Source organism: Clostridium malenominatum, assembly GCF_039521365.1.
Classification (GTDB): Bacteria; Bacillota; Clostridia; order Clostridiales; family Clostridiaceae; genus Clostridium_AW; species Clostridium_AW malenominatum.
Genome location: NZ_BAAACF010000012.1, coordinates 1 through 113479, shown reverse-complemented (window position 1 = coordinate 113479; position 113479 = coordinate 1). Strand labels below are relative to the sequence as shown.

Sequence of the window (113479 nt, the reverse complement as noted above, 5' to 3'; positions counted from 1 at the left end):
GTTGCAGCTATAAATGCTGGTGGTTTCGTAGATAAAAATGATGATGGAAACTGGACAGGAACTGGTGGACATCCTGTAGGAATTCTTATGAGCAATGGAGAACTAAAAAATACTGTTTCTAACCCAAAGGCTAAAGATGATACAATGGGAATTACTGATGAGGGAGTTTTGCTTGTTGGTCGTTATAGCCTAAATGAATTAAAGGATTTAAATACAAAGGAAGCTTTAACTTTTGGACCAGCACTAGTAGTTAATGGTCAACCAACTATAAGAAGTGGTGATGGAGGATGGGGAATAGCTCCTAGAACAGCCATAGGACAAAGAAAAGATGGAGCCATGCTACTTTTAGTTATAGATGGAAGACAGGTTAGAAGTGTTGGAGCTACTTTAAGAGATGTACAAGATATAATGCTTGAATATGGCGCTTATAATGCTACTAATTTAGATGGAGGTTCTTCTTCAACTATGTACTATGATGGAGAAGTAATTAATAATCCTTGTGACCCATTAGGAGAAAGAGCAGTGCCCTCTGTTATATATGTAACACCATAGAAGGAGAGAAAAGAATGAAATCTTTAAAAAGGATAGCTACTTGGATAGTGTTTTCTCTAATAGTTCAAGCTATTGGATTTATATACGTAGATCAATTTTACCTATCAACTAATACATCAGTAAAGGTAAAAAAAGTAGAAAAGACGGAAAAAGACTCAAATAAATATGTGGAAGTACCTATTCCAGAAGAAGCGGATCATGTAAATATGTCCTTTGACGGAAAATATGTGGCCTACTATGTCAATGGAGAGTTACACATTATTAGCACTAAGGACGGTAAGGAAAAAAATATTGCTTTCGATGAAGGAGTAGAGATATCCTATTATAAATGGCTTTCAGATAGAAATAGAATGTTAATTGCAGAAAAACATAATGGTAAGGAAAATGGGTTTAAATTATATTATTATGATGTAGATAGAGATGAAAAAGACAAAATAAAAGATTTAACTTGGGCAGATGAAAAGTCAGAGGTTGAAGATATACAAGCTTCCACATTAACTAATGTTATTTATATTAAAGTATCTAGAAGCGGTGGAAGAAGCAGTTTTTACTGGATAAATATAATGAAGCAAATGAAAAATGTATATACAAAGGCTCATATAGTTGGACAAACTGCCCTGATGCCTCATGAAGATAAACTTCTTTATGAAGATACAATTTTTAATAAAATTTACTCTACTAACGTGGAAAATGCTATAGTTATCAAAGATGTAGAAAAACCTAGATTACTTGGAGTTGATACTGACGATAATGTATATATAGGCTCCATGGTAAATGAAAAAATATCTAAAATATACTATGGAACCTTAGATACACCTACAGAAAATTGGAAGGTTATGCCTTTAATGCAACCAGCTAATAGAGAAGATATTTTTATATTAGAAGGTGGAAAGCTATTAATTAATGATAATTTAAGAGGTGTAGTTAAAGAAATTGCTACAGGAAAAGAGTATGATTATCCTGGCAGATTCCTTCAGGTTTATACTAATGGTATAGGTTCTATTAAAGACGGTAAGTTAATAAAAACAATGTTTAAGTAAAGGTTAAACTACTAGGAGAAACCAATTGGTAAATCTTAGTAGTTTTACTTTAATGAATTTGATATAATAATTTTATACTCCCATTAAGAAAGGATGATTTTTTTGAATTTTGATGCATTTAGATTTGGTATGTTGCAAAAAATACTTACTATACCAGCTATATTAATTGCTTTTACTTTTCATGAATATGCTCATGCTTATGTGGCAGATAGATTAGGGGACAAAACTCCTAAATTTCAAGGAAGACTCACCTTTAACCCAATGGCTCATATAGATCCTTTAGGATTTATTATGGTTATACTTGCTGGTTTTGGATGGGCTAAACCTGTACAAACTAATCCATTAGTTTATAAAAATTACTATAAAGACGATTTAAAGGTTTCTATTGCAGGACCTTTAGCTAATGTTTTAGTGGCAGTAGTATTCTCAGCTATAACTGCAGTATTATACAAAATCGCCTCAGGGGGAGCTATGGCTTCTAATATATTAAGTATTATTATAATAATATGCGAAATAACCGTAATACTTAATTGTAGCTTGGCGTTTTTTAACATGATGCCCCTACCAGGACTCGATGGTTTTCATGTTTTAAGAGATATATTTCCAGCTAAAATAAACAAAATTCACTACGCTTTAGGGCCTTATGAAACAGTAATATTCTTGCTATTTATTTGGCTTCCAGGGGTTTCAGATTTTTTAGTGCATACTCCTGCGAGAATGCTTTATACAATGCTATTTAGAATATTTAATATATAAAGAAGGAAATGTATGGATAAGTGGATTATATTAAATAAGTTTATTCTATTAGTATATTCATTTTTAAAATATGAAGATTTATATAATAAGGAAGAAGGATTAATAGTTTTACTGTTATTATTATATATATCTATAACCATGTGCTTGTATATAGTTAAAAATAAAAATCTTAAAATTGTTCTAGGAAATATTATAGGAATATATTTAATTATAATGGGTGTTTACGTAACGCCCTTATTTTTCCTTTATCTTCCTATTAATTTTTTCGAACTTTCCTATAAAATAGGAATTAAAAATATATTTATAGACCTATCTATTTTATTTATAGCTTTACTCCTTCAAGGGGATTTTAGAGTGGATTATTTATTTATAACTATGAGCTCTTATTTGTTTTTCACCTTACTGGTTAAAACAAAAGAGAGAGTGGATGAGCTACTTATTGAAAATGATAAATTAAAAGCTTCCTATGATAAACTATATAATAAATTCAAAGCGGAAGAAGAATATGAAAGTCAAATTATATATACTTCAAAACTAGAAGAAAGAAATAAAATTGCCCAGGAAATACATGATAAAATAGGGCATACCCTATCAGGAAGCATACTTCAATTAGAAGCAGCAAAACTTCTTAAGGAAAAAGAAGAGAAAAAGAGCATGGAACTTATAGATAATACCATTTCAATTTTAAGAGATGGCATGGAGAGTATAAGGGCTACTTTAAGAAATATAAAGCCCCCTTCAGAGCAGGTGGGCATTAACAAGATTAAATTACTATTAGAGGAATTTTCATCAAAGTCTAATATAGAAAATATATTTATTTGCAATGGTGAATTAGAAAGCATAAATTATGCCCAGTGGAAAATTATAGAGGAAAACTTAAAAGAATGTCTAACTAATACTATAAAGTACTCAAAAGGAAATAAGATTACCGTAAATTTGCAGGTTTTAAATAAGCTAATTAGAGTAGAAATCAAAGACAACGGAGTAGGAGAGTTTGAGGTTAAAAAAGGCATGGGATTAAAGGGCATTGAAGAAAGATGCGAAAACATTGGAGGAAGAGTTGTTATAGATGGAACTAAAGGTTTTTTAGTTGTATTTACATTACCTATTAAGCTATAATTGGGGGGATTTATATGGGAATTAGAATTTTGATTGCAGATGATGATTCGTTAATAAGGGAAAGCTTAAAAATTATACTTTCCATGAATGAAGATATAGAAGTTATTGATGCAGTGGAAAATGGGCTTAAAGCCTTGGAGGTTTGTGTTAAGATTAACGTGGATGTAGCCCTCTTGGATGTGAGAATGCCAGTGTTAAATGGGGTGGAAGCTACTAGAGAAATAGTAGATAAAACTAATACTAAATGTTTGATATTAACCACCTTTGATGAGGACGACTATATAATTAATGGCATAAAAAATGGAGCAAAGGGATATATTTTAAAAAACAATTCTCCAGAAAAAATAATAGATGCAATAAAAACAGTACATAAAGGGAATACGGTTTTTCAAGATGTAATAATGGATAAGGTAAAGGACTTAATAGGTAGTAATAAAGATGTGAAGATAAAGGAAGAAAACTTTTCTGCTAGAGAAATAGAAATAATAAAGGCAGTGGCGGAAGGATTATCTAACAAAGAAATAGCCCAAAAGCTATTTATAACAGAGGGTACAGTTAAAAATTACATTTCTTCTATTTTAGATAAAACGGGATTAGAACATAGGACTCAAATAGCAGTGTCTTATTTAAAAGGTAATATATAATAAATAATATGACTTTTGTCATAATAGAAGGTGACTTTCCATACTAAAGGAAAAGTCACTTTTTTTATATAATTAATATAGGGAAATAAAAATTAAGGTGGGTTAAAAATGAAAATATTAACTATAGAAAGTTTAACTAAAAAATTTGGAAGCTTTACTGCAGTGGATAATGTAAACTTAGAAATAGAAGAGGGAGAAATATATGGCCTCCTAGGACCTAATGGCGCTGGAAAAACCACTATAATTAATATTATATGTGGGCTTTTAAAGCCTAATAGCGGAAGAATTAAAATACTTAATAAGGATTTGAATGAAGATAAGAAAGAAATAAAAGGAAACATAGGTATTGTACCACAGGATATTGCCATATATGAAGACTTAACCGTACTGGAAAACGTAAAGTTTTTTGGAAGTCTCTATGGACTAAAAGGAAATTATTTAAAAGAAAGAGCATTAGCTTCTTTAGAGTTTGTGGGACTAGGTGATAAGTTAAAGAGTTTTCCCAAAGAACTTTCCGGGGGAATGAAAAGAAGATTAAACATAGCCTGTGCTTTAACTCATAGACCTAAGTTAATAATTATGGATGAACCTACTGTAGGAATAGACCCCCAATCTAGAAATCACATACTTCAATCTGTAAAAAAGCTTAATAACTTAGGGTCTACAATAATATATACCAGTCACTACATGGAGGAAGTAGAAGAAGTATGCAGCAAAATCGGCATAATTGACAATGGAAAAGTAATTGCAGAAGGAACGAAGGAAGAGTTAAAATCCTTGGTATGGGACAAACAAAGAATATCCATAACGGTAAATTCCTTAGCTCATATTAATGAAGAGGAGATTAAAAACATTAAAGGAGTTAATGAAATATTGATAAAAGAAAATAGAGTAGAGATTAGCAGTAATAAAGATGTAAATAACATGGAAGAAATACTCCTTTATTTTATGAAAAATAATATAGGAATATACAATGTGGAGTCTAATAAGCCTAATTTAGAAACGGTATTTCTAACCCTTACAGGAAAAAAACTAAGAGATTAGGGGAGGATAGTATGAATTTTATTATTGTAGCAATTAAGGAAATAAAGCAAGCTTTAAGGGATAAGCATTCTACCCTTATGATGGTAATATATCCAATAGCCCTCATTCTCATATTGGGTACAGCCTTATCGGGAGTTTTTGAAGATTCTATTACTTTTAAATATAATAAAATCCTATATAAGATTGAAGGAGAAGAGAGTAAAGACTTTAATGAATTTTTAAAGGTAGTGGGGGATTTAGGTATAGGGGTAGAGCAGATACACTCAGAGGAAAGTGCATTAAAAAAAATAGAAGACGCTTCATATTCATGCTATATAGATGTAAATGAAGAGGAAGGGGAAATAAAGCTTTATAAGAATAATGTATATAGCTTTAAAGGAGATTTGATCCAAACAATACTTCAAAGCTATGTTGAAAGATATAATGTCATAAGTGAAATAGCAATACAAAACCCTAAGGTTATTGGTGAAATATTATCAGATAATAATATTAATTATGTAGAGGAAAAACATATAGAAAAAGATAGAAAACCAAGGGCACTAGACTACTATGCAGTAACTATGCTTACAATGATAATGATGTATGGTTCCCTATCTGGAGCTTTTTCCATAGGTTCCGAGTATGTTAGAAATACTTTTCATAGAGTTATGGCTTCCCCTGTAAATAAATATGAAGTTTTAAGTGGCAAAGTGCTAGGAAGTGTAATAGCTACATTTCTTCAAGGGGTAATTCTTATTTTATTTACCAAATATGTTTTTAATACCTATTGGGGAGAAAACATATACCCTATTTATCTTTTGATATTATCCCAAGTTATTATGTCCATATCTCTAGGAGTGGCCATAGCTTTTTTAACAGAAAAGGATACCTTAACAACTTCCCTTTTAAATATAATACTTCCTTTAATAACTTTTTTAGGTGGGGGATATGTGCCTTTGGAACAATTTAATAATAGAGGTCTTAACTTTATAGCTGTATTATCGCCATTAAAATGGACCAATGATGGAATCTTTGATTATATATATATGAATAACTATGAAGGGTTAAGTAATGCAATAATAATAAACTTTGTAATTGCAATGGTATTTTTAGGTGTTTCATCATTAATATATAAAAAGAAGGTGGCTTAAGTGGAGAATATAATAGTTTTATTTTTAAATACATTAAAGAATCTTTTCAGGAAAAAGAGTAATATAATAATTTACTTTATAATTCCTATACTAAGTTTTATGGCTTCTTTTTATATTTACAACGGTAAATCATCTAATAAAACCATGATTTCTGTAGGGCTTATAAACAAAGATAATAAAGTGCTATCTAAGGATATGGTAGATTATTTAGAAGGCACTGAAAGATTTAATTTTATTACAATAAATGAAGCGGAATTAAAAAATATGTTAAGTAAAAGAAATATAGAATGTGCTGTAGTAATTCCAGAAGATTTTACTGAGAGCATTTACGAAGGAAAGGCTTCCAGAATTAATCTATATTCAATTAAGGGAGAAGAAGTTACAGCTATTATAAAAAACTATAGTAATTTATATATAAAAAACTTGATGGATATAAGCAAAGCTTCAGAAGGGGATAAGGATAAATTTAATATAATATACAAAGGATATAAAAGTGGAAAGCTTAGTATAAGAGAGGAAGAAGTTAAGGATACATCATCAAATATTGGAATAACCTACACTAGCATTGGTCTTTTAATAATGTTTATGATGTTTGCCACAGGTAATGTATCCAGGTTAATGATAAAAGAAAGAAGAAACAAAACCTACTATAGAATATGTGCTTCTCCCGTTAACCCAAGGGTTTATGTTTTATCTAATGTACTTGCGAGTATTTTTGTAGTCTTTCTTCAAGTTGTCATAATATTAATATTCCTAAGAAGGGTGATGAGAATAAATACCTACATACCTGACGGCATTATGATGGTAATTCTTTTAAGCTTTGGACTGGCAGCCATAGCTATAGGTATGGTAATAATGGCTTTCTCAAAATCTTCTTCCCAAGGAAGTAATCTCAATTTATTAATAACCATGCCAACTTCCATGCTAGGAGGGTGCTTTTGGGAAATTTCATATATGCCAAAAACTCTCCAAAAGGTAGCTAATTTTCTTCCTCAAAAATGGGCAATTGAAGCCATAAATAAGCTTCAATATGGAGTGGGTGTTAGCGAAGTTTTTATAAATATTGCAATACTTTGGGCCTTTGCTCTAACTTTATTTTTAATAGCCATATATAAAATGAGTATAGATGACAAGGTTGAAAATTTTGTTTAAAAAATATATTCATTCGTGCTATAATGTTAAGGATTATATAGAGCAGAAAACGGAGGAAAAATATGAGATTAAGAAAAAAATGGTGGGCAAGACCAGAAATGGAAGCTTCATCTTTAGTTATAACTAGACCGATGGAATATAAGGGTAAATGGAGGGAAGAATTTAAAAATGAAAACCCTATACACTTAGAATTAGGTTGTGGAAGAGGGGGATTTATTTCAAAACTAGGAGAAATAAATAAAAACATAAACTACGTAGCGGTGGATTTAAAGGATGAAGTTTTAATATATGTTAAAAAGAAGATAGAAGAACTAGAGCTTACAAATGTAAGAGTTGTACCTCTAAACATATCCTTCATAGCTGAAGTATTTGAAGAGAATGAAGTAGAAAAGATTTATATAAATTTCTGCAATCCTTGGCCAAAGGATAGACACAATAAAAGAAGACTTACACATACAAGATTTTTAACTGAGTATAAAAAGTTTTTAAAACCAGGCAGTGAAATTTGGTTTAAAACCGATGATAAAGACCTTTTCGATGCATCTCAAGAATACTTTAAAGAAGCAGGATTTAATTTAGAGTATGTAACCTATGACCTTCATAGTTCAGACTTTAAAGAAAATATAATGACAGAATATGAAGAGAAGTTTTCCTCAAAAGGAATGAAGATAATGTTTTTAATAGGAAAACTAGTTTAATTTTTATTTAGTTATGATAGAAAACCCCTATGCGGAGTGCATGGGGGTTTATCTCTTAATTATATATAATCTTTTGTTTCTACTTTTAAGCCTTTTTTCCTCAGTCTATTCTCTATAATACCTTTAACTATAGAATAAGAAATTGCAAATAAAGGCACGCCTATTACCATACCTAATACACCCATCAACTTTCCAAATACTAAAATAGAAAATAATATCCAAAATGCAGATACGCCAACGGAATCCCCTAAAATTTTAGGTCCTATTATATTTCCATCTATTTGTTGTATAACTAATATTATAATTAAAAACCATAAGGCCTTAATTGGAGATACAAATAAAATTATTATGAAAGATGGTATAGCTCCTATAAAAGGTCCAAAGAAAGGAATTATATTTGTAATTCCTACAGTAACTGAAATCAGTACTGTATAAGGCATTTTAAATATTGCTAAAACTAAAAAAGTTAATATTCCTATTATAATGGAATCTATTATTTTACCTATTAAGAATTTTCCGAAGGTATGATTGCTTCTACTTACCAAACTTACAATTTCATTAGCGGTAGTCTCTTTAAAAATGCCAAAGGTTATTTTTTTACTTAAAGCACATAAATTTTCTTTATCTTTTAACAAATAAATTGATATTATAAATCCTAAAATTACATTCCATATGCTTGATATAGTTCTACCTATAAATCCTGCTAAAGCTGGAATTAAATTAGTTATAAATCGAGTTGCATGATCAATTACATTATTAAAGTTTTCAATGATGATTTGTAGATATTGCTTTTCTATACTTAAGCTAGATATAGTTTCATTAATAAGTTTATTAGTATTTGTTATATAAAAGGGAATATCGTTTACTAATCCTATAATACTCTTTAAAACCTCAGGTAGTAAAAATTTTATTATTATACTTATTATTAAAAATGTAGTGATATAAGATAATAATATAATAAGAGCTTTTTGAGCTTTTTTATTTAAATTTCTTATGAACTCTAACTTTAAAAAATTTTTTTCATAAAATTTAACTAAGAAATTTATCACATAAGCAATAGCAAAGCCTATTATAAAAGGATTCATAAGAACTAATAAAGAATCTAATTTATCTGTAAAAATGCTTACTTGAGATATGGCTAAATAAAACATTATGACTGATACTGCTACTATAAAAGAATATGCTGCTATTGTATTATACTTATCATTCCAATTTATTTTCATTGATTTTATCCCCTTTTAATTCTTAGTTTATATTTTATATTCTCAACTTCAATAAGAATATAAAAATGTCTTCTATATTGTACCATTTTAAATACTGCCTTACTATAAATTCTGTTTTTATTTCATATATTTTATCAATAGTTGAAATTAATTGACTAATAAAATAATATATTGATAAAATAATCCCAGTAGGGTGCATAACACTTTCTACTGGGATTTATATTCTGTGATTTTATTTACGATATGCTTCAAAAGTAATGATTTGATTTTTATCTGTAGGATATACATTAAATTTATAATCAGAAGAAATAACAATATCCTTAAATCCAACTTTCTCTAGAATTAATCTAAATTCCTCTACTCCGTACCAGCGAAGTGGAAAACGTTCTAATTCAGTTTGTATCAGCTGATTGTTGCGCCATTTTTCATATCGCAAATGGGAAACCGTATATTGATTAATAAAATTAACTTCCACAAGGGATTCCTTCAAGGTGATCAAATCTCCTGAGGGAGTGGTCCAAGTCCTTGTTGAAGTAGACTCAGTATTAAAATTTGATGGTATAAATAAATCAAGAATAAGACGCCCATCTATATGAAGATGTTCATAGAAGCATTTTAATGCATTAATAGCGTCAATTGAATTTTCCAGCAACAAAAAGGAGCCTGTAGGAATAATTATTGCTTCATATTTATGGGGGAGAGAAAAAGATTGCATACTTGTCTGATGAAGATTAGCTCTAAGACCTCTTTCCTCACAATAAGATTTACATAAGCTTAGCATCTCAGGAGATGAATCTATACCATCTACAGTAAAGCCTTCTTCTAATAAAGGAATTAAAATACGGCCTGTTCCTACTGCTGGTTCAAGAATTCTTCCTTTAACAGTATTAAGTCTTTCACTGTAAAATTCTAAATCTCCAAAGGAGTGTCCAATAGGCTTGTCTATGTTGTATACTTCTGTAGATAGCTTACTATAAAAACTAAACATATTTTTTTACCTCCCTATAATTATTTAATTAATAATATCATTTAAGCCAATAGCTTTCTTATCCTATTTTGCTAATATGAAGTTGCAAATGTTAATATAGAAATGTCTGGAATTGATAATGGCTTTTTTGATTTTAAAATTAGTAAATAAAGGTTATAATATAGATAGCAAAGATTGGGGGGATTACGTAATGGATAGTACTAAGGCTAACATACTTAATAAACTAAAAGATGAAGAGTGTGTAAATATCTTTAAGTATGGTAAGATAGCTACGGCTATATTGTTTGGAAGTATATTAACGGAAGACTTTGAGGAGTATTCAGATGTTGATATTGCCATTTTAAGTGAAGAATATATGGCATTTAATACTTTAGTTTTCATTGAAGAATCCCTGCAAAAGATTTTAGGAAGAGAAGTAGATGTAGTAAACTTAAATTCAGAAGAGCTTGATCTTAATATGAAAGTTTCTATATATGATGATGGACAAATAATATATGATGTGGATAATCTACAATTGTATAATAAAGGCTACAAAGAAGTTGAAAAATTATATAAGGAAAATGAAACTTTCAGGTTTTTTAGAGAAAGGGATGTGATGTTTGATGAATAAAAAGAAGTTATATGAGTTAATAAAAGATATAAAAGAAACCTTAGTCCTTTTAGATAAAGCGTTACTTAAATTACATGAGATTAAAGATGAAGATTTAAATACATTAATAAAATCATCAATAAAACAGAGTTTTTTAGAATACTTTATATTAATTGAAAATTTCACTTCTATGTGTTTAAAAGAATTAAAGATATATAAAATTAGTGATGACATGGAAAAATCTTTAATTAAGATGAATGATAATAAAATTATAGATTTAGATATTTTAAACTTTTTAAATGATTATAGAAGGTATAGAAATAGAATAGCACATGTATATAAAAAGCCTTCCATTGAGGAGATCATAAGCTTTTTAGAAATGAATAAGGATAAAATGAATGAAGTTGTAAAGATTATGACTGAAATGTATGCTAATTGTTAGGGCTTAGTCCTAGCGGAAGTTTTATAATTAAGTTGATATTTTGAAAGAGAGTGAGGTGTAAAGTGGTAAATTTTAATTTACCATGAATATATGAAGAAAAGATTTATTGCAGCAATTTGCTCTATTATTTTAGTTACGGCTTTAACTGGATGCACAAAGGGGAAAGATGCAAATGTGGGACAAGTTGAAAAACCTAATATTGAAAATAAGTCAAAGGATGATAAGCCTTCCATTGAAGATAGGAAGTTAAGAGTGTATTTTTTTAATACTGCTGAATTAAAGCATTATTATATTAATAAAACAATATCTGTAGATGAAAGTGATATAATTGGAGTATTAACAAAAGAGCTTCAGAATAATTCCTACAATAAGGACTTTTTATCCTTAACAGATAAAGTAGAGATAAAATCAGCAAAAATAGATGAAACCACTGGAGTTCTTAAAGTGGTATTCTCAGATTCCTACGTAGATCATATGACCTTAGGGTCTAATACTGAAAGCGGTCTCTTAACATCCTTAATAGCAACTTATGGTTTTAATTTGGGTGTAGATAAAATTGCTATATACTTTAACGATGAGCCTTATATAGGCTTAGGTGAATTGCCAAAGGGGTACTTTACTGTGGAAGAGCCTAAGGCTGAGATTTACAAGCCGTAGCTTATTTAGTTTAAAGCCAAGGGGTATCACACCACTTGGCTTTAATTTTTAACTAGTATTAGCTATTTTTTAATTGTTCCAAGTCTTCAATTACCTTTTTAGAACATATATCCATTTCTTTTAATGCTTTTTCTGCGTTTTCTATATCTTTTTTATTATAAGAAATTGTAGCTTCCTTTGCTAATTCGTGTAATCTAATATGGTAACTTTCTAAATCATTAAATGCGTTATGATTTTTAAATTTATTACTATGGTCACCATAATACCACTTACCTAAACGACATTCCTTATGGGTTCCTATATTATTAATATCAATTTTATCATAGCCCAGTATCATATTATATACGCGCCATTTCCATATTAAATGATCGGAAATACAAATGTCTAATAATTCTTTATCTTCTAAGCATAGTTCACTGCTAATCATGTTTAACCTTATTTTGTTAACCATATTGCTCACATCAAATATGGCCTTTCCAGTTCTATCACATTCATTTAACAAGTTATCTGTAAGTTCATTTAAATTATAGATATCTCTTGTTATTTCTGTAGTAATAGCTGTCTGTTCTTCAATATTAACTGAAATCTGAGTAACACTATCATTTACTTCTTTGACTTTGGTAATAATAGTGTTGATAGAGTTCAAAGAATCATTAACCAAGCTTTTTCCAGAATCTAATTTATCAGTAATTTCATCTACCCTTACTACTGAATTGCCTATATCTGATTTTAGTTCACCTATGTTTAGTTGAATTTCAGAAACAGATTTTTTAGTGTGTTCTGCTAGTTTTCTTACCTCATCTGCAACTACAGCAAAGCCTTTGCCATGTTCACCTGCTCTTGCCGCTTCTATGGCTGCATTAAGGGCAAGTAAATTGGTTTGGTCAGCAATTCCCTTAACTATATCAATTATTTCATTTATTTTCTCTGTTTTTTCCATTACACCTTTCATTTGTTTATTTATACCATCTATATCCTTAAAAGACTCATTAACAAAGGAAAATGCCTTATTAACATGTTGTCCACCATCTACAGCTAAATTTTCTGTAATATTTGTTGTGTCTGCTACACTTTGAATAAAGTTTGAAACATCATCTATTGCTGTAGCCATTTCTTCACTACTAGCGGTAATGTTATGAAAGGTATCTGACTGAACCCGTACCCCATTTATCATTTCCTTTATAAACTCCATTTCCGTAATAAACCTTAATAATTCATTTACCTGCAATACAGATTTCTTCTTTTCCATGCAAACATAATCTATCATTTCATTCCATAAGCTTGCAAGTTCTTTACACCCTATATCTTCTTCAGAAATATGAGTTGACCGTCCATTTATTACATTAGTTATTGCAACCCTTATATTTTCCTTGCAGATTATTGCAGAGTCCTCTTTCTGTTCTTTTACATTTTTATCCCCATCACTTCGTTTAAAAAACATTTTCTACCTCCCATTTGTATAGTTTGATTTAAGCTTCTTATCGTTTGATTGTTAATAATCTTAAGTATGACAAGGGATTTAAAAGTCTACAAATATTATCGTAATTCTATTGACAATATTATATACACTCAAATATAATTATTACTTCATACAAACTTTTAGATAGGACGTGTTATTTTGAAAAAATTTAGAGATTTTTTTCTCACAGCAACTTTTTTAATGGCTCTTTCAGGAATTTTATATTATTTTCATTATTTGTATTTTGGACATTTTAGAGATACCATGTATTATACTTTCTTAGATATTTCCTTTATTCCAATTAATATATTGATTGTTACTTTAGTATTTAACAATATACTAGAAAGAAAAGAAAAAAATAGGATTTTAGAGAAACTAAATGTGTTAATTACTCTATTTTTTAATGAAATAGGACGTAAACTTATGGACATACTTATTAGTGGGGATGAGGAAGCAAGGGGAATTATTAAGGATTTTAGTAATTTAAAAGAAGTTGAAAAAGCATTGCTTAAACATCCACATAATTTTGATATACATAAAATTAATATAGAAGAACTATATAAAATCCTTTGTGAAAATAAAAGTTTTATAATAAGTTTACTTGGAAATGAAAATTTGCATGAAAATGAATCATTTTCAGAACTTCTTATGGCTATTATTCATTTAACGGATGAAATAGGTTTTAGAAAAGATAAGGGAATTACCAGTGAAGACTTAGAACATTTACAGGGAGATGTTGCTAGAGTGTATAAAGCAATAACATTACAATGGGTAGGGTATTTAAAACATCTTAAAAATAATTACCCATATCTTTATTCATCAGCAACTAGTTTTAATCCATACAACTAAAAAGTTTATAATAATCATTTCCCCAATTGCACATCATACTAAGAATAGGCATTAAAGTTTCCCCTAAATCGCTTAATGAGTATTCAACCTTTGGGGGAACTTGAGGATAAACTTTTCTAATAACTAAATTATCCGACTCTAACTCTCTTAGCTGTTGAGTTAGCATTTTTTGAGTTATTTGAGGAATTAATTTTCTTAATTCATTAAATCTTTGGGTACCCTTAGTTCCTAGGTGCCAAATAATAAGTGGCTTCCACTTTCCACCTATTAAATCCATTGTAATTTCAAAGGTACATCTATAATTTTTATTTTTAAGCTCTAAAGTATTGCAGCTAGATTTCATAGCTATTCTCCTTTCAATAGTATCCTTTTGGATACTATAATACAAAATAGTGCGTACTTGTTAATATAAAACTTAATTACTACAATAGTAGCATAGGTTATATAGAAAAACAATTAGGAGGATGGAAGAATGTCATATTTACTGAGCCCTTTAGATAAATGTAAATTGACCTTAAAAAATAGATTAGTTATGCCACCCATGGCTACTTCAAAAGCCGAAGAAGATGGGAATATAAGTAATGAAATATTAAATTATTATGATGAAAAATCTCAAGGAGGATATATTTCTCTTATCATAATAGAACACAGCTTTATTGGAGAACAGGGAAAGGCTAGTGAAAGACAACTTTCAGTAGCAGAGGATAGTGTTGTAGAAGGGTTAAAAAAGCTGTCAGACATTATCCATAAAAATGGATCCAAAGCAGTAATGCAAATCAATCATGCTGGAAGTGCAGCAAGTAAAAATGTTACAGGATATGACCCCATTGGACCTTCAATTATATGCAACCCACGCAAAGGTGTTATTCCAAGGGAGGTCACTAAAGATGAAATTAAGAGTATTATTAAAAATTTCAAAGATGCTGCACTGCGTGTAAAAAAAGCTGGTTTTGACGGAGTAGAGATTCACTCTGCACATGGATATCTTCTAAACCAATTTTTCTCTCCCCTTACCAATAAGAGAACTGACGAATATGGTGGAGATATATTAGGTAGAATTAAAATTCATTTAGAAATTATTAAAGCAGTACGTGATGCTGTGGGGGATGATTTTCCGATTCTTCTTCGATTAGGTGCTTGCGATTATATGGATGGTGGAACTACTATTGAAGATAGCAAAATTGCATCTTTAGAATTTGAAAAATCAGGAGTTGATATCCTTGATATTTCAGGTGGATTTTGTGGATACAGTGCTCCAGATACTTTAGAACAAGGGTATTTTTCATCTCTTACCGAAGCTATCAAGGAGGTTGTGTCAGTTCCAGTTATATTGACTGGTGGAATAACTGAAGTAAATGCTGCTGAAAACTTACTTGCCACTGGAAAAGCTGATCTTGTTGGTGTAGGAAGAGCTGTATATAAAGATTCTAGTTGGGCAGAAAAAGCTATTAAAAATCTTAAATAAATATAAAATTGAAGGAAGTTATTAATTCTAGAGGAGGAAAATATATGAAAGTTGTCGCATTTAATGGAAGTCCTAAACAGGAAGGAAACACTTATCATGCTATAAAAATGGTAGCAGAGGAACTAGAGAAGGAAGGTATAGAAGTTGAGATTATACATGTAGGAAACAAAATTATAAGAGGTTGTCTTGCATGTAATGCTTGCGTTAGAAATAAAAATGAGAAATGTATAATTGATAATGATGAAGTAAATGAATGGATACAGAAAATGAAAGAGGCAGATGGAATAATAATAGGTTCTCCAGTTCATTACTCAGCTATAGCTGGAACCATGAAATCATTTTTAGATAGAGCATTTTATGTTGCAAGTGCTGGAATATTAAGGCATAAGGTAGGAGCCGCTGTAGTGGCTGTAAGACGTTCAGGTGGGGTTAATACTTTTAATCAACTAAATAATTACATTAATTATGCTGAAATGCTTATGCCAAGTACGAATTACTGGAATGTAATACACGGAACAGCACCAGGTGAAGTAGTAGGAGATGAAGAAGGAAGACAAATAATGAGAGTTCTAGGAAAAAACATGGCTTGGCTCATGAAATTAGTTGAAAACGGAAAAGAAACAGTTAAAGAACCAGAAAGAGAAAATAAAAGATTTACAAACTTTATTCGATAATTTGAAAAAGATAATATTGAAATAAGGACTTGCCCATTTATGCAAGTCTTTATTTCGTCTTTTAAGAATGTTCCCAAACAACTATTCGAGATTATATAATACTATTTACTGCTCCTTTAATTCTTTCTAAGGCTTCTTTTAATATATTCCTTGAACAAGCAATATTAATCCTTACAAACCCTTCGCCATCTTTCCCAAAAGAAGAGCCGAATGTTAGTGCAACCTTTGCCTTAATCATAAAGAAAGTTTCAAGTTCATCTTCATTCATTTTTAGTTCCCTGCAGTCTAACCAGACCATATAAGAACCTTCAGGCTTGATTACTTTAATTTTAGGTATATTTACTTCAAAGTATTCTATAAGATACAGTAGATTACATTGTAAATATGTTATCAGTTCATCCAACCAAGGTCTACCATACCTATATGCTGCCTCAACAGCTGCTAAACTAAACACATTAGTAGCGAAATCAAAATCATATCCTGTTAACGCTGTCTGATAAATATTACGCAAATGCTTATTAGGTATAATTAATATGCCATGGGTCATCCCCTGTAAATTAAAAGCTTTGCTTGCAGCCGTAATAACAATGGAGTTTTTTGCGAATTCTTCTGAAATAGATGCATATGGTATATGCTTATGACCTACAAATACTACTCCTCCATGTACCTCATCTGAAATCACTAAAACCTTATACTTGTTGCAAATTTCACCAATTCGTATAAGTTCTTCATTTGTAAATACCCTACCACTTGGATTTTGAGGGTTGATTAAGATAAACATTTTCACATTATTAGCAATTTTGTTTTCAAAGTCTTCAAAATCTAAGCTGTAGTAACCATCTTTAAGTACTAATGAGTTTGTTACCAAAGAACGACCACTTTGTTCTATTATATCAATGATTGGATGGAATGTTGGTGAATGTACTATTATCTTATCCCCAGGCATCGTAAATGAATCAATGCATATTCTAATTCCTGCCCAAATACCCGGAGAGCTAGATAGCCACTCTTTTTTTATATTCCAATTGTACATTTGTGCATACCAGTCAATTATAGCATTATAATATGAATCAGATATTAATTCATAAGCAAACATACCTACTTTGGCACGACTAATCAATGCTTCAGTAACAGAGGGTGGTGACATGAAATCCATATCTGCTGTCCCCATAGCTATGATGTCTTCATTATTGTATCTGTCCCACTTTATCGAATTTGTTCCTAACCTCGTAACTTTTTCATCAAACATATTATACACCTCTTTCTTTGTTATTAATTTTATAACATAGTTAACTATTATAAATACAAAAAAACCTTTCATCCTAAAAATTAGGACGAAAGGTATAACTCCCGCGGTACCACCTATGTTAGCATTTATATGCTCACTTAATATCAGTACAGAACTATTTTTAAACTCGATACTGTCCAACTACTAACGGTTTGGCTCCGCCCAAATGTACTATCCAATATTATAGAATTTCCATTGGAAGCTCTAAGATGTTATTCGTTACATTCTTAGTGTAGGTATTCCACCATCACCTACTCTCTTTACCCAGTGTTATGTAACTACTTCTTCTTTTCTTCGCTTTTATTTATTAACTTTTTTAAAATAATACCATTAATTAAAATAAGTGTCAACTATTTTGCAGGTATTTTTAATGCAACACAGTTAACTATTATAGTTGAACTTTCAACTAATATATTGTATAATAGTTGAAAGTTCAACTATTTTGAGGAGGTGATTTTATGAAGCAACTGGATAGTAAGATTCTTAGAGAAATTGGGACATTATCTCGAAGTATTCATTCTATATGTGATATAAAGTTCAAAGAATTAAAACTTCAAAAGGGACAATTCATATATCTTACAAGAATTTGCGAGAACCCAGGAATTAACTTTATAGATCTAACGATACTTTTAAAAATTGATAAGACTTCTACTACAAAAGCAATTCAAAAGTTAGAAACACAGGGATATATTGAGCGGAAGAAGGATTTAAATGATAAGAGGGTTATTCGCCTTTATCCTACTGAAAAAGGCCTTGAGTCATATGACGATATTATTAATGAAGAAAATAAAAATATAGCAATTTGCTATAAAGATTTCAGTGAAGATGAAAAAAATATTGTTACTGAACTGATAATGAAAATGAGTAACAACATTGAATCAGAATGGAAATCTTCAAAATTGATTTTAGGGGGAAATGAAGATGATTAGAACTGCTGTAACTTCAGACTTAGCTCAAATTATGGAAATTGTTGAAAGTTCAAAATTGGATATGCATTCCTACGGTAATTTTCAATGGAATGAAGGCTATCCATTAGAGGAGGATTTTATTAAGGACATTACTGAAGGAACTCTCTATGTTTATGATATAAAAGGCATTATTGCTGGTCTCATATGTATTAATAGAGATGAAGCAGAGGAATATAAAAGTGTAAACTGGTCAATGACAAAAGAGGCCTTTATTATACACAGACTTGCTGTTAATAATAACTTTCGAGGTCAAGGTGTGGGTTATAAACTTATAAATCATGCCAATGCTATTTGCATTGAAAATAACATAAGTTACTTAAAAACTGATACGAATTCACTAAACATAAAAGCTCAGGGCCTTTTGAAAAAATGTGGTTATACTTTTGTTGGGAAAACTAGCTTGTCAGGCCATGAGGGTGTTTTTTATTGTTATGATAAAGTGTTGAGGAATATGATTCCATAAAATTTTAGGTGAGGTTAACGAATCATATGTGAAAATTGCCAAGCTCAAAGGTGAATTTTTATGGCACATTCATGAAAATGAAGATGAAATGTTTTATGTTCTAAAAGGACTATTGATTATTAAGTTTAGGGATAAGGATGTTACTTTAAATGAAGGAGAGTTTGTTATTATTCCAAAAGGAATTGAACATATGCCTGTTGCTGATGATGAAGTACATGTGATGTTAATTGAAGCAAAAACAACGTTAAACACTGGAGATGTAATAAATGAAAGAACAGTAGAGACTCTTGAAAAAATTTAGTTGATAGCATAGCTAACAGTTAAATAGGAATTTATCAGTGATGTTATTTTACTATTTAATTTATGATATAATAATATAATTAAGCAAGAAGGTAGGTGTCATCATGTCTTGTAAAATCAGATTAATTAATTTAGCTCCAAGCAAAAACTGCAATAATATCAAAGCATAGTTTGTGAGGAGCGATAAAGTAGATGTTTTGTGCAGTTTTTGATTAAATATTTGCTCTAATAATATTAGGAGAAATGTTTATGAAGTATAAAAAAGCACAAGATATATTACCTAAAGATGTTTTAGATTTAGTTCAGAAATACATTGATGGTGATTATATATACATTCCAAAGAAAGATAACAACAAAAAATCTTGGGGTGAGGTTAGTGGGATAAAAACTGAACTGAAAACAAGAAATTTTGAAATATATATTAAGTACTTACAAGGAATATCAATTAAACAATTGTCTACAGATTATTTTCTATCTGAAAGTAGTATTAGGAGAATATTATATATCTATAAAAATAAATAAATATATTTAATTGATTATAGTTAGTACAGAAATATTCTTAATAAGCTTTTCAAATCATATTTAATATATAATACTAAGTAACATACTTACTTGGGAGGAATTATTAAATGATGAAAATTGAAAATTTAAATATTATTAATAATAAGGATATGGAAGAAATACTAGACACGTGGGAATCATCAGTAAGAGCAACACATGACTTTTTAAGTGAAGAAGATATAATCTCAATAAAACCTCAAGTTATAGAAGGTGCTAAATATGTTAGTAAACTTTTATGTGTAAGAGATAAAAACGGTATTATAAAAGCTTTTATGGGAATTCATGATTTTAAAATTGAAATGTTATTTGTAAGTAATGCAAATAGAGGAAATGGAGTTGGAAAAAGACTTGTAGAATATGCAATAAAAGTGTTAAATGTAAATTATGTGGATGTAAATGAGCAAAATCCACAAGCAGTAGGCTTTTATAAACATATGGGGTTTAAAGTCTTTAAAAAATCTGAGTTAGACGAACAGGGAAATCCATTCCCTATACTGCATATGGAATTAAAATAATAATATAAATTATAGTATAACTAAATGAATATAATTTGTTCAAATTTTATGGTTTATATTGGTGATAAACTTACAGTAGCTATAGAAAGAAGTGCTAATCTTGCGAGGATGGAGCACTTGTTTCTTTGCTTTTAACTTCTATAATTATTAAGTAGATAGTAAGCTATTATAAGAAATATATGTTATAGATATTTCTTATAATGGCTTATTTTAGAGTGTTTTAATACAAATCAATCACTTCCAATGCTTTTTTCTTAATTTCAGAGATAGCTTCAATAGGTTTAATAATTTCAATATCCTTACCATATCCAAAGGCGAATTCTATGCCTTGCCATATTGCATCAAATTTTATTTTAAGATAAATTTCATTTTCTTTAACAATAGTTTCACTGATAGTAATGAATTGTCTTTCTTTTATGTGATTTAAAATATAGGGTCTGACTTTAAAAATAAAAGTATTCTTAGGAATTGAATTTTTAAAATTATGAGTAGAAATATTCCAGTAGCTTTTAAGATTAAAGTCATAGGGTCTAATAAAGGTATAATCCATTAAAAAAGCAGACTCAATAGAAGTAACTTTATATGTTTTAATAATTTCATTGTTTACAGCAACTAAATACCAAATACCTCGTTTGCAAACCAAGCCAAGTGGATTTAACTCTACTTCTTTTGTTTCATCTATTTTTCTGTACAATATTTTTAATGATTTTGAGTTCCATATAGAATCTTGTAATACAGAAAGAATTTCTGTATTTACCATTGTGTTAGTCTCGTTCCAAGTATACATATCTATATAAATATAATTTTGAAAAATTTCAAATTCTTTAACTTCATTAGTTGGAGAGTTTCCTAAAATTTTAAGTATTGTAGAATATTTAAGATTTTCTACACCTAAATCCTCCAAAATTTTATCGCTAGTTGGAATGAATAAAGATAAAAGTTCGTTTTTGCTTATACCTGTAAGGGATGTTTTATAATCTCCTAGAAGCTTTATTCCGCCATTTATACCTTTATCAGCAACAATAGGTACTCCAATGCCGCTAAGTGTATCAATATCTCTGTAAATAGTTCTTACAGAGACCTCAAGCCTTTTTGATAATTCGGAAGCAGTTAATTTTTTATTCATTTGCAATAGTATTAGTATAGAAATTAATCTGTCTGCTCTCACAATTTTCCTCCTTTTATATGACATAGGATGTCAACTATTATAACTTATAATTAATTATGCATCAAACAATAATAACTATAAGAAGGAGGAGTTTAATATGGAAAGAAAAATAATTTTAAATTTAGCAATAAGTCTTGACGGATATATAGCGTCAGAAGATGGCGGGTATGATTGGATAGTTGGAGATGGAGACGACAAATTAAATACTAAAGATAAATTCAGTTTTGATAAATTTCTAGAAGGTATAGATATAGTAGTTATGGGTAAAAAATGTTATGACCAAAATATGCATAATGATTATAAAAATAAAAAAGTTTATGTAGCAACAACACAAAAAATTCAAAATCAAGACAATCTCCATTTTATTAGTGGAGATATATGTAAGATAATTCAGGAAGAAAAAGAGAAAGAGGGTAAGGACATATACCTTTTTGGCGGTGGTGGGCTTATAGATAGCTTTATTAAAGCTAATATTATCGATGAATATATAATTGGAATTATCCCAATTATATTAGGCAAAGGAAGGCCTTTGTTTTTAGAAAATAATCCAACAATAAAGCTACATCTAGAAGAGTATTTCCTAGAGAATGGTATCACTATTTTAAAATATACAAAAAGAAAAGCTGAAGGAAGCTGTATATAAAGACCTCATTTTCAGAGATTATAAGGAAAACTTTATGGAGAATTCCTATAATAGATAAAAAGACTGGACAATCGCTTCTACTTAATAGATGGATAACAGCTAATTTTATAACACCTTGGTGTGGAACAGTTTTAGATTCTATATACTTTGCCATTATTTATGTACTTTTATGGATATATGTGATGTACAAACTTTATAAAAATCAAATTCACATCAAGATATAAAGAGGGGCGTAATCACCAAGTGAAGCGTATGTTAAAGAGGGTTTCCATTGGAAAATGTCATTATCGAGCCTTGGCAGAATTAGAAATTCAAAAATTGTTGGGGGGATAGTATTAATAAAAATAATAGAAAAATATATAGAAGTATTATATGTTCTTTTATAATACTTCTAATATTTCTACTGTATATTGCTCTTCGGGAGCATTTACCTGAACTTTATCTCCAACTTTTTTACCGTATAAAGCCTTTCCTAAATCAGATTCTATACTTATACGCATATTTTCAGGGTCCAAATCCATAGTAGTTACTAATGTTACAACAGTTTCAAAATCATCATCTATAAATTTAATTTTAGCTTTACTATTAATTCCTAGTAGTGATTTGTCACTATTTTCATCATCTATTATAGTTGCTGTGGAAATCATAGTTAATAAATATTGGATTCTATTATCATTTGCTCTATAATTTGCACAAGCTTCCTTATATTCTGCATTTTCTGATCTATCACCGTGGGCTGCAGCTATTAATTTTTCCTTTGCTATTTCAGCTCTTTTTACAGTCATTCTATATTCTAATTCTTCAGTTAGTTTCTTCATGTTTTCTTCTGTCAGCATATTATTCATAATAGTAAAACCTCCATTAAAATATATTAACTTTTAACTAATATTTATCTTAAAAGCTTCGATACTAATACAATCAAAAGCCCTATAATTATACCAACATCCTTTGGAATACTCTTATCGTTTTTACTCTTTTTAATTATAGTTAATATTTTACCTACTATAATTAAAGTAAGTGCTGCACTAAGAAATATTTTGCTGAAAAATGAACTGAAGGTAAATTCAGTAACTAAAACTATGGATGTAGGGATAAAAACCAATAATGCAGCAATTATATATAAAATGGAACTCAATCTGTTAGTTTTAATATTAAACTCCTCCTTTCTAATATTTATTCATGAATTATACTATGATTACGTAATAATAATTACATTGTATCACAGCAAATGGAAGGAAAAAATAAAAAACAATTAATAAGGTATAAATGCCACACATATCTTGGGTATGACTATATCAAGTTTTTAAAGGGGAAGCCAAGTGTATAAAACAATTCTAGTGTTTATAAGGTTGCAGATGGATCAAGAGACAATTAGAAAAAGTATGGAGGAATAAATTATGGCAGACATAAAATTTGAAATTAAATAAACTTTAGGAACTCTTTCAGAATCAACTAAAGGATGGAAGAAGGAACTAAACCTAATAAGCTGGAGTGACAAAGAGCCAAATTATGACATTAGAGAATGGGATGCTGAACATAAGAAGATGGGTAAGGGTGTTACTTTTACAGTAGAGGAATTGAAGAAGCTTAAAGAGATATTAAATGAAATGAATTTATAAATAGGCTAAAACCATAGGGGTTAACTTCCTGTCGTTTTTGTGTTTGAAGTACTTTAAATTTGATTGTTTTTATACTGGGAAAACTTCCAAAATTTAAAGGAAGTTATGTGAATAAGATTTGTTTAGTTATCTAGTATACACAATTTAGTTTGAATGGGGTGTTTGGATAAATTATTAGTTTTGTCAGTTGTTATATTAAATAAAAAATTATGATTTATGGTTTTGAAAGTTAAATACTTTTGCAATGCAATACATCATTACTGACATGCCCACAATACCAACTATAATCAATAGTGATTTAGATTCTACATAGTTAATACTAAATGCAAACATTAAAAAACCAATGATTGTACCCAAAATATATGCAATATAAAGTTTGTTTTTCATATTAATACTATCCCCTCGATTTATGAATTACACTCTATCTAATTAGTTTCTTAATAATGCTTGTGCATTATCATAATCATTCTTATGCACATAGATATAATATGTCTTGGTGTAATCCATATTTACATCAAAAGTACCCATTCTTGCTCGGTTAGATGAACCAAAATAACTTGGACTAGTACTATCGACTATTTTATATTCATGCTTAATTCCATTTGAAGAAAGTTTATAACGGACTTCGTTAAATCTTTGTAAAGAGTTTCCTACAAAAACTTCTTTTTTGTTCCAAATCATTATCATGAATCCCACCCTAATGAACAATGTATTACAATTATACACCAATATATCCATTAATTATATATAATTTCTTAACACCGCATATTTAATTCACTTCATGAGCAAGGAGGTTAAGTAGTTCTTTTTGTTGTTCAGTCCGAATTTTCTTTTCTTCCTGTAAATGCTTCTCAAACCGTTCCTTGTCCATCCATACAATCTGTTCAACGGGATTGGCACTACCACAAGCCAAAATTAAACGCATTAAATCTTCAAAATTAGCGGCAAGCGGATAAACTTTTATATTTTTCAAATAAGTTATTCATATCAATTATCTCCTTAAATATAATTTATCAGTAGTCCTTTATGTTCATTTTTTGCAAATTCAGACTCTTTGGGGCTTCTGCAATAAACCTTTAATTCAGGCAGTGTGGAACCACATTTTATATAGTTTTTTCTCGCTTGGGATAAGGACAACCCCTAATTGGGGTTGCTTGGCTCCTTTTCTGACTGAATAAAAGTATCAATTTCCCAAAAGCAGACAGGGCAGATATAAGCTAGAGCATCCCCTACAACTTGGGGTTCTTCCCTTTGTGGGTCTGGATTGGTGTTATTAACGTGAGAAAGATATAATTTTTTGCGGCGTTTTTTCATTTATCCTATACCCCCTTTCATATAATCAAGAAATCTAATCTGCGTGACAAATTCCAATTTATACTACTCAACCTTAAATAAGAATATTAAATTTATCTTTAAGCATATTACCTCCATAGTTTATAGAGGTAAAACCCTCCATAAAAGTTCTTTATTTTTCTTGTTTTTCATAATAAAATCCTCAATTCGTAATTAAAGAAAACTTAGCAAATTTCCCCAATGATATTAATATAATACTTTACTGTATTAATATCATTCTCTTATTTATAATCTTGTTATAAATAATTTCAATGTGAAAATGTTAAAAAACACTTAAATGTAAGTAACCTAAATAAAATTAATAAATATCGTAATGTGAAAATCACTGAGGAAATAACATAAAAAAATGTGATTTATATATTTATATGTAAGAAAATTAAAGAGAAACATAGTAATCAAGAGAAATTTTATATAATATCATGTTAATTTGCTATAGTCAATATTTCATAACTTATCCAGAAAGCTATTAGGCAGTAACCCCTCTCTGAAAGGCCTGGAGTATCAATTATAAATCACTTAAAATCAAATTGGTTTAAAAAGCCTAAATATAATACTATAATAGCAGGACGATAAGCTTATCTAAAAGCAAATAAAAGTTGCAGCTTTAATAAATTATATAGGAGGCAACAAAATGAAAAATTATATTCTTAAAAAACCAAAAAACTATAACAAATTAATAGATGCTGGAATTTATCCAGTTACTATAAAAAATATTAATGTGATAGATAGTTCAAATAATACTTCTAAGGAATTTGACGAAGTACAAATCACATTTGGATTCGAAGATGGAAAAACTTTAAAAAAACCTTTCAAAATAGAAATAAAAGAATATTCTCGTTTTTATATGCTTATAAAAGCAGCTTTAGGTGAATTTAACGATAATATTAATCTATTTGATATAGTAGGTTGTCAAATAGAAATCGAAATTACTCATAAATTTGACGATAACAAAACATATCTGAATGTATATAGAGTCTTTAAGTATGGTACTAATACAAATGTTGAAATAGAAGAATACTCAAATGAAGATTCTGTTGAAGACGTTGATGAACCAGAAGAAATTTCACCTCCAAAGAAAAAGAAAAGAAAAGTATCTTATATTTAATAACATAGCTTTCAAATAAATTGTGGAGGCTATGTTAGCCTCCTAAGGAGGTCATTAAAATGGAACAATCAACAAATACTTCGCCTATCATAAATAAAAAAATATCATCTGTTCTACTAAAGCAAAATAATCCTCTTCAGAAGGATTAGCTGTGCACATACCAATACACAAGTTCGTAGAATACTTTAGACAGCCTGAAGCATTTCCAGAACTATTAGTGCACAAAATTTTACTATGTTCTTTTATGCCGTAAAGACCTTTTTCTACCGTATTTTTATTAGTATAAGGTCCAAAATAGAGATTTCCATCAGAACTGTTAGGCTCGTTATGGATTTCAATATCCGGATATTTATCGTCCACTTTTATTTTGATATAACAATAACCTTTGGGACTTTTCATTTACCTATTATATATTGGCTTAATTTCTTTAATTAATTTGCATTCAATCAATAAAGCTTCAAACTCCGTATCTGTTAGAATATAGTCAAAATCCTTAAGATTTTTTACTAATTTTATTACCTTTGGAGAATGCGATTTAGAATTTATAAAATAGGATCCAACTCTATTTCTTAGATTTTTAGATTTTCCTACATAAATAATATTATCTAATGAATCTTTCATAAGATATACTCCTGGTGAAGAAGGCAGTTTTTTAATTTTTTGTTTTATTTCCAAAGTTATACTCCCCCTAAAGGTAAATATTAATTACATTTTATCATAGGATTATTTTAATTTACAAAATAATTTAAACCTTATTTATTTATGAAAAATTTTTTATCCCTACCAAGCCCAGAATACTAAAAAATGTCATTAAATAATTATTTATAATAGGTTGGTGGCCATTTGTCATATACAAAATTTGAAACTAATTAATGAAAATAGTACAATATATTTGTATAAGAATGTAATATAAGTATTATGGATAAATAAATTATAAAGGGGGTAATAAAATGGATATTAATAATAAAAATATTAAACTTAAATATTATGAATACAGTAGTGAAACCGCTAAGAAATACAAGGTTAAGGATTGGTTTGTGCTAAGTATAGGATTAATGTTTTTTACTGGTGCTTTATATTTAGAGGTTATCATAAGTGATTTTTTGATATACTATAATAAATTTCCAGATGAAGTTAGATTAAAGATAACCATAGTAAATATTTGGATAATTATTTCTGTTTTTCTAATATGCTGTATGCTTACTCTAATAAAAGGGAGAATAAGTTTAAATAAACGTTATATTGTTTATGCAATAGATAATTCAAATACTATGTATCAATATAACTTCAGAAGAGGTAGCGATATATCTGTTATACCAGGAAAACTAGATAATCTTTTATATGGGGTACTTATATCCTATTTAAAACTTAAAGAAACCACTGAAAAGGTAGACATATCCAAGGATTCATTAAGAAGCGTTATAAAATTTCATGAGATAATTAGTTGTATTGTAAAAAAGAAGTATATAATACTTACCGCTAATGTTTCTAAGATAAATAGGCGGGGAGTTGTAAAACAATACAAATATAAAAAGAAGATATACAAGCAATATAATAACATAGAGGATTTAATAGAGTCTATATTGCTAGAAATAAAGAAAGGGGGAGCTTAAAAGTGCGTAAGGTGATTTCAATATATGTATTATTAGTAGTTATTATTGTTACTATGAATTTACAAATTGCAAAGGTTCTATCCAAGCCTTATGTAGAAAAATACGATAAACTAACGCAACATATAAAAGGTTATTTTGAAAAATTCCAAGAATTTGATCAGGTAGACAAAGAGTGTGATGAATATAGATACAAAATATATTATAATTCCCCTTTAGAGGACCGTAAAAGAAAAAATGATGTTTATACGATCTTCTCAGTTGAATATAATTACGAAAATGTTAAAAGCATAACACTAAGTCACACATCACCTATGGATATAAATTTTATAAAAAATATAAATGAGGATTTTTGTAAACCCGTAAATGAAATGCTTAATAAGGAAATCATAGATCTCAATATAATAGAAGAAATTTATTCTAAATACATGGTAGAAAAAAATGAGATCAATGAAAAAAGAGAAATGGAAGGATATATTATATATTATGATATATCACCAAAATATAGTGTTCTAGAATCAGAAAATGACCCTAATAGGAAACCTCAGGAATTTGATCTTCGAGTTTGGATAGATTTAAGAAAAGGTGTAAAACTGGAAGCATCCACAAATTTGGACAAGCAAATCTGTGGGTGTTTCTCAAAATCTGTCTGTCTTTCCAGTTGATCTTCTAACTCTTCCCGGCTATACCCTGTCAACCAGCGGATGATTTCATCAACTTCTGTTTTGGTAAGTCCTTTTTTTCCCTCTTCATAACATAAAGGTGATAGACACTTACTACACTCATTGTATAAATATGATGTTTAATCACGCTCACCCAACCCTATTCATAAGAAAAAAGGAGGTACTCACATGGAATTTAAATTAGCCCTATTAGCGGTTAAAAGTGTTAATGTTTCTAAACAGTTTTATGAAGAAATTTTCAATCAAAAAGTTGTTCTTGATTTAGGAAGAAATGTGACCTTTAGTGGTGGCTTTGCAATCCAAGAAGATTTTGCATGGCTTACAGATTTGCCTGATGATTCTGTTATAGAAAAGTCAAATAATATGGAATTGTATTTTGAGGTAGAGGATTTTGACGGATTTTTAGAGAAATTAAAATCCTTTGAAACTATTGAATATGTTCATTCGCCCAAAAAACATGATTGGCAGCAACGTGTTGTTCGTATTTATGACCCAGACCATCATATTATAGAAATAGGGGAGTCCATGGAAGTTATAGTAAAGCGTTACCTTGCTGAGGGCTATTCCGTAGAGGAAATTTCAAAAATTATTCAGTCTCCCATTGAGTTTGTTAAAATGTATGAATAAGAATAATTAGCATTATCTTGTTATAGAGAATTATAGGTGGACAACTCCACCTATAATTTTTTTTATCATATTTCAACGCTATATTAAAACATAGCTATTTTTATAATTAAAATCTAAAAATATTCTTTCTATCTGCTATCTCTATCTTCCAAAAATTTCTCATAAACATTCATCTTATAAATTTGGCTAAAGGTTGTCGCCATATTCTCCACATCTTTCTTAGTTAGATGCTTAAATCCTTCAAAAGGGCACCAGGATAATACTAATTTAAAAAATTCTTCGGCTTCACCAATATTACTTAATCTCCATTCCAGTAAAGAGAAAAAATACTTTTCGTAAAGCTCTTTTTTATGGTTTTCTAGTTCTTCATATGAGTCTTCAAATAAAGATATAACAGTGTTATTCATTTCTTTTCGTAGCTTTGCTTGAGTAGATATGAGTTCATTGTCTTCTGCTACCAGCTCCGATAATTCGATGCCAAAGACTTTGGATAAGCTATTTAAGGTTGCAAAGCTAGGCTCTCTTTCTCCCCGTTCATATTTCACTACGGATTGAAGAGACAAATTTAATTTTTCAGCTAATTCTTTTTGAGTAAATCCACATTTAGTTCTGTATTTTTTTATACTTTTTCCTAAGTTTATTATATCCACCCTTATCACCTCAAATAATATTGTATCATACTTTCACTATAAGTATAAGTAAAATTTGTTTTTAAATTTGACATTATACTATAAGTATAATACAATAAATGTAAGAATATACCAATAGTATAATTGTGGGGTGATGTTATGGGTGGATGGATAAAGGTTTATAGGGAATTATTAAGGAAACCTATTTGGAAAAAGTCAACGCCAGAGCAGTGCAAAATACTTATGACGATTTTACTTATGGCTAACCATGAAGAAAAACAGTGGGAATGGCAGGGCGAAAAATTTAATGTAAAGAGTGGGCAATTTATAACTTCCATAGACAATATAGTAGGGGAATGTGGAAGTGGAATTTCTCAAAAAAATGTTAGAACGGCTCTAGCAAAATTTGAAAGATTAGGTTTTCTGGCAAACCAGTCTACGAAAACAGGAAGGCTTATAACCATTGTAAATTGGGACATTTATCAAAATGTAGAGGAAGATAATAAGGGGGAGATGGCAGAGAAGGGGCAAAGGACTGGCAAAGAGGTGGCAACTAACAAGAATGATAAGAATGATAATAATAATATATATACAAAAATTTTTAATCATTGGAACAGTAAAGCTATAGTAAGGCATAGAGCTTTAAGCAAAAATATTGAAGCATCCATTACAAAAGCATTAAAGATTTATTCTAAAGAGCAAATACTGCAAGCTATTGATAGATATGCAAAGGTGTATTTTGATAAGGGATTTTACTATAATCACAGCTGGACTTTAGAAAAGTTTTTAAAGCAAGGCAACGGTATTTCAAACTATACCGATGAGGGGATGATGTGGATAAACTATAAAAAAACTATGGATTACTTAGGGGAAGAAGAAAAGATAGATTTGAGAGAAAAATATATAGTTACTTAGGAGGGTGTAATGGATAAGTTGATGAATCAAATAAGAAATGCTCCCCTTGAGCAGGCAGTTTTAGGATCTATAATACTAAACAATGAGTTGTGGTTTCAGGTTATGGAAAATAATATAGAAAAGGATTATTTCTATTTTAACAACCATAAAAAGCTTTTTAATATAATGAAAAAATTAAATAAAAGAGATGAAGTAATAGATATAACCACTCTAGGAAACTACATAGTGAAAAATAATTTAACAGACAAAATTACTATAACCTACCTAAGCAAGCTTGCCACTACCGTTCCTTCTACCATAGGCTTTAAAAGTTACATAAAAGAGCTTAAAAGATACAAGGAAAAGCGGGATATCATGAACATAATGCAATATATTCAAATGAATTTTCACAAGGAAAATGGTGAGCTTAAAGATGAAATAACAGAGAAGGTTTTAAGGTTAAATACTGTGGATAAGAGGGATAAGGGAGATATTAAAGAGGGCATTGAAAGATTTATTCAGGATGTAGAATTTAGAATAACCAATAAAGACAAAATTCTTATAGGAGGACTCCAAACAGGGCTTAGGACTTTAGACTTAACTCTAGATGGTTTTGAACCTGGGGATTTAATTACTGTAGTAGCTAGATCAGGTATAGGAAAAACCACCTTTGCCACCTCCGTGATTTTAAATATGGTAAAGAAGGGATATAGGGTGGGTATATTTTCTATGGAAATGCCCAAGGAACATATTATAAAAAAGATGGCTTTTAATCATTGCAGCATAGATCCAGATAAATATAAAAAGGGAGAGGTAAGCAAAGAGGAAGTAACCAGATTAATTGAGTTTACCCAGTGGCTTGAAGATAGAGAAAATTTTTTTATATATGGAGAATCAAATTTTAATAACATAACCTCTAAAATAAAATCACAGCATTTAAAGACAGGACTGGATATAGTTTTTATAGACTACTTAAATAAAATACAGGGAGTAAAGGAAGGCACTAGAGATATGGAGCTAAACCTTATAACTAGCACCTTAAAGGACATAGCCTTAGGAGAAAAAATATGTATAGTTGCTCTAACTCAAGCAAACAGACAAGTGGATAAGCAATCAGATAAAAGATTAACCTTAGCAGATATAAAAGATTCCTCTTCCATAGAACAAAACTCAGATAAAATCCTAGCCCTATATAGAAACAAAAACTTAGATAATCCTTTATATAAAGAGGAGCTTTTTAATAAAGGGAGACTAAGCTACTTAAAGGCAAATGCAGACGTAAACCCAGAGTGCATTGAATTAGAAGTTTTAAAATGCAGAATGGGAGATTGCAAAACCATAGCCTGCAAGTGGAATGGCAAGTATTCTAGGATTAGTAATTGGTAGAGTTTTTATGACTTTAGAGAAAATAAAAAAGGAATGGAATCAGGAACTTAATAGGATTGAAAAAGCAGAGAAATTAGCAAAGACAAATCCTAAGCTTTTTGAAATGTATATAGAGGAATTTCATAATATTTGCAAAAACATGAGTAGGCTTATGAGAGAGTATGAAAAAGTTACAGGAGAACACATGGGGAAGGAGGAGTTTTGGAGAGGATTTCATTAGAGGTTTTAATTAAGGAGGGATTTACATGATATGTGAAGATAAATTTAGTATAGGGGATGCTATTAGGAGTTTTGAGAAGAATCTTCATAGACTTACTCTAATTGAAGAAATAAAATTGAGGGATTGGTGCAGGGAGTTAGGTCCAGAATTAATTATTTGGGCAATAGAGCAAGCGGTTAAGATAAATTGTAGAACCTTTAGATATGTTAATAAAATATTGATATATTACAGAGAAAACATATTGGAGAACATGATAGAAAGTATACCAGTATAACTTGAAACATAGTGAATAAAAGGAGGGATAGGCCATAGTAAAGGAGTTGCTTCCCAAAGCCAAAGAAGGGGACAGCGTTGCAATGGAGGAAATCATAAAAAATTTTATCCCCTTAATATTAAAGGAATCGTCAAGATACATAATAAAATGCTATGACTACGAGGATTTAGTACAGCATGGATACCTTTCTGTAATTAAAGCCGTTAAAATGTTTAAAGGAGAGGATAAATTTTTTACTCCTTATTGCATTAGAGCTATTCAGCTAAATTATAAAGCTCTTCTAAAAAAGGAAATAAAACACCACAGAGAAATACCAGATGAGTTTATGCAAATTAATAAGGAATATGAATTTACCATAGAAGATGAAATTCTAGCCTTTGAAAGAACTAAAGAGTTATATGAGGCGATGGACAAGCTAGCAGAGGAAGAAAAAAGGGTAATCAGTAGTTTCTACATAGATAAAATCTCTTTAAGTGAAATAGCAGTAACCTCTGATAAAACCTATAATAATGTGAGGTATTTAAAGGATAGAGCGGTTAGGAAATTGCATAATATGCTTTGCGAGCATATTAATAGATGATAAATAGCAGATAACAAAGAACAGATATGGTTAAAACTCCGCAGGAGTTTTTAAAATCATAGAAATTCCAAGGGAATTTCAACCGCATCTGTTATTTGTTCTTTGTACTTTGTTATTTTACAAAGGGGTGGTGGATCTATGTATGACGAAATAGTTAAGCTTATTAGTAACGTAGGATTCCCTATAGCAGTTAGTATATATTTATTGGTAAAGCTAGATAAAAGGCTGGAGGAGATAATTATAATCCTTTCTGCTATGGAACACCGTGAAAGAGAGAGGCGACCTTAAAAAAAGAGAGGGCCTCTCTTTTTTAGTTGGTTAGTGTTTTGGATTTTTAGTGTTTTAGTTATGGATAAAACCAAAATAGGAACAAATGTTTGTATACTTTCTTTCGCCATTGGTAATAATATCATATATAACTAAAATGTAATTACCAGTAGAAAGAGAGGATGAATATGGATTATAATAAGGTAGAGGATGCTGTTTTAAAGAAAGCTATGGAGTTTTTTAAAGATAATGCAGTGAAATTTTTCGGAATAGATAGTAAAATAATAGCACCAGCAGAAACTGAAATAAAGAATATAGATATTAAAACCAATTATACTGACTATCTTTTCTACACGGAGGATGGGAATTATCTGCATTTTGAATTTCAAACTACGGATAAAAAAGATGATATTAAGAGATTCTTATATTATGATGCATCATTATTTTATAAAGAAAAGAGAGTAGAAGTAAAAGAACCTTAGATAGTATAGAATTAGCAGGAAAGATTCCTGAAGGTAATGAAAAATTACAATGCTTAAGCTTACTATATGCTTTGTTCGATAAATTTGGTGATAAATTATCAAAAATAAGATTCAAGGAGTTGATATCAATGACCGAAATAGGAAAAATGTTAAGAGAAGACGGGGTAAAAGAAGGATTAAAAGAAGGGAAGGCCGACATTCTCATAAAACAACTTATAAAAAAGTTTAAAGCTATCCCAGAAGAATATAAAAAGAATATAAAAAATTTAGATGAAGCGACCATTGATGTGATTGCTACTGATATTTTTGATATTGAGACTTTAGATGAATTAGAAAAGTATTTTAAATAGAGTGTAATTTAAGAGAGAGGCGACCTTGAAAAAAAGGAGCCTCTTTTATTATTATTTTTGCAGTTTTCTCCTAAAGTCATATATATAGGTGAAATCAAAAAAAGGAGGTTTTGTAAATGGCGGTAATTGCTGATAGGTATGATTCTGATTTAGTTTTAGAGCTGTACATTGGTACTAATGATGAGGGCAAGGATTTGAAAAAGACTAAGTCTATTTCAAAAATTAACTCAACGGCCACAGATGAACAGTTATATGCAGTTGGTACGGCTATAGCTGAGGTGCTGAAGTATGAGGTAATTGAATTTAGAAGAATAAACAAAAACTTATTAATAGGTTAAAGGGGAGGGGATAATTTATGGACAAAACATTGACTATGAGGTTTGTAGATTCAGGGCTTAAGAAATTTTCCATGTCCTTAACGGATATTAAAGATGATTTAACCTCTGAGGAAATTCAAACTCTTATGGATAAGATTATAGAGCATCAGGAGGCTTTTGAACTTAAGAATGCTTTAGTTTCAAAGGACTCAGCTAGTATTGTAGGGAAAACTGTTACAGAAGTTTTCAAAGCATAAGAAATTTATTACTTGAATATAGTTAGTTTAAAGGCTCTCACGGAAGTGGGAGCTTTTACTGATTCCTTCTCACTTACTACTTGACACGTAGTACTCAAGGCGATATAATAAAAGCATAATACGTGTCGCGTAGTAATGGAGGTGGTCAAATTGAAAAGAATAATAAGTTGTATTGTTATTACATTGATGATATTTACTTTTGTGGGATGTAGTGCAAATAAATCTGATAAGGAAGACTTAGTAGCATTCAATGATTACATGAATGCTACTTACCACAGATTGAATGTATCTTCTTTTGATGAAGATATTAATGCTTGTAAAGAAAACATGCAAGATAAAAAGGTATTTCTTTTAGGAGAGAACCATGCAGTTCACAATAATTATGAACTATGGTTTGAACTATTAAAATACTTGAATCAGAAAGAAGGGGTTACGAGAATACTAATAGAAGGCTCTCAAAGTGTAGCCTATGGGCTGAATCAGTATTTAAAAAACGGAGACTCAGAGATTGTGAAGTTATGCTTTGAAAATATGAGTGGTACTTACTATGGAAATAAAGATGAGATAGACTATTGGAAAAAGATATATGATTTTAATCAGTCTCTACCTGAAAGTAACAAGCTGGAAGTGGTCGGTATTGACGTAGAGTTCCAAAAATCAAATGCTTACTCTGCCTTAAAAGATATAATAAAAAACCATGACAACTATCCAGATAGCATCAAAAATGAGCTTAAGGATGTTATAGCTCTGGCTGATAAGATTTCTGAGACAATAGATGATGGTAGTATGGTGGAGAATCTTCTTAATAGCCTAAAGGAAAAAAGGAAGGATTATGAAGAAGTTTTTGGAAAGGATTATTTTGTATTTCTACAGATTGTTAAAAACATCAGAAACTCAAATGAAATCATGAAGATACAAGGTAATAACCTTGAGTTTAATCAGGCTAGAGATAAAATCATGTTAGAAAATTTTAAAACTTATGAGGAGAAGGTGCCAGATAAGAAATACTTTGGAAAATTCGGGGGACTACACGTGGTGAAGTCAGAGCAAGAACAGTATAAATCTCTAGCAATGATGCTTAATTCTGAATATAAACCCTTTGAAGATAAAGTGTGGAGTTGCAATATATTTTATTATCAATGCAAAAGCTTTGAGCCACAAAGGAAAAAAGAGATTGTTATTAATTCAATGAATGAAGACTCGTTGTATATGAAACACTTTTTAGGAAAGCAAGAGAAGTTAGCAATTTATTTATTGCCAAAAGAAAATTCTCCATTTGATAGTAAGTCAATTCGAGGGTGGAATCTTCCAGAGATGTATGATGCAGTCATTTTCATGAAAGATTCTCCTCAAAGCAACCCATTGTAGGAGGTGAACGTATGAAAGATAAAGTACAAGAGACACCATTAACAGAAACGGCATTTTTAGTTTTATTGGCTATGTACCAACCTAATCATGGGTACGGCGTTATGCAATTTGTAGAAGAAAAAACGAAAGGAAGAGTGGTTTTTGGACCAGGTACCTTATATGGAGCCATAAACAATCTTTCAAAGAAAGGTTGGATTGAAGCCTTGCCTGTAGAAGATGGGGACCGGAAAAAGGAGTATATCATTACAGATTTGGGAAAGCAACAAGTGGAAATGGAGATGGAAAGACTAAAGGAAGTTTATGAAATAGGTATGGAAGTTATATGGAAGGGAGGGAAGAAGGATGGTTAGAAAATTTAGAGTATTTCTAAATCCTATTGAAGGTCAAGAAATGTGGTTAAATCGACAATCACAGTTGGGATGGAAGCTATCAAAAGCAAGAAGATTATTCTATGAATTTGAACAGTGTCATCCAGGAGAATATCAGTATGTAGTAGATTATATCGGAAATAAATCTAATTCGGAGCGGCTTCAATACGAATCCTTTCTTAAGGAAATGAATATCGCATACTATGAAAAGCCAATAAATATAGGACAATTATCTATTGGAAGAATAAAATACCGACCTTATGGAATGAAAAAAGGAAAATTTGCTACTTCAAAAGGAATGCTCAATCGAGAGTTAGTAATATTGGGAAAAAGAAATGATGGAAAACCATTTGAATTATATACATCAAAGGAAGATAAGATACAATCGTTAAAAGAAAGAAGAAAGCCTCATCTATATTTGTTGATTTTTGCACTATTGATGGCAATGTATATTCGTTTTAGTGGGAAGCCATTGATTTCGTATACTCTGTTTGGAATGTCTCGAAATCAGGGAAGGAACTTAGGTAGTTTTGTATTGATAGCTGTAATTGCACTAATGGCATTGATTCGATTTGTACAGATAACTGTTATGATAGGAGCATTAAGAGATGAAAGAAAAATACATGAGTAGGAATTAACTAAGAATCCTTTAGTTTAAAGGCTCTCACGGAAGTGGGAGCTTTTATCATTTATCATGTAAATATGATATAATTATTAATTGAGTAAAGATTATTTGTATTAGGTGAGGTGGAGTATATGGATACAAGACAATTTATTAATATAATGTCTGTTGCAGAAAAATTAAAAAATAATACGCGTCATTCGTGGACATCCTCTGGGCGTCACGAAAGTGTTGCAGAACATAGTTGGCGTTTGTCTTTGATGGCGTACTTGGTAAAAGATGAGTTTCCAAAGGCTGATATAAACAAAGTAATTCTAATGTGCATATGTCATGATTTAGGGGAAGCTATTACAGGTGATATCCCTGCCTTTAATAAAACGGAATGTGATGAAATTGTTGAGAACAATGCAGTTTCTCAACTACTTTGTAGTCTACCGCAGCCATATAAGACAGAATTAACCGATCTTTTTATAGAAATGCATGAACAACAAACCATAGAAGCTAAAATATACAAAGCACTTGATAAGATGGAGACATTAATTCAACATAACGAAGCAGATCTGTCAACATGGATTCCACTTGAATATGAGATGAACCTATCATACGGAACAAAGGAAGTTGATTTTTCTGATTATATGAAAGAGTTAAAGCAAACAATATATGAGGATTCAATAAAAAAAATAAATAAATAATTGAAAGATCCTTATAAATAGATACGAAAAGAAGGTGAAGATATGCATACTAAAATTTTAGTGGTTGAAGATGAAAAAGCAATAGCTAATTTAATCGAATTGTACCTAACCAATGAAAATTTCATAGTGTTCAAATGTTATACAGGAGCAGAAGCAATGAAAGTTATCGAAACCGAAGAGTTAGATATGGCTATTTTAGACATCATGCTCCCAGATATAGATGGATTTTCTATTTGCAAAAAAATAAGAGATTCTTATAACTTCCCAATTATTATGTTAACTGCAAAAGATGAAGAGGTGGATAAGATTACGGGGTTAACATTAGGTGCAGATGATTATATTACAAAGCCATTTCGACCACTAGAACTAGTGGCACGAGTAAAGGCACAATTAAGAAGATTCACCAAATATAACCAATTAAACAAATCCCAAAAAGAAAATCAAATTTCTATAGGAGGGCTAGTAGTAGACAAAAATACTCATGAATGTTTTTTAAATGAAAGACCATTGTCTTTGACTCCTACAGAATTTTCAATTCTATGGGTTTTGTGTGAAAACAAAGGGCAAGTCGTAAGCTCTGACAGGTTATTCCATGAGGTTTGGGGAGATAAATATTTTAGCAACAGTAACAACACCATTATGGTTCACATTAGACACTTGAGAGAAAAAATGAATGATTCAGCTGAAAATCCGAAATATATCAAAACCGTATGGGGAGTTGGTTATAAAATTGAAAACTAATAAAACTAGAAAAAATGATTATTTAGCGTTCAAACGAAAAATATTTTTTAAAGTATTAATACTTATTTTAGTGAGCGTTGGATTTTTAGGGTTATTAAGTTCCTTATTACGAGGCCGTTTTGGCAATTGGATTGTAGATTTCTTACAAAGTACATTTTATTTATCTGAGTCAGATGCAGTGATTATTCACCAATATGTATTCCGCAATAACATAGATAAAATTATGTTAGTTTTAAGTGTCATTTTTTTCTTGATTATTTTTCAATTTGCTATGTCTTGGATTACAAAATACTTTGATGAAATTGATAAGGGTATGGATGACTTAATGAAAGGTTCAGATAAGGAAATTGAACTATCACCAGAACTGAGCTTCATGGAAACCAAACTAAATATGTGCAAGCATATTCTAGGGAAGAGAGAAAGAGATGCAAGACAGGCGGAACAAAGGAAGAATGATTTAGTTGTTTATCTTGCACATGATATAAGGACTCCTCTTACTTCAGTTATTGGATACTTAGATTTAATGTCAGAAGTGCCAGATATGCCTATTGAACAAAGGGTAAAATACATGGAGCTTACTTTAGAAAAAGCAAATCGACTGGAAAAACTTATCAACGAATTTTTTGAAATTACCAGATATAATCTTCAAACCATTGTATTAGAGAAAAAAGCCTTTAATCTATCTTATATGTTATTTCAAATGTCAGATGAATTTTATCCAATGCTTTCTGAAAAAAAACAAAAGGTTGTAGTAGATGCAGAAGATAATATTATGTTTTATGGTGATTCAGATAAGCTGGCACGAGTATTTAATAATGTATTTAAAAATGCAATTGCATATGGTGATGAAAATAGTAAAATTACAATAGATGTCCATAGGCAATCACAGGATGCCATTATAGCTTTTAAAAATTATGGAAAAAATATTCCACCACAAAAACTAAATAGTATATTTGAAAAATTTTATAGATTGGATGAATCCAGAGGTACGGACACCGGTAATGCTGGGCTAGGTCTTGCTATTGCCAAAGAAATTGTAATTTTACATGAAGGCGAAATTTATGCAGAAAGCAAAGATGGCTATACAATATTTTATATAAAAATACCAGGAATAATCAACAACTAAAAAACACTATTTCTTTATGATATAAAAACTCATAAGGGAATGGTGTTTTTTTGTTCATGATATTTTAAAATACTGAAAACATTAAGTAGTCCTTAAGAAAATCTTAATAGGTCTATAAGCTGTTTTTTATACAAAAAATATTCAGTTTTATTAGAATTATGTTGTAAGACAATATTGGAACTCATATTATACGAGGAGGAATATTAAAATGACAGCATATAGAGAAAAACATAAAAGAAAAAAGAGAAAGATAAAAGGTGTTCGTTCAATACTATGCGTATGCGCAGTATGTATCACAACTTTATTTTTGCCAAATTATCTAATAAATAAAATCAACCAAAAATCAGGGTTAACTATAAAATCCCCAAAAATAATAGCGCGAAATGGAATTAATCAGATTGTAGCTAATGATTTATATAGTTCAAACGCCATTCTAATTAATTTAGATGATAATCAAATATTATTAGATAAATCATCTGATGAAAGAATCTACCCAGCATCTCTTACAAAAATTATGACAGCAATAGTGGCAATTGAAAATCTCTCAGATTTAAACGAAATGATTTATCTACCAGAGAAAATGTTTAAGAAATTATATTCTGAAGGTGCTTCTATGTCAGGTTTCCTACCCAACGAAAAGGTAGAAGCAATAGATTTGATTTATGGAGTATTATTACCCTCTGGAGCAGAAAGCAGTATAGGATTAGCGGATGCAATCGCAGGTTCAGAAAGAAAATATGTAAAGTTAATGAATGAAAAGGCCAAAAAATTAGGAATGAAGAATACTCATTTTACCAACTCCACAGGACTACATGGCAGGAATCACTATAGCACTGTAAATGATATTGCAAAACTACTAGAATATGCATTACAAAACGATACTTTTCGAGAAATATATACTTCAAAACGTCATACGACGAAAGCAACTAATCTTCATCCCCATGGAATCACTTTTCAAAGTACAATGTTCAAACACATGGATAGAAAAGAGGTGAATAACGGTATTATCCAAGGTGGAAAAACTGGTTATACAAAAGAAGCTAAATTGTGTCTTGCTAGTTTAGCCAAAATAGATGGGAAGGAATATATTTTGGTCACTGCCAATGCAGAGGGGAGTCCTCAAACAGAGCAGTTCAACATTTCGGATGCATTTACTGTCTATAATCAAATTTTCTGAGAACTAAATCATGCGGTGTTAAGAAGTAGAGTTACCTTGTACCTATTACCAAAATAACCATACATTAGTACACAACAGATATGATATAATTGCTATATCAGTTATAATATTATTATAGTTTGTATCATTTTTAAACTGCGTCGTGGTCGTAAAATATTGTTCACCAAATATAAAATAAATGTAAAACCTATGCTAAAATATGTAAAAGCATAGGTTTTTTGATGCAGAAATGTAAGTAACTTTTTAGTTTTAGTCTCTATAGTCAATTAAATCATATAAGATATTTTGATTTAAATAAAAGTTAAAACTAGTGCAACTTTTATTTAACGTTGTAAGTCTAATAAATGAATTCAATGACAATACGTATTGTTAATAGGATTGGAGGAAGCGAATGGAGAGCATTCATACTATTAAAAGAAAGAGAATCAAAACTGATAACATAGTAACTTCAGATGATAATTTAGTAGAAAGTGCAATAAAGGGCAGTAAGGAGGCCTTTGAATCTCTAATAGATACTTATAAAGAGTATTTATATAAAACCGCATATTTATATGTAAAAAATCAACATGAAGCAGCAGATATATACCAAGAAACAGTTTATAAGGCGTTTATAAGCATTCATAAGTTAAAGAAGCCTGAATATTTTAAGACTTGGGTAACTAGAATTTTAATCAATAACATTAACGATAGTTTTCGTAAAAGTAGTAAGGTTGTTCTTATGGATGATAGTGAATACCTAATGAATGATAATAATCATGCCGAGATATTATCAAATATTGATTTGTACAAGGCCATAGATAGTTTGAGTGGTAAGCATAAAACTGCAATAATTCTAAGGTATATACATGATATGTCGATAAAGGATGTTGCAAGAGTTATGGAGTGTTCTGAAAATACAGTTAAGTCATATATTCATAGGGCTTTAAAATCTTTAAAAGTTAAATTAATGGAGGAATAAATAATGAATAGTTTAGATAATATAAAACTTCCAGATAATATTGATGTATTGACTGAAAATGCTATTAAAAGAGGAGAGAAGTATAAGAATAATAAAATGAAGCACAGAAAAATATTTGCAACCGCAGCATCAATATGTTTAGTTGCTACTCTTAGTATAGCATCTATAGGTGTAGGGGCTAAATCAATTGAATACGCTGGAAATATTTTTAGAGAACTAAAGCAACTTGTAGGGGGAAGAGGCAATAATGAAGAAAATAAAAGTATTAATAAGACAGTTACTGATAATGAAGTTAGTTTGACTTTGCAAGAAGTTCTTTGTGATGAATATGGAGTTTACGTATCCTTTATTGTAAAAAGTAAAGAACCATTTATCAATACAAAGGATAGTCAACTTCTACTGTATGATGACTATGCAAAAACCAGTTTTAATAAAGGTAATTTGGATAATGGCGGCAAGGCAGGTCTTGAAGGAAAATTTACTGATAACAATACTTTTATTGGAGTTGAAAGTTATATGTTTACAGACTTAAAGGGAGAGATACCTAAGAACTTTACTTTAGACATAAATATAGGTGCAGTATCTTTAAATAGCATAGAAGATAATAATATTGTAAGAGGAAATTGGAAGTTTTCTGTACCTGTTTCATTAAACGGAGAGGGAGTAAAAGTAATAACTCCTTCAATAAAGCATAAGGATATTTTAATAAGAAAAGTAACGTTGAGTAAACTTAATACATTTATTGAGATGGAAATGTCATCGAATTTAAAAAAACAAAGAGTAAATCTCTTTACAGATAAGGGAGTTGGGATAGATAGTATTTCAAATGAATTTGATGAGAGTAATGATAAAGTAATTATAAAGCAACGATTTAAGGGAGTTCCAGATGATACAAATAAGTTAATATTAAATTTTGAAGATAAGGAAAGTATAGAAATTAGTATAAAATAGTTTTTAATTGTATATTGGTTGTATAAGGTTTTTATTGACAACGAAATAAATGTAACAGGTTATGAAACTTCTATTAGAATGAGAATCTCTTAAAGAATAAACCGAAGTGGGCTTTTGAGCTCACTTCGGTTTGTTTGACTCTTTGTAAATTATTTATGTGTCATTATATAATATCTACTAAGATGATGTTATCTGTCCCCTGTTTACATGAATTGTTCATCAGTCTTTCTAGACCAGGCTGACGAAGTTGCCGTTGTTCAGGTACAGTGATTGGAATTTCTTCGTAACGAGTTATTTTTCAGATTATTAAGATAGGAAAAGATAATCCATTTAAAAGGGGAGATTTAATGTTCCCTATATTATCTCATGCATAATGATAAAAATAAATAATTTAGATTTAAAATAACTTATAAGAAGCTATAGGAAGAATTATTCTTATGGCTTTTTTATTGGCTATGTTAATGAATAGGGAAGCATTTTTAGACTTCCCTTCATTTACACTCTTATGAAAATATTTTAAAACATAGTTGCTTGAAAGCATAATATACCATTACTAAACCCTTTGATAAGATTGCCTTCATGCTTTATATAGACTGGGTTACATCCATAAATAGGGTGAATATATTTTACTTCTATATCATTAGTTTGAGTTGTGTCACAAAGTTCTTTTAGAATAAACATTCCTTGTACAACTGGATTTTCTGTAAGATGAATGGAATTTGTATCTCCTGTTAGATGACTAAAATCTGCAATTTCTTCTTTTGAAAAATTACGCCATAAAGTGCCCGTATCTTCAATAATTTCTGGCTGAATAGATTCTTTAACGGTTACATTCATCATTAAATAAACAGTTAATGTTTCTGCAATTTCATTGTCAACATATCCATTGCAGTTGATTACGCAAAGTCGCCTATTGTTTTTAACAACTTCATTCTTATAAGTTTCCTTATCTGATTTTGATTGAAAACGCTGATATTTTATTTTAGCAATAAATGCACCATCATAAAAAAAATCTTCCTTTGTAGTAAATGCTCTAAATAAATCTATCATTTTATTCTCCTATATCATTGTTATAATATTTCAACAAAAATTACAATTATGTTCTTATTTAATTATACAAAATACGAATTATAATTCCAATACTTAATATTACTATATATAAATTGCCTCTCTAATTTTAAAATCATTTAACTTAGTATCAGAGTGAGAAGTGTGTGATTGAATTAATAAACCCTTAGTTTTTATGGTATCTTTTTCGATATTAAAGAATAAAAAATTAATCTTCTCTAAAAATGTTGACAAAGAAACAAAAAAATAATATTATTGTTTCATTGGAAACAATAAGGGGGTATTTAAAGTGAATAATATTGATATTATTATGAAGAGTTTTAAAGAAATATATGAAAAAGAAGAAACTCTAGGAAAACTAGCATTTAAGGGTGAATATGAAAAGTATGGAGTTTCAGAAATACATTGTCTAGATCTCATAGGAAAAATAAAAGATCCCAACGTTACTAAAATATCTCAAAATATGAATATGACGAGAGGCGCTATAAGTAAGATTAGCAAAAAACTTTTAAATAGTAATCTTATTGATAAGTATAAAAAGCCTGAGAATGATAAGGAAATATATTTTAAGTTAACAGAATTAGGTGAAATGTTATATAAACATCACGAAATAAAACATAAGCAGTGGGAAGAAAGAAATAATAAGTTTTTTAAAAATATAGATAAAGAAGATCTAGAAGTCGTAGCTAGTTTCTTAAAAAAATTTAATAACTATTTAGATGAAATAATAGAAGTAGAAGGAGAGATATAGTATGAATTTGCATTTAAAGGAATTTAGCATTCCACAGGAAATATTGAAATGGGGAGATTCACAACCTGAACATCAAAGACAACATATAGGAACTCATATAGATTGTTACAATCTATCAAATATAGAGCTACCATCAGAAATAAATGTTAAGGTAATAGATGTGAGAAAATTAGATATTATAGATGTTACAATATTAGAGAATATTAAAATAAAAGAAAATTCATTTGTAATATTTAGAACAGGATATTTAGAACAATATGGATATGGAAGCGAAGAATATTTTAACTCTAAAGCAAGTCCTTATTTAACAAATGAACTTATAGATAAATTACTAGATTTAAATACAAAACTAATAGGAATAGATTTAAGTGGAATACAGCATGGTAAAAATCATGTAGCAATAGATAAGTATGTTGAAAATAGAAAATGTTATGTTGTAGAAAATATATGTAACTTAGATAAAGTCCCTTCTGATTTTAAAGCAAATCTAAAATGGTTCCAGTTAAAAGATGCCACAGCAATAAAGGTTGAGATTGAAACTATATAAAAAATAGTAAATCTTATTGTATTAGGAGAAGATCCATTATCAATATTGACATTGACAATTATTGGGAGTAACATAAATGAGAGTTCAATTATACTTGGTAAAATTCAATTTGAGCTTATTTATATATTAGTAAAGAAATAAGCATATATACTATAAACAAATTTATGAGGTGAATGATGAAAACTGTGGTAATAAGGGAATTGGGGAACTATAAACTAGAGTCAATTTATGAATTAGATCTTACTGAAAACCATATTAAAGACTGCTGTGGGTGTTGGAATTGTTGGCTAAAAACTCCTGGTAGGTGCATAAATAAAGATTTAGACCAATTTTATTTTAAATACTTAGAAGCGGACAAGGTACTCATATTTTCTAAAGTTACGAAAGGTTTTGTAAGTGGAAATTTAAAAAGCCTTTTTGATAGGATGATACCGTTGTTTCTACCTCAAATAGAAATAGTATCAACTGGAGCAACAACGGGACAATTTAAACATTTGCCTAGGTATGAAAAATATCCAGATATAGAATTTTATTATGAAGACAATTTTGCAACTGAAGAAGGCAAGCAGATTTTTGAAGATTACATTTATCGTACCTTTGATCAATTTGATTCGAAAAATATTACAGTTAAAACATTAGAAGAGTATAGAGAATAATTTAATGGAGGGGCATATGAGTACAATAATTCTTAATGGATCCCCTAAAGGGAAAAATGGTAATTCAGAAATATTTATTAAGCAGTTTTTAAAGGGGATGAAAACTCCCTGTGAGGTAAAATGTATCAGCAAAGAAAATCCTAGTACTCTTGCTGAGTATGTTAAAGGTTTTGATACTATTATTTTAGCACTGCCATTATATATTCATAGTATGCCTGGTGTTACAATGCGTTTTATTGAACACTTGGAGCCTGCAGAAACTTCTGAAAATAAATCAATAGGTTTTATTTTACAAGGTGGTTTTCCAGAGTCATGCCAATACAAATATGTTGAAAGATACTTTGGTTCACTTTCAAAGGAACTTAATAGAAATTATTTAGGAACAGTAATAAAAGGAAATTCAGCAAATATTCATGGGATGCCAAGCTTTATGAAAAGAAAGCTTTTTACGGTATTAGAAAGTTTAGGTGAAATATATGAAAGAACCCATACTTTTGATAAAGCTATCATTGAAAGCCTAAAAAGGCCATATGAATTTAGCGGTTTTGATCTTAAAATTATGAAATTTGTTACTAAAATAGGATTGGTTAATTCTATGTGGAATAAATCTTTAAAACAAAACGGTGCTTTTGATAAAAATTTAGACAAGCCGTTTTTGCAGAAAAATTGATATTATATAAATAAGAAATGGGGCTGCCTCAAAATAGAAAGTAATTTCTAGGGTGAGGCAGCCCCATTTAATTTTAAAAAAATATAATAGGAATTTAAAAATGAAATAATCAAATTGATATTTAATATAACAAAAATGTAATGTTAATGATATATAGTTCAATTGCTGATATAAATACAATCATATAAAATAAGTTATATGAAATGAAATTAACAGTATTAGCTAATATAAAGAAAAAATGGAGATTTATAAATGAAAAATATATTAAGCGTAGAAAAAATTGAAAAGTATTATGGTAGCAAAGATAATGTAACAAAGGCTATAAATAATATCAGTTTTAAGGTAGATGAGGGGGAGTTTGTTGGGATAATGGGGCCTTCAGGAAGTGGTAAAACTACGTTACTTAACTGCATATCAACTATTGATAATGTTACTACAGGAAAAATAATAATAAATAATAGTGATATTACTAGGTTAAAATCAAAAGATTTAGATAAGTTTAGACAAAATGAGTTAGGTTTTATATTTCAAGACTTTAACTTATTAGATACTCTTACAGCTTATGAGAATATTGCTTTGGCATTAACAATAAAAGGAGAAAAAAGTTCGGAAATAGATGGGAAAATAAAAGCAGTAGCAGAACATTTAGAAATAGGACAGGTATTAGATAAGTATCCTTATCAAATGTCAGGTGGACAAAAACAAAGAGTTGCTTCAGCAAGAGCGATAGTAACTGATCCATCCTTAATACTTGCGGATGAACCAACAGGGGCATTAGATTCTAAATCAGCTAGATTATTACTTGAAAGGTTTGAAAGCTTAAATAAAGAACTAAAGGCAACTATACTAATGGTTACTCATGATGCCTTTACAGCAAGCTATGCTCATAGGATTCTTTTTATCAAAGATGGAAAAATCTTTAGTGAGTTAGTAAGAGGTAATGATACTAGAAAAGAATTCTTTAATAGAATTATAGAAGTTATAACCCTCCTCGGAGGTGATGATAACAATGTATTCTAAAATAGCTGTGGGCAATATAAAAAAGAGTTATAAGGATTATACTATATATTTCTTAACACTAATATTAGCTGTTTGTATATTTTATAGCTTTAACTCAATAGATTCACAAAAGGCACTTAGTGATATGAAATCATTAAATGCAGATTACATATCTAGATTAACTGAAATTATATCTGGTGTGTCAGTATTTGTATCAATAATATTAGGTAGTTTAATATTATACGCAAATAATTTTTTAATAAAGAAACGTAAAAAAGAATTAGGAATATATATGACTTTAGGTATGGGAAAAAGAAAAGTATCTAGAATTTTAGTGACAGAGACCTTTATAGTAGGGGCTATATCTTTAATTGCTGGTATTATATTAGGAATGGGAGCATCACAGGTTTTATCTGTTTTTACATTTAAATTGCTTGAGGTTGGAATAAATGAATATAGATTTGCTGTTTCAACAAATGCTATAGGTAAGACTATATTATACTTTGGAATAATGTTTTTACTTGTCATGATGTTTAATGTATTTGTTATTTCTAAGTACAAAATAATTGATTTACTAACAGCGGGTAGAAAAAATGAAGATATAAAATTTAAAAACTCATTTATATATTTATTATCATTTGTTCTATGTGTAGCATTACTTGGATTTGTATATAAATCTATACTAAAGATAGGTTTGGATTTAAGCAATCCTATGTTTAAGCTATTAATAGTGCTTTTAATAGTAGGTACAGTATTATTCTTCTTTAGTTTATCTGGAGTCATACTGTATATAGTAAATAAAAATAAGAATGTATATTTAAAAGGATTAAATATATTTGTAGTAAAACAAATAAATAGTAAAGTTAATACAAATTTTATATCAATGTCAGTAATATGTTTAATGCTATTTATTACAATACTTGTATTATCTACAGGAATAAGTCTTAAGAAAGATTTCGAAGCAGGGCTTGAAAAAGAAGCGCCTTTTGATGCTAGTATTATAGTTTACAATAATAGTAAAAAAGACAATTTAGAAGATGTGTTAAATAAGATTAATTTCAAAAGGAGTAAAAATGAAAAATATGCAAATTACAATGAATATTTTTTAGGAGTAAAGGTAGGCGGTTTATTACCAATTACGGATGAAGATTATAAAGATGATGAGGTATCCTTTGTTAAAATATCTGATTATAATAAAATATTGAGACTAAGAGGGGAAAGAGAAATAAGTTTAAACAAGGATGAGGTTTTACTTATGTCCAACTATAATATGTTGGCTAAGCAAGTTAGTGAAAAGCTAAAAAGTAGTAAGAAAGTTAATATTAAAGGAAAAGATTATTTAGTGAAAAATGATAAAATAATAGAGGAAAATCTTGCAACTTATCTGCTACTAAGTAATTTTTTAACCATAGTTATAAATGATGAATTTTTATGTGATTATAATGAAATTAGTAGATCCACACTTAATATAATGTATTCAGATAAAAATAGAGAAGAAAATAATAAAAAATATAGAGAAATAAACGAGAACTTTTTAAATGGTAAATATAAAAGTTTAAATGTTCCAATTATAATTTCTTCCTCAAAGGATGATATTTATTCTACTAGTAAGAGAGGGACAACATCGGTATTATTTATTGGAATATATTTAGGACTAGTATTTTTAATAAGCAGCATGGCTGTATTAGCGCTTCAACAGTTATCAGAAGCTAGTGACAGTATAGAAAGATATAGAACTTTAAAGAGAATTGGTGTAAACAAAAAAATCATAGACAAAACAATCTTCATTCAAACCTTGATATATTTTAGCCTTCCAATGACACTTGCATTAATCCATTCAATTATTGGTGTTACAGTAGTTAATAAAGAAATAAGTAAGTTTAACCAAATAGATATTAGATTTTCAGCTTTAATAACAGCTTTATTATTTATTGTAATTTATGCAGTATATTTTTATATAACATATACAGGGTATAAAAATATAGTAAAAAATAATATTTAATTCTGTACATTACATATAAAGTATGAAGATATTAAATAAGTCATATGAAAGGATGATAAAACCATGAATATTTCAGTTAAAAATTTAAATATGACATATAAAACTGGTAAAAAAGCATTAAAGGATGTTTCGTTACAAATAGAAAGCCCAAGCCTCATTGGACTTTTAGGACCTAATGGAGCAGGAAAGTCAACACTCATGAAACTCCTTGTAGCAGGATTGATACCAACTAGCGGAGAAATTCTTATAGATGGTGTGCCATTACTTAAGAATGAAAAAAAGCTAAAAGCAAGTCTAGGATATCTACCACAATCCTTTGGGCTTTATGACGAACTTACTGTGTGGGAGTTTTTAGACTATATGGCAGCACTAAAAGGAATTAAAAATAGTAAGAAGGTTATTAAAGAGGTCATTGAGAAGACAAATCTAACAGAAAAACGTAAAGCACGTATTTCAACTTTATCTGGTGGCCAAAGACAGCGTGTAGGGATTGCCCAAGCTCTTATGGGTAATCCGGAATTACTGATTTTTGATGAGCCGACCGTTGGACTTGACCCTGAGGAACGTATTAATTTCCGTAACTTATTTTCCAAGACTGCACAGGATAAGATTGTGTTATTATCTACCCATATAATTGAAGATGTACAATCAGTATGTGATAAACTGATTGTTATTAATCATGGGCAAATTCTGTTTACAGGTACGCCAGAGGAACTAATTGGCTCGGCACACAATCATGTTGGAGTCTTTGAGGAAAAAACAGAACAAAGTGTAAATCAAGAATATAAGATAACATCAAGGGTTAACACAGCCCGTGGTATTGCCTGTCGTATTGTAGCGGAAACACTTCCAGCTTTTGCACAAGCTGTAGAGCCTACTCTTGAGGATGCTTATATGTATCTTATTATGGAGAAAGGGGTGAAATAGTCATGAATTTCTTTTCCTATTTAAGGGTGGAATTGAATCGTATTTTCCATTCAAAAATTGTTTATTTAATTATGATATTGACTATGATTTGCCCAATGGCTGGATATAATTTGTACAATGGCATGGTTAATAAAACCTTATCTGGACACTTTATTGGAAATCCATCTATTGCTGGAGCGGTAGGTGGAGGAATTTTATTTGCAATACTGACCCTGTTAGAGTTCAATAGGGTACATAAATATGAAACTGAAGTATTAACAAATAGTATTGTATCCCCCTTAGTATTAAATGTGGTGAGATTACTTGCCATAGGAATAGCAGCCACTGTTACTGTTTCTATTACTTCAGTCCTTTATTATCCATATACAGTTATAAAAATGGGTAATGTTTTTGATGGATATACTTACTTAAATAGCTTCTTTCTTTTGATGCTTCCATCCGTATTACTATCAATTTTATCAATTTCTGCATTTTATCAGATTTTCTATCGTGTAGATCTTAGTATGGGTACATTTATTCTATTAATGTTGCCAAACTTAATTGAAGGTCTCCCTATTGGAAATATTTTAAATTGGATAAAACCTTCAGTTCCAACACTCTCAGATTATTTCAGTAATGCACAAATATTTCGCTTAATGAAACATAATAGATTATTTTGGTTTTTGATATTTGGCGGTTTGTGGCTAGTTGGGTTGTTGTGTGTACGTTCCTATGGCAAAAGAATATTTGGTTCTATGCTGCATAATTTAAGGAAAGTTTATATTCCTTTAATGGCTGTAGCAATGATTGGTGGTGGATTCTACGCTTTTATAAATCAACCTGATGTTTTTTTTATATCTAAAGAAGAACTTATTAAAGCGTTTAATAGTGATTCGGCGGATAGTTCTGATAAGGTAAATAAAGAGCTTCAGTTGTTAAACAGTGATTTGAAAATTTCATTTGATGGAAGTAAAGGGAGTCTTTCTGCAAAGGCAGTATACTCACTTGAAAATTTGAGCAGCAGTGAACAGGGATGTACACTAACAATAAATCCAGGATATACTATTAACCAAATAATTGTAAATGATAAAAAGGTTACATTTAAAAGATTAGATGCCATAGAAACTAATATTATATTTAACCTTCCTGAGGAAAAAAATATTAAGCTTAGTATAGAATATGAGGGAAGACCTAAAATTCTATATTTTCTCAGTGGTTTTATTCTATATACTACTATTAGCGACAAATATATTGATTTGTCAAGCAATAAACTTCTTCCCAATATCAAAGTAGCAAACAGCAAGGAAGATTCTGAATTTACATGTGAGCTTACCATGCCTGCTGGGCTTATACCAGTAGTGGATCCATCACAACAGGATGAGAATGGTGAAGTAGTAGCAAATATGACTGGTGATAGCACGAAGTTACTTTCAGAGGATGGGGATAAGAAAACATGGTTTGTTCATTTTAAGGGTACTCGTTTATCTTTAATGGCTGGTGATTATGTTATGAAGCAGCTCAGCAATGAAGAATTGCCTATAGAGTTTTACTATAGCAGTAAACATGAGGATACTATGAAGAATGCCAGTGCTGAAAAAGTGATGAAGGATACTATTGATTATTGCATTAATCATTATGGCAAGCTAAAGGATGTTTCTAAAGATTCCCCTTTAAAAATAGTAGAAAAAACAGCCTTGTTTCCAGGAGGACTAGCATATCCTAATTATAGCACCATGGGAGAATTCTGTTTTAATGATGAAAATTTAAGTAATACATTAGAAGGAGCATCAAGTGGTGAAGTATTATCTCATGAACTTGTTCATCAGTGGTGGGGAGTGCACACTATAGGTTCAGGTGGGAATAATAGAAATTGGTCAGCTGAAGGACTTACTGTCTATACAACTTATCGAGTTGCTAAGAAAACTCATGGAGAAGAATATGCTCAAAAAAATTATGTGGACATGTGGAAGGCTCACGTGAAAGAAAATAATAATAATTTTTATACTAGACATCCAGAATATTTAAACATACTGCCCCAAAAATATGTTCGAGATATTGATGGTAATGATAGAACTACGCGACTATACTCAAAATTACCTCTTCAAATTTTGAAAGCTGAAAAACTAGTTGGCGGTGAAGATAAAATGGATAAGATTTTAGCTAAACTATATGAGAATAAATCAAAAACAAGAATCACATGGCAGGACTTTCTAGATGCTTGTGGACTAAAAGAGGAGGAATTAAATCTTGAATAGAATATTTAAATATGAACTTAAAAGGCTGATTATAAATAAATTTTTCTTAGGATTGCTTATTATTTCTGCTCTCTATAGTCGTGAAATTATGTGTAGAGATATAATTCTTGGGGTTTCAAATACTGCCCCATTCTCCGGCTGGAGCTATGGAACATACCTTGCTAAAGTGTTACCAATATTGCTTGTTACGTTACTATTTTTTATATCTTTTCTTTATCTAAGACAGGAAAAGAGTGTGCAGGCGTTAACTAAAGCAACTCCTATTGATCCATTTAAGTTTCAAATGCTCCGCTTTGGCACTATTATTGTAGGATTTATTTTAATTTCTGCAGTACCTATTGCCTATAGCTTCTACTTCTATGCTGTGAATTTTCACTTTACTAATATTGGAAGTCTTGTATTACCCACAGTTATAACACTGTTGCCCGCTATGTTGTTTGTGTTTGGTTTAGGAGTTCTTGGAGGGCAATATCACCAAGGATTAGTTTTTGTACTTATGACAGCAGTAATATTAGTAAGTTTCATTCCATTGCCATATGCAGTTGATTTATTTGGAGGAAACTTCTTTACAAAATATCCACAATCTCTTGATGTGGTTGAACCGGCTTTCTCTATACCTGCAAGTGTAGTAATTGGAAAAGTTATATATGGACTAACTGGACTTGGAATGATGCTGCTATCTGGTATTCAAAAGAAACGTAAAATATGAGGATATTAATTATGTTAGGGAGGTAGAGTAAGTAATGAAAAAAATCCTTATTATTGAAGATGATGAAGTCATAAGAGAAGAATTACAGGATTTTTTAAAAAAGTATGGATACGAAGTAAATGCACCTGTAGAGTTTAGTAATATAATACAATATATTGAAAATGAGAATGCAAACCTTATATTACTAGACATAAACCTTCCGGAATTTGATGGCTATTATATATGTAGAGGAATACGTAAAACATCAGATGTTCCAATTATAATAGTTACAAGTAGAGACAGTGAAGTAGATGAATTGATTAGTATGAATTTAGGGGCAGATGATTTTATAACAAAGCCTTATAATACAGAAATATTATTAGCAAGGATAACAAATGTATTAAAAAGAACATATGGAAACTTAAAAACTAATAATATATTAAGGTATAAGGATTTTAATTTAAATCTTTCAAATGCAACGGTTATTTATAAAAATAAATCTTTAGATTTGACTAAAAATGAGGTTAAGATACTTTCTTATTTAATAAATAATAGGGGGAATATAGTAAAAAGAAATTCACTTATGGAATACTTGTGGAAAGCAGATTATTTTGTGGATGATAGCACCTTAACTGTTAATATCAATAGATTAAGAAAAAAGCTTGAAGAGATAGGCATAGAAAATCCAATAGAAACAAGAAGAGGGTTAGGGTATATAATGCCATGAGCATAGGAGAATTTATTAAGGATAAAATTGTTATAATATCATGCAATATGATGATGTTTATGGTATTAGCAGCTATAATGATTGTCATTAATATTAATTACATTATAATTGTATTTATTTTTGCTATCTGGTTTTTTCCATTAGTTTCATATATGGCTTTAGAATTTATAAAATATAAAAATTATTATGATGAGATTAATAGCGTATTAGAAAAATTGGACAAGAAATATCTACTTCCAGAGATGATAAAGGAAGCAAACTTTATGCAAGGGGAAAAACTTAATTCTATACTTAAAGAAATAAGCAGAGATATGCATGAAAATGTAAAATACTATAAAGATATGCAATCAGATTATAGAGAATACATAGAGGCATGGGTCCATGAAATTAAAACACCAATAGCTTCTACAAAGCTGATAATTGAAAATAATAGAGATGAAGTAGCTAATAAAATAGACTTCCAGATGGATAGAATTGAGGGATTTGTGGAACAGGTGCTTTATTATTCCCGAAGTAATAATGTTGATAAAGATTATATTATAAAACAAACCAACCTTGATAATGTAGTAAGAAATGTAGTCAAAAGAAATTATAGAGATTTTATTTATAAAAAAATAAAATTAGATATAAAAGATATTAATGAAGTTGTATATACTGATGGAAAATGGACTGAATTTATTATTAATCAGATAATCGGAAACTCTATAAAGTATTCAAGTAATAAAGAGCCAATGATAAATATATATTCAGTTAAAAAAGCTAATTTAGTAATGTTAATTATAGATGATAATGGAGTAGGTATAATAGATAAAGATATAAATAGAGTCTTTGAAAAAGGCTTCACTGGTGAGAACGGAAGAAGATTTAGCAAAAGCACAGGAATGGGCTTGTATCTATGTGAAAAGCTTTGTTTAAAATTGGGATTGAAAATTAGTATTGACTCTGAGGTTAATAAAGGAACTAAAGTTACATTAATATTTCCTTTGTCAAGTATGGCAACTTTTACAGATGATTAATGGTTCTTCATAGGGATAATGATAATATTATGTTAAAATAATAAGCGAAAGTAATTAATCCTATTAAATTTTATGATAAGCTAAAGGAGGACAAAATGAATTCTACAAGGGAAGAATTGTTTCAAATGCAAAGTGATTTACAAATGGAAGCTTCAGAATTGGAGAAGTTATTAAATCTTAATGAGTTATTACAAAGAGTAGGAGAACCTATTAGAGTAGGAAGTTCTGCATTAGGGTTAATGGTATGGCGAGATTTAGATATTACAGTAGTTTGTAATGACTTAAATATTGAGAAAATAGCTGATATAGCTAAGGACTTAATGGCAAGCCCCTATGTTAGAGAGTTGAAGTTCAAAAATGATACAGATACATGGAATGAAGAACCTCATATTTATCCTGATGGTTTTTACTTTAGTCTTAAATGCAAGTCTAATACAAATCATATTTGGAAAGTAGATATATGGTTTGTAGACCAACCAGAAAGACAACCAGACTTAAAGCATATAAAGACAATACCTTCTAAATTAACTCCAGAGAAAAAAGAAATCATACTGCGTATTAAAAAAACATGGGCAGAAAAACCTGAATATGGTAGGATAGTTACTAGTTATCTAATTTATAAAGCAGTATTAGATGAAAATATAAAATCGTTGGATGAATTCAATTTGTATTTAAAGAAATAAATACTTGTTGACAATAATAGGGTTTTATTATAAGATTAACTAAAATTATAATTATGGAAAAAGGAGATTTAATCGGATGATTAAGGTTGTTCTTAACTAAACTATTAAAAATAAATAGTGTGAAATGCTTTAAAGGTTCTAGAATGGAACTTTATTTAATGATGCATTTTAAGAACAATATCGTCTATTAAACTCTTTTATATAAAAATAAAATAACTATCAATGCACATATAAATATATATGCTTATTTATATTACAATTAAAATATGGGTAAATATATTGTGCATTAAGTTTAATTTGAATATATTAAGAGATACTTATATAAGAAAGATCCCCATGGATGATATTGTTCATCTGTGGGGATTTTTTTATAGAAAAAATTAAATTCAACTGTAAAGGAGAGAAGATGTATGAATAATTTTGGGCCAAACCCAAACAGTATTTACCCTAATGAAAACATAAAGAGCATTTGCTATGTAAAAAATGTTGTTAAAAACCCTAATATTAAGGTTGGAGATTACACCTATTATGATGATGTAAATGGAGCAGAAAAGTTTGAAGAACATGTTACACACCATTATGAATTTATAGGTGATAAACTTATTATAGGTAAGTTTTGTGCCATAGCAAAAGGAATAGAATTTGTTATGAACGGTGCAAACCACAGAATGAACTCTGTAACAACCTATCCTTTTAATATTATGGGAAATGGATGGGAAAAAGCTACACCTACACTTGAAGATTTACCATTTAAAGGTGATACCGTAGTTGGAAATGATGTATGGATTGGGCAGAATGTTACAGTAATGCCTGGTGTGCATATTGGAGACGGCTCAATTATTGCTGCTAACTCTGTAGTGACAAAAGATGTTCCTCCATATCATATCGCTGGAGGTAATCCATGCACGATCATAAAGAAGAGATTTGATGATGAATTAATTGATTACTTATTAAAATTAAAATGGTGGGATTGGTCTGGAGAAAAGATATTTAAAAATCTTGAAGTACTATGTAGCCCAGATTTAGATAAAATTAAGTCTATCAAATAACTTTTGCTACAGAAAATTTAAAATAAAAACAGTAAGAAAAAGGGAGGACAATTATTTATGAGAAAGCTTATTATTAACGTGTAGCAAAGACTATTGCGTTAATAAACATAATCAAGAAAAAGCATAGACAGAATTATTTTACAGGAAAAAAATAAATAAAAATATGAACAAATAAATTATAAAGGGGGGATGGATATGTCAATAAATTTAATCAGATTCATTGAATTAAGCTCCGAGCAAAGACTGTAATATCAATCAAAACATGATTTGTTAGGGGTTTTATATAAAAATTTAAATAAGTGTTTTGTGCAGTTTTTGCTTAATTATTTACCCCAAAAGTAAATAGGAGTAGATAAAGTGAAATATAAAAAAGCACAAGATATATTACCTAAAGATGTTCTTGAATTAATTCAAGAGTACATGGATGGCGGTTACTTATATATACCAAGAAAATTTGAAAATAAGAGATCTTGGGGTGAATCAAGTGGTTCAAAGCTTGAGATAAGAGAAAGAAATATAGATATATATAATAAATATAAAGAAGGTATATCAGTTAAACAGCTTGCTGAAGAATATTATCTATCTCAAAGTAGTATAAGAAGAATAATATGCCAACATAACATATAGTAAAGTGGATACTTAGTCTAAGATTAAGTATCCACTTTTTTTATACTTTTATATAAAGAGGATTATAATTTACTATAGATAAACTTAAACAAACAGCGAAGATAATTTGTGCTCGAAATCTTTACAGAGGTATTCTTAAACGTGCAATAAGTAAAGAGTGTATGATAAAATTAAATTAAATTATAAAACATATGAATTATAATTTGAACGTTTAATTTTAAAGGTTGTTATAAAATTAATAAAGTGAGGTATAAATAAATGATAAATAAAGAGAATAGTACAAATATTCAAAAAGTAAATCCTGCAAATATTCCGTCGCCTGTGGGAAAATATAGCCATATAACAAAGATACCGAAAAATGCTGATATTTTTGTAACTTCAGGCCAAATAGGTATAGATAGGAGTAACAATATTCCTGAATCAATTAATGACCAAGTGGAAAATACCTTTAAAAATATTGCTGATCTATTAGCAGCTCAACAATTATCTGCTGATAATGTATTTAAGGTTAATATTTGGGCAACTGAAGAAATTGACTGGGATTATTTCGATGGTAAGTGGGATTCATTATTTGGTACAGAGTACCCTTCGATGACTATTGCATATATAAGTGCATTAGGCTTACCTGAATTAAAAATAGAAATAGAATTATGGGTTGCAAAATAATTAGCTTAATGAGCCATAAACTAGTTTTATATAGTTTATGGCTCATTTTTATTTGGTAAAAGTTGTTAAGGTTGTACCATAAAAAATACTAGTATAAGATATAGAATAAAATGTACCCTTTGTAAAGGACATTATAAAAAAGACTGTGATAAGTTAAGGAGATGATTTCTGTATTGAAAAGGAATCATCATCTTTAAATTCCATTGAAACTATTGCGAAATAACTAATAGAATTTGTTCTTTGAAAATTGAATAATGCGGTATTTATAAAATATGCTATAATTAATTCATTATAGTAATATTTTGGGAATTAAGTTATGCAAGGAGGGATGACGGATTATGAAAGCTTTATTTTTGTCCAAACCCAATAAAGAATACCAAAAGAGTTTTGAAGAGTATGTGCAATCATATAAAAATTCAGATGAAAATTTTTATTATAATTTTTATAAAAAAGCATTAGAGAATTTTAATGAATATTTAAATGACTTAGATAATTATTCTAAAGGAATAGAATTACCTCTAGGATGGGTTATAACTTCAAGCTTCTGGTTAATTGATAATAATGAAGTAGTAGGAGTTATAAGAATTAGGCATCAAGATGTGCTAGCAGATGGTCATATAGGCTATGATATATCACCATATCATAGAAAAAGGGGTTATGGTACTCAAATACTTAAATTAGCGTTAGTTGAAGCAGAAAAAATAGGTATAAAAGAGGCAATGGTGACTTGTAATATAGATAACATACAATCGAAAAAAATCATAGAAAAAAATAATGGTAAATTGATAGAAACTATTTTTATTCAAGACGAGAATGAACATGTGCATAGATATAGTATCGCTACATCAAATAGTAAATTCTAAAATACTGATTTAACAGAAATAGGATAATTATTATTTCAGACTTGTAAATAACTACGAAATAACGATTATTTATATAATCTTACAGATAAACAGGAATTTAGAAAATAAACTTTATAAATTAAGGAGATAAAAATGATGGAGAAGTTTGCTAAGCCAGCAGTAGGTGCAATTATTGAAAAAGAAATTAATGGAGAAAAATTTATTTTGGTACAGGAAAGACAAAAAGAAGATAGTGAAAAAGAAAATGGAATGGTTGAAATTCCAGCCGGAAAGATTAGAGAATACGAAAATATTTTCGAAGCGTTGCGTAGAGAAGTAAAAGAAGAAACAGGATTAATTATTACCAAAATAAATGGAGAAGAGTGTAGCTTGCAATCTTATGTTAATGGTAATAGAGTTATAAGTTTTCAACCATATTGTGTTACTCAAAATTTATCAGGGGCATATTCTCTTATTTTAAATACATTCATTTGTGAAGCTGATGGAATATTGCTTGAATCAACAAATGAAACTCAAAATATTCGTTGGGAAAAAGCAGATATTATAAAAGATATGCTGAAAGATAATCCAGATAGTTTTTTTCTTATGCATGTTAATGCACTTAAGAAATATTTTAAACTATTGTAATAAACAAATTCCAATTTACCTAAACACCGTATTATTTAATATGAATTTTACGATGTTTTTACATCAATGACTAAGTCGTCTTTCACATGATACATTTTTCTTATGAGTTAAGATATATTTGTATAATAAGGTGAATAGAAGATTATTTATATAGTCTGTAATCAAAGACGGGGGAATAAATATGTTATATAGTTATTTACAAGTAGGAAAATTAGCATTTCTTTATTCGATACGAGTATCAATAATTATTTTCATTATGTTTACTAGTATAAAATTCTTGGTTAAAAGAAAACTTGAATTTAAACCGATTAATATTGTATGTGAGTTCGCATGGGTTCTTACAGTTATAGTGATTTTAAATATTACGGGTATTATGGGCCCTATGCGTGGTGATTTTGGAACAACTTCAATATTTAATGGAAATGTACAGTTAAGATTTAAATTATTTGAAGAAGGATTATCTACGGTAAGCTTATTAAATATGACACTATTTATTCCTTTTGGGTTCTTTTCACCAATTGTTTTCAAAAAACTCGGTGATAAATGGAGTTATGGGATTTTAATAGGTCTGGTTTTTTCAGTAATAATCGAATTTATTCAAACATTTATTGGACGTTTTGTGCAATTAGATGATGTACTAATGAATACAATAGGAACATTCATAGGATACGAGATATGGTTTTGGTTGTCAAAACTCATTAAAAGCCAAAAGAAATAAAAATTATTATCTTTAGTACGCACTTTTCTTATTTAATGACTAAAATTAAAAACCGAATACTTTATAAATAATCGCAATAGGTCTTATTATCGCATTAGCAATGGCTAATGATGGAACTCTGTTTTTCTATTGGGAATTCAATTCTTTCAAGGAATGGTACAATACAATAAGAATTATTAATATGATTTAATTTTCGGAAGGGGTGAATCGTTGAAAAAAATAAGAAGACTCATGAAATGGTTTTTAACAGCAATGATTATTATAATTATCATTGGGTTATTCCTTCCAACTTGGACGCCACCTATAAAAGGAGAAAATAGTATTAGTGAACTATCACAAATCTCAATAAACGGAGCAAAGCACCAATTTATGATAAGAGGAAAGGATAAAAATAACCCTATTATCATCTTTGTACATGGAGGACCCGGTTGTTCAGAAATCCCTTATGTGACTAAATATCAAGATATATTAGAAAAAGATTTTACCATTGTCCATTATGATCAAAGGGGAAGCGGTAAATCATATAGTTTTTTCGAAGATTACTCAAACATTACATCACAATTATTGGTAAGTGATTTATTAGCCATAACAGACTATATTTCAGAACGATTTGAAAAGAAAAAAATATTGCTGGTAGGGCACTCCTTTGGAACTTATATTGCTTTACAGGCTGCTGAAAAAGCACCAGAAAAATTTACTGCCTATATTGGTATTGGTCAGATGTCTGATCCAATTAAAAATGAGTTAAACAGTTTGAAGTATTGCCTTGAGCAGGCCCATAAAGCTGGAAATTGTAATGATTTTGAACAGCTTGAAAGATTAAAAAGTGATATTGAAAAAGGAACCATTACAACTCCTAGAAATTACGTCAGAAAGTACGGTGGAGCATCAAGGCTTATTGATGATAATGGTGACTACCTTGAAGGTTTTTTAACTCATCCAGAATATAATTTACTTGATGTAGTTCGTTATTTTCAGGGAGTGTCTGTTTCTCAAGATATATTATTAACTGAATCTACAAAGAGGCCTTTGCCTAGTCTTGTGAAGAGTATAGAAATTCCATGTTACTTTATTATGGGTCAATACGATTACATGACAACCACTGAATCAGCTAAGGAATATTTTGACTCTATTAAGGCTATTGAAAAAGAATTTATACTATACTCAAACTCTGCTCATTATCCTCAATTTGAAGAAAAGGAAAAGTTTGCAGAATGGCTAACAAATAAGTTTTTAAAACATAATTTAGACTTAAATAAATATAACTAAACACTATAAATATAATACTTTATTTTTTTATAAGTATAAAAACCATGATGTAATTTTCAATTGGATTTATATGAAATGGGGGATAAAAGTGGATAAGCTAAGTAATGAAATTAGAAAGGGACTTATTGAAAAAGGCGCTTCAATTGTTGGATTTGCAGATTTAAAGGATGTTCCAGAAAACCAAAGAGAGGGTTATAGATATGGAATATCAATTGCAGTAGCACTAAATCCATTTATAATAGCTGGAATAGAGAATGGGCCGACAAAAGATTATTACGATGAATATATAAGAGCAAATAATCTTTTAGATGAACTTGATGAATATGCAGCGGAGATTATAAAACATAATGGATTTAAAGCGCTACCTAAGGTAAGAAAAATCGTTCATACAGATGAAGAAATTTTAAAAACTACTTTACCGCATAAAACAGTAGCAACTAGAGCAGGAATTGGATGGATTGGAAAGTGCGCGTTACTTATTACAAAAGAGTTTGGTTCAGCTGTAAGATTATCCAGCGTACTAACTGACGCAGAATTAGATGTGGCATTACCAATAAATGAAGGAAAATGTGGGAATTGTAATATGTGCAAAGATTTATGTCCAGCTAATGCTGTATTGGGAGTTAACTGGAAGGTAAATATGAATAGAGATAATTACTTTGATGCTTTTAGTTGTAGAAATGAAGGACGAAAGAGAAGTGATACGCTTGGAGTAAAGGAAAGAGTTTGCGGAAAGTGCATATTAGTCTGTCCTTGGACACAGAGATATTTAAAGTTAAAAGGAAACAATATTATTTTTTAGCATAATAACTAAAAAAACGAATAATTTGTTGTTAAGAAATTATATACAATCAATGGAGGGATTACTATGAAGAAATTAATAGTTGCTATTACATTAGTATTATTAACGAGCATTCTGATGATTAGATGTGCTTCCACTAAGTTTCCAGAAGAACCACCTAAATTAACTATAGTTATTGGGGATAAACAATTAGACTATGTTGTTGCAAAAAATCAATGGAACGATGCAAAATATGATAGGGAAGATACGTTTAAAACAATATTGAAGAAAGGTTCAGAAAGTGAAATTCCATATATTGAAATTGGCAACACCGCTACAATTAGTTTTACCAATAATCCTCCAAGCAAATTTACTATATCCGATGTTTTAATTGATAAAAACGGAAATCAATTATACTCTGATAAGGAGATAATTAACATTCCCATTAAACTAAAGAATGGGAAAGGTTCTTTTGAAATAAAGAAACACTTGGCATCTGGTTTAAGTTCATATTACTTAGAAGATAAAACTGATATTAGAGGTTTTAGAATGATTGCTACTTGGGGAGAAAATGAATGTGAATATACGTTTATCATTAGGACAGATTCATTTTAAGTGATATCATTACCATTAGTTAAGTAAAATAGTAAAATATTGTTCAATAGTATAAGGGGAGGAATAATAGGTTGGATAAGTTTGGAATAGTTGTAATTGTTTCGGGAGTGTTGTTTCTAATTTATTCAATATCATGTAAAAACAAAATAAACTATTATAATAAATATTATGATAATTTTACATTTGTCATAGTAAACAAAGAAAAGTTTTTGAAACTTCAATTTTACATTTCAATCTTTAATTCAGTTTGTATGATTATTTTTGGAATTATAGTAATCATATGCGATTTACATTATATATATGTAACATCATATCCAATTTTATTTCACTCTATAAATTATATGATAAAACCAATAGGTAAAAGTAAAAAATATCTAAAAAGTAAAAATTATCTAGAATAATAATGAAATATAAAGGAAGCATAATATGCTTATTAAGATGTAATAGCTGAAAAACTTAATAATTATTCTAGGCACCGTATTATTCAGAAATGGATTTTATGGTGCATTTGTTTTGCAATTGATTTACAAGATGCAGATTACAGCGTTGTTTTAAATTATTATGAATATAAAGTTAGTTTTAGATACTATAAAAAATTAAAATTTAAGTGAAAATTAAATGAACCATTTGGCAAATATATGCATCTAATTAGTGTAAAGCAAAAAAGTAGCGCTACAGTTTGCGAAGAAAGGTAGGAAGTCAATTGAATAAGGATGCATTTGTAGATAAAGTTCTTGAAGCTGAATCTACTTTATATCATGTATCAAAATCAATCTTGATTCATGATGAAGATTGTGAAGATGCAGTTCAGGGGGCAATTTTAAAAGCCTATAACAATTTAGGTACACTAAAGAAAGAACAATATTTTAAAACATGGTTGGTCAGAATACTCATAAATGAATGTTATAGTTTAAAACGTAAAGAACATCCAGAGGTATGTTATGAAGAATACTTTGAGTATGCCAAGGCCGATGATGAAAAAGATTATAGCGAATTATATTTGGCTATTCAAAAATTGCCAGAGCGTATTCGTATTACAATTGTTCTTTATTATGTGGAGGGATATTCAGTAGAAGAAATTAAAGGAATTCTAAAAATACCCTCAGGAACTGTAAAAAGTAGATTATCAAAAGGACGAAAATTATTAAAAGTAAAATTAGAAAATATGGAGGCAACTTATGGATAATTTTAATTGGAATAATACCTTTCCAGATACACCTAAAAGTTTTAAAAATAAGGTAAGTGCAACATTAAATAGCTTACCGGATCAAAAGGAGAATTATGAAATGAGAAATATGAAATCATTTAAGAAAAGAATTATGATTGGACTAGTAGCCGCTATGGTAATAGGAACAACTGTATTTGCTGCAGGAAAAGTGGTTTTTATAAATTCACATGGAAGCAATATACCAAATTATACTGCTATACCTACAGTAGAACAAGTAAAGAAGGATCTGGGATTTAATCCTAAATTAGTTAAGGAATTTGATAATGAATATGCTTTTAAAGGTGGATATACTATAGATAATGAAGTTGCTTATGAGAATGAAAATTCTGTAGAAAAAACAAAATCCCTTAGTTTTGCCTATACAAAAGGTAAGGATGAAATAATGCTTTACATGGAAAATGGAAAGTTAGGTGAAGAGTCAGAAGAAGAAACTGTAGTTGATACTCATAACGGTATAGATTTATATTATTATTCATATGCTAACAAGTCTGTACCAGCGAGTTATAAAATGACAGAACAAGATAAGCAGGATGAGTTGTCTGGTAAATATGTATTTAGCTATGGATCTGACAAAGAAAAAATCTCTGAAGTTCAAGGTTTAAATTGGATGCAAGATGGAATCTACTATTCTTTCTTAGCAGTGGATTCTGACTTATCACAAGGTGAATTAGTTAAAATGGCAAAACAAATTATAGATGCTAAATAAAAAGAGTTAGATCTTCTGTATAAATCAGTAGCCATAATGATTTTTAATGTCATTATGGCTTTCTTTATGTGCCTAGCGTGGGCAACAACTTGGCCGTGAAAATCCATTGACTATATTATTCCTAAAGTCAATATAATAACATCTATTAAAGATACTAATGGGTTATATGATGACGCAATTTGAATATGATATAATTATTATTAATTAAGTCAAAATAATAGTAATTCATGACGGCTTAGCCATATTAAAGTATTAGAATTAGGAACATTAACTTCATTATAATTTCAATAAAATGGAGGATTTATATACGATTATTCAATGGATAGTCTTATTAATTATTATATGCTTCATAGCATTTTCATATTATAAACACTATTCGCTTAAGACAAGACTCATTTATTTAGGTGCTTTTTTTATAATATCATTAATTTCGGTATTTCCCATATTTGGATTCTCAACTCTGACACTTTTGAGATTGTTTTTAATTGAGAGGATATGGATTTTATTGGCGGTGGTACTATTTATCGAAGCAGCGGTAAACAAGAAAAGTAGAATATTAAGGATCATTTTAGGAGTTGTTTCTTTAATTATATACCTTTATCTCCGCACTATAATTTAAAAGGAGGAAATATTGTATGAATCTATTAATGAATATCGAAACAAGCCGCTTGATATTAGTTCCTGTATCAGAGGTACATGTAAAAGAAATATTCGAAAATTTCAATGAACAGATAATTACCTATATGGAGCCACAAGTGTTAAAGAATATGGATGAAACATATAAAATTGTGAAGGGATTTATAGAAAGTCGAGAAAATAATACCGATTATGTTTATGCAATTACTCTCAAATCAAGTGGTGAATTTATTGGACTTGTTGCGTTGCATAATTTGAAAAATGAAACTCCTGAGCTTGGCATCTGGACTAAAATTTATTCTCATGGAAATCATTATGGTAGAGAAGCGATTGGTGGATTAATAGATTGTGCCAAAGGTTTAGGAGTTAAAAAACTGTGTTATCCTGTTGATAGGAGAAATATTCCAAGTAGAAAGATACCACTTTTTTATGGAGGAAAATTGGTAACAGAGTATAAAAAAGTTGAAACTTCAGATGGAAGAATCCTTGAAGAAGAAATATATGAAATTTTAATTTCATAGTTTTACAATATCAACATAACGCTAAACTGCCAATGCCAGTATATTAGTCTGGTAAATCGGTATTAGGAAAGGAAAAGACATGATTATAAGAAAATATAAACCATTAGATTGTATGGTGTTAGCCGAATTATTCTACAATACAGTTCATTTAGTCAATGCAAAAGACTATACAAAAGAACAGTTAAATGTATGGGCAACAGGGAGTGTAGATTTAAAGGAATGGAATAAATCCTTTTTAGAACATTTTACAGTTGTTGCCGTTGAAGATAATATTATAGTCGGCTTCGGGGATATGAGTAATAATGGATATTTAGATAGGCTCTTCGTTCATAAGGATTACCAAAACAAAGGAATTGCAACGGCGATTTGCGATGAACTGGAAAAGTCTGTTGATACAGATAAGATTAGTACCCATGCTTCAATTACTGCAAAACCTTTTTTTGAAAAACGAGGTTATAAAGTTATTAAAGAACAACAGGTTGAGAGAAAAGGTATTGTATTAACAAACTATGTTATGGAGAAATAGGAATGTTCCCCTGTTCCATAACCACCTGAACATTTGTGTGGTAACTTATATTTAACAGGGAATAAGTCAGTGTGCCATATTTATTTTTTGGTAGTATTACCAATTCAACTTTTTACTTTGCAGAAGTTAAGTAAACAATTTAAATTCTTTTGAATATAATAAATCAAGAAGGAAACTTCTAATTTATTATATAAAGAGAGATGATAAAATGAGACGCAATTATGATTATAATGATGATTACAATTGTGGTAAAAATGTTTTGCAAAAAACTTGTAGAAAAGATCCCACTGTTAAAGACTCTAGATGCGATCAAACAAATCAAGTTCATGTAAATGTAAATGATGCTAAGGAAGACTACAAAGATTGTAAACCTAAAAAGGACAAAAAATTTGGTTGTTGTTGTGATACAGATAGTTTAAGAGATTTATTATTATTTTTTAGGAGAAACAATACTCCTATTTTTATATTGAGTGAAACTTTCCCTATTATTGGCGAGAATCCTACTGATACTCCGGTATTTGTTAATTCTATAGTAGGCAACTTAGTCTATATTTCTAGGGGGTCAAGTAGAGGGCCAGTTATCACTCTTATGCCTCTATGTAAAATAGATTATGTTCTAATATCAAGCGATACCCCTATTCCTGGTTTAGTAAATTTTATAAATGAAATTATTACTGAACCAACATTAGAAAAAGAGGATTGCTGCTGTATAAAAGGAATAGGTGATACTATAAATAGTGTGTCAAATATTAGTGTACTATTACCTCTTACAAACGCTATATTGCTAGAATCTAATACTCTGATTATTTCACTTGCCCTATTCATACTAGGGGAAGTTCAGAGCACTACGGCAGTTGGTAATGATGATCTTTATATATTATATTTCGAAACTCAAATCTCAAGTCTTTATTTAATAACACCAGTTTGTAATATTGACTCTTTAATTGCTATAGAAAATGTAACTGATGAAAACGGAGTAGCAACTTCATCTACAATGGTAAATAGTTTTTTACCTTATTTAAATAAAGATATGAAAGAAAAATTGAAAAATATAAGTATAGACAAGATTTTTAAAGAAATTAGTGGAATACCTTTTGATGAAGCATTGGAAAAATTAAATTCAGTACTATCATAAAGTAAATTAAGCCTCTATAATACACTCTTGTATTATAGAGGTCTTTTGATTAGTATAGCCGTAACCGTAAAAAAATTTTATTTTCCAGCGGCTTTTAAAATAGCAGCTTGATGTTGAGGATCTTGTCTATTATCTTTATGTCTTGTACTATTTAAGAAGTGTATATCTATTACTCCACTCATTCCATTGTTCTTAACAGCATCTAAATTTTCCCCTGTTCCATAACCGCCTGAACGATTGCTAACAGTTGTTACTGCTGGTGCTGAATCAACTCCAGCATGAGGCATAGCTGTCATTGATGCAGCTATTTTTCTTCCATTAATATTAATTATAACGGGCCTTCTTACCCAAGAAAAACCACCCCAGATGCTTTTTATAATGTTCGTATCTGATATAGTTAAAGCCTCACCATCAATATGGTTTGTCCCAAAAGTTCTCTTAATATTAAAATATTTACCAGTACCTAAATCTGTAACTCGTACATTAGTACTTATAGGTATTATGCTTTGTACTTGTTTCCAATCTAATAACTCACCATATTTGGAGGCATTGGCATTGTTTGAGGTATTGCTATTATGTAGGTTCTTTTGAGAAGAAATTGATAGACCACCTCTAGATGGTGATTGTGTTGATTTTGTATTTTTCTTAGGTGTACTGCTTGGACTTGAAGTTTTCGCATCAGCTTGTTTTGTATCCTCGACTTTTTTAGAATGCTCTATTTGAGGTTGAATAGCATCACCTGTGATGTCTGTACTTTGCTCTAAGGATTTGCTCTCACTTATAGACGAGTTTGATGCAATAGGTGTCTTTTGCTTTGTGCTTAGTTTAGTTGACAGTACATTGGAAGCGCCAATAGTCAGAACTAAAGAAGCTGCTAATGTTACAATAATTTTTTTCATTATTTTTACTCCTCACTTGTGCCTACGAGGTTAGTTGACGGGTTCGGAAAGAGGATTTCCCTACATATTTAATGATTCACCCCAATGATATTCCCCCGCTGTCAATGACATTCGGCAAAATTTATATTTTGTTCAATAAAAATTATACATAAAACTATAAAAAGTAGATACAGGTAATATATTCAATGGTTTTTTCTAGGGTATTTATAAGATATTTATTTATAGGAAATATTTTATAGTTGTATTGACAATATAGTATAAACTACATATAATGAACATATGAATACTTATTCATATGTTCATGTGTATGAGTGAGAGATAATAGTTTGGGGGAAAAATTATGAGCAAAGAAATTAAAAAACCTAATGTAAATATAAAACCGTTACAAAGTAGTTCTAAAGCTAATGTTAAAAAAGAGTTTATATTAGAAGGACTTGATTGTGCTAATTGCGCTAATAAAATAGAGAAAAAGCTTAATGAATTAGATGGTATTAACTCTGCTAATGTTAACTTTGCCACTAAAACATTAATTTTAGAAATTGAGGAAATTAATAGGTCAAGGGAGCTAATAGCTGCAACAAATGATATTGTTAAAAGCATAGAAGGGCATGTTAATGTAAAAGAAAAGCAATTCAATAAAATATTAAAAAAAGAATTACTGCTTGAAGGACTTTGCTGTGGTAATTGTGCTGCTAAAATAGAAAGAGAGTCAAATAATATAGATGGTGTAAAATCTGCTGTAGTGGATTTTGTATCTACAAAGCTTATCATAGAAATGGACAATCTTTCTAAGAAAAATCATATTGTAGAAAAAGTTAAAGAAATAGTTGCAAGGATAGAACCAGATGTTAAAGTTATTGAAATGGAAAATGAGAAGAAGACATCAAAACATGAAAATCATGACCATGGACACGACCATGACCATGGAGAAGGTAATAAGGGGGAAATAATGAGATTTGCAGTTGGTGCAGCCCTCTTTGGAGTAGCCACTGCCTTTAAGTTTTCATTTGCTGTAGAACTAATACTTTATCTAATAAGTTATGTGATCGTTGGTGGAGAAGTTGTGTTGAGGGCATTGAAGAATATAAGAAGAGGGGAAATTTTTGACGAAAACTTCCTTATGAGTATAGCTACAATTGGTGCCTTTGCCATTGGTGAATTTCCAGAAGGGGTAGCAGTTATGCTGTTCTATCAAGTGGGAGAGATATTCCAAGGTATGGCTGTCAATCGTTCAAGAAAATCAATTGCAGCGCTTATGGATATAAGACCTGATTTTGCTAATTTGAAGATAGGGGATAATATTAAAAAAGTATCGCCAGAAGAAGTTGGCATAGGTGATGTTATTCTTGTAAAGCCAGGGGAAAAAGTTCCTCTTGACGGCAAAGTAATTGAAGGGAATTCTATGGTAGATACTTCTGCTTTAACTGGTGAATCAGTTCCTAGAGAGGTAGGGGTTGGGGATAATGTGTTAGGTGGAGTTATTAATAAAAATGGTCTTTTGACTATAGAAGTAACAAAAGAATTTGGAGATTCTACTGTTGCAAAAATACTTGACCTAGTTCAAAATGCAAGCAGTAAGAAAGCCCCGACAGAAAATTTTATAACAAAATTTGCTAGATACTATACACCTATTGTTGTTTTTGCTGCCTTAGCATTAGCTGTATTACCACCACTATTTATAGAGGGAGCTACTTTTTCTGACTGGATATATAGAGCATTAGCATTTTTAGTAGTATCTTGTCCATGTGCCTTAGTTGTATCCATACCCCTTGGTTTCTTTGGGGGTATAGGTGGAGCTTCAAAAAATGGGATACTTGTTAAAGGTGGAAATTATCTTGAGGCATTAAATAATGTTGAGGTTGTGGTATTTGATAAAACTGGAACTCTTACTAAAGGTGTATTTAAGGTAACAGAAATAAAATCACATAATAATATATCAAAAGATGAACTAATAGCTTATGCAGCACATGCAGAAAGCTACTCTAATCACCCAATAGCTACGTCTATATTGAATGCTTATGGTAAGGAGATTGCTAAGGATTCAATAGAAAACTACGAAGAAATATCCGGTCATGGTGTTAAAGTTAATGCTCTAGGAAAGGAAGTATTAGCTGGTAACTATAAATTAATGAATAGTGAAAATATATCCTATGATGAAGTAGAAACCTTAGGTACAGTGGTGCATGTTGCTGTAGACAAAGAATATGCAGGATATATTGTTATATCTGATGAAGTTAAAAATGATTCTGCTAAAGCAATTAAAGATTTAAAGGCCATGGGCGTTAAGAAAATAGTTATGCTTACAGGAGATAATAAAACCGTTGGAACTAAAGTTGCAGAAGAGCTAGGATTAGATGAGGTTTATGCTGAATTATTACCACATCAAAAGGTTGAAAAGGTAGAGTTATTAGATAAAGAAAAATCTCCTAAAGGTAAGTTAATATTTGTAGGTGATGGAATAAATGATGCTCCAGTTTTAGCAAGAGCTGATATAGGTATAGCAATGGGTGGAGTAGGCTCTGATGCTGCAATTGAAGCGGCAGATGTAGTTATAATGACTGATGAGACTTCAAAAATTGCCTCAGCAATAAAAATAGCAAAGAAAACAAGAACTATAGTAATGCAAAATATTATACTTGCTTTAGGTATTAAAGGGATAATACTAATACTAGTAGCTCTTGGTATGGGTACTATGTGGGAAGCGGTATTTGGTGATGTTGGAGTTACATTGATTGCAGTATTAAATTCCATGAGAGCTATAAAAACAGAAGTTAATTAATTATAATTAAAAAATAAAGAGAAGTGAGTTAAGGGAGCTCACTTCTCTTTATCATTTATTTTTTATTCTTTGGGGTTTTTATGAAAAAACCATTAATCAATCTACTGTGATAGATTCACGATTAACTTGATTATATTATATTATTCAATTATGTAGATTATATAAAGATATTAATAAAAATTTAGGTAATTATTACCAAATAGCATCTTCATATGTTCTACATAAAGAATTGCTATGATAAGTTTTATAAAAACACTAAGGAGGAATAGGATGAAGGGGAGACTAAGATATTTCACATTAATATTTACAATAGTAGTTTCTGTACATAAACCAGTCTTTGCGGCACCTACATCTGAGCAAATACAAAGTCAGAGGGAGCAGTTACAAGCAGACAAAAATAATTTGAAAAGAGCACAAGAAAAGAGATTTGAGATAGAGCAAAAAATAGAAAACTTAGACGTTGAAATTGAAGATACAATGGATGCCATGGAACAAAATAAGAAACAAATTAATAAGATACAGGAAGATATTAAGGCCTCTGAAAAAGAATTAAAGCAGGCAGAAGAGGATATAAAGATTGAGCAAGAAGTATTTGACAAGAGAATAAAAGCTATTTACATAAATGGAATAGGTGGGTACTTAGATATATTATTTGAAGCAAATGGTTTTAGTGATTTTCTTTCAAGAGTAGATAATTTAAAGAGAATTATAGAATTAGATAAAAAAATCATCGCAGAGATTAAATTGAAACAAGAACAGTTAAACAGTAAAAAAGAAGAGTTAAACAAACAAAATGATAAATTATTAGCATTAAACAATGAAAATAATAATAAATTGGACAAGCTAAAAATAAGTAAAAATCAGCAAGATGAGTTGATTGAAGAAGCAGAAAGGCAAGAAAGACTATATGCTTCGGTAGTAGACGAATCACAAAATAGATTAAATGAAACTTTAAGACAAATTCAAACCATAAGAAATTCAACGCCAAAATATACTCCTTCTAGAGGAGCAGCGGCAGTTTCAAGTAATTCCGTTGTTGCATATGCTTCTAATTTTTTAGGAACTCCTTATTTATGGGGAGGTACCACACCATCAGGTTTTGATTGTTCAGGATTTACGCAATATGTGTATAGGCATTTTGGTATACGTTTAGGAAGAACTACCTATGATCAAATTAAGGATGGGTATGCTGTTTCAAGGGATAGCCTCCAACCAGGGGATTTAGTATTCTTTGGAAAGGGAAGCCCAACACATATGGGAATATATGTTGGAAACGAAATGTATATACATGCACCAAGAACTGGAGATGTAGTTAAAATATCACCACTTAATAGACCGGACTATATTACAGCTAGAAGAGTTATGAGATAAAGAGACAGGTTTCTGTCTCTATTTTTATAAACTTTTATATTGTTATTACTAAGATGTAATAATAAATCTTCATAATATCTTTAAAATAAATTGGTATAATACTTATGTATTGTTTAGTAAATAATAATTTTCATATATAAGGAGTGAAGATATATGAATAATATCTTAATAATTGAAGATGAAGAAAGAGTATCTGAAGTTTTAAAAGCTTATTTAGAAAAAGAAGGGTATAAGGCTTTCTGCACCACTAAAGGTTTAAAGGGCATTGAAATGTTTAAATCAATGGATTTTAAATTAGTAATTCTTGATTTAATGTTACCAGATATCAGTGGAGAGGAAGTATGTAAAACAATAAGAGAAACCTCAGATGTGCATATATTTATGCTTACTGCTAAAGGAGCCTTAAATGAAAGAATAGAAGGGTTAAATATTGGAGCAGATGAATATTTAGTAAAGCCTTTCAGTCCTAGAGAATTGACCGCTAGAGTTAATGCTCTTTTTAGAAGATTAAGCATAGATAATCCTTCTGACAACTTGATTTTTGATGATGGAACGCTGAGTATTGACTACGATAAAAGAGTAGTAGAAGTGAAGGGGGAAGAGGTGCCTTTCACTCCAAATGAATTTGATATATTGTATGCTCTTGTAGTAAATAAAGGGAAAGTTTTATCTAGAGAGCAACTTATAGATAAAATTTTTGGAGTAGATTTTGAAGGATATGATAGAACCATTGATGTTCACATAAAAAATATTCGTAAGAAGATAGAAGAAGATACAAAGAATCCTAAATATATTGTTACCGTTATGAAAGTAGGCTACAAATTTGGTGGTGAGAATTAGATGCAGACAATTAGAAAAAGATTAAGTATTTTATTTGTTATATGTTCAATTTCAGCAATACTATTAAGTACATTGTTTGTAAATATAACAATAAATAATAAGTTTAATCGGTATATGATGGACATTCAGAATAAAAGATATGAGAGAATTGTATCCTATTTTGAAGAGATATATAGAAAAGATGGGAAATTGGATGGTAATTCCGGTATAGAGTTAATGCACGAAGCTTATATGGGAAACTACTGTTTAACAGTGATGGATATCAATAAAAAAACCATATGGGGCATGGATCCAAATGATATAAGAAATAAGCTACATCTAAACACAATGCCTACAAAAGATAAAGGAGTGTACACCTCTAAGACCTTTAAAATTAAATCAGAGGACAAAGTAGTTGGATATGTTAATGTTGGTCAGTATTCCTCTGTATTGTTATCGGAAGAAGATGAAAATTTTATAGTTGATATAAATAAAAGTATTATTGCTAGTGGGATAATAACCTTAATTATCATAGTTATTATAAGCCTTTACTTTTCAAAACAATTTTCTATTCCAATCAAAGAGGTGGCTAATATGTCTGTAAATCTATCGAGAGGGAACTTTGATACAAAATTTGGTGTGAAAAGTGATATTGAAGAGTTAGAGAATTTAAGGAATAGTGTTAATATACTAGGGTCAAAATTAAAATATCAAGATACACTAAGAAAGCGATTAGTTTCTGATATATCTCATGAAATTAGAACCCCATTAAATGTATTGCAAAACAACTTAGAAGCTATGATAGATGGACTTTTCCCTGTTACAACAGAAAGGCTAAACTACCTTAATGAAGAAGTAGTTAGGTTTGGAAGATTATTAAATAATTTAAATGTATTGAAGGAGTTTGAATCTGAAAGCATAAAACTTAACTTTGAAACAATATTTTTAGATGAATTAATCAAGGATATATACAAGGATTTTCATATGGCTGCAGAAAACAAGGAGATTAAATTACATTGTGATATAGAAAGTAGTAAAGATTATAAAATAACTGGAGATAAAGATAAATTAAAACAAGTATTTATAAATTTAATTTCTAATGCTCTTAAGTTTAGTGAAACAGGGGGGAAGGTGCTAGTTAAGTTATACGAGAATAGTGAAAATATAATTGTGGAAATTAAGGATAATGGTATGGGAATCAAAAAAGAGGATTTACCTTTTATATTTGAAAGACTTTATAGAGGTGACAAAAGCAGGCATGAAATTGAAGGTAATGGTATAGGCTTAACTATTGTTAAAAATATATTGCAGCTTCATTCAGCTGTGATAGAGGTAGAAAGTGAAGAGAAGAAAGGAGCTACTTTTAAGATTTACTTTGCTAAAGGGAATCATTATTAGTCTTTCTTCATATAGTCTTCATAAGATTTAGCTATTATATGATTATAGATAAACAAAATGGATATTATTTTTTATAATATCAATCCCTATGAGTGTGATGTATAAGAAGGAGGAAAAATACCATGAAAAAATTTTTGAAGGATTTTATAAAAAAAATTGCAGATCAAAATAGTAAAACTTTTGGTAATGGTAAGCTTGATTGTTGCGATTTAAATAAATCAAATAATAAAGTTAATGATAAAAATAAATAATTTAAACACTTATACTTCAATGAATCTTTCATAATTCCTCCACAATTCGAAGATACAATATATATAGAAACAAATTAAATAAAAGAGGAGAGATTTTAATGAAGAAAAAAGTATTAGTAATAGTGGCTACAGCTATATTGACAATAGGGGCAGTAACTGCTGTATATGCGAAGGAAAATAACAATTCAAATAAATTTGCTTTTAGGGGTTCCATGATGTCTCAGAACAATATAAATAAAAACAATACTTACAATTCAATGATAGATTTAATGAAGGATAATGGTTTTGAAGATCAGGCTAAAGCTATGGAAAATAGAGATTTTGATTCCATGAATAACTTTATGAATAATATGACAGATGAGCAATATAAGCAAATGATAGACATAATGAAAAAAAATGGATATGGAAATATGGCTAATATGATGGAAGGTATAGGAAGAGAAGGAATGATCGAGATGCATAATTCCATGGGTGGAGCAGCAGGCTGCCATGGTTTAGGTGTAGACGTTAGTGGAAATGGAATGATGAGAAGATAAATTGCTTGAAGATAGTGCGAAGAAAAAAGAGAAGCTTGGTTTATGAGAAACCTGCTTCTCTTTCTTATGAAGATTAATATTTTTAAATAATAATTTTAAGAAGATATCATATTAGGAAATTCAATTGTGAAAGTAGTTCCACTACTTAGGCCACTTTCAACATATATCTTTCCGCCATGAGCTTCAACAAAAGTTTTTGTTATAGTAAGCCCTATACCAGATCCACCGGTATTTTTATCACGAGATAAATCGGTTCTATAAAAGCGTTCAAATATATAAGGTAAGTCTTTTTCAGGGATTCCTATGCCGTTATCAATAACTTTAATTAAAATGTTCTGTTTTTCTTTTTTTAGAATCACTTCTACTCTTCCATTTTCTTTTAAGTATTTATAAGAATTTGAAAGTAGATTATTCATTATCTGTTTAAATTTATCTTTATCAACCATTGCCTTTATTTCTGAAGCTATGTTGCTAGTTAATTCATAATTTGATTTAATATAGAGAGGTTTAAAACTTTCTATTATTTTCTCAATCTCCATTGAAATATTTAACTTGCTTTTGTTCAATATAAGGTTTGTTTGTTCTAATTTAGCCAAGTTACGGAGATTATCCACTAGTTTCGTTAATCTTTCAATTTCTTCGTAGAAGGCTTCGAACCTTTCACTGGAAGGTTCCCAAATGCCATCTATAAAAGCTTCAACATGAGTTTTTAGTGTAGTTAGTGGAGTTCTTAATTCGTGAGCCATGTCCGAGGTAAGCCTTTTTCGAAGCATTTCTTGATTCTTAAGGGTTTCTGCTAAATAATTTATTGAGTTAGAAAGTTCATCTATTTCTTTAGTATTTGAATTAACTAAGGCTCTCACCTCTAGATTTCCAGCTCTCATTTTATTTGAGGTTTCGGTTATTTTAACAAGAGGATTTGAAATCTCTCTTGAAATAATTATACTAATCATAAGCCCAAATATTAATGCTATAAAAGCAGAGAATATAAATGAACGATTTAAGGTATTTATAAAAGAAACTGAAGCAGTAGATAAATAAGAGTTTCCAAAATAGCCAATGATTATAGTTCCAATGTTTTTATTATTTATAACCAAAGGATACTTATTTTCAATATACTCACCTGTATTCTTTTCAGAAGTATTATTCATCATATGCCCCATCATATTTCCCATCATGGCTTTATGATATAAGTGAGAATTACCAGATGAGTATATAGTGTTATCATTTAAACCTTTTATTTCAATATACAACTCTTGCATTATGGCATATCTTTGTAGTTCAGCCTCATTTGACTTTGAAATGTTGATTTGATTGCTATACAATTCTTCTGCAATTTTAATTACATTATTAATTTTTGATTTATGCTCATCAACTAAATATCTTTTAAATTCTTTGTTAATAGTGTAATTCGATATAAAGCTTGCCAAAATTATGGACCCTATAACTGCTAAAAAAAAGCTTATGGATAATTTTTTCACTAAAGATATTTTCATTACTTCACCTCGATAAAGCTTGGGATAAATTTATAGCCCATGCCATAAATAGTAATTATATATTTCGGTTCTTTAGGAGTATCCTCTATTTTCTGACGAATAGTTTTTATATAAGTATCTACGGTTCTATCAAAGCCTTCATAGTCTATTCCAAAAGCTTTTTCTACTAATTGTTCCCTTGAAAATACTTGACTAGGGTTTGCAAGGAATACAGTTAGCACTTTAAATTCATTACTTGTTAAACCTATAGCTTCTCCTCGTTTTTTTACAATCATCTTCTTAATATCAACTTCTAAATCACCATTATTAAAGGTTAGAATATCGGCCATAGGGGTAATTTCTCTGTAGGTTCTTCTTAGTAAAGCCCTTACTCTTACCACTAACTCACGCACACTAAAGGGTTTTGTTAAATAATCATCGGCACCTATAGATATACCTTCTATCCTTTCATCCTCATCGGCTTTTGCAGTAAGCATAATAATGGGTACAGAAGAAGTAGCTCTTATTTTATGACAAACTTCCTCACCAGATAATTTAGGAAGCATTAAATCTAACACTATAAGGTGAATGGTTTCTTTACTAAATAAATTAAGTGCTGTTTCACCATCCATTGCAGTAATTACCTCAAAACCATCCTTTTCTAAATATGCTTTAACCACCTCTACTATTTTTTCTTCATCATCTACAACTAGTATTTTGAATTTATTATTCATTTATTCCACCTCGTATCAGTACATATGTAGTTTCATTATAATATACATATAGTTAAAAAACTAGGAACGCAAGTCCCTAGTTTTTCTGTGATAAAACAGTTTTTCTTTTTAAATATTCCTCTTCACTTATTTCTCCACTGGCAAATTTTTCATTAAGTATTCTCATTACATCATTTGATTTATTAGTATAGCTTTTAAATAGTCTGACAGCAAGAAATACTAGACCAATAAATATTAATAATCTAAATCCCATTGATAAAAACATCCATCCAAATCCTAATGAACCTGAAGAGTTAAATCCATATGGGCCGAAACCTCCACAAAACATAAATTAAGTCCTCCTTAATAATTAATAATTCTTTAATCTTCTTGATGAATTAATTATATAAATTAATTATGGAGGAATTATGGAGAAGTATAAAATAGTTATTCTAAATACTTATCTCTCACGGTTTGTATATCTGTGCCATTTAAATCATCAACTACTTCAATTATACCTAGAACACTATCACCTTTTATAATAGCATAACCGCCAACTTTTTTAGGATTAAATTCTATTTCATTCATGCCTTTCTTACCGGTAAAGGAAGTAATGGTATTTCCTGTAGTTGCATCTATAATAAGGTATTCTCCTTCAGCATTATCAAATGCATTTAAATCAAAGGTTAGCTTAGTCTTTGTGCTATTACCTGTAACTACTATTAAAGGTTGAAGTTCATAGCCAGATCCCTTAAACTTTACACTTTGATATTCTTTTAGAACTTCAGCTTTGCTTACTAAGGTTTCTGTTGGAGTTGTAGTTATATCACTGTAAATGCTGGAATTGCTAGATTCTTCACTTACAGGGCCTGCACAGCAACTAGGACCTGTACTTGGAGGAGGCAATGATGGGTCAGGCTTGGATGTATCAACATCTTCAAGTTTATCAACAACCTTTATTACACCTCTTATCATTCCCATCCAGCAGCTAAAGTTTATATCTTTATCTCCAGGAGTAAACTCTATAATATTTTCACCACTTTTTATTTTCTTTTCAATATCTAATGATTGTGCAACAATAGCGTTATTACAAGAGTTAATTTGCTCACCGTTAATTATCCATTTTACGGGAATACCCTTTTGAACGTAGAATGCATTAGGGGTATAACCTTTATTGCTGGCAGTCATATTTATAATCTGTACTCCATCTTTTATTGTAGCTTTAGCTACATTTTCACTAGAGGAGGTTCTCGAAGGGGTAGTAAGTGCTGTTAAAGGATTGATGTCTATACCAGCAAGCACAAATCCTCTATTCCCCATGATTATACCAAGAACTATAATAAGAACTCCGCTAAATTTAAGTATTTTTTTAGTATAACCTTTACTTAAAAGTCCTGATAATGCACCAAAGGTTAGCATAAGTGGTACCGTTCCTATGGAAAACACGAACATAGATAAAGCTCCTTTTACAGCGCTACCTGTTCCTAAAGCAAAAAGCTGCATAGTTTGAAGAGGGCCACAAGGCATAAGTCCATTTAAGATTCCTACTATAAATGGGGAACCAGACTTATTTTTCGCTTTGCATGCAGTAGCTGGAAGCTTAAAGTGGAGCTTTCTAAATAAACTAAAACCAGCCATATTGAAGCCCATGATAATCATAAATCCGCCAGCAAATATTTGTAAAATTGCTTTTGTAGTAATTGTAAGTGAAAAAACAGAGCCAAGGGCACCAATAATTCCACCGAGTATTGTATAGGAGACAACTCTTCCTAAATTATATAAAATTGATGGTTTAATAGCGTCAAATTTAGTACTACTTTCCTTTGATAAGCTTTGAGATAGCATAATTCCGCCACACATACCTACACAGTGAATGGAAGTAAGAAGCCCCACCACAAAGAGAACAGCATAAGAAGCATTATTAAGTTTTGCTTCCATGTCAAAACCACTAGTATTTATTCCAAGCAATATGACAGCAGCTACCATGATAAGAATTCCTAATGAATTGTAATTATTAGGGCTCTCTACAGTGTAGCCTGCGCTTTTGATAGCAGCTTTGATTTTAGTGATGTCACATAAATCACTATCGTATACAACTTCAGCAGATTGTTCACTATAACTAACTTTAGCATTTAATACACCATCTAATTTTGTAATGGCTCTTTCAACCCTGGTTTCACAAGATGTACAGGTCATGTCAAAGACTTTAATTTTCTCTTTTTTAATACTCATAAATTCCCCCCTAATATGTAATAATAATGCAAAAAAAAGTTTTACATTAACTGACATAGCAACATGAGTAAATTATATAAAATAAATATGTTGATATTATGAAGATAAAAGAAATTAAAAAATATTTAGGTTTCTTCATATGCTCTTTATATGAATAAGATAAAATGTATTTAAAATATAATATTGGAGGTATAATTATGAAATGTCATTCAGATAAGAAACATAGTCCTTTAAAGCATATGTTACACATGGTTCTTTGTTGTGGTTTACCTATAGTTATTCTATTATCTTTGCCCCTAATAGCAAAGTTTAGTCCAAGTGCAGCTGGTGTATTGAGAGTAATAGCACCATTTATATGCCCTTTAATGATGATTTTTATGTTGCCAATGATGCTTGGTGGAAATAAAAAAGGAAGCTGCTGCGATAATTCAAATCAAGAAAACAATGGTAAGGAAATAGTGTAGGAGTAATAATAAAGAGTTATGTTCTTTAAAAATATTTAGTTGACAAAAGAATATAAATAGCATATTATAATATTAAATCATACCAATTCAATAGGAATAGTATGAAATACTAAATGCTATGATAAGAAATAGTAACATAAGGCAAACTAAAAGAGAGAAATCCCCTTGGCTGAAAGGGATTTTAAGTGGAAATTATGTGAATGCATCTTTGAGCACTGTCTCGAAATATAGTAGACGACAGCGTGTACGCCCGTTAAAGCGTTGAGGTATATATGTACCGGAAAGATAAGATATCATTGTATCTATATACATGATAATTAGAGTGGAACCGCGGAAGTTAACTTCTGCCTCTAAGTTTTTAGAGGCAGGAGTTTTTTGATTTTTAAAATTAAATTTAGGAGGATTTAAAATGAAAAAAAGAAATTTATTTATTAGTGCAGTATTAACGTTAACTTTAGCTATAGGTGTTACAGGTTGTGGTGCAAAGGATAAACAAGCTACCCAAACTACATCTAAAAATCTATTAGAAACAATAAAAAGTGAGGGAAAAATCCGTATTGGAACAGAAGGAACCTATGCTCCGTTTACCTTTCATGATAGTAATGGTAATCTAACTGGGTTCGACGTAGATATAGCAACTGAGATAGCAAATCGTCTTGGTGTAAAAGCAGAATTCGTGGAAACAAAGTGGGATGGCATGCTTGCTGGATTAGATGCAAAAAGATTTGATGCTGTGGTAAATCAAGTTTCAATTAGACCAGATCGTGAGGAAAAATATGATTTTTCAACACCATATATAACATCTAGAGCGGTGCTTATTGTAGGAATTGATAATCAGGATATTAAAAGTTTCGAAGATTTAAATGGTAAGAAATCAGCTCAATCTCTAACAAGCAATATTTCTGAAATAGCAAGAAGACATGGTGCCGATATTGTACAAGTTGATGGTTTTAATCAGTCCATTGATCTTATAACTTCAAAAAGAGTAGATGCTACAGTTAATGACAGTTTGTCATACTTGGACTTAAAGAAGCAAAAACCAGATGCTCCAATAAAAGCAGTAGCTGAATATGACAATGCTCAGCAAAGTGCAGTGTTATTTAATAAGGGAAATAAGGAGCTTGTAGAAGCGGTAAACAAGGCACTTGCAGATATGAAAGCGGACGGAACTTATTTAGAGATTTCTAATAAGTGGTTTAATACCGACGTGTCTAAGTAATGTGGTGATACAATGAACTTTGATGATAAAACATTAAGAATAATAGAGATATTAATAAACTCATTTTTACCCTTATTAAAGGCGGGACTGCAGTTTACAGTTCCCCTTGCCCTTGTTTCTTTTACTCTTGGATTGATCCTTGCTTTGGGCACAGCTTTAGCCAGAATATCAAATTTTAGGCCGCTGGTTTTACTAGCTAAAATCTATGTTTCTATTATAAGAGGAACACCGCTTATTGTTCAATTGTTTATAATATTTTATGGACTTCCAGCAGCAGGTATCACGCTAAATGCTTTAACAGCAGCTATAATAGGATTTACTTTAAGCGTAGGGGCATATACTTCTGAAGTAATAAGAGCTGCAATTTTATCCATACCCAAAGGACAGTGGGAAGCTGGATACTCTGTAGGTATGACATATAATCAAGTTCTAAGAAGAGTAATTATACCTCAAGCTACTAGAGTTTCAATACCACCACTAGCAAATTCTTTTATAAGTCTTGTTAAGGATACGTCACTTGCAGCTACAATAACTGTTACCGAAATGTTTCAAATAGCTCAAAGAATCACAGCCTCTACTTATGAGCCCCTTTGGATGTATATTGAAGTAGCATTTATTTATTTTATATTCTGTAGTGTATTATCAATGATTCAGAGCAAGATGGAAAAAAGACTTGAAAGATATGTAACTAGGTAATAGGGAGGGAATCCTATGATAGATATAAAAAACTTGCATAAGAGTTTTGGGAACAATGAAATTTTAAAAGGTATAGATTTACAAATTAATAAAGGAGAAACTGCCGTTATTATTGGACCATCAGGTTCGGGAAAAACAACGCTTTTAAGGTGTATAAATCTATTAGAAATTCCAAATGAAGGTTCTATAGCCATTGGAGAAAGTAAGTTAGTATTTAATGGTAATAAAAAAATATCAAATAATGAAATACTGGAACTTCGAAAGGGAACAGGAATGGTGTTTCAAGGATTTTATCTCTTTCCCCATATGACTGTTATAGAAAACATAATGGAAGGGCAGATAACAGTATTGAAGGTTTCAAGGGAGGAAGCTAGTAAAAAAGCTCTTAAGCTTTTAGCCAAGGTGGGACTTTTGGAAAAGAAAGATCACTATCCTTACGAGCTTTCAGGAGGGCAGCAGCAAAGAGTAGCTATTGCTCGCGCCATGGCAATGGAGCCTGAGGTGATTTTATTTGATGAACCAACTTCTGCATTAGACCCAGAGTTAGCAGCGGAGGTAATGAAGGTGATGAAGGAGCTTTCTAGGGAAGGAATGACCATGGTAGTAGTAACCCATAAGATGAGCTTTGCAAGAGAAGCAGCACATAAAGTAGTTTTTATGGATGATGGATTAATTGTTGAAGCTGGAACTCCACAGCAGGTCTTTGAAAATACAAGTAATGAACGGTTAAAACAGTTTTTAAGCATAGTAGATGATTAAAATAGATAATAGACAATATAGGATAGAGGAGGAATAAACAAAATGAAAATTGAATCATTATTAATTCACGGTGGAATAGATGGAGATGAGCATACAGGGGCAGTAAATGTGCCTATTTACCAGACCTCAACTTATAAACAGCTTAAATTTGGTGTAAATAAAGGATATGAATATTCAAGAACGGGCAATCCCACAAGAGAAGCCTTAGAAAAACTTGTTGCAGATCTTGAGGAAGGCTATGCAGGATTTGCTTTTGCTTCAGGAATGGCTGCTACAACTGCAGTGCTATCTTTATTTAAGTCAGGAGACAAAGTAGTAATTTCAAACAATGTATATGGTGGCACCTTTAGAGTTTTAGATAAAGTATTCAATAACTTTGGTATTCAGTATTCTATAGTTAATACTTCAGATTTAGATGAAGTAAGAAATAGCATTGATGAAAATGTAAAGGCAATATATATTGAAAGTCCAACAAATCCTCTTATGGACGTAACTGATATAGCGGCTGTGGCAAATATAGCTAAGGAAAAAGGTGTATATACTATCGTTGATAATACCTTTATGACTCCATATTTACAAAAACCAATAACTCTTGGAGCAGATATAGTTATTCATAGCGCAACTAAATATCTTGGCGGTCATAGCGACATAGTTTCAGGTATTGTTGTTGTAAATAGTAAGGAACTCGCAGAAAAGCTTCATTTTATTCAGAATGCAACAGGAGGAGTTTTAGCTCCCTTTGATTCCTTCCTTTTAATCAGAGGAATTAAAACCTTAGCAGTGAGAATGGATAGACATAATTCTAATGCAAAGATTGTGGCAAAATTCCTAAGAAATAGAGAAGAAATAGAAAAAGTATATTATCCAGGGTTTGAAGATCATCCAGGCCATGAAGTTCAGTCAAGACAGGCTAAAGGCTACGGTGGAATGATATCCTTTATTCTTAAAGAAGGATATGATTATGAAAAATTCTTTGAAAGTCTTAAGTTAATAACTTTTGGAGAAAGCTTAGGAGGAGTTGAGTCGCTAACATGTCATCCAGCCTCTATGACCCATGGTTCTATACCTTACGAATTAAGACAGAAGGTTGGTATTGTAGATAATTTAATAAGATTATCTGTAGGTATAGAAAAGGATGAAGATTTAATTAAGGATATAGAAAATGCACTTAAGGAGAGCATATAAAATGGTATAGGCGGTATTTCAGCAAAAATATTTATTAATGCCATATAACAAGAAACGTCTTTATTTTAAGACGTTTTTTGTTATATACTTTTGTTATCTTGCATTATGTTTACATAACTCAATATTACATAAAAGTTGTGAAGATAATATGAAAATGTGGATGTGATTGGAAAATTTATTTTTATTTAATAAACTAATAATATAAAATTAATAAAATTTACATAAAGTCTTTATAGTTATAAAATATAGTATATAATATAACTAAAAATAAACAAGGAGGAACAACTTAAAATAAAGCTTATGAAGAAATTTATAATTATGTTAATAACCATAGTTTTAATAGGTATAGGAGCGTCATATTTCTATATACAAAGATTACAAACAATAAACAAAGGAGATAATTATTTAATTATAAAAGAGGAGTCTTCTTTGGAAAGTTTAGCCAAGCAATTAGAAGATAAATCTATTATAAAGTCTAAAGATATTTTTCTAATGTATACAAAATTAAATAAATTTAATAGTAATATAAAAAGCAGTAAGCTCATAATAAAACAAGGTACAAGCTATAAAGAGCTAATATCAAAATTAAAAACTGGTAAATCTGATTTTTCAATAGTGACCATACCAGAAGGATTCACCTTGTATCAAATAGGAGAAAGATTGGAAAAAGATACAACAATCAACAAGGAAAGTCTCTTAAAAATAAATATTAGCGATTTAACTTCAAATAATATAGTTGCTAAGAAGCCTAATACTTACTACGATTTAGAAGGGTTTTTGTATCCAGACACTTACTATATACCAGTTGATGCTACTGAAAAAGATATTGCAAAGTTAATGTTTAGTAGATTTAAAAGCATTATGTCTGATGAATATATTAACCGTGCAAAAGAATTAGATTTAGACATTAATGAAGTTATAACAATTGCATCCTTAATAGAAAAAGAAGCAGCAAATGATAGCGAACGTAGTAAAATTGCAGGTGTTATATATAATAGAATAAAAAAAGGTATGCCACTACAAGTTGATGCTTCAGTAATATATGCTAATACTAAAGGTAAAAAGATAATGCAAAAGGTTACTTACAATGATTTGAAAATACAAGATTTGTATAATACTTATGTGTATAAAGAATTGCCACCAGGTCCAATTGCGTCTCCTGGTAAAGCATCAATAGAAGCCGCTCTTTACCCTGAGAATCACGATTATTTATATTATGTTGCAAATGGAAAAGGGCATGTTTTTAGCAAAACTTATAGCGAACATTTAAATAATGTAAAAAAATATATAAAATAAATTTGAAAAGAGATATGATTTTAAAAATCACATCTCTTTTTTCATATTAGTAACAATAACTATCTAAAAGGATTTAAACATTTCTTTTTTAGCACCACAAACTGGACACTCATCTACATTATCACCAATTTCAGTAAACCCACAGATTGGGCATACATAAATAGTCTCACTACCTATATCTTTTCCTTCTCTTGCTATATTTTGAGCATCTTGAAAGATTTTAGCATGGATTTTTTCTGCTTCTAAAGCAAAATGAAATGATCTTTGAGCATCCTTTTCATTCTGAAACCTTGCAGATTCAAGGTATACTGGATACATTTGATCTATTTCGTGTAATTCACCATTAATTGCGCCTTGGAGATTTTCAATAATATTTGTGTGACCAAATACAGCACCAGCCACAACGCTATTATCTCCAACTTGATCTTTTAATACATTAAAATGATTTTTAGCATGGCACCATTCTGCATAAGCAATTCCTTTAAAAAGCCTTCCTATATTTGGATATCCATCTTTCTCAGCCGATTCTCCCCAAATGAGATATCTCATATGAGCCATACTTTCTCCACCGTATGCTGAACGTAAAAAATCAGCAGTCATTGCATTATTTACTGACATTATTTACACAACCCTTCAAAAAAATTATTGCTCAAATTAGTTATATTTAGTTGAGCAGTTTTCCTAGTAATATTATTAGTAAGATGCGTACAATTTATGCTGTGGTTCATTGCACCATGTATAGCGTAGACTTTTTAATAGAGAATAATAAATTTATGTTATAATAAGCCCATTACGTAAATTTACAATTATAGTATAGGAAAAGAAGAGGTGAATACTTTTGAATAGTATAAAATGTGAACGTAGAATATATGATTACAAACTTAATACACATGCTCATTCATATGCTCAATTAATTCTACCAATTCATGGGATGCTTTATATAGAAACTAATTATAAAAAACTAACACTAAAAGATGAGCACTTATTCTTTCTTCCTCCAGATTGTGAACACAGCTTTAGGGCTGATAAGAGTAATGAATTCTTGGTTTTAGATATATCTAATAATATGCTTAATAAATATGATATGGAAAAGATGGTGGGTGGAAGGGAAGTTTTATTTGATGATAAGTGGAAAGCTATAAGATATTTATTGTTAAATGAAGCTGATAATAAAAAAAGTTCTAGTTCCATCAATAACTTATTCCTCTACTGTTATCATTTTATTGAGGATGGAAGTATGGCTGATTCTATAAAATATATTAATGAACATTTTACGGAAGATATAGATTTGAAAAAATTAGCAGCTATTGAACATTACAATATCAGTTATTATAGTGAATGGTTTAAAAATAAAATGAAGGTCTCCCCTGTTGAATACATACAAAATCTAAGAGTGAAAAAATCAAAAGAACTCCTTTTGAGTACAAATTTAACAATTTTACAAATTTCTCAAATGGTAGGTTATGAACACAATTCATCATTTACTAGAGTGTTTAAGTATTTAGAAAAAATATCACCTACAGAATTTAGAAGAAAAAATCAAAAAATAAGCTAAAAACTAACTAGATTTTAGAAAAGACTTATCTATTTAAAAAGATATAATAGTATGTATATAACATTTTAAAGGACTATTTCGAAATTGTTAGTAATTATTATTGTATAATATCAGAAGGAAGGTGTTTTTATGGTTACTTTTGAGGATTTTATGAAATTAGATATACGAGTTGGGGAAATTATTGAAGTGGAATTTTTTGAAAAAGCCAAAAAACCTGCTTATAAACTAATAGTAGATTTTGGTGAAAAAATTGGTATAAAGAAATCCAGTGCCCAAATTACTGAATGCTATAAAAAAGAAGAACTTATAGGTAAGCAAGTTTTAGGAGTGGTAAATTTTCCACCAAGACAAATTGCCGATTTTATGTCGGAGGTATTAATATTAGGAGTTTATGCTACACAAGGAGTAGTATTAATCCAACCACAACAATCTGTTAAAATAGGTGATAAATTAGGTTAATGCATAATTTTCTTATATATACAGTAGTATTGATAATTTGATATTTTTTAAGTGGACATCATAGAATGTCCACTTAGTTCATACTTTAAGAATGATGTGTCATTAAATATTTAAAATTATTCTAGTCAACATTTTTTTCAATAACAATATACGCCTGTCCTGCAATTATGCTATCTCCTACAGCACATGCAGATATATGCTTAACTTTCCAACCTTCTTCTAAATACTTGTTTACTATATCCAAGCCATCATCTTCTTTTGTACCTAGCGCTTTCACATTACTTCTAACCCATATTACCTTTTCCATTATCAAACCCTCCTCTCATATAATTTATTCGAATATACCTATATAAAATAGACGCATTTAATTACTATTATGATTTAACTAATAGTAATTAGACTCTTTTTTATTTTTGCAAACAGCACAATATATAATCATACTTATTAACGAAGCCAGAATTAATACATGCAATACGATATGATATAAATCGGGTATGTAAATATTAGAAGATGGTATTAACTTTATAGTATTAGCAAAATAATTAATTTTTCCTTTCCATGGGCCAAATATAGTAAAATACCAATGAAAATAAAACTGTGTTGTAAACCACACAAAAAGCCAGCCTACAAGAATGTATTTTCCAATATTGTCCTTTATAACAAACCAGACAAATGCTACTAAAAAAATAATAAAAAATATACCGTCATCTTTATATGAACTCGTTACTAAAATATTATCGCCAATGTTTAAGCTCACCATATCTAGAAAGAACCAAGCCATAAGAAATATATTTGCAGCTATAGCATTTTTCTTATATTTATTCATGTTTACCTCCATAGAAGATTATATAAGTAATATTCTCTTTCATTATATTTCCAATAATGCTCTAGTGAACTTTATCATAAAAAATGCTTATATCATTTCCAGAAAAATGTTTTAATAATAAGGAACCAATATGCTACGTTAAATAAGCTAACGGTTCCAATATATAACATTCGATAACTCTTTAAATTAAAACTTAATGATAAATATGTTGCTAGTATTATCATTAAAACAACTAAAATACCAAATGCTACTGTTCTTAAATCGTTAGCATTGAATGTGCCACCATATGAATTGAATATTTCCCCATTACCCACACATCCACAGCCAAAAATCTTTACAAGTAAAAATTTATCAAGAATAAGATAAAAGGGTGTAATAGCCGGAATTAATATAAATGGTAGAAAAAATATTACTATTTTATACGTTTTCGCCGCTAAATACATCATAAAATCACTCTCCTCCTTATAATATTACCATATTTATGGAAAAAATCATATTATTCTTATAATAATTAAAGTTTTAGCATATAATGAATGTTCTTTAGAAGTTGAATAATATGATGCCTATGATATAATTTAAAAGTGAAAATTTTTACATTTTGTAAATATGAGGTGAATGAATATGATATATCCACATGGAAATAAAAGTGATAAAGAATTATCTTTTCTCCACAGGGCGCTAGAGGACCTTAGAGTTGACTGCGAAAAGTGTTTCGGCTTGTGCTGTATTGCACTGTACTTTTCAGCTTTTGAAGGTTTTCCAGTGGACAAAGAGGCGGGCAAACCTTGCATAAATTTAAAATCGGATTTTACCTGCTCAGTTCACAGAAATCTCAGAGAACGGGGACTTAAAGGTTGTACTGCTTATGATTGCTTTGGGGCAGGACAAAAGGTTGCTCAAGTTACCTACGGTGGACATGACTGGAGACAATTTCCGGAGTCCGCTAATCAAATGTTTGAGGTGTTCCTGATTATGAGACAACTGCATGAAATGCTATGGTATCTGACAGAAGCGCGTACACTAAAGCCTGCCAGTCCTATCCAAGATGAGCTCAGCAGCATATTCAATGAAACGGAAGGACTTACTCATCTTAGCCCTGACTCTCTTATAGAATTGGATATGGCAGCGCACCGAAATAATGTTAACGCTCTACTTCAACGTACCAGTGAACTAGTACAAAATAAATTCCGTGGTGGACAGAAAACTTCTTCAAGACGTCAGAATAGCAGAGGGCGAGGATTAGATTTTATTGGCAAAGATCTCAGAAAAACTAATCTCAGAGGTGCAAACTTGAGAGGAGCATGTCTTATTGCAGCAGATCTAAGAGGAGTGGATTTGAGCGGGGCTGATCTCATTGGAGCTGATTTACGAGATACTGACCTCAGAGGAGCTAACCTTAGAGATAGTATCTTTCTTACTCAAGCTCAGATTAACACGGCAAAGGGGGATTCTAATACAAAGCTACCGATTTTGCTAACTCGCCCAACCCATTGGTCAAATGATTAACTATCTGAAATGAATATGCGGTATTTCAGTAGTATTTTATCCACCTCCAAGGAAATAATATTATTAAAATGAACTTGGAGGTGTTTTCATTTATGTACTTTGATCATACATTTGGCCACACTATTATAGGAGTAGTTAGAGGTGACGATGGAGTTATCACAGCTTATAATCTAGATAATGGAGAAACCATATCAAAAGAGCAGGCGGTTTTCATGTCAAGGCAAACGGCTATAAAAGGAGTATCTCCTCAAGTTGCCAAGATAGGAAATGAATTTTTGGAAAGTTTACCTGATGATGATAAATATAATTATTTAAAAAACTTACCTGTAGTAGAAGAGTAACAAAAGACTAAAAAAAGACGGGCTGCTGATATAATTATCAGTAGCCTATAATTTTTTATTATTATATAATTTATATGTAAAGTCAAAAATAGGAGTGGATAAAATGTTTGATAGAAATTATAAAACTTTAGATAAGGAAATATGGCAAGGAAGAACAGATAGTGAAACTAATTTTGATGCCTTTAGATGGCACCAGTGGGTAGAATGTGTTGATTTAAATAGAGAAGATTTAACTCCTTTTACAGGCAAGCTAGGTTTTGGTCTCATAGGTTTTTGTTGCGATGAAGGTGTTAAGAGAAACAAAGGAAGAGGAGGAGCTGCTAAAGGACCTGAAAGTATTAGAAAGGAATTAGCTAACCTACCTTGTTGTTTTAATCAAGAGGTGAAGATCTTTGACATGGGCAATGTACATTGCGAAGATATAACTTTAGAAGAAAGCCAAAGCCTTCTTTCAAAATGCGTAGATAAAATTTTAAGTTTAAATTTATTTCCTATAGTATTAGGTGGGGGACACGAAACTGCCTTTGGAAATTACAATGGAGTATTAAATAATATTAGGAAAGTCGATGATAAACCTAGAATTGGTATAATAAACTTTGATGCTCACTTTGATATAAGACCTTACCCAAATGGGGGCAGCTCTGGAAGCATGTTTAGGCAAATAGCAGATATATGTGAAAGTGAAAACTTACCCTATTCATACTTTTGTTTGGGAGTTCAAAAGCACAGTAATACTGTAGAACTTTTTAAAACAGCAGATAGACTTGGAGTTAAGTACATTTTAGCTAAAGATATTTTATATAGCGACAACTGGAATGTCATGGAAAAAATTGATGAGTTTATTAAACATCAAGATTATATATATGTAACTATTTGTACCGATGTATTTTCCTCTGCGTTTGCACCGGGGGTAAGCGCTATCCAGCCTTTAGGACTAAATCCAGAAAAAGCTTTGATATTTTTAAAATACATTTTAAGATCTAATAAGGTAGTAAGTTTTGATATAGCTGAGGTTTCACCAAGGTTTGATTCAGATAATGTTACAGCAAACTTGGCTGCATCCATAATTTTTGCTCTAATCAATACATTAAGTAGAATGAATGATTGTGATATTTACTAAAAGGATGTGTAAGGATGAATAAGGTAGCACTAGTTACAGGGGGCTCTAGAGGCATAGGCAAAGGAATTGCCATAGAACTCTCTAAGGCAGGATGCTCTGTAGTAATTAACTATAGAAGAGATGAGGTTTCTGCTAAAGAAACTTTAGAATATATTAAAAGTATAGGCGGATATGGAGAAATTTATAGGTGTGATGTAAGCTCATATAAGGAAACAAAAACTATGGTTGATGATATAGTAGGTAGGTTTGGGAAAATAGATATACTAGTTAACAATGCAGGAATTTCTAAGGTGGGCCTTTTTATAGATTCTAGTGAAGAGGACTTTGATGAACTGATAAATACTAATTTAAAAGGGGTATTTAACTGCTGTAGAGCTTCGGTTCCACATATGCTTAAAAAAGGAGAGGGAGCTATAGTCAACATATCCTCTATGTGGGGAAATGTTGGGGCATCTTGTGAAGTTATATATTCTGCCTCAAAGGGAGGAATAAATTCCTTTACAAAAGCCTTAGCAAAGGAATTAGGACCTTCAGGTATTAGAGTAAATGCCATTTCTCCAGGAGTGATAAATACAGAAATGAACGGATGGTTATCCCCTGAGGAAAAGAAAAGTTTAGAAGAAGAAATACCTCTATGTAGATTTGGAGATTGTGAAGATATAGGAAAAGCCGTAGTGTTTTTATGCAGTAATGCTTCAAAATATATTACAGGTCAAATAATAACTATAGATGGCGGAATGCTATAAACATAAAAGACCTTCTTACATATAATGTAATAATTATATGGTTTGGAGGTTTTTTATTATGGATTATACTTCTTGGAATGAAGGAAAAATGAAGGTGAATGGATTAGGAATTGTGAGAGTTCAGCCCGATGTAGCTATAGTTAATTTAGGAGTAGTTACAGAGAATAAAGATCTAGAAACGGCTCAAAGAGAAAACGCTATAAAATCAAACTCAGTTATAAATGCATTAAGACAAATGGGGATAGATGAAAAAGACATAAGTACAGCCAGCTATACTATTGAGCCTCAATACGATTATGTGGAGGGAAGGCAAATTTTTAGAGGATATAGGGTGTCAAATATTTTAAATGTTAAAGTGAGAAATATTAACAAAGTAGGGGAAGTAGTAGATAATGCAGTAAAGAATGGTGCAAATACAGTAAACAACATAAAATTCACTGTGGACAATATGGAAATATATTACAATAAGGCATTGAAGCTAGCTTTAAAAGATGCTGCAATAAAAGCTAGAGAAATGGCTAATAGCTTAAGGGTTAATTTAAATGGCACTCCTGTTAGAATTATTGAAGAAAGCGTTAGAGAAATAGGGGAAAGTCCAGTTCCTTATAAAGCTTTAGCAGAGGCTACCCCAATACTTCCAGGACAAATTAATGTAACGGCAAAAATAGTAGCGCTATTTAGTTATTTAGTTTCTTAGATTTTTAGTGTTTTAGTTGAGTATAAAACACTAATCACCTAAACAACTAAAAAGCCACCTTGGTGGCTTTTTTAAAGGTCTCTATTTTTATATATAACTAAAGATATAAACATGGAAATTAGTAGCATAGCTAATGAAAACATGAAAAATATAATTAAAACTTTACTTGGATTATGAATAATAATACTAAGAATATTTTTTACCATTGGATTATCTCTTTTTATTAATTTTTGTAAAAACCCAGGCAACATTAACCCCCCTATATATATAACTAAAGGAAAAATTCTCATTACGGCATATCCAAACTTAAAATATAATGGAAAATATATTGAAAAGCTTAGGAGTATTGCTGATACACAAACAATCATAATTATATAATCTGTAAAAGGTATAGGGCTGCCTCCTCTAATCCATCTAAATATGGAAAATGGAAGTAAAAACATTACTAAGTTCATGATTGTCATAAAGATTAGAGATAGATATTTTGAAATAACTAAGTCATTTCTATCTATAGGTAGACTTCCTAGTATTAAAGATGATTTACAGCGCTCTTCTTTTCCTACCATATCTTGGATAGAAGAATACACCATGATTATTATTCCAAAAGTATATAAAGGCATAGGATTATCTATTGGGGCCAATATACCTATTACAAGCATAAACAAAGAATAAGCTATGGCTATGAAAGTAATTTTTCGTTGGAGTAAAAAGTCTTTAAATACTAAATTAAACACAGTAGCACCATCCTTATAGTTTAAAATTCTCTGTTTTCATAGAGTTTTATTGATAAAAACATAGATAGTATGAAAATTAATGACATTAAAATTAACAAACCTAAATTTCCAAATTTAATTCCTTGAAGAAGCATTGGGATGGAAGTCCCTATATTTCCTAAGATATTAAATGCAATAAAAACAAGAAGATAAGAGAGAGTGGTAAATACTCGAGCTTTTGTGTAACCGAATTTGCAATAAATAGGTAACAATATTGATGAAAGAAACATTGAAGCAATAAATACATTGAATACATGATTTAAGTTTAATAATTCAATTTTATAAGGAAGTTTTAATGTAAATACTATTAGGGTAAAAATATAGATTATTAATAAAGAAAGTAATGTATATATTAAAACTGATATATATTTTGATATTATTAAGCTATTTCTTTTAATAGGTAAGCTGTTTATAACCATGTAGGTTTTATTTTGCTCATCGTAAGAAAAACTTCCAGCAATAAAGAAAAATGCTATGGTAGTTGCAATTAAGTAGGTTGTTGCTGAATCAGGCATGGTTTTAAACGCAACTAGACCAATAAACAAATAAAATAGTATGAAATAAATAGATTTTTTTTGTACTAATATATCTTTCTTAATAAGATTAAACATGCAAGGTACCTCCTATTTATTAGCAGTATAAACCATGATATCTTCTAAAGAAGCTCTATCTATAACTACATTTTCTTTGGCAAAAAGCTTCTTTACTTTATTTACATTGTTAGTTAAAGCTTCAAAACCAAAGGAGGTTTTACGAACTTTAATAAATTCCTTTTCCAAATCATAATCTAAAAGCTCCTTTGAACCCTTAATTAAAGCATAGTTTTCCATGATTTCATCTTTAGGCTTTGAAAAAACTATTTCTCCCTTGTTTATAAAGGTTATATAATCAGCTATTTTTTCCAGATCCGTAGTAATATGAGTTGAAAAAAACACGCTTTTATTCTCATCTTGTATTAAGTTATATAATATATCCAGTATTTCTTGTCTAAACACTGGGTCAAGACCTGAAGTTGGCTCATCCATGATTATTAAATCAGCATTGTGGGAGAGTGCCATAGCTAGAGAAAACTTCATCTTCATTCCCTTAGATAGGGTTTTAATTTTCTTTTTAGGATTTAAATCAAAGTCTTTTAAATATTTATTGAAGGCAGCATCGTCCCAGTATTTATAAAAAGGAGATATAATTCTTTTTATTTCGTTTATAGTTAAATCTTCATAATAATAATTTTCGTCGTAAACGAAGCCTATTTTTTCTTTAACTTCTCTTTCATATTTTAGGTTATCTTTGCCTAGAACTGTGATTTCTCCGCTTTTCTTTTTTATAAGATTCATAATTAGCTTAATTGTGGTGCTTTTGCCAGCTCCATTAGGACCGATGAATCCCATAATATATCCTCGTTCAAGATTAAAGCTTATATCTTTAAGTGTAAAATTATCATATTCTTTTCTTAAATTTTTGATTTCTAAAATATTATTCATAATAATTTCCCTCCAGATTTATTCGTATAAAATTTTTATTATATCTATAATTTGATTTAACCCAAGGCCAATTAATTTGCTTTCTTCCACAACTTCGGATAGCTTTTCCTCGATAATCCTCATTCTTTTTTCTTTAAGTAACTCCTTGTTCTGACCAGCCACAAAGGAGCCTTTACCAGGTACGGTTTGAATAAAACCTTCCTTTTCTAATTCTTCATAAGCTCTTTTAGTGGTTATAACACTAATTCGTAATTCTTGTGCTAAATTCCTTATAGAAGGAAGAGAATCTCCTGCTCCAAGTTCTCCAAATAAAATTAAACCTTTTATTTGATTGGTTATTTGCTCATATATTGGTTCACCAGAAGAATTGGATATTATTATATTCATAAACACACTCCTTTATAGCAAACTGTATACTTTGTATATACTGTATATGTTGTATATATACAGTATATACTTGCTAACGAAATTTTGTCAACAACTATTTAATTAAAAATCAAAATTTAATTGGCACACTTCTTGCTTTAAATATTCAATGAAAAAATATTAATAATCAGGAGGTAGTGTTTTATGATAGGAAAAACTATAGGTGAAATTAATATTGGGGACAAAGCTTCTTTTACAAAGACTCTTTCAGAAACAGATGTGTACTTATTTGCAGGAATCACTGGAGATTTAAATCCAGCTCATGTTAATCAGGTAGAGTCCGAAAAGACTATGTTCAAGGGAAGAATATGCCATGGAATGTTAGTATCTAGCTTAATTTCCACAGTGCTTGGAATGTACTTACCTGGCCCTGGAACTATTTACATGGGACAAGACTTAAAGTTTTTAGCACCTGTAAGAATAGGTGACACATGTACTGCTACAGCAGAAGTTATTGAAAAAAATGATGAAAAAAATAGATTAGTACTTAAAACTACTGTAACTAATCAAGAGGGAAAGGTTGTTATCGAAGGACAGGCAAAGGTAATGCCTCCTAGAAGATAATAATTAAATTTGAAAGAGCTTTTATACTACGTATAGAGGTTCTTTCTATTTTTTCATATTTCAGATAAAATATTATATATAGAAATTAATGAGGAGTGGTATAATGCTTCAAGACTCATTGGAAATTATGCTAGACAACATAGATGTAGGAATGATTGTTGTAAATAACTTAGGGGAAATATATACATTTAATGAAAAAAGTAAAGTAATGTTTAATTTAGACGGTGAAAAATCTATCTATATCAAAGAGGTTATACCAGACTTGGACTTAGAAGAAATAGTCAGTGATGGCAGTAGAAAATGGAAGGAATTTAAGATAGACATTTTTACAGTTAAGAAACAAAATATAAAAAGTGGATACATATTGTTAATATATGATACAGAAGAAATTGAAGGTTTACGTAATGAACTTCACAGAGAAAAAAGCACCGTTAAAGTTTTGAACTTTATTTTAGAAATGGCCTATGACGGAATTGTCGTCATAGATAAAGATGGTATTATAACTATGATAAACAAAGCCTATACTGAATTTTTAGAAATAGAACAACAGTGGGCTATTGGTCGTCATGTAGCAGATGTTATAGAAAATACTCGTATGCATATTGTGGCAAAGACTCTTATTCCAGAAACAGCTCAACTTCAAAGGATAAAGGGAAAGTATATGATAGCTAATAGAATGCCAGTAATTGAAAATGGCGAATTAGTAGCTGTAATAGGCAAGGTTTTGTTTAAAAACATTAAAGAATTAGATTTACTGTATAATAAAATTAGAAATATTGAAGATGAGTATAAAAAATATAAGGGTGAATTTGAACATAGTAACAGCGCCACCTATAGTTTCGATAATCTTATAGGAAAGAGTAAACCCTTTATTCAAGCAAAAAACCTAGCTAAAAAGTCGGCACATACAAATTCAAATGTACTTTTAAGAGGGGAAAGTGGTACTGGTAAGGAGTTATTTGCTCATGCTATACATAGGGCTAGCGAAAGAGCCTATGGAAATTTTGTAAAAGTAAATTGTGCAGCTATTCCTAGAGATCTTTTAGAAGCGGAGCTCTTTGGGTATGAGGGGGGATCTTTTACAGGGGCTAGAAAAGAAGGGAAAATGGGAAAATTTGAGTTAGCCCATGAAGGAACTATATTCTTAGATGAAATAGGAGACATGCCTCTTCACATGCAAGCAAAATTATTAAGAGTGCTTCAAGAAAAGGAAGTAGAAAGAGTGGGAGCCAATAGAAGCAAAAAAATAGATGTAAGAATTATTGCGGCTACAAATAGAGCTTTAGAGGGAATGATAAAAGAAGGAACCTTTAGAGAGGATTTATACTATAGATTAAATGTAATTACTATAAATATACCTCCTTTAAGAGAGAGACCAGAAGATATAGAAATGCTAGCAAATTATTTAACGGAAAAAGTATCTTCTAAATTAAATAAAAAAATAAAAGGTTTATCTAAAGATGCAAGCTGCTCTCTTATGAACTATAAATGGGAAGGCGGAGTTAGAGAGCTGGAAAATGTAATAGAGAGAGCTATTAATTTAGTAGATTATAATGGATTAATTGAGTGCAAGCATTTGCCAAAGGATATAGTGAAAAATAAGTATGAATTTGAAAATACTAGCTTAAATGATATTATTAATGTAGCGGAGAAGGATGCCATTTTGAAAGCTTTGATTGCTTGTAATTGGAATAAATCCTTAGTAGCTAAAATGCTTAATATTAGTAGAACTTCCCTGTATGAAAAAATAGAAAAACATAATATCTAGCCAAATAATAAAAAACTGTACGGAAAAGTTTACGATAAATCTGTCGTAAAAAGTGTAGTGTTAGAAAAACACTACACTTTTTTATTGAAAACGTTGCAAGTGTAAATAAAAGCGTACAACTATAGTCTCTTTATTCTGAAAATTAGTTGAAATTACCCTAAAATACAGAAAAGTTAATGTTTTAACAAGCCTTTCAACTATGGCACGATTATTGCTAATAAGTATTACAAAGCAAAATTACCAAAGGAGGCATGAGAATGAAATCTAAAGTTATGGCTGTTGAAGATGCTATAAAATTGATTAAAGATGGTGATACCGTTGCAGTAGGTGGCTTTATTGGTGCCGTACACCCAGAAGATTTAAGCCTTGAAGTTGAAAAAAGATTTTTAAGTGAGGGATATCCCAAAAATCTAACCTTAGTTTATGCAGCTGGACAAGGTGACTCGAAAAATCGTGGTTTGAATCATTTTGGACATGAAGGTTTAGTTAAAAGAGTTATAGGAGGACACTGGGGACTTGTACCTAAGCTTCAAAAACTTTCAAATGAAAATAAAATAGAAGCCTATAATCTGCCTCAAGGAGTTATAACTCATTTATTTAGAGATATAGCTGCAGGGAAAATAGGAACTATTACCCACGTAGGTTTAAAAACCTTTGTTGATCCTAGAATAGAAGGTGGAAAACTCAATGAAGTAACTAAGGAAGATATAGTAAAGGTTGTAAATATTGACGGGCATGAAAGATTGTATTATAAAGCTTTCCCAATTAATGTGGCTCTTTTAAAAGGTACTTATGCCGATGAAAAGGGAAATATATCCTTAGAAAAAGAAGCGGTTACAGTGGAAACCTTGTCTATTGCCCAAGCAGTTAAAAACTCAGGAGGAGTTGTAATCGTTCAAGTAGAAAAAGTAGTTAAGGAAGGAAGTTTAAATCCTAAACTAGTTAAGATACCTGGCATATATGTAAGTGCAATAGTTGTAGGAAAAGAAGAAAACACCTTTATGACTTTCTCAGAAAAATATAATCCTTCATATTCAGGAGAAGTTAGAATTCCTTTAAATAATATACCACCACTACCATTAGATGAAAGAAAGATAATTTCAAGACGTGCAGCCCTAGAATTAACACCAAACTCCATAGTTAACTTAGGAATAGGAATTCCTGAGGGGGTATCCATAGTTGCTAATGAAGAGGGAATAGGAGAAAGCTTGACTCTAACGGTGGAAGCAGGTCCAGTAGGAGGAGTACCAGCAGGTGGATTAAGTTTTGGAGCAGCAACAAATCCAGAGGCTATACTCGATCAACCTTATCAGTTCGACTTCTACGATGGAGGAGGGTTAAATGCAGCCTTTTTAGGACTTGCTCAATGCGATAAATACGGAAATATAAATGTAAGTAAATTTGGCCCAAGAATACCTGGTGCAGGTGGTTTTATAAATATATCACAAAACTCTAAGAAGATGGTGTTCTGCGGAACCTTTACAGCTGGAGGGTTGGAAGTAAAGGTTATAGAGGGAAAATTAATAATAGAAAATGAAGGTAAATCAAAGAAGTTTATTGACCATGTAGAACAAATTACCTTTAGCGGTGATTATGCAAGAGAAATTGAACAATCCGTTCTCTATATCACTGAAAGGGCAGTGTTTAGTCTAGAAAAGGAAGGATTAACACTAATAGAAATTGCACCAGGAGTAGATCTTCAAAAGGATATACTAGAACAAATGAATTTTAAACCAATTATATCGGAAAATTTAAAATTAATGGATGAAAGAATATTCATGGACAAACTCATGGGATTAAAAAAATAATATGAAAGGGTGAAATGTATGATAGGAGTTATAGGTATTATTTTATCATTAGGTTTACTTATGTACTTGGCTTATAGAGGTGTTACAGTTTTAATACTTGCCCCGGTGTTGGCTCTATTTGCTGCATTGATGGGAAGCTTTGGAGGACAACAAATTCCTCTAATGGCAACATATACAGAAGTTTTCATGAAGGCCCTTGCAGGCTATATTAAATCCTACTTCCCTGTTTTCTTACTAGGAGCAATTTTTGGTAAGATAATGGACGATTCAGGAGCAGCAAAAGCTATTTCTCATGCTATTGCAAAAAAATTAGGTAAGGAAAAAGCAATAATTGCTGTTGTTTTATCCTGTGGAGTTTTAACTTATGGTGGAGTTTCACTATTCGTTGTTGCTTTCGCAGTTTACCCAATAGCTTGTGCATTATTTAGAGAAGCTGGTATTCCAAAGAGATTAATTCCAGGATCCATTGCATTAGGTTCTTTTACCTTTACAATGACAGCATTGCCAGGAACGCCTCAAATACAAAATGCTATACCAATGCCATTTTTCGGAACAAACGCTTATGCAGCACCAGTTCTTGGTATTGTTGCAGGTATAGTTATGGGAGGCGGAGGATTAGCTTGGCTTATGTACAGAGCTAAAAAAGCTATGGCTGCAGGAGAAGGTTATGGAAACCATGCAAAAGATAAGGTAGTTGAATTTAATGAAAGTGAGTTACCATCCTTTACCGTTGCTATGGTGCCTATTATATTAGTTTTAGCTATTAACTTTATTTTATCAAGAATGGTTTTTGTAGCTGGAAAATACAATGGAGATTATTTAACTCAAGCTCCTTACAGCACAAAACTAGCATCTGTAGCAGGAACATGGAGTTTAGTTATTTCATTAGTAATTGCTATAATTTCAGTAATCATATTAAATTATAAGAGATTTAAAGAAGTAACAGTTATTAATAGTTTAAACCAAGGAGCTTTTGGTTCCTTACTAGCTATATTAAACACAGCAGCAGAAGTTGGATACGGAAACGTTATTCAGTCTCTAGCAGCCTTTGAAATAGTAAAGATAGCTATACTAGGAATATCTAGTAACCCGATTATTTCGGAAGCAATTTCCGTTAATATACTTGCAGGTATTACAGGGTCAGCATCAGGGGGAATGAGTATCGCTCTTGGAACCTTAGGAAAAACTTATTATGACCTAGCATTACAGCAGGGAATAAATCCAGAAGTTCTTCACAGAATAGCAGCATTAGCCTGTGGTGGACTTGATACATTACCACATAACGGTGCAGTTATAACACTATTATCAATATGTGGATTAACGCACAAAGAATCCTACGTAGATATAGGAATGGTTTCAGTTATAATTCCTATAGCTGGTACTGTTATAGCGATACTATTAGCTATGATGGGAATAGTGTAAGCTAAAAAATATATCATCACATTCATACACTCATTAAAAATTTCTAAACACTCAAAAAAGCCACCAGGTTACTCCAGCAACCTGGTGGCTTTTTTATTTTTACCATATTGATATAAAGTAAAATTTAGTATAGCATTATACATAAGTAACATATTTTGTAAGGGGTGCAATATGGAAAAGTTTATTCGGTTAGAAATAATTGCTGTAGATAGAATAGGTATAACCTTAGAGTTTTTAGAAAAAATACATAAACTAAATATTAATCTTATCTCTGTTGAGGTGTTTACTGGCAGAGTTTGTGTAAAAATTGAGGATATCCATCAAGATAAAATAGAAGAATTAAAGATGAGTATTTTTTCCATTGAAGGTGTATTTCAAATTAATAGAATTGAACTTTTAGACCACGAAAAATCCCAAAGAAAACTTCTAGCTATAATTGACTCCATAGATGAGGGGATAATGTACATAAATGAAAAATCCGAAGTGGAGATATTTAATAGTTATTGTGAAAACGTTTTTTATTATAGTAAGGAAGATATTTTAGAGAAGAATATAAATAAATTAATAAAAAATGAGCCCATGGTGGAATTATTAAAGAGTGGTAAGAAACACGACAATATTGAAGTGAATTTTCAAAATGGAAGAGGAAGAAGTCATTATCTTGCTACGGTAAGACCTGTTAAAGATGATAATGATAACAATATTGGAGTGGTGGCTTCCATTAGAGATATGGACAAAGCTATTGAAATTGCCAATGTGGTATCCTCTTCAAACAATGGAATTTTTAATAATATTATAGGTAATAGCTTGGGCATTGAAAGAGTAAAGGGAATGATAAAAGCTGTAGCTAAAAGCAACTCTACGGTAATACTTAGGGGAGAAAGTGGAACAGGTAAGGAGTTGTTTGCCAAGGCCGTTCACAATTTAAGTAGTAGAAAAGATAAAAAATTCATTCCTGTAAATTGTGCAGCCCTTCCGAATAATCTAATTGAAAGTGAACTTTTTGGATATGAAAAGGGAAGCTTTACAGGAGCCTTTGCCACAAAGGAAGGTCTTTTTAAAGAAGCTCATGAAGGAACTTTATTTTTAGATGAAGTAGGAGAACTTCCTCTTCTATTACAGGCAAAGCTACTTAGGGTTCTACAAGAGGGAGTGGTAAGAAGAATAGGAAGCAACATTGAGGAAAGCATAGATGTTAGAATTGTGTGTGCCACCAATAGAAATCTTGAGGAAATGGTTAAGGAAGGCAAGTTTAGAGAGGATTTATACTATAGATTAAATGTTATACCTGTATATATACCACCTTTAAGGGAACATTTAGAGGACATACCTAGTCTTGTTAGGTTTTTTATTGAAGACCTTAATAAGAAGATAAGTAAAAGAATATTAGGTACTGATTTAGAATTTATAAATAATTTAATGAAATATAATTGGCCTGGAAATGTAAGAGAACTTAGAAATGTTGTAGAGAGAGCTATGAACATATGTAATGATAAGCTATTAAAAGCTGAGCATTTAATAATAAATTTCAATGATAACTTACCAATGGCTCATAATATCTTAGAGGAAGAAAACCTAAAGCTAAACGAGATTATGGAAATTACAGAAAAAGAAGTAATAATAAAAGCCTTAAGAAAAAATAAAACTTTAAGAAAAAGCGCAAAAGCATTAGGGGTTTCTCATACCACTGTGATAAATAAGATTAATAAGTATGGCATAGAGTGGAAAGAATAATTTACACGTGGTAATATATATTTACACTTAATGCTATAAAGTGGTTGAAAAGCTTTACATTTAATTTATTATAATATATCCCAAAATTGAAAAGCCTTATTTATCAATGATTGGCAGGTAATTTAGAATTTTTAGAATATTTGGCATAGTAATTGCTATTACTATATAAAAAGACAAATATTTTAATTTAAATAAGGGGGATTTATTATGGATAAGATGCATATAGTTAATATGGGATTTGGAACAAAGGCAGTTCATGGAGGGTATAAAAAGGATTCACAATATGGTGCTCTTTCCACGCCAATATTTCAAACTTCAACTTTTGTATTTGAATCAGCAGAACAAGGTGGAAGAAGATTTGCAGGTGCGGAGTGTGGACATATATATACAAGACTTGGAAATCCAACCACAGACCAATTAGAAGAAAAGATTGCAATTCTTGAAGGTGGAGAAGCGGCTGTTGCCACAGCATCAGGTATGGGAGCCATATCATCTGCACTATGGTCAGCATTAAGAGCAGGAGATCATGTAGTGGCAGACGATACTCTTTATGGATGTACCTTTGCGCTACTTAGCCATGGATTAACTAGATTTGGTATAGAAGTTACTTTTGTAGATTCAACTAACTTGGAAGAAGTTAGAGCTGCCATGAGAGAAAATACTAAAGTAGTATATTTAGAAACACCAGCAAACCCTAACTTAAAAGTTACTGATATTAGAGAAATATCAAAAATTGCTCATGAAGTAGAAGGATGTATGGTTTTTGTAGATAATACATTCTGTACTCCATATATACAAAGACCTTTAGAACTAGGAGCAGACGTGGTACTGCACTCCGTTACTAAATATTTAAATGGACATGGAGACGTTATAGCAGGTTTTGCTGTAGGTAAAAAGGAATTTATAGATCAGGTTAGATTATTTGGAGTAAAAGACATGACAGGAGCTGTTATAAGTCCATTTGATGCCTTCTTAGTTATTAGAGGTATGAAGACTTTAGAAGTTAGAATGGAAAGACACTGTAAAAATGCTATGAAGGTAGCAGAATTTTTAGAATCACATCCAGCAGTAGAAAAAGTATATTATCCAGGCTTAGAAAGCTTTAAATATTATGAAATTGCTAAAAAGCAAATGAGCTTACCAGGAGCTATGATTTCATTTGAATTAAAGGGGGGATTGGAAGAAGGAAAGGTAGTTATGAACAATGTTAAACTAGCTACACTTGCAGTTAGTTTAGGAGACGCGGAAACTCTAATTCAACATCCAGCATCTATGACACATTCACCATACACAAGAGAAGAAAGACTTGCAGCTGGTATTAGTGATGGTTTAGTTAGATTATCCGTTGGATTAGAAACAGCAGAGGACATAATTGAAGACTTAAAGGGAGCTTTAGATTTATTAGTATAAAGTTGCAGGCAACTTTATACAGATTTTTAGATGATTAGATTTTTAGTTAAATAGTTGATGAAGAAATTCTTTCAGAATTTCAATAATAAAAATTCTGAAAGAATTTTCACCAACATTAAAAATCTAAAACACTAAAAAACTAAAAAACTATATAAAAGGGGGATTATTATGGAGATAAAGAAAAAATCAAGTGGTACGGCGCTGATACCTTTCTTAGTGTTTATTGCTATTTATTTAGGTAGTGGTTTAATACTTCAAGCTCAGGGTGTGGAGATGGCATTCTACCAATTACCTGCACCAGTAGCTATATTTTGCGGAATCATAAGCGCATTTTTCATTCTTAAAGGAACAGCGGAAGAAAAATTTGATGCCCTTTTAGAAGGATGCGGAAACAAAGACATTATAATAATGTGTACAATTTATCTTTTAGCAGGAGCTTTCGCTACTGTATCAAAGGCTATGGGCGGAGTAGAATCCACCGTTAACCTAGGACTTACTTATATACCACCGCAATTTATAACTGTAGGATTATTTGTAATAACCTGCTTTATATCTATTTCTACAGGAACTTCAGTAGGATCTATAGTTGCAGTTGGACCAATTGCAGTAGGACTTGCAGAAAAATCAGGACTTTCTCTTCCTCTAGTTTTAGCGGCTGTAGTAGGAGGGTCAATGTTTGGGGACAACCTTTCTGTAATATCGGATACTACCATTGCGGCCACTAGAACCCAGGGTTGCGAAATGAGGGACAAGTTTAGAGTGAACCTTTATATAGCGGTTCCAGCAGCTATAATAACAGCAATTTTATTATTAATATTTGGAAGACCAGAAGTGGTACCTGCTATGCAAAGTTACGATTTTAGCCTTATCAAGGTTTTGCCATATGTATTAGTTTTAGTGCTATCTATAATAGGTGTAAACGTATTTGTGGTTTTAACCTTAGGCATAGTTGTTTCAGGCGCAATAGGACTAGGTTTTGGCAATTTAACAGTACTAACTTTTTCCCAGGAAATATTTAATGGTATGCTTGGAATGGTAGATATTTTCTTATTATCCATGTTTACTGGTGGACTTGCTCAAATGATTACAAAGGCTGGGGGAATTAATTTCTTACTAGAAAAAATTAAGACAATGGTTAAAGGCAAGAGGTCAGCAGAAATGGGGATAGCGGCACTAGTTGCTGTTACAGATGCAGCGGTTGCAAATAATACTGTAGCTATAATCATTGACGGACCAATAGCAAAGGAAATGTGCCAAGAATATAAAGTTGACCCAAGAAGAAGTGCTGCGCTACTTGATATTTTCTCCTGTGTTATGCAGGGAATAATTCCTTATGGAGCTCAAATGTTAATAATTTTAAGCTTTACTAAGGGAGCAGTATCGCCATTTGAAGTATTACCACTTTTATGGTACCAATGGTTACTTGCAATATCAGCAATACTATCCATGTATATTCCTTTTGCTGATGCATTAATAAAGAAAACTCCTTGGGATTGGAGTAAAGAAGAAGCTAAGCTATAGAATGTTAGGGAGGATTTAATTAATGGAGAAAAAATTAATCGAAATACGTTGGCATGGCCGTGGGGGACAAGGTGCTAAAACCGCTTCATTGTTACTGGCAGAAGCAGCTTTCTCTAGAGGAATGTATATTCAAGGATTCCCAGAATACGGTCCAGAAAGAATGGGAGCACCAATTACAGCTTATAACAGAATAGCAAATTATCCACTAAGAGTTCATAGTAATATTTATGAGCCAGATTACGTAGTGGTAGTAGATGAAACTCTACTTAAAACCGGTGAATGTATTAAAGGTCTAAAAAAAGAAGGGGCTATCATTATAAACACTAGAAAAGATGCAGATACAATAAAAAAAGAGCTTGGAGGATATGAAGGAGCAATTTATACCATAGACGCAAGAACCATCTCCGAAGAAACCTTAGGAGCATATTTTCCAAACACTCCAATGCTTTCAGCTATAGTTAAGATTATTGGTATTATAGATGAGGAAAAATTTGTTGAGGATATGCAAGGCTCTTTTGAACATAAATTCTCAACAAAACCTCATGTTATAGATAAAAATATGGCAGCACTTAAAAGAGGACTTTTGGAGGTGACTAGAATTGGATAGAAGAATGAAAGTTACTCCAGAAACCCCATGGAAAGACATCCCTAGAGGGGGAACCATGCTGGATGGTGGAAATGCAGTAGACTTTAAAACTGGTGACTGGAGAGTAATGAAACCTATTTGGTATGAAGATAAATGTAAACATTGCATGTTTTGCTGGGCAGTTTGTCCTGATATGTCCATAATAGTAGAAGATGGAAAAATGACTAGTATAGATTATGATCACTGTAAAGGCTGTGGAGTATGCGTAGAACAATGTAATTTCAAGGCTCTAGAGCTGGTTGATGAAGAATAGGAGGGAAGAGAAGATGGCTAATCAAATAAGAAAAAGTTTAAGCGGTAATGAAGCTGTAGCAATAGCTATGATGCAAATGGGTCCAGACGTGTTTCCAGCCTTTCCTATAACTCCATCAACAGAGGTACCACAATATTTTTCATCCTTCGTTGCAAATGGTGAAGTTAAGGCAGAGTTTGTAGCTGTAGAATCTGAACATAGTGCTATGTCCGCGTGTATTGGAGCTTCAGCAGCAGGAGCTAGGGTAATGACTGCTACCTCATCAAATGGATTAGGACTTATGTGGGAAATGCTTCATATAGCAGCAGGAGACAGGTGCCCAATTATAATGGCTTTAGTAAATAGAGCAATGTCACCGGCACTTAATATTCATAATGACCATTCAGATTCCATGGGAGCAAGAGATGCAGGATGGATACAAATGTATGCAGAAAACACTCAAGAGGCTTATGATAACGCTATTCAAACACTAAAAATAGCAGAGGATGAGGAAGTTATGGTTCCTGGTATGGTATGCTATGATGGATTTATCACTAGCCACGCTGTAGAAAACTTGTTTATCATGGACAATAAAGATGTGGCAGACTTCGTTGGAGCTAATAAAAGAACTGGAGCAGGACTTCTTGGTGAGAAGAGTATAGCGGTAGGGCCTATGGTTCTTACTAATTATTATATGGAAATGAAAAGACAGCAAAAACAAGGACTTTTAAATGCTAAAGAAGTAGCTTTAAGAGTAGCAAAAGAGTATGAAGAGTTAACAGGAAGAAAATATGGACTCTTTGAAGAATACAGATTAGAGGATGCTGATGTAGCTTTAGTTATAATAGGTTCCTCAGCTGGAACAGCAAAGGCTGTAACGGACGAATTAAGAGCAAAAGGCATTAAAGCGGGAGTATTAAAGATAAGATTATACAGACCTTTCCCAGTGGATGAAATAGTAGAAGCTCTTAAAAATGTTAAAGCTATAGCGGTAATGGATAAATCTGAATGTTTATCAGGAAATGGTGGTCCATTATTTGGAGATGTAGCAGGTTCTTTATATGGAAAATATAATGACAAGATACTCATGAGCTATATCTACGGGCTAGGCGGAAGAGACGTTAGAGTGGAAAGCTTAGAAAGTGTTTACATGGATTTATTAGAAGCTTTAGAGACAGGTAAATACAATAAATATAACTACTTAGGTTTAAGGGAATAGGGGGGATTACGGATGGCTACATTAAAAGAATTAACTAAAATTCCAGATAGAATAACCAGTGGACATAGAATGTGTGGTGGATGTGGAGCCCCTATGATAGCAAAGTGGGTACTAAAGGCAGTTAAACCAGAGCATAAGGCTGTTATATCCAATGCTACAGGATGCTTAGAAGTTTCCACAACTTTATACCCTTATTCAGCTTGGAAGGACTCTTTTATTCATACAGCCTTTGAAAATGCAGCAGCTACCATTAGCGGAACTGAAGCAGCTTATAGAGTGTTAAAGGCTAAAGGACAAATAAAAGAAGAATTTAAATTCATTGCCTTTGGGGGAGACGGTGGAACTTACGATATAGGATTCCAATCCTTATCTGGTGCTATGGAAAGAGGACACGATATGCTTTATGTATGCTATGATAACGGAGCATATATGAATACAGGAATTCAAAGATCCTCTGCAACTCCAGTAGGAGCAGACACTACAACAAGTCCTCAAGGAAGCGAATCCTTAGGTAAAAAACAAGGTGGAAAAGATCTAACTATGATTATGGCTGCTCACAATTTGCCATATGTGGCACAAACTGTTCCAGTAGTACCTGGAACAAAGTACACTATGGATTTATATAATAAAGCTGACAGAGCCATAAATGAGTTTAGAGGAGCTACATTTATGAACGTATTAGCTCCATGTCCAAGAGGATGGAGATGTGATTCAGCAACAGAGCTAGAATTAATTAAACTAGCTGTTGAAACTTGCTATTGGCCACTATATGAAGTGGTAAATGGAGAGTTTAAATTAAGCTACAAGCCTAAAAATAAACTTCCACTGGAAGAATGGCTAAAACCACAGGGAAGATTTAAACACTTGTTTAGTTCAGAAGAAGGAAAGGCTTTAATTGCTAAAGCTCAAGAAGAAGTGGATAGAAAGTGGAAGAGGTTATTGTTTCTTTGTGGAGAAGAAGAATAGCAGATAACAAAGAATAAATAACATATAAACAAAGGAGATTTTGCATGGGCAAAATCTCCTTTGTTTATATGCAGTTTGCAGGATAAATTATTCTTTTTTATTCTATAATTGTATACTCAGATATTTCTTCTTTTGCAATAATTCGCTTAATCCCAATATTAAAAGTGCTTTGTGCAAAAATATAAATTATATTCAGTAGGGCAAATACAATTACAATTATAAGAATATTAATACTAAACGGCATATAGTCGCCAGTCTGAACTGAAAGCGATTTTTGAACCGTTTTGGCTATCAAGATACATGGCCACAACATCACAAAAAACCAAATCCAAAGTACAGGCTTATAAATATCTATTAGCATTTTCTTAATTGCTTTAGGACTATACCCTATTAAATGAAGAGTCAACATATCACGTGTGCTGTCTTGAAAGTTTAAGATGAGCGCAAGAAATATCAAGATGCATCCTACAAGACATCCGATAAATTGATTGATAATAGCACTGTTTTGATTGGAGACGGATGCTCGGTTAAGTGTATCAAGTTTATGTTCATGTGTTGTAGTTACGCCGCCATTATTGAGTGGTTTCATACTAAAAACGCCATTATAAGCGGCTAATTGAATATTAAGCATATCGGCAAGGATATTTCGGTTGACATAAACGCAACCACTTGTTGCGTTGGCAGCAATACCAGTCACCGTCAAGATTCGTTCAGCGGCACCTATATTGACAAGAATGGTATCACCTTTCTGAAATCCATACATTTCAACAAGTGCGGAACTAATATATATGTCGTTTATCATTGGTACTTCTAAGCTTGTTCCGTCTTTATCAGCAAGTGAGAGAAGCTTTTCACTGTCCGCTAAGCCAACTATCTGCTGTTCAATATTATTACCGTTTACTTGCTTGAGTGTTCCTGATTTAAACAAATATATTTGTGTCTCGGATAAGGCGCCATTCTGCTCACGATATGTATCATATCGGGTATCAAAAAGATAATGGTGCCCCTCGGTCTGCGAAAGAAAAACCTTGCCACTGCTTAGATTCAAGGAATTTCCTATTATAAACATTACCGTGCATCCCATCACTGCCGATACAATCATAAGAACAGCGACGGGTTTTCTAAGTGCAATACGGATAGGAATTTTGTCTTTTGTAGGCAAAGCTTCTGCAATTTGATTTGCAAGTTGTAATATTTTAGAGTACCTTGCACTGCTATTTATTCCCGCGAGCAAAATGCCGGTTTCTTTCCCGCTAATAGAACCATAGCATAGCAATGTAACCAAACAGGATACCACTGACACAGTTAGAAATCCTATTGATAAATGCGAAATAGTTATACCTTTTATTAATCCGCTCATAGCGTATGAGTGGGTATTTGCATTTATTAGCACACTGGACCCAAGGTATCCCAGAGCTAATCCGATGACAGCACCAAGTAGTGTAAGAATTGCAGTAAAGACAACAAAGGAAAAAGCAAGTGAACGATTGTTAAAGCCCATTGATTTCAAGCAGCCGATTTGTTTTTTATTTTTTCTAAAAAAACGGTAATAGAACATAGCAAAAACAAAGCTAGTCAGGACTGATAATACGATAAGAAAATTAAATGCAAGAATGCTATTAGAATTTAGAGCATTTAAATAAAGTGATTCATTGTTGCTAAGTACAGGAAGTTTATCAAACATAGTTATATTTCCATCAATAGAAAACTGGACAAAAAAATACATAAAGGACGCAAAAATAGAAAGGACAAGAAGCAGTCCAACAAATACTCGATTTTTAAGCAGTTCTTTTATAAGCTGCTTGACCATCAAACTCATAGTTCTACCCCCATATCATATCGTTTGCGGATATTGGATTATGATTTGTATAGTCGTGGAACAATAGTCCGTCTTTTATAGTAATCACTCTGTCTGCTGTCTTAGCAATCTGCTGATTATGTGTTGTAAATAGAATCGTAATACCAAAAGCGGATTTTATGTTATGCAGGAGAGCTACTACTTTTTTACCGTTAGCTTCATCTAAGGCACCGGTTGCTTCATCACAAAATAATATTCTCGGCTTCTTGATAACTGCTCTTGCTATGGCAACGCGCTGCTGTTGCCCACCAGAAAGCTGTGCGGGAAATTTTTTTAGAATGTCATTTATTTCTAGAAAATGAGTAAGGTTGTCAAAGGATAAGGGAGTGGAGTTTTGTGGAATGCCAATCTTTATATTTTCTTCAGCAGTAAGATTGTTTAATAGTAGATAGTTTTGAAAGATGTTCCCTACCTTGCTACGCTTCCAGTTAGCAAGGCGAGATTCTGACATGCCACTAACTTTTTCGTCTCCATACCAAACATCACCCGATGTTGGTTTAAACAAGCCGGACAGAACATTGAGAAGGGTGGTTTTGCCCGATCCACTCTGCCCAAGTATGACCGTAAAAGTATTCTCTGTAATACCTAAGCTGATACCCTTTAGGGCAAACTCGTGACTATCAAATTTTTTTGTAACATTTTCTGCTCTTAAAATATGTTTCAAATGCTATCTTCCTTTCTTATTTTACGAATCTGTAATTGTTTATTAATAAAATTAATATCATTGTTGATTCGTAGAACATTTATAAAGCATCCTGCTGTATAGACAATAATACCCATGAGTATGACAAGCCATAAAGGAGTGCTGCTATACCATCCAAACAGAAAACCAGCGGGGATAAGTATTAAGAGAACATATCCAATTTCCAACAAAGATTCTACAAGAAAAAATATACTTTCAAATTTCCTAACCAATATTAACCCTGCATGGATAAGGGCATTTACCGCAAAAGACTGAAAGATGCTATCGACCAACAGAAATCTTGCTTGATAAAATGTGGCAATCACAGCTAGCAATACAATCGTAAGCCCTGTTGTTGCCGAACAATTCTTTATTAGAGTTTTCATGTCTGCACCTATCTTTCCAATAAACTAGATTTTATTTTTGGGATATATTTTCTTGTGACAGTTACGCGTTCACCATTTGTCAAAGTTGCTTCCATACGGCTATTCATCAATGTGCGTATACTTTCCAAATAATTTAAGTTTAGGATGCAAGATTTGCTAATTTGGACAAATCCAACCGATGAAAGTTCTTCAATGAGTTGGTACAGCCGCAAATCTGTCTGGCAAACGAATTTTTCGCCATAGACAAAAGTGCGCTTGTCTACGCTCTCTATGTAATAGATATCCGAAGCATTCACCCATGTTTCGATACCGTCTGAATTACACTTTACCGAGCTATCAATAGATTTTATTAACGTTATTAATCGCTTAACCGTTTGATTCATCTTTGAGTATCTTATGAGAACATCAATATCTTTTTGAGATAGGTGTTCTTCTAGCTTTACAACAATCATCTGCCATGCCTCCAGTATATTATGCTGATTTAGGGATTTCAAGGGAAGTAAGACCAACGTGCAAATTTCGGCTACTAACATGCTAATTATATTATATGGAATGTACGATTTTATTTAAAGTTATTAGAGTTTAATGTTAGTTATTTCAATGCATGATATTTCAAATAATTTAATATCAATAATTACTTCCAAATAAAGACGTAATAATATTATACTATTATTTTACTTCTAGAAAGGCTAAAAAATTAAATTTTGGAGCAATTTTGTTAAATGACCCTAAATAGGGATAATACTATACCATATGTGGCACAAACTGTTCCAGTAGTACCTGGAACAAAGTACACTATGGATTTATATAATAAAGCTGACAGAGCCATAAATGAGTTTAGGGGAGCTACATTCATGAACGTATTAGCTCCATGTCCAAGAGGATGGAGCTGTGATTCAGCAACAGAGCTAGAATTAATTAAACTAGCTGTGGAAACCTGCTATTGGCCACTATATGAAGTGGTGAATGGAGAGTTTAAATTAAGCTACAAGCCTAAGAATAAACTTCCACTGGAAGAATGGCTAAAACCACAGGGAAGATTTAAACACTTGTTTAGTTCAGAAGAAGGAAAGGCTTTAATTGCTAAAGCTCAAGAAGAAGTGGATAGAAAGTGGAAGAGACTTCTGTTCTTTTGTGGAGAAGAGTAGAAAATGAATAATTATGGAGGGGATTTTGCCTGAGGCAAAGTCCTCTTTTTGTATTTTGAATACCCCAGGTTATACCTGGGGTTCTAAAAGGCTTATAGCTATGAGTAGAAAAAAA

General features: G+C 30.7%; 132 protein-coding genes, 4 pseudogenes, 1 riboswitch and 2 other annotated features (1 of these 139 cut by a window edge). Of the genes and pseudogenes, 103 read left to right on the top strand and 33 right to left on the bottom strand.

Annotated elements, in window-relative coordinates; genetic code table 11:
• From ABDZ69_RS16250 to trmB, 9 genes are all read left to right on the top strand, one after another.
• Positions 1–552 carry the 3' portion of a phosphodiester glycosidase family protein gene (locus tag ABDZ69_RS16250; RefSeq protein ID WP_343771339.1) on the top strand. Its footprint begins 450 nt before the window's first position, so the window shows 552 of its 1002 coding nt (coding positions 451–1002); the start codon falls outside the window, past its left edge; its stop codon occupies positions 550–552.
• 14 nt (positions 553–566) lie between these two features.
• Positions 567–1592 (top strand): hypothetical protein, encoded by a 1026-nt coding sequence (locus tag ABDZ69_RS16245; RefSeq protein ID WP_343771338.1) that lies wholly within the window; start codon positions 567–569, stop codon positions 1590–1592.
• Between the two features lie 129 nt (positions 1593–1721).
• Positions 1722–2348, top strand: a complete 627-nt coding sequence (locus ABDZ69_RS16240; RefSeq protein ID WP_425544670.1) for a site-2 protease family protein — start codon at positions 1722–1724, stop codon at positions 2346–2348.
• 12 nt (positions 2349–2360) lie between these two features.
• On the top strand, positions 2361–3467 hold the full coding sequence (locus ABDZ69_RS16235) for a sensor histidine kinase (protein WP_343771334.1): 1107 nt from the start codon (positions 2361–2363) through the stop codon (positions 3465–3467).
• Positions 3468–3481: 14 nt separating this feature from the next.
• Positions 3482–4111, top strand: coding sequence for a response regulator (locus ABDZ69_RS16230; RefSeq protein WP_343771332.1), 630 nt, complete (start codon positions 3482–3484; stop codon positions 4109–4111).
• Between the two features lie 108 nt (positions 4112–4219).
• Positions 4220–5155 (top strand): ABC transporter ATP-binding protein, encoded by a 936-nt coding sequence (locus ABDZ69_RS16225; protein ID WP_343771330.1) that lies wholly within the window; start codon positions 4220–4222, stop codon positions 5153–5155.
• Between the two features lie 11 nt (positions 5156–5166).
• Positions 5167–6285, top strand: coding sequence for an ABC transporter permease (locus ABDZ69_RS16220; protein ID WP_343771328.1), 1119 nt, complete (start codon positions 5167–5169; stop codon positions 6283–6285).
• A complete protein-coding gene (locus ABDZ69_RS16215) occupies positions 6286–7437 on the top strand; it encodes an ABC transporter permease (RefSeq protein WP_343771326.1) in 1152 nt (383 codons plus the stop codon). It abuts the gene before it with no gap.
• Between the two features lie 62 nt (positions 7438–7499).
• On the top strand, positions 7500–8135 hold the full coding sequence (gene trmB / locus ABDZ69_RS16210; protein ID WP_343771324.1) for a tRNA (guanosine(46)-N7)-methyltransferase TrmB: 636 nt from the start codon (positions 7500–7502) through the stop codon (positions 8133–8135).
• Between the two features lie 59 nt (positions 8136–8194).
• Here trmB and ABDZ69_RS16205 read toward each other — a convergent pair whose 3' ends face one another.
• Together ABDZ69_RS16205 and ABDZ69_RS16200 are read right to left on the bottom strand one after the other, a co-directional pair.
• On the bottom strand, positions 8195–9358 hold the full coding sequence (locus ABDZ69_RS16205) for an AI-2E family transporter (RefSeq protein WP_343771322.1): 1164 nt from the start codon (positions 9356–9358) through the stop codon (positions 8195–8197).
• A gap of 232 nt (positions 9359–9590) precedes the next feature.
• Positions 9591–10346 (bottom strand): class I SAM-dependent methyltransferase, encoded by a 756-nt coding sequence (locus tag ABDZ69_RS16200; protein ID WP_343771320.1) that lies wholly within the window; start codon positions 10344–10346, stop codon positions 9591–9593.
• A gap of 190 nt (positions 10347–10536) precedes the next feature.
• Between ABDZ69_RS16200 and mntA the strand changes: the two genes are divergently transcribed.
• From mntA to ABDZ69_RS16185, 3 genes are all read left to right on the top strand, one after another.
• Complete coding sequence (gene mntA, locus ABDZ69_RS16195) at positions 10537–10956, top strand: type VII toxin-antitoxin system MntA family adenylyltransferase antitoxin (RefSeq protein WP_343771318.1); 420 nt, start codon at positions 10537–10539, stop codon at positions 10954–10956.
• Positions 10949–11377, top strand: a complete 429-nt coding sequence (locus tag ABDZ69_RS16190) for a hypothetical protein (RefSeq protein WP_343771316.1) — start codon at positions 10949–10951, stop codon at positions 11375–11377. Before mntA ends, ABDZ69_RS16190 begins: the two co-directional genes overlap by 8 nt.
• Positions 11378–11467: 90 nt before the next feature.
• Entirely contained in the window at positions 11468–12034 is a 567-nt protein-coding gene (locus tag ABDZ69_RS16185; RefSeq protein ID WP_343771313.1) for a GerMN domain-containing protein, read from the top strand.
• 58 nt (positions 12035–12092) lie between these two features.
• On the opposite strand, the gene ABDZ69_RS16180 is transcribed toward ABDZ69_RS16185, so the two are convergent.
• A complete protein-coding gene (locus ABDZ69_RS16180; RefSeq protein ID WP_343771311.1) occupies positions 12093–13475 on the bottom strand; it encodes a methyl-accepting chemotaxis protein in 1383 nt (460 codons plus the stop codon).
• Between the two features lie 177 nt (positions 13476–13652).
• Here ABDZ69_RS16180 and ABDZ69_RS16175 point away from each other — a divergent pair, with 177 nt between their 5' ends.
• Entirely contained in the window at positions 13653–14342 is a 690-nt protein-coding gene (locus ABDZ69_RS16175) for a hypothetical protein (protein WP_343771309.1), read from the top strand.
• Here the strand turns inward: ABDZ69_RS16175 and ABDZ69_RS16170 are convergent.
• The gene (locus tag ABDZ69_RS16170) at positions 14326–14685 is read right to left on the bottom strand and encodes a winged helix-turn-helix transcriptional regulator (protein WP_343771307.1); all 360 of its coding nucleotides are present in this window, start codon (positions 14683–14685) and stop codon (positions 14326–14328) included. The two genes, ABDZ69_RS16175 and ABDZ69_RS16170, sit on opposite strands and share 17 nt — an antisense overlap.
• Before the next feature lie 129 nt (positions 14686–14814).
• On the opposite strand from ABDZ69_RS16170, the gene ABDZ69_RS16165 reads away from it, so the two are divergent.
• Both ABDZ69_RS16165 and ABDZ69_RS16160 read left to right on the top strand, forming a co-directional pair.
• Positions 14815–15807, top strand: a complete 993-nt coding sequence (locus ABDZ69_RS16165; protein WP_343771305.1) for an NADH:flavin oxidoreductase — start codon at positions 14815–14817, stop codon at positions 15805–15807.
• Between the two features lie 44 nt (positions 15808–15851).
• Entirely contained in the window at positions 15852–16481 is a 630-nt protein-coding gene (locus tag ABDZ69_RS16160) for a flavodoxin family protein (RefSeq protein ID WP_343771303.1), read from the top strand.
• Between the two features lie 91 nt (positions 16482–16572).
• Here the strand turns inward: ABDZ69_RS16160 and ABDZ69_RS16155 are convergent, their stop codons facing one another.
• The gene (locus tag ABDZ69_RS16155) at positions 16573–17802 is read right to left on the bottom strand and encodes a MalY/PatB family protein (RefSeq protein WP_343771301.1); all 1230 of its coding nucleotides are present in this window, start codon (positions 17800–17802) and stop codon (positions 16573–16575) included.
• A 6-nt stretch (positions 17803–17808) separates the two neighbouring features.
• Positions 17809–18073 (bottom strand) — a binding site (T-box leader).
• A 154-nt stretch (positions 18074–18227) separates the two neighbouring features.
• Here ABDZ69_RS16155 and ABDZ69_RS16150 point away from each other — a divergent pair.
• The 5 genes from ABDZ69_RS16150 (at position 18228) to ABDZ69_RS16130 (ending at position 20576) form a co-directional block, all read left to right on the top strand.
• Entirely contained in the window at positions 18228–18698 is a 471-nt protein-coding gene (locus ABDZ69_RS16150; RefSeq protein WP_343771299.1) for a MarR family winged helix-turn-helix transcriptional regulator, read from the top strand.
• A complete protein-coding gene (locus ABDZ69_RS16145; protein WP_343771297.1) occupies positions 18691–19200 on the top strand; it encodes a GNAT family N-acetyltransferase in 510 nt (169 codons plus the stop codon). Before ABDZ69_RS16150 ends, ABDZ69_RS16145 begins: the two co-directional genes overlap by 8 nt.
• Before the next feature lies 1 nt (position 19201).
• On the top strand, positions 19202–19501 hold the full coding sequence (locus tag ABDZ69_RS16140) for a cupin domain-containing protein (protein WP_343771543.1): 300 nt from the start codon (positions 19202–19204) through the stop codon (positions 19499–19501).
• A 248-nt stretch (positions 19502–19749) separates the two neighbouring features.
• A complete protein-coding gene (locus ABDZ69_RS16135; RefSeq protein WP_343771295.1) occupies positions 19750–20022 on the top strand; it encodes a CD3324 family protein in 273 nt (90 codons plus the stop codon).
• Positions 20023–20129: 107 nt separating this feature from the next.
• The gene (locus ABDZ69_RS16130; protein ID WP_343771293.1) at positions 20130–20576 is read left to right on the top strand and encodes a GNAT family N-acetyltransferase; all 447 of its coding nucleotides are present in this window, start codon (positions 20130–20132) and stop codon (positions 20574–20576) included.
• Positions 20577–20796: 220 nt separating this feature from the next.
• Here the strand turns inward: ABDZ69_RS16130 and ABDZ69_RS16125 are convergent, their stop codons facing one another.
• On the bottom strand, positions 20797–21744 hold the full coding sequence (locus ABDZ69_RS16125; protein ID WP_343771291.1) for a helix-turn-helix transcriptional regulator: 948 nt from the start codon (positions 21742–21744) through the stop codon (positions 20797–20799).
• 97 nt (positions 21745–21841) lie between these two features.
• On the opposite strand from ABDZ69_RS16125, the gene ABDZ69_RS16120 reads away from it, so the two are divergent.
• The gene (locus tag ABDZ69_RS16120; protein ID WP_343771289.1) at positions 21842–22387 is read left to right on the top strand and encodes a dihydrofolate reductase family protein; all 546 of its coding nucleotides are present in this window, start codon (positions 21842–21844) and stop codon (positions 22385–22387) included.
• Between the two features lie 380 nt (positions 22388–22767).
• Here the strand turns inward: ABDZ69_RS16120 and greA are convergent, their stop codons facing one another.
• Entirely contained in the window at positions 22768–23232 is a 465-nt protein-coding gene (gene greA / locus ABDZ69_RS16115; protein ID WP_343771287.1) for a transcription elongation factor GreA, read from the bottom strand.
• Positions 23233–23276: 44 nt separating this feature from the next.
• Positions 23277–23522 (bottom strand): hypothetical protein, encoded by a 246-nt coding sequence (locus ABDZ69_RS16110; protein WP_343771285.1) that lies wholly within the window; start codon positions 23520–23522, stop codon positions 23277–23279.
• Between the two features lie 262 nt (positions 23523–23784).
• Here ABDZ69_RS16110 and ABDZ69_RS16105 point away from each other — a divergent pair.
• Positions 23785–24006: pseudogene (locus ABDZ69_RS16105) on the top strand (YdbC family protein).
• 207 nt (positions 24007–24213) lie between these two features.
• On the opposite strand, the gene ABDZ69_RS16100 reads toward ABDZ69_RS16105, so the two are convergent.
• The 4 genes from ABDZ69_RS16100 to ABDZ69_RS16085 all read right to left on the bottom strand — a co-directional run bounded on the left by ABDZ69_RS16100 (position 24214) and on the right by ABDZ69_RS16085 (position 25320).
• Positions 24214–24393, bottom strand: coding sequence for a hypothetical protein (locus tag ABDZ69_RS16100; RefSeq protein ID WP_343771283.1), 180 nt, complete (start codon positions 24391–24393; stop codon positions 24214–24216).
• A gap of 42 nt (positions 24394–24435) precedes the next feature.
• A complete protein-coding gene (locus tag ABDZ69_RS16095; RefSeq protein WP_343771281.1) occupies positions 24436–24714 on the bottom strand; it encodes a hypothetical protein in 279 nt (92 codons plus the stop codon).
• A 61-nt stretch (positions 24715–24775) separates the two neighbouring features.
• Complete coding sequence (locus tag ABDZ69_RS16090; protein ID WP_343771279.1) at positions 24776–24979, bottom strand: hypothetical protein; 204 nt, start codon at positions 24977–24979, stop codon at positions 24776–24778.
• A 167-nt stretch (positions 24980–25146) separates the two neighbouring features.
• Entirely contained in the window at positions 25147–25320 is a 174-nt protein-coding gene (locus ABDZ69_RS16085; RefSeq protein WP_343771277.1) for a hypothetical protein, read from the bottom strand.
• Between the two features lie 670 nt (positions 25321–25990).
• Between ABDZ69_RS16085 and ABDZ69_RS16080 the strand changes: the two genes are divergently transcribed.
• Entirely contained in the window at positions 25991–26464 is a 474-nt protein-coding gene (locus ABDZ69_RS16080) for a hypothetical protein (protein WP_343771275.1), read from the top strand.
• Between the two features lie 102 nt (positions 26465–26566).
• On the opposite strand, the pseudogene ABDZ69_RS16075 reads toward ABDZ69_RS16080, so the two are convergent.
• A pseudogene (locus ABDZ69_RS16075) lies at positions 26567–27139 on the bottom strand (GIY-YIG nuclease family protein); the annotation flags it as partial.
• A gap of 275 nt (positions 27140–27414) precedes the next feature.
• Between ABDZ69_RS16075 and ABDZ69_RS16070 the strand changes: the two are divergent.
• Both ABDZ69_RS16070 and ABDZ69_RS16065 read left to right on the top strand, forming a co-directional pair.
• Entirely contained in the window at positions 27415–28077 is a 663-nt protein-coding gene (locus tag ABDZ69_RS16070) for a hypothetical protein (protein WP_343771273.1), read from the top strand.
• Positions 28078–28079: 2 nt separating this feature from the next.
• Positions 28080–28739, top strand: coding sequence for a hypothetical protein (locus ABDZ69_RS16065; RefSeq protein ID WP_343771557.1), 660 nt, complete (start codon positions 28080–28082; stop codon positions 28737–28739).
• Here ABDZ69_RS16065 and ABDZ69_RS16060 read toward each other — a convergent pair.
• Positions 28712–28884, bottom strand: a pseudogene (locus ABDZ69_RS16060) (DUF2200 family protein); the annotation flags it as partial. The gene ABDZ69_RS16065 and the pseudogene ABDZ69_RS16060 overlap by 28 nt on opposite strands.
• 41 nt (positions 28885–28925) lie before the next feature.
• Between ABDZ69_RS16060 and ABDZ69_RS16055 the strand changes: the two are divergent.
• Positions 28926–29384 carry a glyoxalase/bleomycin resistance/dioxygenase family protein gene (locus ABDZ69_RS16055; RefSeq protein ID WP_343771271.1) on the top strand — a complete coding sequence of 153 codons (459 nt, stop codon included), beginning with the start codon at positions 28926–28928 and terminating at the stop codon, positions 29382–29384.
• A gap of 128 nt (positions 29385–29512) precedes the next feature.
• Here ABDZ69_RS16055 and ABDZ69_RS16050 read toward each other — a convergent pair whose 3' ends face one another.
• The gene (locus ABDZ69_RS16050) at positions 29513–30034 is read right to left on the bottom strand and encodes a helix-turn-helix domain-containing protein (protein WP_343771269.1); all 522 of its coding nucleotides are present in this window, start codon (positions 30032–30034) and stop codon (positions 29513–29515) included.
• Positions 30035–30172: 138 nt separating this feature from the next.
• On the opposite strand from ABDZ69_RS16050, the gene ABDZ69_RS16045 reads away from it, so the two are divergent.
• From ABDZ69_RS16045 to ABDZ69_RS15955, 19 genes are all read left to right on the top strand, one after another.
• Positions 30173–30928 carry a hypothetical protein gene (locus tag ABDZ69_RS16045; RefSeq protein ID WP_343771267.1) on the top strand — a complete coding sequence of 252 codons (756 nt, stop codon included), beginning with the start codon at positions 30173–30175 and terminating at the stop codon, positions 30926–30928.
• 9 nt (positions 30929–30937) lie between these two features.
• Complete coding sequence (locus tag ABDZ69_RS16040) at positions 30938–32293, top strand: replicative DNA helicase (protein ID WP_343771265.1); 1356 nt, start codon at positions 30938–30940, stop codon at positions 32291–32293.
• Entirely contained in the window at positions 32262–32513 is a 252-nt protein-coding gene (locus tag ABDZ69_RS16035) for a hypothetical protein (protein WP_343771263.1), read from the top strand. The genes ABDZ69_RS16040 and ABDZ69_RS16035 overlap by 32 nt, the downstream gene beginning before the upstream one ends.
• Before the next feature lie 25 nt (positions 32514–32538).
• Positions 32539–32787, top strand: a complete 249-nt coding sequence (locus ABDZ69_RS16030) for a DnaD domain-containing protein (protein WP_343771261.1) — start codon at positions 32539–32541, stop codon at positions 32785–32787.
• 34 nt (positions 32788–32821) lie between these two features.
• Positions 32822–33367: a sigma-70 family RNA polymerase sigma factor gene (locus ABDZ69_RS16025; protein ID WP_343771541.1), complete on the top strand. Its 546-nt coding sequence runs from the start codon at positions 32822–32824 to the stop codon at positions 33365–33367.
• Positions 33368–33505: 138 nt separating this feature from the next.
• Complete coding sequence (locus tag ABDZ69_RS16020; protein ID WP_343771259.1) at positions 33506–33655, top strand: YvrJ family protein; 150 nt, start codon at positions 33506–33508, stop codon at positions 33653–33655.
• 167 nt (positions 33656–33822) lie between these two features.
• Complete coding sequence (locus ABDZ69_RS16015) at positions 33823–34116, top strand: hypothetical protein (RefSeq protein WP_343771257.1); 294 nt, start codon at positions 33823–33825, stop codon at positions 34114–34116.
• A 128-nt stretch (positions 34117–34244) separates the two neighbouring features.
• Entirely contained in the window at positions 34245–34466 is a 222-nt protein-coding gene (locus tag ABDZ69_RS16010) for a DUF4351 domain-containing protein (RefSeq protein WP_343771255.1), read from the top strand.
• 116 nt (positions 34467–34582) lie between these two features.
• Positions 34583–34804, top strand: coding sequence for a DUF1659 domain-containing protein (locus tag ABDZ69_RS16005; RefSeq protein WP_343771253.1), 222 nt, complete (start codon positions 34583–34585; stop codon positions 34802–34804).
• A gap of 17 nt (positions 34805–34821) precedes the next feature.
• Positions 34822–35040: a DUF2922 domain-containing protein gene (locus ABDZ69_RS16000; RefSeq protein WP_343771251.1), complete on the top strand. Its 219-nt coding sequence runs from the start codon at positions 34822–34824 to the stop codon at positions 35038–35040.
• Between the two features lie 150 nt (positions 35041–35190).
• The gene (locus tag ABDZ69_RS15995) at positions 35191–36408 is read left to right on the top strand and encodes an erythromycin esterase family protein (RefSeq protein ID WP_343771249.1); all 1218 of its coding nucleotides are present in this window, start codon (positions 35191–35193) and stop codon (positions 36406–36408) included.
• An 11-nt stretch (positions 36409–36419) separates the two neighbouring features.
• Entirely contained in the window at positions 36420–36758 is a 339-nt protein-coding gene (locus tag ABDZ69_RS15990) for a PadR family transcriptional regulator (protein ID WP_343771247.1), read from the top strand.
• Complete coding sequence (locus ABDZ69_RS15985) at positions 36751–37407, top strand: DUF2812 domain-containing protein (protein ID WP_343771245.1); 657 nt, start codon at positions 36751–36753, stop codon at positions 37405–37407. Before ABDZ69_RS15990 ends, ABDZ69_RS15985 begins: the two co-directional genes overlap by 8 nt.
• Positions 37408–37532: 125 nt before the next feature.
• Positions 37533–38090 carry an HD domain-containing protein gene (locus ABDZ69_RS15980; protein ID WP_343771243.1) on the top strand — a complete coding sequence of 186 codons (558 nt, stop codon included), beginning with the start codon at positions 37533–37535 and terminating at the stop codon, positions 38088–38090.
• Between the two features lie 42 nt (positions 38091–38132).
• The gene (gene vanR / locus ABDZ69_RS15975; RefSeq protein ID WP_343771241.1) at positions 38133–38831 is read left to right on the top strand and encodes a VanR-ABDEGLN family response regulator transcription factor; all 699 of its coding nucleotides are present in this window, start codon (positions 38133–38135) and stop codon (positions 38829–38831) included.
• A complete protein-coding gene (locus tag ABDZ69_RS15970; RefSeq protein ID WP_425544666.1) occupies positions 38809–39957 on the top strand; it encodes a sensor histidine kinase in 1149 nt (382 codons plus the stop codon). Before vanR ends, ABDZ69_RS15970 begins: the two co-directional genes overlap by 23 nt.
• A 208-nt stretch (positions 39958–40165) precedes the next feature.
• A complete protein-coding gene (locus tag ABDZ69_RS15965; protein ID WP_343771237.1) occupies positions 40166–41134 on the top strand; it encodes a D-alanyl-D-alanine carboxypeptidase family protein in 969 nt (322 codons plus the stop codon).
• Positions 41135–41525: 391 nt separating this feature from the next.
• A complete protein-coding gene (locus ABDZ69_RS15960; RefSeq protein ID WP_343771235.1) occupies positions 41526–42092 on the top strand; it encodes a sigma-70 family RNA polymerase sigma factor in 567 nt (188 codons plus the stop codon).
• A gap of 3 nt (positions 42093–42095) precedes the next feature.
• Entirely contained in the window at positions 42096–43043 is a 948-nt protein-coding gene (locus tag ABDZ69_RS15955; protein WP_343771234.1) for a DUF4179 domain-containing protein, read from the top strand.
• A gap of 516 nt (positions 43044–43559) precedes the next feature.
• On the opposite strand, the gene ABDZ69_RS15950 is transcribed toward ABDZ69_RS15955, so the two are convergent.
• Positions 43560–44093, bottom strand: coding sequence for a MaoC family dehydratase (locus ABDZ69_RS15950; RefSeq protein ID WP_343771231.1), 534 nt, complete (start codon positions 44091–44093; stop codon positions 43560–43562).
• Between the two features lie 328 nt (positions 44094–44421).
• Here ABDZ69_RS15950 and ABDZ69_RS15945 point away from each other — a divergent pair, with 328 nt between their 5' ends.
• The 27 genes from ABDZ69_RS15945 (at position 44422) to ABDZ69_RS15815 (ending at position 67978) form a co-directional block, all read left to right on the top strand.
• A complete protein-coding gene (locus tag ABDZ69_RS15945) occupies positions 44422–44862 on the top strand; it encodes a MarR family transcriptional regulator (RefSeq protein ID WP_343771539.1) in 441 nt (146 codons plus the stop codon).
• A gap of 1 nt (position 44863) precedes the next feature.
• Positions 44864–45409 (top strand): cyclase family protein, encoded by a 546-nt coding sequence (locus ABDZ69_RS15940; protein WP_343771229.1) that lies wholly within the window; start codon positions 44864–44866, stop codon positions 45407–45409.
• 200 nt (positions 45410–45609) lie between these two features.
• On the top strand, positions 45610–46065 hold the full coding sequence (locus tag ABDZ69_RS15935) for a flavodoxin family protein (protein ID WP_343771227.1): 456 nt from the start codon (positions 45610–45612) through the stop codon (positions 46063–46065).
• A 16-nt stretch (positions 46066–46081) separates the two neighbouring features.
• Positions 46082–46735, top strand: coding sequence for an NAD(P)H-dependent oxidoreductase (locus tag ABDZ69_RS15930; protein WP_343771225.1), 654 nt, complete (start codon positions 46082–46084; stop codon positions 46733–46735).
• A 252-nt stretch (positions 46736–46987) separates the two neighbouring features.
• Positions 46988–47755, top strand: coding sequence for an ABC transporter ATP-binding protein (locus tag ABDZ69_RS15925; RefSeq protein ID WP_343771223.1), 768 nt, complete (start codon positions 46988–46990; stop codon positions 47753–47755).
• Positions 47745–49736 (top strand): FtsX-like permease family protein, encoded by a 1992-nt coding sequence (locus ABDZ69_RS15920; RefSeq protein ID WP_343771221.1) that lies wholly within the window; start codon positions 47745–47747, stop codon positions 49734–49736. The genes ABDZ69_RS15925 and ABDZ69_RS15920 overlap by 11 nt, the downstream gene beginning before the upstream one ends.
• A 63-nt stretch (positions 49737–49799) precedes the next feature.
• A complete protein-coding gene (locus tag ABDZ69_RS15915; protein WP_343771219.1) occupies positions 49800–50663 on the top strand; it encodes an ABC transporter ATP-binding protein in 864 nt (287 codons plus the stop codon).
• A 71-nt stretch (positions 50664–50734) separates the two neighbouring features.
• Positions 50735–52897: a M1 family aminopeptidase gene (locus ABDZ69_RS15910; RefSeq protein ID WP_343771537.1), complete on the top strand. Its 2163-nt coding sequence runs from the start codon at positions 50735–50737 to the stop codon at positions 52895–52897.
• Positions 52890–53606 carry a hypothetical protein gene (locus ABDZ69_RS15905; RefSeq protein ID WP_343771217.1) on the top strand — a complete coding sequence of 239 codons (717 nt, stop codon included), beginning with the start codon at positions 52890–52892 and terminating at the stop codon, positions 53604–53606. Before ABDZ69_RS15910 ends, ABDZ69_RS15905 begins: the two co-directional genes overlap by 8 nt.
• Positions 53607–53640: 34 nt before the next feature.
• On the top strand, positions 53641–54312 hold the full coding sequence (locus ABDZ69_RS15900) for a response regulator transcription factor (RefSeq protein WP_343771215.1): 672 nt from the start codon (positions 53641–53643) through the stop codon (positions 54310–54312).
• On the top strand, positions 54309–55328 hold the full coding sequence (locus ABDZ69_RS15895) for a sensor histidine kinase (protein WP_343771213.1): 1020 nt from the start codon (positions 54309–54311) through the stop codon (positions 55326–55328). Before ABDZ69_RS15900 ends, ABDZ69_RS15895 begins: the two co-directional genes overlap by 4 nt.
• 95 nt (positions 55329–55423) lie before the next feature.
• On the top strand, positions 55424–56011 hold the full coding sequence (locus ABDZ69_RS15890; protein ID WP_343771211.1) for a hypothetical protein: 588 nt from the start codon (positions 55424–55426) through the stop codon (positions 56009–56011).
• 410 nt (positions 56012–56421) lie between these two features.
• Positions 56422–57060 carry a Vat family streptogramin A O-acetyltransferase gene (locus ABDZ69_RS15885; protein WP_343771210.1) on the top strand — a complete coding sequence of 213 codons (639 nt, stop codon included), beginning with the start codon at positions 56422–56424 and terminating at the stop codon, positions 57058–57060.
• Between the two features lie 357 nt (positions 57061–57417).
• Positions 57418–57687, top strand: coding sequence for a CD3324 family protein (locus ABDZ69_RS15880; RefSeq protein ID WP_343771208.1), 270 nt, complete (start codon positions 57418–57420; stop codon positions 57685–57687).
• 258 nt (positions 57688–57945) lie between these two features.
• Positions 57946–58353, top strand: coding sequence for a RidA family protein (locus ABDZ69_RS15875; RefSeq protein WP_343771206.1), 408 nt, complete (start codon positions 57946–57948; stop codon positions 58351–58353).
• A 338-nt stretch (positions 58354–58691) separates the two neighbouring features.
• Positions 58692–59216 carry a GNAT family N-acetyltransferase gene (locus ABDZ69_RS15870; protein WP_343771204.1) on the top strand — a complete coding sequence of 175 codons (525 nt, stop codon included), beginning with the start codon at positions 58692–58694 and terminating at the stop codon, positions 59214–59216.
• Between the two features lie 132 nt (positions 59217–59348).
• Positions 59349–59843 (top strand): NUDIX hydrolase, encoded by a 495-nt coding sequence (locus tag ABDZ69_RS15865; RefSeq protein WP_343771202.1) that lies wholly within the window; start codon positions 59349–59351, stop codon positions 59841–59843.
• A gap of 181 nt (positions 59844–60024) precedes the next feature.
• Positions 60025–60561 (top strand): VanZ family protein, encoded by a 537-nt coding sequence (locus ABDZ69_RS15860; RefSeq protein WP_343771200.1) that lies wholly within the window; start codon positions 60025–60027, stop codon positions 60559–60561.
• 210 nt (positions 60562–60771) lie between these two features.
• On the top strand, positions 60772–61830 hold the full coding sequence (locus ABDZ69_RS15855) for an alpha/beta fold hydrolase (RefSeq protein WP_343771198.1): 1059 nt from the start codon (positions 60772–60774) through the stop codon (positions 61828–61830).
• Positions 61831–61918: 88 nt separating this feature from the next.
• The gene (locus ABDZ69_RS15850) at positions 61919–62632 is read left to right on the top strand and encodes a 4Fe-4S double cluster binding domain-containing protein (RefSeq protein ID WP_343771196.1); all 714 of its coding nucleotides are present in this window, start codon (positions 61919–61921) and stop codon (positions 62630–62632) included.
• A gap of 66 nt (positions 62633–62698) precedes the next feature.
• The gene (locus tag ABDZ69_RS15845) at positions 62699–63226 is read left to right on the top strand and encodes a hypothetical protein (RefSeq protein WP_343771194.1); all 528 of its coding nucleotides are present in this window, start codon (positions 62699–62701) and stop codon (positions 63224–63226) included.
• A 71-nt stretch (positions 63227–63297) separates the two neighbouring features.
• Entirely contained in the window at positions 63298–63627 is a 330-nt protein-coding gene (locus tag ABDZ69_RS15840; protein ID WP_343771192.1) for a hypothetical protein, read from the top strand.
• A gap of 302 nt (positions 63628–63929) precedes the next feature.
• Positions 63930–64412: an RNA polymerase sigma factor gene (locus tag ABDZ69_RS15835; RefSeq protein WP_343771535.1), complete on the top strand. Its 483-nt coding sequence runs from the start codon at positions 63930–63932 to the stop codon at positions 64410–64412.
• Positions 64405–65160 carry a hypothetical protein gene (locus tag ABDZ69_RS15830; protein WP_343771191.1) on the top strand — a complete coding sequence of 252 codons (756 nt, stop codon included), beginning with the start codon at positions 64405–64407 and terminating at the stop codon, positions 65158–65160. Before ABDZ69_RS15835 ends, ABDZ69_RS15830 begins: the two co-directional genes overlap by 8 nt.
• Before the next feature lie 647 nt (positions 65161–65807).
• Complete coding sequence (locus tag ABDZ69_RS15825; protein WP_343771189.1) at positions 65808–66317, top strand: GNAT family N-acetyltransferase; 510 nt, start codon at positions 65808–65810, stop codon at positions 66315–66317.
• Positions 66318–66396: 79 nt separating this feature from the next.
• Positions 66397–66843, top strand: a complete 447-nt coding sequence (locus tag ABDZ69_RS15820) for a GNAT family N-acetyltransferase (protein WP_343771187.1) — start codon at positions 66397–66399, stop codon at positions 66841–66843.
• A gap of 208 nt (positions 66844–67051) precedes the next feature.
• Positions 67052–67978 (top strand): hypothetical protein, encoded by a 927-nt coding sequence (locus ABDZ69_RS15815; protein WP_343771185.1) that lies wholly within the window; start codon positions 67052–67054, stop codon positions 67976–67978.
• A gap of 77 nt (positions 67979–68055) precedes the next feature.
• On the opposite strand, the gene ABDZ69_RS15810 is transcribed toward ABDZ69_RS15815, so the two are convergent.
• On the bottom strand, positions 68056–68877 hold the full coding sequence (locus tag ABDZ69_RS15810) for a hypothetical protein (RefSeq protein ID WP_343771183.1): 822 nt from the start codon (positions 68875–68877) through the stop codon (positions 68056–68058).
• A gap of 4 nt (positions 68878–68881) precedes the next feature.
• Positions 68882–69004: riboswitch (cyclic di-AMP (ydaO/yuaA leader) on the bottom strand.
• Between the two features lie 213 nt (positions 69005–69217).
• Here ABDZ69_RS15810 and ABDZ69_RS15805 point away from each other — a divergent pair.
• The 6 genes from ABDZ69_RS15805 to ABDZ69_RS15780 all read left to right on the top strand — a co-directional run bounded on the left by ABDZ69_RS15805 (position 69218) and on the right by ABDZ69_RS15780 (position 76031).
• Positions 69218–71656, top strand: a complete 2439-nt coding sequence (locus ABDZ69_RS15805) for a heavy metal translocating P-type ATPase (RefSeq protein WP_343771181.1) — start codon at positions 69218–69220, stop codon at positions 71654–71656.
• 270 nt (positions 71657–71926) lie between these two features.
• Positions 71927–73027, top strand: coding sequence for a C40 family peptidase (locus tag ABDZ69_RS15800; RefSeq protein ID WP_343771179.1), 1101 nt, complete (start codon positions 71927–71929; stop codon positions 73025–73027).
• A gap of 153 nt (positions 73028–73180) precedes the next feature.
• Positions 73181–73867: a response regulator transcription factor gene (locus ABDZ69_RS15795; protein ID WP_343771177.1), complete on the top strand. Its 687-nt coding sequence runs from the start codon at positions 73181–73183 to the stop codon at positions 73865–73867.
• Entirely contained in the window at positions 73868–75244 is a 1377-nt protein-coding gene (locus ABDZ69_RS15790) for a sensor histidine kinase (RefSeq protein ID WP_343771175.1), read from the top strand. It begins immediately after the preceding gene.
• A 122-nt stretch (positions 75245–75366) separates the two neighbouring features.
• The gene (locus ABDZ69_RS15785; RefSeq protein ID WP_343771173.1) at positions 75367–75495 is read left to right on the top strand and encodes an LDCC motif putative metal-binding protein; all 129 of its coding nucleotides are present in this window, start codon (positions 75367–75369) and stop codon (positions 75493–75495) included.
• Positions 75496–75593: 98 nt separating this feature from the next.
• Entirely contained in the window at positions 75594–76031 is a 438-nt protein-coding gene (locus tag ABDZ69_RS15780) for a hypothetical protein (RefSeq protein ID WP_343771171.1), read from the top strand.
• Between the two features lie 95 nt (positions 76032–76126).
• On the opposite strand, the gene ABDZ69_RS15775 is transcribed toward ABDZ69_RS15780, so the two are convergent.
• The 4 genes from ABDZ69_RS15775 to ABDZ69_RS15760 all read right to left on the bottom strand — a co-directional run bounded on the left by ABDZ69_RS15775 (position 76127) and on the right by ABDZ69_RS15760 (position 80451).
• Positions 76127–77527, bottom strand: a complete 1401-nt coding sequence (locus ABDZ69_RS15775; protein ID WP_343771169.1) for a sensor histidine kinase — start codon at positions 77525–77527, stop codon at positions 76127–76129.
• Positions 77527–78240 carry a response regulator transcription factor gene (locus tag ABDZ69_RS15770; RefSeq protein WP_343771167.1) on the bottom strand — a complete coding sequence of 238 codons (714 nt, stop codon included), beginning with the start codon at positions 78238–78240 and terminating at the stop codon, positions 77527–77529. The genes ABDZ69_RS15775 and ABDZ69_RS15770 overlap by 1 nt, the downstream gene beginning before the upstream one ends.
• 76 nt (positions 78241–78316) lie before the next feature.
• Positions 78317–78568: an SHOCT domain-containing protein gene (locus ABDZ69_RS15765; protein ID WP_343771165.1), complete on the bottom strand. Its 252-nt coding sequence runs from the start codon at positions 78566–78568 to the stop codon at positions 78317–78319.
• Between the two features lie 98 nt (positions 78569–78666).
• Positions 78667–80451, bottom strand: coding sequence for an urease accessory protein UreH domain-containing protein (locus ABDZ69_RS15760; RefSeq protein WP_343771163.1), 1785 nt, complete (start codon positions 80449–80451; stop codon positions 78667–78669).
• 197 nt (positions 80452–80648) lie between these two features.
• Here ABDZ69_RS15760 and ABDZ69_RS15755 point away from each other — a divergent pair, with 197 nt between their 5' ends.
• The 6 genes from ABDZ69_RS15755 to mltG all read left to right on the top strand — a co-directional run bounded on the left by ABDZ69_RS15755 (position 80649) and on the right by mltG (position 86070).
• Positions 80649–80915: a hypothetical protein gene (locus tag ABDZ69_RS15755; RefSeq protein ID WP_343771161.1), complete on the top strand. Its 267-nt coding sequence runs from the start codon at positions 80649–80651 to the stop codon at positions 80913–80915.
• Between the two features lie 109 nt (positions 80916–81024).
• Positions 81025–81270 (top strand) — a binding site (T-box leader).
• A 54-nt stretch (positions 81271–81324) separates the two neighbouring features.
• Positions 81325–82134 (top strand): amino acid ABC transporter substrate-binding protein, encoded by an 810-nt coding sequence (locus tag ABDZ69_RS15750; protein WP_343771159.1) that lies wholly within the window; start codon positions 81325–81327, stop codon positions 82132–82134.
• A gap of 12 nt (positions 82135–82146) precedes the next feature.
• Positions 82147–82830: an amino acid ABC transporter permease gene (locus tag ABDZ69_RS15745; RefSeq protein ID WP_343771157.1), complete on the top strand. Its 684-nt coding sequence runs from the start codon at positions 82147–82149 to the stop codon at positions 82828–82830.
• Positions 82831–82845: 15 nt separating this feature from the next.
• A complete protein-coding gene (locus tag ABDZ69_RS15740) occupies positions 82846–83589 on the top strand; it encodes an amino acid ABC transporter ATP-binding protein (RefSeq protein ID WP_343771155.1) in 744 nt (247 codons plus the stop codon).
• A gap of 42 nt (positions 83590–83631) precedes the next feature.
• Entirely contained in the window at positions 83632–84774 is a 1143-nt protein-coding gene (locus ABDZ69_RS15735) for a trans-sulfuration enzyme family protein (RefSeq protein WP_343771153.1), read from the top strand.
• 300 nt (positions 84775–85074) lie between these two features.
• Entirely contained in the window at positions 85075–86070 is a 996-nt protein-coding gene (gene mltG, locus ABDZ69_RS15730; RefSeq protein ID WP_343771151.1) for an endolytic transglycosylase MltG, read from the top strand.
• 63 nt (positions 86071–86133) lie between these two features.
• Here the strand turns inward: mltG and ABDZ69_RS15725 are convergent, their stop codons facing one another.
• Positions 86134–86688 (bottom strand): rubrerythrin family protein, encoded by a 555-nt coding sequence (locus ABDZ69_RS15725; RefSeq protein WP_343771149.1) that lies wholly within the window; start codon positions 86686–86688, stop codon positions 86134–86136.
• Between the two features lie 220 nt (positions 86689–86908).
• Here ABDZ69_RS15725 and ABDZ69_RS15720 point away from each other — a divergent pair.
• A pseudogene (locus ABDZ69_RS15720) lies at positions 86909–87636 on the top strand (AraC family transcriptional regulator).
• A 118-nt stretch (positions 87637–87754) separates the two neighbouring features.
• On the top strand, positions 87755–88084 hold the full coding sequence (locus ABDZ69_RS15715; RefSeq protein WP_343771147.1) for a tRNA-binding protein: 330 nt from the start codon (positions 87755–87757) through the stop codon (positions 88082–88084).
• Positions 88085–88205: 121 nt separating this feature from the next.
• Here ABDZ69_RS15715 and ABDZ69_RS15710 read toward each other — a convergent pair whose 3' ends face one another.
• The 3 genes from ABDZ69_RS15710 to ABDZ69_RS15700 form a co-directional block, all read right to left on the bottom strand.
• A complete protein-coding gene (locus tag ABDZ69_RS15710) occupies positions 88206–88391 on the bottom strand; it encodes a hypothetical protein (protein ID WP_343771145.1) in 186 nt (61 codons plus the stop codon).
• Between the two features lie 78 nt (positions 88392–88469).
• Positions 88470–88910 (bottom strand): hypothetical protein, encoded by a 441-nt coding sequence (locus tag ABDZ69_RS15705; RefSeq protein ID WP_343771143.1) that lies wholly within the window; start codon positions 88908–88910, stop codon positions 88470–88472.
• Between the two features lie 92 nt (positions 88911–89002).
• Positions 89003–89356, bottom strand: a complete 354-nt coding sequence (locus tag ABDZ69_RS15700; RefSeq protein ID WP_343771141.1) for a hypothetical protein — start codon at positions 89354–89356, stop codon at positions 89003–89005.
• Positions 89357–89531: 175 nt separating this feature from the next.
• Here ABDZ69_RS15700 and ABDZ69_RS15695 point away from each other — a divergent pair, with 175 nt between their 5' ends.
• The 5 genes from ABDZ69_RS15695 (at position 89532) to ABDZ69_RS15675 (ending at position 93320) form a co-directional block, all read left to right on the top strand.
• Entirely contained in the window at positions 89532–90416 is an 885-nt protein-coding gene (locus tag ABDZ69_RS15695) for a pentapeptide repeat-containing protein (protein ID WP_343771139.1), read from the top strand.
• 92 nt (positions 90417–90508) lie between these two features.
• On the top strand, positions 90509–90757 hold the full coding sequence (locus tag ABDZ69_RS15690) for a DUF3892 domain-containing protein (RefSeq protein ID WP_343771137.1): 249 nt from the start codon (positions 90509–90511) through the stop codon (positions 90755–90757).
• A 103-nt stretch (positions 90758–90860) separates the two neighbouring features.
• Positions 90861–91877 (top strand): formimidoylglutamase, encoded by a 1017-nt coding sequence (hutG, locus tag ABDZ69_RS15685; protein WP_343771135.1) that lies wholly within the window; start codon positions 90861–90863, stop codon positions 91875–91877.
• Positions 91878–91891: 14 nt separating this feature from the next.
• Complete coding sequence (gene ymfI / locus ABDZ69_RS15680; RefSeq protein ID WP_343771133.1) at positions 91892–92623, top strand: elongation factor P 5-aminopentanone reductase; 732 nt, start codon at positions 91892–91894, stop codon at positions 92621–92623.
• A 58-nt stretch (positions 92624–92681) separates the two neighbouring features.
• A complete protein-coding gene (locus tag ABDZ69_RS15675; protein ID WP_343771131.1) occupies positions 92682–93320 on the top strand; it encodes an SIMPL domain-containing protein in 639 nt (212 codons plus the stop codon).
• A gap of 71 nt (positions 93321–93391) precedes the next feature.
• Here the strand turns inward: ABDZ69_RS15675 and ABDZ69_RS15670 are convergent, their stop codons facing one another.
• From ABDZ69_RS15670 to ABDZ69_RS15655, 4 genes are read right to left on the bottom strand one after another with little or no spacing between them, the layout of a single operon-like run.
• The gene (locus tag ABDZ69_RS15670; protein WP_343771129.1) at positions 93392–94054 is read right to left on the bottom strand and encodes an ABC-2 transporter permease; all 663 of its coding nucleotides are present in this window, start codon (positions 94052–94054) and stop codon (positions 93392–93394) included.
• A 20-nt stretch (positions 94055–94074) separates the two neighbouring features.
• Positions 94075–94704, bottom strand: coding sequence for an ABC-2 transporter permease (locus ABDZ69_RS15665; RefSeq protein WP_343771127.1), 630 nt, complete (start codon positions 94702–94704; stop codon positions 94075–94077).
• Between the two features lie 12 nt (positions 94705–94716).
• Positions 94717–95574 carry an ABC transporter ATP-binding protein gene (locus ABDZ69_RS15660; protein WP_343771125.1) on the bottom strand — a complete coding sequence of 286 codons (858 nt, stop codon included), beginning with the start codon at positions 95572–95574 and terminating at the stop codon, positions 94717–94719.
• An 18-nt stretch (positions 95575–95592) separates the two neighbouring features.
• Positions 95593–95961 (bottom strand): GntR family transcriptional regulator, encoded by a 369-nt coding sequence (locus ABDZ69_RS15655; protein WP_343771123.1) that lies wholly within the window; start codon positions 95959–95961, stop codon positions 95593–95595.
• A gap of 183 nt (positions 95962–96144) precedes the next feature.
• Between ABDZ69_RS15655 and ABDZ69_RS15650 the strand changes: the two genes are divergently transcribed.
• From ABDZ69_RS15650 to ABDZ69_RS15600, 11 genes are all read left to right on the top strand, one after another.
• The gene (locus ABDZ69_RS15650) at positions 96145–96564 is read left to right on the top strand and encodes a MaoC family dehydratase (RefSeq protein ID WP_343771121.1); all 420 of its coding nucleotides are present in this window, start codon (positions 96145–96147) and stop codon (positions 96562–96564) included.
• Positions 96565–96691: 127 nt separating this feature from the next.
• Positions 96692–98332 carry a sigma-54 interaction domain-containing protein gene (locus tag ABDZ69_RS15645; RefSeq protein ID WP_343771119.1) on the top strand — a complete coding sequence of 547 codons (1641 nt, stop codon included), beginning with the start codon at positions 96692–96694 and terminating at the stop codon, positions 98330–98332.
• Between the two features lie 257 nt (positions 98333–98589).
• Positions 98590–100140 carry an acyl CoA:acetate/3-ketoacid CoA transferase gene (locus ABDZ69_RS15640; RefSeq protein WP_343771117.1) on the top strand — a complete coding sequence of 517 codons (1551 nt, stop codon included), beginning with the start codon at positions 98590–98592 and terminating at the stop codon, positions 100138–100140.
• A gap of 18 nt (positions 100141–100158) precedes the next feature.
• Entirely contained in the window at positions 100159–101562 is a 1404-nt protein-coding gene (locus ABDZ69_RS15635) for a GntP family permease (protein WP_343771115.1), read from the top strand.
• A gap of 171 nt (positions 101563–101733) precedes the next feature.
• Positions 101734–103296: a sigma 54-interacting transcriptional regulator gene (locus tag ABDZ69_RS15630; RefSeq protein ID WP_343771113.1), complete on the top strand. Its 1563-nt coding sequence runs from the start codon at positions 101734–101736 to the stop codon at positions 103294–103296.
• Between the two features lie 207 nt (positions 103297–103503).
• Positions 103504–104706 (top strand): methionine gamma-lyase, encoded by a 1203-nt coding sequence (gene megL, locus ABDZ69_RS15625; protein ID WP_343771111.1) that lies wholly within the window; start codon positions 103504–103506, stop codon positions 104704–104706.
• A 168-nt stretch (positions 104707–104874) separates the two neighbouring features.
• Complete coding sequence (locus tag ABDZ69_RS15620; RefSeq protein ID WP_343771109.1) at positions 104875–106227, top strand: Na+/H+ antiporter NhaC family protein; 1353 nt, start codon at positions 104875–104877, stop codon at positions 106225–106227.
• A gap of 22 nt (positions 106228–106249) precedes the next feature.
• Entirely contained in the window at positions 106250–106834 is a 585-nt protein-coding gene (locus ABDZ69_RS15615) for a 2-oxoacid:acceptor oxidoreductase subunit gamma family protein (protein ID WP_343771107.1), read from the top strand.
• Positions 106827–107126 carry a 4Fe-4S binding protein gene (locus tag ABDZ69_RS15610; RefSeq protein WP_343771105.1) on the top strand — a complete coding sequence of 100 codons (300 nt, stop codon included), beginning with the start codon at positions 106827–106829 and terminating at the stop codon, positions 107124–107126. Before ABDZ69_RS15615 ends, ABDZ69_RS15610 begins: the two co-directional genes overlap by 8 nt.
• A gap of 13 nt (positions 107127–107139) precedes the next feature.
• Positions 107140–108324, top strand: a complete 1185-nt coding sequence (locus tag ABDZ69_RS15605) for a transketolase C-terminal domain-containing protein (RefSeq protein ID WP_343771103.1) — start codon at positions 107140–107142, stop codon at positions 108322–108324.
• A 12-nt stretch (positions 108325–108336) separates the two neighbouring features.
• Positions 108337–109290, top strand: coding sequence for a thiamine pyrophosphate-dependent enzyme (locus tag ABDZ69_RS15600; protein ID WP_343771101.1), 954 nt, complete (start codon positions 108337–108339; stop codon positions 109288–109290).
• A 97-nt stretch (positions 109291–109387) separates the two neighbouring features.
• Here ABDZ69_RS15600 and ABDZ69_RS15595 read toward each other — a convergent pair whose 3' ends face one another.
• The 4 genes from ABDZ69_RS15595 to ABDZ69_RS15580 are packed head-to-tail and all read right to left on the bottom strand — an operon-like array spanning position 109388 to position 112668.
• The gene (locus ABDZ69_RS15595) at positions 109388–111109 is read right to left on the bottom strand and encodes an FtsX-like permease family protein (protein WP_343771099.1); all 1722 of its coding nucleotides are present in this window, start codon (positions 111107–111109) and stop codon (positions 109388–109390) included.
• Between the two features lie 4 nt (positions 111110–111113).
• Entirely contained in the window at positions 111114–111812 is a 699-nt protein-coding gene (locus ABDZ69_RS15590) for an ABC transporter ATP-binding protein (protein WP_343771097.1), read from the bottom strand.
• Entirely contained in the window at positions 111809–112216 is a 408-nt protein-coding gene (locus tag ABDZ69_RS15585) for a DUF3021 family protein (protein WP_343771095.1), read from the bottom strand. The genes ABDZ69_RS15590 and ABDZ69_RS15585 overlap by 4 nt, the downstream gene beginning before the upstream one ends.
• 8 nt (positions 112217–112224) lie before the next feature.
• Positions 112225–112668, bottom strand: coding sequence for a LytTR family DNA-binding domain-containing protein (locus tag ABDZ69_RS15580; protein ID WP_343771094.1), 444 nt, complete (start codon positions 112666–112668; stop codon positions 112225–112227).
• Between the two features lie 270 nt (positions 112669–112938).
• On the opposite strand from ABDZ69_RS15580, the gene ABDZ69_RS15575 reads away from it, so the two are divergent.
• Positions 112939–113364 carry a hypothetical protein gene (locus ABDZ69_RS15575; protein WP_343771092.1) on the top strand — a complete coding sequence of 142 codons (426 nt, stop codon included), beginning with the start codon at positions 112939–112941 and terminating at the stop codon, positions 113362–113364.
• The last annotated feature ends 115 nt before the right edge of the window (positions 113365–113479 follow it).

What these genes read in the sequence shown, in the direction of transcription:
- ABDZ69_RS16245 (WP_343771338.1), top strand. Translation starts at nt 567, where the DNA reads ATGAAATCTTTAAAAAGGATAGCTACTTGGATAGTGTTTTCTCTAATA.
- ABDZ69_RS16240 (WP_425544670.1), top strand. Translation starts at nt 1,722, where the DNA reads ATGTTGCAAAAAATACTTACTATACCAGCTATATTAATTGCTTTTACT.
- ABDZ69_RS16235 (WP_343771334.1), top strand. Translation starts at nt 2,361, where the DNA reads ATGGATAAGTGGATTATATTAAATAAGTTTATTCTATTAGTATATTCA.
- ABDZ69_RS16230 (WP_343771332.1), top strand. Translation starts at nt 3,482, where the DNA reads ATGGGAATTAGAATTTTGATTGCAGATGATGATTCGTTAATAAGGGAA.
- ABDZ69_RS16225 (WP_343771330.1), top strand. Translation starts at nt 4,220, where the DNA reads ATGAAAATATTAACTATAGAAAGTTTAACTAAAAAATTTGGAAGCTTT.
- ABDZ69_RS16220 (WP_343771328.1), top strand. Translation starts at nt 5,167, where the DNA reads ATGAATTTTATTATTGTAGCAATTAAGGAAATAAAGCAAGCTTTAAGG.
- trmB (WP_343771324.1), top strand. Translation starts at nt 7,500, where the DNA reads ATGAGATTAAGAAAAAAATGGTGGGCAAGACCAGAAATGGAAGCTTCA.
- ABDZ69_RS16205 (WP_343771322.1), bottom strand. Translation starts at nt 9,358, where the DNA reads ATGAAAATAAATTGGAATGATAAGTATAATACAATAGCAGCATATTCT.
- ABDZ69_RS16200 (WP_343771320.1), bottom strand. Translation starts at nt 10,346, where the DNA reads ATGTTTAGTTTTTATAGTAAGCTATCTACAGAAGTATACAACATAGAC.
- mntA (WP_343771318.1), top strand. Translation starts at nt 10,537, where the DNA reads ATGGATAGTACTAAGGCTAACATACTTAATAAACTAAAAGATGAAGAG.
- ABDZ69_RS16190 (WP_343771316.1), top strand. Translation starts at nt 10,949, where the DNA reads ATGAATAAAAAGAAGTTATATGAGTTAATAAAAGATATAAAAGAAACC.
- ABDZ69_RS16185 (WP_343771313.1), top strand. Translation starts at nt 11,468, where the DNA reads ATGAAGAAAAGATTTATTGCAGCAATTTGCTCTATTATTTTAGTTACG.
- ABDZ69_RS16180 (WP_343771311.1), bottom strand. Translation starts at nt 13,475, where the DNA reads ATGTTTTTTAAACGAAGTGATGGGGATAAAAATGTAAAAGAACAGAAA.
- ABDZ69_RS16170 (WP_343771307.1), bottom strand. Translation starts at nt 14,685, where the DNA reads ATGAAATCTAGCTGCAATACTTTAGAGCTTAAAAATAAAAATTATAGA.
- ABDZ69_RS16165 (WP_343771305.1), top strand. Translation starts at nt 14,815, where the DNA reads ATGTCATATTTACTGAGCCCTTTAGATAAATGTAAATTGACCTTAAAA.
- ABDZ69_RS16160 (WP_343771303.1), top strand. Translation starts at nt 15,852, where the DNA reads ATGAAAGTTGTCGCATTTAATGGAAGTCCTAAACAGGAAGGAAACACT.
- ABDZ69_RS16155 (WP_343771301.1), bottom strand. Translation starts at nt 17,802, where the DNA reads ATGAAAGGTTTTTTTGTATTTATAATAGTTAACTATGTTATAAAATTA.
- ABDZ69_RS16150 (WP_343771299.1), top strand. Translation starts at nt 18,228, where the DNA reads ATGAAGCAACTGGATAGTAAGATTCTTAGAGAAATTGGGACATTATCT.
- ABDZ69_RS16145 (WP_343771297.1), top strand. Translation starts at nt 18,691, where the DNA reads ATGATTAGAACTGCTGTAACTTCAGACTTAGCTCAAATTATGGAAATT.
- ABDZ69_RS16135 (WP_343771295.1), top strand. Translation starts at nt 19,750, where the DNA reads ATGAAGTATAAAAAAGCACAAGATATATTACCTAAAGATGTTTTAGAT.
- ABDZ69_RS16130 (WP_343771293.1), top strand. Translation starts at nt 20,130, where the DNA reads ATGATGAAAATTGAAAATTTAAATATTATTAATAATAAGGATATGGAA.
- ABDZ69_RS16120 (WP_343771289.1), top strand. Translation starts at nt 21,842, where the DNA reads ATGGAAAGAAAAATAATTTTAAATTTAGCAATAAGTCTTGACGGATAT.
- greA (WP_343771287.1), bottom strand. Translation starts at nt 23,232, where the DNA reads ATGAATAATATGCTGACAGAAGAAAACATGAAGAAACTAACTGAAGAA.
- ABDZ69_RS16100 (WP_343771283.1), bottom strand. Translation starts at nt 24,393, where the DNA reads ATGAAAAACAAACTTTATATTGCATATATTTTGGGTACAATCATTGGT.
- ABDZ69_RS16085 (WP_343771277.1), bottom strand. Translation starts at nt 25,320, where the DNA reads ATGAAAAAACGCCGCAAAAAATTATATCTTTCTCACGTTAATAACACC.
- ABDZ69_RS16080 (WP_343771275.1), top strand. Translation starts at nt 25,991, where the DNA reads ATGAAAAATTATATTCTTAAAAAACCAAAAAACTATAACAAATTAATA.
- ABDZ69_RS16070 (WP_343771273.1), top strand. Translation starts at nt 27,415, where the DNA reads ATGGATATTAATAATAAAAATATTAAACTTAAATATTATGAATACAGT.
- ABDZ69_RS16055 (WP_343771271.1), top strand. Translation starts at nt 28,926, where the DNA reads ATGGAATTTAAATTAGCCCTATTAGCGGTTAAAAGTGTTAATGTTTCT.
- ABDZ69_RS16045 (WP_343771267.1), top strand. Translation starts at nt 30,173, where the DNA reads ATGGGTGGATGGATAAAGGTTTATAGGGAATTATTAAGGAAACCTATT.
- ABDZ69_RS16040 (WP_343771265.1), top strand. Translation starts at nt 30,938, where the DNA reads ATGGATAAGTTGATGAATCAAATAAGAAATGCTCCCCTTGAGCAGGCA.
- ABDZ69_RS16035 (WP_343771263.1), top strand. Translation starts at nt 32,262, where the DNA reads ATGGCAAGTATTCTAGGATTAGTAATTGGTAGAGTTTTTATGACTTTA.
- ABDZ69_RS16030 (WP_343771261.1), top strand. Translation starts at nt 32,539, where the DNA reads ATGATATGTGAAGATAAATTTAGTATAGGGGATGCTATTAGGAGTTTT.
- ABDZ69_RS16020 (WP_343771259.1), top strand. Translation starts at nt 33,506, where the DNA reads ATGTATGACGAAATAGTTAAGCTTATTAGTAACGTAGGATTCCCTATA.
- ABDZ69_RS16015 (WP_343771257.1), top strand. Translation starts at nt 33,823, where the DNA reads ATGGATTATAATAAGGTAGAGGATGCTGTTTTAAAGAAAGCTATGGAG.
- ABDZ69_RS16010 (WP_343771255.1), top strand. Translation starts at nt 34,245, where the DNA reads ATGACCGAAATAGGAAAAATGTTAAGAGAAGACGGGGTAAAAGAAGGA.
- ABDZ69_RS16005 (WP_343771253.1), top strand. Translation starts at nt 34,583, where the DNA reads ATGGCGGTAATTGCTGATAGGTATGATTCTGATTTAGTTTTAGAGCTG.
- ABDZ69_RS16000 (WP_343771251.1), top strand. Translation starts at nt 34,822, where the DNA reads ATGGACAAAACATTGACTATGAGGTTTGTAGATTCAGGGCTTAAGAAA.
- ABDZ69_RS15990 (WP_343771247.1), top strand. Translation starts at nt 36,420, where the DNA reads ATGAAAGATAAAGTACAAGAGACACCATTAACAGAAACGGCATTTTTA.
- ABDZ69_RS15985 (WP_343771245.1), top strand. Translation starts at nt 36,751, where the DNA reads ATGGTTAGAAAATTTAGAGTATTTCTAAATCCTATTGAAGGTCAAGAA.
- ABDZ69_RS15980 (WP_343771243.1), top strand. Translation starts at nt 37,533, where the DNA reads ATGGATACAAGACAATTTATTAATATAATGTCTGTTGCAGAAAAATTA.
- vanR (WP_343771241.1), top strand. Translation starts at nt 38,133, where the DNA reads ATGCATACTAAAATTTTAGTGGTTGAAGATGAAAAAGCAATAGCTAAT.
- ABDZ69_RS15965 (WP_343771237.1), top strand. Translation starts at nt 40,166, where the DNA reads ATGACAGCATATAGAGAAAAACATAAAAGAAAAAAGAGAAAGATAAAA.
- ABDZ69_RS15960 (WP_343771235.1), top strand. Translation starts at nt 41,526, where the DNA reads ATGGAGAGCATTCATACTATTAAAAGAAAGAGAATCAAAACTGATAAC.
- ABDZ69_RS15955 (WP_343771234.1), top strand. Translation starts at nt 42,096, where the DNA reads ATGAATAGTTTAGATAATATAAAACTTCCAGATAATATTGATGTATTG.
- ABDZ69_RS15950 (WP_343771231.1), bottom strand. Translation starts at nt 44,093, where the DNA reads ATGATAGATTTATTTAGAGCATTTACTACAAAGGAAGATTTTTTTTAT.
- ABDZ69_RS15945 (WP_343771539.1), top strand. Translation starts at nt 44,422, where the DNA reads ATGAAGAGTTTTAAAGAAATATATGAAAAAGAAGAAACTCTAGGAAAA.
- ABDZ69_RS15940 (WP_343771229.1), top strand. Translation starts at nt 44,864, where the DNA reads ATGAATTTGCATTTAAAGGAATTTAGCATTCCACAGGAAATATTGAAA.
- ABDZ69_RS15930 (WP_343771225.1), top strand. Translation starts at nt 46,082, where the DNA reads ATGAGTACAATAATTCTTAATGGATCCCCTAAAGGGAAAAATGGTAAT.
- ABDZ69_RS15925 (WP_343771223.1), top strand. Translation starts at nt 46,988, where the DNA reads ATGAAAAATATATTAAGCGTAGAAAAAATTGAAAAGTATTATGGTAGC.
- ABDZ69_RS15920 (WP_343771221.1), top strand. Translation starts at nt 47,745, where the DNA reads ATGTATTCTAAAATAGCTGTGGGCAATATAAAAAAGAGTTATAAGGAT.
- ABDZ69_RS15915 (WP_343771219.1), top strand. Translation starts at nt 49,800, where the DNA reads ATGAATATTTCAGTTAAAAATTTAAATATGACATATAAAACTGGTAAA.
- ABDZ69_RS15910 (WP_343771537.1), top strand. Translation starts at nt 50,735, where the DNA reads ATGATATTGACTATGATTTGCCCAATGGCTGGATATAATTTGTACAAT.
- ABDZ69_RS15900 (WP_343771215.1), top strand. Translation starts at nt 53,641, where the DNA reads ATGAAAAAAATCCTTATTATTGAAGATGATGAAGTCATAAGAGAAGAA.
- ABDZ69_RS15895 (WP_343771213.1), top strand. Translation starts at nt 54,309, where the DNA reads ATGAGCATAGGAGAATTTATTAAGGATAAAATTGTTATAATATCATGC.
- ABDZ69_RS15890 (WP_343771211.1), top strand. Translation starts at nt 55,424, where the DNA reads ATGAATTCTACAAGGGAAGAATTGTTTCAAATGCAAAGTGATTTACAA.
- ABDZ69_RS15885 (WP_343771210.1), top strand. Translation starts at nt 56,422, where the DNA reads ATGAATAATTTTGGGCCAAACCCAAACAGTATTTACCCTAATGAAAAC.
- ABDZ69_RS15875 (WP_343771206.1), top strand. Translation starts at nt 57,946, where the DNA reads ATGATAAATAAAGAGAATAGTACAAATATTCAAAAAGTAAATCCTGCA.
- ABDZ69_RS15870 (WP_343771204.1), top strand. Translation starts at nt 58,692, where the DNA reads ATGAAAGCTTTATTTTTGTCCAAACCCAATAAAGAATACCAAAAGAGT.
- ABDZ69_RS15865 (WP_343771202.1), top strand. Translation starts at nt 59,349, where the DNA reads ATGATGGAGAAGTTTGCTAAGCCAGCAGTAGGTGCAATTATTGAAAAA.
- ABDZ69_RS15860 (WP_343771200.1), top strand. Translation starts at nt 60,025, where the DNA reads ATGTTATATAGTTATTTACAAGTAGGAAAATTAGCATTTCTTTATTCG.
- ABDZ69_RS15845 (WP_343771194.1), top strand. Translation starts at nt 62,699, where the DNA reads ATGAAGAAATTAATAGTTGCTATTACATTAGTATTATTAACGAGCATT.
- ABDZ69_RS15830 (WP_343771191.1), top strand. Translation starts at nt 64,405, where the DNA reads ATGGATAATTTTAATTGGAATAATACCTTTCCAGATACACCTAAAAGT.
- ABDZ69_RS15825 (WP_343771189.1), top strand. Translation starts at nt 65,808, where the DNA reads ATGAATATCGAAACAAGCCGCTTGATATTAGTTCCTGTATCAGAGGTA.
- ABDZ69_RS15820 (WP_343771187.1), top strand. Translation starts at nt 66,397, where the DNA reads ATGATTATAAGAAAATATAAACCATTAGATTGTATGGTGTTAGCCGAA.
- ABDZ69_RS15815 (WP_343771185.1), top strand. Translation starts at nt 67,052, where the DNA reads ATGAGACGCAATTATGATTATAATGATGATTACAATTGTGGTAAAAAT.
- ABDZ69_RS15810 (WP_343771183.1), bottom strand. Translation starts at nt 68,877, where the DNA reads ATGAAAAAAATTATTGTAACATTAGCAGCTTCTTTAGTTCTGACTATT.
- ABDZ69_RS15805 (WP_343771181.1), top strand. Translation starts at nt 69,218, where the DNA reads ATGAGCAAAGAAATTAAAAAACCTAATGTAAATATAAAACCGTTACAA.
- ABDZ69_RS15800 (WP_343771179.1), top strand. Translation starts at nt 71,927, where the DNA reads ATGAAGGGGAGACTAAGATATTTCACATTAATATTTACAATAGTAGTT.
- ABDZ69_RS15795 (WP_343771177.1), top strand. Translation starts at nt 73,181, where the DNA reads ATGAATAATATCTTAATAATTGAAGATGAAGAAAGAGTATCTGAAGTT.
- ABDZ69_RS15790 (WP_343771175.1), top strand. Translation starts at nt 73,868, where the DNA reads ATGCAGACAATTAGAAAAAGATTAAGTATTTTATTTGTTATATGTTCA.
- ABDZ69_RS15785 (WP_343771173.1), top strand. Translation starts at nt 75,367, where the DNA reads ATGAAAAAATTTTTGAAGGATTTTATAAAAAAAATTGCAGATCAAAAT.
- ABDZ69_RS15780 (WP_343771171.1), top strand. Translation starts at nt 75,594, where the DNA reads ATGAAGAAAAAAGTATTAGTAATAGTGGCTACAGCTATATTGACAATA.
- ABDZ69_RS15775 (WP_343771169.1), bottom strand. Translation starts at nt 77,527, where the DNA reads ATGAAAATATCTTTAGTGAAAAAATTATCCATAAGCTTTTTTTTAGCA.
- ABDZ69_RS15770 (WP_343771167.1), bottom strand. Translation starts at nt 78,240, where the DNA reads ATGAATAATAAATTCAAAATACTAGTTGTAGATGATGAAGAAAAAATA.
- ABDZ69_RS15765 (WP_343771165.1), bottom strand. Translation starts at nt 78,568, where the DNA reads ATGTTTTGTGGAGGTTTCGGCCCATATGGATTTAACTCTTCAGGTTCA.
- ABDZ69_RS15760 (WP_343771163.1), bottom strand. Translation starts at nt 80,451, where the DNA reads ATGAGTATTAAAAAAGAGAAAATTAAAGTCTTTGACATGACCTGTACA.
- ABDZ69_RS15755 (WP_343771161.1), top strand. Translation starts at nt 80,649, where the DNA reads ATGAAATGTCATTCAGATAAGAAACATAGTCCTTTAAAGCATATGTTA.
- ABDZ69_RS15750 (WP_343771159.1), top strand. Translation starts at nt 81,325, where the DNA reads ATGAAAAAAAGAAATTTATTTATTAGTGCAGTATTAACGTTAACTTTA.
- ABDZ69_RS15745 (WP_343771157.1), top strand. Translation starts at nt 82,147, where the DNA reads ATGAACTTTGATGATAAAACATTAAGAATAATAGAGATATTAATAAAC.
- ABDZ69_RS15740 (WP_343771155.1), top strand. Translation starts at nt 82,846, where the DNA reads ATGATAGATATAAAAAACTTGCATAAGAGTTTTGGGAACAATGAAATT.
- ABDZ69_RS15735 (WP_343771153.1), top strand. Translation starts at nt 83,632, where the DNA reads ATGAAAATTGAATCATTATTAATTCACGGTGGAATAGATGGAGATGAG.
- mltG (WP_343771151.1), top strand. Translation starts at nt 85,075, where the DNA reads ATGAAGAAATTTATAATTATGTTAATAACCATAGTTTTAATAGGTATA.
- ABDZ69_RS15725 (WP_343771149.1), bottom strand. Translation starts at nt 86,688, where the DNA reads ATGTCAGTAAATAATGCAATGACTGCTGATTTTTTACGTTCAGCATAC.
- ABDZ69_RS15715 (WP_343771147.1), top strand. Translation starts at nt 87,755, where the DNA reads ATGGTTACTTTTGAGGATTTTATGAAATTAGATATACGAGTTGGGGAA.
- ABDZ69_RS15710 (WP_343771145.1), bottom strand. Translation starts at nt 88,391, where the DNA reads ATGGAAAAGGTAATATGGGTTAGAAGTAATGTGAAAGCGCTAGGTACA.
- ABDZ69_RS15705 (WP_343771143.1), bottom strand. Translation starts at nt 88,910, where the DNA reads ATGAATAAATATAAGAAAAATGCTATAGCTGCAAATATATTTCTTATG.
- ABDZ69_RS15700 (WP_343771141.1), bottom strand. Translation starts at nt 89,356, where the DNA reads ATGATGTATTTAGCGGCGAAAACGTATAAAATAGTAATATTTTTTCTA.
- ABDZ69_RS15695 (WP_343771139.1), top strand. Translation starts at nt 89,532, where the DNA reads ATGATATATCCACATGGAAATAAAAGTGATAAAGAATTATCTTTTCTC.
- ABDZ69_RS15690 (WP_343771137.1), top strand. Translation starts at nt 90,509, where the DNA reads ATGTACTTTGATCATACATTTGGCCACACTATTATAGGAGTAGTTAGA.
- hutG (WP_343771135.1), top strand. Translation starts at nt 90,861, where the DNA reads ATGTTTGATAGAAATTATAAAACTTTAGATAAGGAAATATGGCAAGGA.
- ymfI (WP_343771133.1), top strand. Translation starts at nt 91,892, where the DNA reads ATGAATAAGGTAGCACTAGTTACAGGGGGCTCTAGAGGCATAGGCAAA.
- ABDZ69_RS15675 (WP_343771131.1), top strand. Translation starts at nt 92,682, where the DNA reads ATGGATTATACTTCTTGGAATGAAGGAAAAATGAAGGTGAATGGATTA.
- ABDZ69_RS15665 (WP_343771127.1), bottom strand. Translation starts at nt 94,704, where the DNA reads ATGTTTAATCTTATTAAGAAAGATATATTAGTACAAAAAAAATCTATT.
- ABDZ69_RS15660 (WP_343771125.1), bottom strand. Translation starts at nt 95,574, where the DNA reads ATGAATAATATTTTAGAAATCAAAAATTTAAGAAAAGAATATGATAAT.
- ABDZ69_RS15655 (WP_343771123.1), bottom strand. Translation starts at nt 95,961, where the DNA reads ATGAATATAATAATATCCAATTCTTCTGGTGAACCAATATATGAGCAA.
- ABDZ69_RS15650 (WP_343771121.1), top strand. Translation starts at nt 96,145, where the DNA reads ATGATAGGAAAAACTATAGGTGAAATTAATATTGGGGACAAAGCTTCT.
- ABDZ69_RS15645 (WP_343771119.1), top strand. Translation starts at nt 96,692, where the DNA reads ATGCTAGACAACATAGATGTAGGAATGATTGTTGTAAATAACTTAGGG.
- ABDZ69_RS15640 (WP_343771117.1), top strand. Translation starts at nt 98,590, where the DNA reads ATGAAATCTAAAGTTATGGCTGTTGAAGATGCTATAAAATTGATTAAA.
- ABDZ69_RS15635 (WP_343771115.1), top strand. Translation starts at nt 100,159, where the DNA reads ATGATAGGAGTTATAGGTATTATTTTATCATTAGGTTTACTTATGTAC.
- ABDZ69_RS15630 (WP_343771113.1), top strand. Translation starts at nt 101,734, where the DNA reads ATGGAAAAGTTTATTCGGTTAGAAATAATTGCTGTAGATAGAATAGGT.
- megL (WP_343771111.1), top strand. Translation starts at nt 103,504, where the DNA reads ATGGATAAGATGCATATAGTTAATATGGGATTTGGAACAAAGGCAGTT.
- ABDZ69_RS15620 (WP_343771109.1), top strand. Translation starts at nt 104,875, where the DNA reads ATGGAGATAAAGAAAAAATCAAGTGGTACGGCGCTGATACCTTTCTTA.
- ABDZ69_RS15615 (WP_343771107.1), top strand. Translation starts at nt 106,250, where the DNA reads ATGGAGAAAAAATTAATCGAAATACGTTGGCATGGCCGTGGGGGACAA.
- ABDZ69_RS15605 (WP_343771103.1), top strand. Translation starts at nt 107,140, where the DNA reads ATGGCTAATCAAATAAGAAAAAGTTTAAGCGGTAATGAAGCTGTAGCA.
- ABDZ69_RS15600 (WP_343771101.1), top strand. Translation starts at nt 108,337, where the DNA reads ATGGCTACATTAAAAGAATTAACTAAAATTCCAGATAGAATAACCAGT.
- ABDZ69_RS15595 (WP_343771099.1), bottom strand. Translation starts at nt 111,109, where the DNA reads ATGAGTTTGATGGTCAAGCAGCTTATAAAAGAACTGCTTAAAAATCGA.
- ABDZ69_RS15585 (WP_343771095.1), bottom strand. Translation starts at nt 112,216, where the DNA reads ATGAAAACTCTAATAAAGAATTGTTCGGCAACAACAGGGCTTACGATT.
- ABDZ69_RS15580 (WP_343771094.1), bottom strand. Translation starts at nt 112,668, where the DNA reads ATGATTGTTGTAAAGCTAGAAGAACACCTATCTCAAAAAGATATTGAT.
- ABDZ69_RS15575 (WP_343771092.1), top strand. Translation starts at nt 112,939, where the DNA reads ATGACCCTAAATAGGGATAATACTATACCATATGTGGCACAAACTGTT.